The organism is Ruegeria sp. HKCCD8929 (assembly GCF_013031405.1).
GTDB lineage: Bacteria > Pseudomonadota > Alphaproteobacteria > Rhodobacterales > Rhodobacteraceae > Ruegeria.
In genome coordinates, this window is sequence record NZ_WPZY01000001.1 from 227,581 (window position 1) to 342,923 (window position 115,343).

Here is a 115,343-nt window from a genome sequence, read left to right on the forward strand (position 1 = left end):
GTTCAGCCGTCTGCACGACCAGGTAACCCATTGACATCGAGATGACCAGGATCGAGACGATCAGGATCGCGTTGCGCTTCAAAATCGCCCTCAGCCCGGAAAACCCAGCTCTTTCCACCAGATCCTCGATGGAAGGTTTCAAGTTTTTTCCAGCGTGCTTCACGATGTTGAAACGGTCGGGGTTACTTGTTGTCACAACAAAACAGCCTTCAACGCACGAACTTTCGATCACGGTGGCCAGCAGGGCTTGGGCGTGGCGCAGGTGCCAGCGGCATCTCAACGGGTATCATGAAACGGGATGTCCGCATATCCGCCATTCTCAGTTGGGGTGGGCGCTGCCCTGCAGCGCCGGGGTTTGACTTGCGACATTCGGCATGGGTTGCATCCATGTCTCATGCCAGCACCCGAACATCATCGCCGACCACAGATGAGCGCCCCAGTTTCGTTCGCCCGACAAATGCTCGTTCCAGCGTTGGCGCAGCTCGGAAGGATCGAAATACCGGTTCAGACCGCTGTCGCCTTCGAACATGGCCGCCGCCCGGTCCTTGAGCGGGCCTCGCAGCCAGTCATTGACCGGGATGCCAAACCCCTGTTTGGGTCTGTCGAACAGGGATGTCGGCAGCCGTTTTTCCAACAGGCGGTGTAGCGCGACTTTGCCCCGCTTTCCGTCAAATCGCAGGGAGGCCGGAGAGCGCCACGCCGCCGAAACCACCCGGTGATCCAGAAGAGGCGCCCGGGCCTCAAGCCCTACGGACATCGAGGCGCGATCCACTTTCACCAGAATGTCTTCGGGAAGGTAGATCAGGGAATCCAGCAGCATCATCTCATCAGCGCGGCCAAGGTTGCCGGGCAGTACTTGCGACAGAAACGCGCTGCGCTCGTTTACCTTACCGGAAAGCACATCCTCAGGGTCCCACAGCGAACAGAAGTTGTCATACCGTTGGCGAAATTCCCGGTGCGATATGATCGAGGCCAGTTTGCTGATCCGGTCGGCGGACAACTCTCCGCGCAGGCGTCCCGGCGCGAAGGGATGAAGAACGGTTGTCAGTACGTTCACCAGACCGATTGGCGCATTGGAAAGCGCCCGCGCCAGCCCGCGCGGCATTTTCCGGCCCAGCTTTTCAAAGAGCAGCATTCTGGGATACCGAGCGTACCCGCCAAAGGACTCGTCGCCGCCATCCCCCGACATGGCCACCTTCAGATGCGACCGTGCCAGTTGCGATACCAGCAGGGTCGGGACCTGTGAAGGATCGGCGAACGGTTCGTCATAGACATGAGGCAACTGATCCATCAGATCGAGCGCCATTTTGGGTGTCGCCGTGACCTCATGATGGTCGGTTCCGATGTGCCGGGCGATGGCCGCCGCAAAGTCCGCCTCGTTCGTGGCCTCGTCATCAAACCGCACGGTGAAGCTGGTCACCGGGGTGTCGGACAGTGACTGCATGATCGTCGCGACCAGGGTCGAGTCGATGCCGCCGGACAGGAATGTGCCGACGGGCACATCGGCAATCATCCGTTCGGCGACAGCGACCGTCAGAGCATCCTCGATCGCGTTCAGCGCGGTTTGATCATCCCGGTAAGGTGAAGCAAGACCATTGGCGGCGACGTCCTCGCAACTCCAGAACCGTTGGCTTGAATGTGCAAGCTGCTCGGCGGATGCCGGGGGCCGGGACAGGTCGACCTCAAGAAACGTGCCGGCGGTCAGTTTCACGACCCCGCGATATATCGTGCGCGGGGCGGGAATGTAGCCATAGCGGACGAACTGCCCAAGCGCCTCCTGATCCACGTCGGCAACGGCAAAGTCATCATGTGCCCGCAGCGCTTTCAGTTCTGACCCGAAGAACAGCGTACCGTTCTGCAGACCCAGATACAGGGGTTTCTTGCCCAGCCGGTCGCGGGCAAAGATCATGCGGTTGGTTTGCCGGTCCAGGATCGCAAAGGCGTACATGCCGTTCAGGCGTTCCAAAGCCGCCTGCACCCCCCATGTTTCAAGCGCAGCCAGCAGTACCTCGGTATCCGAAGTGCCCCGAAACGAGATGCCCTTTGCCAGAAGCTCCTGGCGGATTGACAGGTAACCGTAGATCTCGCCATTGAAGATGGCGCAGAAACGCCCCCCGGGCGACTCCATGGGCTGGTTTCCGGTCTCGGACAAATCCACGATGGACAGCCGGCGATGCCCCAGCGCCACGCCGCGATCGGCATCGACGAACAACCCCTCTCCGTCGGGGCCGCGATGGCGGATACTGTCGCACATTGCCCTGAGAGTGACTGTTGCCTGTCGTTTTTCAAACGGCGCAAAAGTCGTAAAGCCAGCGAAACCACACATACGTCACCCTCTCATTCAGCGTTTACGGACATCCAGGCACCGGCGCCCGACCGATCTCCGGTCAGCACCGCTTCATAGGCGTTGGCAATCTTCGGAAGCGCATAGTTGCGCGCAATCTGATTTCGCGCCTGCAGGCTCTTGTCCCGGTATTTTGAGGCTGGCCATTTGGCGACCTTCACCATCGCCGCGGCCAGCGCCTCGGGGTCGCGGGGCGGTACGATGTACCCGCAATCATCGACGATCAAAGCGGAATCTCCGACATCCGTGCTGACAACCGGGCGCCCGTGGCACATGGCTTCGGCAATGACGTTGGGAAATCCTTCGGTCCGCGACGATAAGACCAGCACATCGATCTCTTCATAAAACGGGTGGATGTCCAACAGATCGCCACACAGGTGGACCTGATCGGTGGTCAGCCCGTTTTTCTCAATCAGAGCCAGCAGTTCGTGATTGTCGGCTGTCACTTTGTCCCCGGCCGCCATGAAGCGAAGATCGGGGACCTCGCGGGATGCCATGCCGGCGGCGGCAAGAAAGGTCGAGTAGTCCTTTTGCGGATGAAATCGTGCGGCAAGCCCAAAAACACGTGCCGGGCCTTGCCGCGTGTTCTGGCCGTCCGGAACATCAAACCCGTTCGGGATGACAAAGGACTTGTTGTCCTTAAAGCCGTACTTGGCGTGCTGCAGCCGGGCGCGGTCCGAGTTGTAGATGATGCCGGCGCTGGCGCGCGACAGTTTGCTGGACAGTGTAACGGCTGCACGGGTGCTGGTTGTCAGTGCCGCTGGGTCGTCCAGGGCCTGACGAACGGTCCAGAAGACCGGCGTCCTGGTGAACGAGACCGCCGCAGCCGCCAGTCCGATGACCATCGGGTGGTACATCCAGCACAGGACCGTATCCGGCCTGTGTTGGCGGATCAGGCCCGCCAGACCTGCAACGGCCCGCGGTAGGGCGCGTAGCGAGCGGGCTTGCAGCGCATGGTAGATGACGTTCGGATTGTTCGCCTGATCCACGTTGCGATCAGAAACGCCGACCAGTGAAACCACAACTGCCGGTTCTCCTGAGTGAGCCAACAGCCGGGCCAGCATGGTCTGGGCGCCGCCCTGCGATCCGAAATCGGTGACGACATGCATGATCATCGCGCGCGCGCCATTCTCTGCCGCGTAGCTGCAGGCGTGATTTTCCCGTTGTTACCAGCGAGAGTTGTGCGGGGCCGGGCAGGCAGAGTCTGCGGCACTCGAGTTGGTTGGGCGAGGCGCAAGTGGAAGCAACGGGTCAGACCGTGGATGCATCTCGCAAATGGCGCGGAAGTCTTGATGAGCGGTCTCAAAACAGAGCTCACATCGAAAACAAATACTTTTGAAGACTTAATCACAATCCAGTCCACAACTTACTAATCCAATCAGGCACAAGCCGATCAGAAGTCACAAAACACGAGCTGCGCCGGCACTACCCCTCCAGACGCATTGATTTCCAATCGGCTTTAATCAAATTCCGATTCGATACAGTTCATATAGAAACAACTTGTATGGAATCGTAATTTATTGCAAGTTTTGCAGCATGAATGAGTTTTAAGGTTCCTTGATGGCTATGTCGGGGTGGGTTGTTTTGTGACTAATATGGGTGGCGGGGCCGTCTTTCGGCGCCGTTTTGATTCTTTTGTCAGCTTCGGTTGGTCGAGGCTGCTGATACTGGAACATGCTGTGGATCGGCACGTCCGGTGCTTCCTTCTGAGATACGGATGTTTGTTTGGCTGCGGTCCGCAGCTTGGGTTGTCGAGAGTGCGCGTCGCTCGGCGGTCGGGACGTGTGGTGTCCGGGACTCGACTGACAAGATTTTGATTGTCCGGCCCGACACCACGCGCAGAGGGAAGTTCTGAGGGGGCAAGGGTTTAATTATAAGATCTGCTGCCACATCTTGGACGGAGTAGTGGTTTGAAGACTGACTTTTAGTCTGGTGATTTGTGAATGTCGGTATTGGAAAAACTTGAGAAAACAAACCAAACCCGTGGGGACGATCGTATCGGGTTGAGCGGTATCTGGCACTTGGTGCGTCGGCATATCGTTCTGGTACTTGTGATCACAGCAGCCTGCGTGGCTGCGACATTTGCCGTCGTGTCCGAGATGGAGCCGCACTACAAATCCCGTTCGACGGTCGTGATGGCGCTGCAGGACACCCGGGTGCGGGCAACGGATGTGCAGCTTGAGTCCTTTGAGCTGTCCCGCGTCGTCATTGAAACCGAACTCGACGTTCTCAAATCCCGCGAATTCGCCGCCGAGGTTACGACGGTTCTTTCCCTGTTTGACGACCCGGGATTTGCGGGTGTGGTGGACCCTGATCAGCCGGAACCAGAGGTGGCACGGCGCGAGCGGGTCATCGACAAGATGCTGAGCTCATACAGCGTGTCCAGGCACGGCGAGAGCTTGGCCATCGAAATTACTGCGACATCGGTGGATCCGGCGCTGGCGGCGGACATCGCAAACACCGTCGCCGAAATCTACATTCTGAAATCCATGCTAAAGCGCAGGGAAGGGATCACTCAGTCGATTGAATTCCTGCGCACGCGCGTCGACGAACTGGGCGAAGAGCTGTCGCAATCCGAGCTGGAACTGGCCGCCGATATTCGCGAGAACAACCTGGATGACCAGAACCTTCCGATCCGCCTGCGCGCGGATGTTGAACGCCTTACGTCCATCTATGAAGTCGTTCGAGACGATCCGGCCTCGGTAGAAGAGGCGCCGCTGATCGCGAAAGAGCTTGAGGAGGCGCAAGCGGCCTTGCACGCACGCACGCGGGCCGAACTGGCGCTGATGCGCAAGGAGCGCTCCCTCGAGTTGTTGCGGGCGCGTTATCAGACATCCATCGAAAAGCTCAACGAGCTGGAAACCCAGTTGCAATTCGTAGGGCAGGGCGCGCGTCAGGTGTCTGTCGCGCGCGTTCCGGTCGACCCCTATTGGCCCAATCCTAGGCTGGCAGTTGCGGCAAGTGCCGCCGCTGGGTTCACGCTGGCATTCATCATCGCCTATCTGACCGAAAACATGAACACCCGGGTCTGGAGCGAGAACCAGATCCTGCGAGTCACGGGTCTGGTAAACTACGGATTTCTGCCGCGCATCAAAAAACGCGGGCTGTTTCCCCGGAGACATGAACCGCTGTGGTTCCTTGAAAATAATCCGAATTCCTCCTTTGCAGAAGCCCTGCACAGTTTCCTGACCCTCTGGTTCAACGTGGGAAGTGCGGGCAAGGTCATGATGGTTACGTCAGGACTTCCGAACGAGGGGAAATCCACGGTGGCGGTTTCCCTTGCAGCGGCTGCGGCCCGGGACGGGATGAAAGTCCTTGTGTTGGATTTCGACAGTCACCGTCGCGGCGCGATGAAGCTGTTCGGCGTGGAGCAGACGGCCCTTTCGGTGGAAGAGGTACTTGCCGGTGACGGCGCATCCGAGCCCGTGAGTGTCGAAGGCGAGGCCATGGAGGGCATTACCCTGCTGAGCCTCAAGACGAGATCGAAATCGCCGTTGCCTGCGTTGAAGACGGCGCTTGCCGAATTGAAAGAAGGCTTGCTGGGCTATTACGATCTTATCCTTGTGGATACGCCGCCTGTTCTGATCGTCGATGACGCGTGCAGATTGGGGCCGCTGATTGACCGAACGCTACTTGTGGTTCGCTGGGGGAACACGACCGAGGCGGTCCTGAGGGACGCGACGGAGAAGCTTTCGATGAACGGGATCGAGGTTTCGGCAACACTGGTAAATGACGTCGATACCCGCAAGCACCGCAGGTACGGATATGGTGGCTATGCGCATTATTATTCATATGGCACATCGGATTACTCCTGATCCGCAGCGCGCAAACCGGAGGGTCTGGCTTGTGCGAAACGGTGTGTTGGCGTGATCTCCCGACTGGCATCCGGGTTCAGAAATGAGCCGGTGGCGCAGCGTTTGCTGCGCAATCTGAAGTGGATTTTTTCCTCTCAGGTGGCCGTCGCGCTATTAGGCATGATCTATCTGGCGTTCGGAGCCCGGGCGCTGGGGGCGGCAGGTCTTGGTATGCTGGCGCTGGTGGAATCCTACGGCCGCATCATTGAACGTCTGATCCATCTGGAACCGTGGCAGGCCGTTATCCGAAACGGAAGCGAAGCCCTGGAGGCTGGTAATGACGGGCGCTTCGGGCGCCTTGTCGGGTTGTCGGTACTGCTGGACCTCTTCGGAGGTGTTCTGGCCGCCAGTGTTGCACTGCTGCTGGTGCCGGTCGCGGCCCCTTGGTTCGGATTCGATGCGTCGCAGTATTGGCTGTTGATTGCGGCGGCAGCGGCGGCGCTGATCTCATTGCGAGCGACCGGGTTGGCATTGTTGCGGTTGTATGACCGCTTCGATTTGCTGGCCAAGATCGACACCGCTGTTGCCGGTCTTCGGGCTGCCTTGGCGGTGGGGATGTGGGCTGCAGGATTTGGGTTGGCCGGGTTTGTCGCGATTTACGTGATTGTCAGCCTATTGAACGGAACGGCGGCATTGATTGCTGGCATCCGGGAGATGCGTCGCCGCAACCAACAGGTTCAGATTGGTGCCGTGCGCGAGGCGCTGAACGAGAACCCGGGGTTCCTGCGCCTGATGTGGAACAGCAATCTGGCTGTCATTTTGCGCCAAACCTCACAACGATTTGACGTCATCATCCTGGCGGCTTTGGTTCCCGCCGCCTCGGTCGGTTACTATCATGTCGCCCGGCGGTGTGGTGACGTGGCGCTCAGGCTCGGCCGTCCGATCAGCCAGGCCATCTACCCCGAGCTGACACGCTTTGCCGCCCGAGGGGAGTTGGCCCGTATTGGCCGGGTTGTGCGTGGTGTCAGCCTTGGGTTTGCTGCAGTTATGATCGTCGTGCTTGCGCCGGTTATCTGGCAGCTTGAACCCATGGTTACGACGATCTTCGGCGACACATTTGCGCCCGCTGTGCCGGTTGTGGCGATCCAAGCGGTGGCGGTCGGATTTTATATGTGCGGGATCGTCATGAATCCCGCGTTGCTGAGCCTTGATCAGGATCGTGCCATGGTTCGGATCGGTGCCACTTCTACCGTGCTTTTCTTTGTTCTGGTGGTGCCCATGGTCAAATTGTTTGGAGTGGCCGGCGCCGCCGGCACACATTTGATCTGTAATGCGATCTGGTTGACCTTATGTGTTGTTATACTGCGCAAGAGTTTGCGTCAGACCGCTGTTGCCAAGGAGGTGTCGAGTTGAGAGACCTGAGTTTGGCGATATTAAGTTTTTGGAGGAACGTCCTTTGAGCTTCACCAATGTTATGAAAGTTGGGCTGCTATTTGTGCTTGGGCTTGTGTCCGCCGCGCATGCAGAAAGCTATCTTTTGGTTCCCCAGGACCGGGTTGTCGTCCGCGCGATGAGGTGGGATCCCACATCGACCACGTACCTAAGATGGGATGGTATCTCGGGCGAATACACGGTTGCGCAAGACGGGACGCTGGCCGTGCCGCTGATTGGACAGATCGAAGCTCAAGGCAAGAACAGCGGCGATCTGTCCCGAATGCTCGAGATACGTTTGCGCCGTCAGACCGGCATGGCGGAGCCTCCGCAGATCGCGCTGGAGGTGATAGGGCACCTCCCCGTCTATGTTCTGGGCGATGTCTCAGGCCCCGGTGCATATCCCTTCCGGCCCGGGCTGACCGCGCAGCAGGCTCTGGCTTTGGCGGGCGGACCGCTGCGGCCGCCGGTCCAGTTCAACAACGGAACCGATCTGCAGCCGCTGCGCCTCGGCGGGGAAATCCGCCTGCTCAATGAACAAATTGAGGACTTGCAGCAGGAAAAGCGCCGCCTTGTTGCCGATCTGGACGCGGTTTCTTCGCAGGGCGCCGCTGGGTCAGCACAAGTACCTTCTGGTTTGGAGGGGGAAATCCTGATTGCCGCTCAAAATGCGCGGAGCGGCCAAGAAGAGAGTATTCGTGAGCTGAAATCGGTGCTGACCGAAAAGATCGCGAGCCTTGCGGCCCAACTTGAGCTGCTGGAAGAGCGGATCGCACTGACCAAGAAGGATTTGGACAACGTGACGTCGCTCAAGGAAAAGGGCCTGACGGTTAACACACGGGTTACCGCCCTGACGAACGCGCTGAACAACCTCGAAGCGGAGCGGCTGAACCTGGATATCGCGCAGCTGACCGCGCGGCAACAGCTGAACCGGGCAGAGCGGGACGGGCTGGCCTTGCTCGATACCGCCCGATCCAACGCGTTGGTTCGCCTCAACACGGTGGAGCAGGAACTGACCACGCTGCAGACGCGTCTTGCCACGGCCCGGCTTCTTCACTCCGAGGTGGTGGCGGCAGGGCTGACGACCGACACCGAACCCAGCGGAGAGGCGGTGATCCGGTATGCGGTCACACGCGGAGACGATGCGGTGACGACCCAGATTGATGCCAAAACAAAGCTGCAACCCGGCGATACTCTGGACGTGACCCGAGAGGTCGTTCTTGAACCGTTGTCCGGCCAAACCGCAGGGAATTGACGTCATGCCTTTGCCCCCGGACGGGAATGTCGATTTTCTGATTATTGGCGCAGCGAAATGCGCCACGACTTGGCTGCAACGCTCTCTGGAACAGAACCCGGCGATACATATGCCAGGCCCCGAGCTACACTATTTCTCGCGGGAGTATCACCGCGGGTCTCACTGGTTTCGCGATCAGTTCGACCCGAATGATGCCACCCGCCTTATCGGGGAAAAGTCCAACTCATATCTGACGCAGCCCGAAGCAGCGGGTCGCATTGCTCGGGACTGTCCCGGCGTAAAGCTGATCTTGCAGATGCGCGACCCGGTGCAGCGTGCCTATTCCGACTATTGCATGTTGTTCCGGCGGGGTGAGGTCTCGGGCGATATTCGCCGCTATCTGGATCCCGACATAGCCGCCGAGGAACGGTTTTTGAACGACGGCCGCTACGCCCATCACTTGCGCCGCTTCTACGACCTGTTCCCGTCCGAAGACATTCTGCTGCTGGCGTATGAGGATATCCGCACCGCACCGCTGGATCAGCTGAGCAAGGTCAGCCGACATGTGGGCTTTGGCGATGAACTGCGCCCACCAGTTCAGCAGCGGATCAAGGACAAGGAAGCGCCGGTTGTCCCCCTTGGCCTGCGCCAGGTGTTGGCGCCGTTCCGGCCTGTTCTGGATCCAATCCGCCATAGCTGGCCGCTCCGCACCCTGCGTGGTGCGGTTGCGCGCAAGGTTGCGTATCCCCCGTTACCCACTGACATTGCAGGGAAAATGACGGAGTTCTACCTGAAGGACGTGGAGCAGCTGAGGGCGTACAACCCAGAGGTTTGTCGACCCTGGACCAAGCTGCAGACCGAGGGTGCAATCGAATCGGGCGCGGGCGCAGGATTTGATTCGACGCAGGTTGCCGTAGGGGCAGGTGCGGTTGTTGGCGGTGACGCTGGCAACACATGAATTTGTGATCTGCCAAAGGTAACCAGATTTCCGGGAGAGGTCATTAACTATCTGAATAATAAGGAGAAAATTTCCAATTTTGCATCGTGGCATGATGATGTCTGAAGGTGGACATTTTTTTGAAAAATCAATTTTGATCTGACAAGCAATATGTTACCGTTAATCTGAAGTTAACGGATTTCTTTTGGTTGTTTCTCCCGTCGCTTCGAAGACGGGATGTGTGTGAGGGGGTAAAGGTTGGCGCGAGCAGTTTTTGATGCATTCGCGCAAAGGGGGAAAGTCAGAAGCAAGATCAGGTAGCTGATTGTCGACGCAATGCGCTCGGCAATTTGTTTGCTCTTATATGTCATAATAACCGGCTTTTGCCGGGGGGATATTTTTTGAGCGAGTAGTCGGGGGCCTAATAGAGACGCTGGAGCGTTCACCTATGCATGAGTATGAGTATTATCCATCCGGGGGTTCATCCCGGAAAAAGGAAATTAATTTACCGCAGAACGATTTGCTGAAATTCAATTCTTGGCAAAAACAAGTCATTGCGGAAATTCGCGCCAATCACCGTTTGGTGTTCGGCGACGTATTGGCAGCTGTGGTTACAGTCTGTCTCGCCGTTGTTCTTGCCAATGGCGGGTCTGTCCCCGCTGAATTGTCGCCAGCCTTGCTGCCGCTGGCGCTGTTGTCCGGTTTGGCCGGTCTGATCGCCTTTCCAGTGTCTGGGGTCTATCGTCGGCACACCCGCTCCACCTCGTTGCGCGACATCGCTCACATTCTTGTTGGGGCAGTTCTTTCCGTTGTACTGCTGGCGCTCATGGCCTCGGTGTTGACTGTAACCGCGCAAGTGCCCCTGCCGGTTTACGTCATCCAGTTTCTGTTGGCTGTCCCCGCGCTGAGCGCGCTGCGGGTTGTGGCGCGCAGCCGTGAGTTGGCGCGTCAGAATAAGCGTCTGATGGCGCAGCATGCCGACAAGATCCCCGTGCTGCTGGTCGGAACCGGCGCAAGCTGCGACCTGTTTGTGCGCTCGCTGCGCAACACTGGGTCCAAGTACCAGCCGGTTGGCATCATCGACGACGCGCGTAACACGCAGGGCCTGTATTTCCACGACGTGCAGATAATCGGGTCGCTGCTGGACCCCGACTGCCTGATTGCGCGGCTGAAGCATTGCAACATGCTGCCGCAGCGCCTGTTTCTGACCGAGCCGGTGACTCATTTCGAAAGCGACGGCATTCGCAAGCTGATCAGCTGGTCCGAGGCGCATGGTATCGCGGTGTCGCGTCTGGCCGGACTTGAGGAATTGGGTACCGAGGCCGATGCCGACAAGTCGAGCCTGCGCACGGTAAAGCCCGAGGACATTCTGGACCGCCCGCAAAAAGCGGTCGAGCGCTCGATGCTGCGCGAATTGTTCCAGGGCCGCCGCGTGCTGGTGACCGGAGCCGGTGGCTCGATCGGCAGCGAACTGACCCGTCAGATCGCATCATTCGATCCGGCCGAGCTGGTGATGATCGATAACTGCGAGTTCAACGCCTATTCAATCGACATGGACCTGAGCCAGAACTTCCCGGATGTCGCGCGCCGCATGTATGTGGCCAGCATCCGCGACGCCGCGCGGGTCAATACGATCTTCGAGCGTCATCGCCCCGAACTGGTGTTCAATGCCGCCGCGCTGAAACATGTGCCGCTGGTCGAACTGAACCCCTGCGAGGGTGTTCTGACCAATGTGATCGGCACCCGTAACGTGGCGGATGCTGCCCGCAATGTCGGCGCCATCGCGATGGTGCAGGTGTCGACCGACAAGGCGGTCAACACCACCAATGTGATGGGCGCGACCAAGCGCGTGGCCGAATTCTATGTCCAGGCACAAGACCGGATCACCAACGAGACCGAAGAAATGACCCGTTTCTTCTCGGTCCGGTTCGGCAATGTTCTGGGCTCGTCCGGTTCACTGATCCCGCTATTCCAGCGGCAGATTTCCAAGGGTGGGCCGCTGACTGTGACCGACCGCAAGATGGAACGGTATTTCATGACCATCCGCGAAGCGGTGCAGTTAACGCTGGTCGCGGCAGCCAGTGGCCTGACGCTGGACACCAGCCATGGCGAGATTTTTGTCCTCGACATGGGCCGTCCGGTCAAGATCGTCGATCTGGCCGAGCGGATGATCCGGCTGGCGGGTCTCACGCCTTACGAAGACATCGACATCAAGTTCATCGGCAGCCGCCCCGGCGAGAAACTGTTCGAAGAGCTGTTCGATGCATCAGAAGAACGGCGTGAATGCGGCATCCCCGGTGTCAGTTCGGCGCGGCCCGATGGAGTGGCAATTGCGCGTCTGCGCGCCACGATCCTCAAGCTCGAGCAGGCCGCGGCGGTGGGTGACGAACTGTCGGTCAAGCGTCTGCTCAAGGATCTGGTGCCGGGTTATGGCATCAACGGACTGCGTTCGGTCGATGTGTCGGATTCAATTAAGAAGCCGGTGCTGACCGCGACGGATCTTTTGCCGAAGAACGATATTCCCGCGGTGGATGCGGGCGCGGAACAACCGCGGCTGAGCGCCGGACGGTAATTCCGTCTGGATATGAGTTTTGGTTGGGCGTCAGCGCCCGGCCGGTTGAGAGTTTAAGTTTAAGGGCCCTTAAGGGCGAATGTTTGAATGACGGTGCGCAGTTTTTCCAAACCTGTTGATACCCCGCCCAGCCCTCGGTCGCGGGTGGTGCGGTTTCTTGGCGCGGGCGTCATCAACACCGCATTTGGCTACAGCGTGTTTGCAGCGCTGGTGTTTCTGGGTGCGCATCCGCAGGTTGCTCTGATCGTGCAGTTCGTGATCGGTGTGATCTGGAACTACTGGATTCATGGCCGCTATGTCTTCGGCGTGCGTGGATACGCCCGGCTGCCGCTATACGCGCTCTCCTACGTCATCATCTATTTTGCGAATGCCTTTCTGCTGCGCGCATTCATGGTCGCTGGCCTCAATGCCTATCTGGCGCAGGCGGTGGCGCTCGGGCCGGTGGTGATCTTGTCTTATGTGATGATCTCTCATGCTTTGGGTGTTCGGCCCGGGGCGAAGGGGGATGAGCAGCTATGAGCGCGACCGATATCCGCGACGCTGTGCAGGAGGACGAGCACGGCATGAAACAGCACCTGACCTTGCGCATGATCCGCGTAGGTGCGGTGGCATTGATGTTGGGCCTGTTGGCGGCGGCGATCTATGGCCGGATGATGAGCTTCGGTTTGCGCCGGGACGAGATGATGTTTGTGACCCCGGCGGAACTGCTGGGGCAGTGGCAGCTTTATCGCGACTTCTTCTACAATCATGTGCCCAATTCCGCTTGGTTCTTCCGGGGTTTCCATCTGCTGTTCGAAGATCAGGGTCTGCTGGGTTCGGCCCGGCTGGGCGTGTTCTTTGCCTGGCTTCTTTTGGTCAGCGGTCTGGGGTGGGTCACCTATCGGATTTCGCACTCGGCCGTCTTGGGCCTGTTCTTTCCGGTGGCGCTTATGGCGTGCGAGCCTTTGCTGACGCAGGCCGGTATGGCGGCGACCAACAACCTGCTGCCCTTGCCGTTTGCGGTACTTGGGCTGGGTCTGTTCGTTTCTGAGACGCTGGGAAATCGCCCGCGCAAGATAATACTTGTGATCGCTGGGATCTGTCTGTCCATCGCGGCGGGCATGAAGGTCAGCGCCATCATGTTCATTCCGCCGATCGCAATCGGGGCCTTTTTCCTGCCCCGTGAGATGTCGAGCGAGTACCGTCTCACCAAGGTGGTCGTGCCGTTGGTCCTGGGCGGACTGATCGGTGCGGTACCGCTATTCTGGTATCTGGGGGCCGATCCGCAGCTGTTTCTGGCCCATGTGGTCAAGTTCCACACCGGCCCGCATGTGGAATACTGGCAGGTCAATGCCGCCTCCGAGCCCGGGCTTGCGATGGGACTGGCTGGCAAGGTGCAGTTGGCCTACGGCGCATGGTTGTCCGGCGTCGGGCTGGTCATGACGATGGTTTTGTTCTTCCTGATCTGGGTGGCCCTGCGTGACACCAGCTCGGGCGACGTGCTGGAAGAGTCGTATCGGGGTCAGATCCTGGTGGTACTGGGCGTGCTGGCTCTGACCGCCGGAATGAGCCTGGTGCCCACACCCGGCTTCCCGCAATACTACATTCAGCCGCTGGTCTGCCTGCCCATCCTGTGCGCCATAGTCTATCGTCGCCTGCTGCATGTTCACCGCCGCGAGGTCATGCCGATCTTTGGTGCCGGTCTGCTTGTCTTGGTATTGCTCGGACTGCCGCGTCTGGCGCCCGGATTGCTGGCACTGACTGAACCCGGCAAGTTTACCACCGCCAAGGTTGCTCGGGGCGGTGAGGCCCTGCGTCAGGTTCTGGCAGAAAACGGCAATTCCGATGGGCCGGTTGCAACCCTCTTTCCGCTTTATCCGCTTGAAGCCGGGTTGCCGGTTTACGGCGAATTCGCAACAGGGCCGTTCGCCTATCGCATCGCGCCCTTTACCGACCCGGTGCTGGCCAATGAATACCAGATGGTGGGCGAGGACGGTTTGACCGCGCTCTTCGATGCCAATCCCCCGTCCGCATTCCTGTTGGGTTACGACCCCGCGCTTGAGGCCCCGCTGCAGCGCTATGCAGAGGCAAACGGGTATCAGCCGGTCGAAGTCGAAGGGCTGAAAAACCGTTACGGTCAGGGGATCGTGTACATGAAAGACCCGGAGGTGTCGCAATGACCGGCACGGCGGGCAAAAAGATCTCGAAGGAAGGGAGAGGGATTGGGCTGACCAAGCAGGTGGCCTGATTTCATGTGTGTTCTTTTTTGTTATTAGTAAGTTAGAGGAAGGAAAGACAATGAAAACGGTACTTTTGGCTGGTGGACTGGGTTCACGGCTGGCCGAAGAAACGGTCTCCATCCCCAAGCCGATGGTAGAAGTCGGCGGGCGCCCGATCATTGCCCGCGTGATGGACATCTACAGCCATTTCGGCCATCGCGATTTTGTCGTGGCCGCCGGATACAAGGCGCTGCTGCTCAAGCAGTTCTTTGCCAACTATCACCTGATTGCGAACAACATCTCGGTGTCGCTGGACACCGGTGAGCTCAAGCTGGTGCCAACCGCCCCGGGCGGCTGGAACGTATCCGTTGTGGATACCGGTGCGCATACCATGACCAGTGGTCGCATCCGGCGCCTGAAAGAGTGGCTCGATCCCGGCGAGACCTTCATGTGCACCTATTCCGACGGGCTGGGTAACATCGACATCAATGCGCTGATCGAGTTCCACAAATCGCATGGCAAGCTGGCCACCGTGACTGCGGTGCAGCCACCCGCGCGCTTTGGCAATATCGAACTCAAAGGCGACCGGGTCGATGCCTTTACCGAAAAGGTGCGCAAGCGCGAAACCTGGATCAACGGCGGGTTCTTCGTCTTTGAGCCGGGCGTCATGGACTATATGGTCGACGACATGGAGCCGCTGGAGCAGTCGCCGCTGACCCAGATGGCCCGCGATGGTGAGTTGATGGCGTTCAAGCACGCCGGATTCTGGCATCCGATGGACACTATCCGTGATCGTGCCACGCTGAACGGGCTGTGCGATGAAGAGACGCCGCCCTGGATGAACTTCGACGATGAAGCGCCGGCAAGCTATCCGGCTTTGGCGATCTGAGGTGAACATGGCTGGTCAGGTTGATCCCATCTTCGGCGGCATTTTTTCGGGCCGCCGTGTCCTTGTCACCGGGCATAGCGGGTTCAAGGGTGGTTGGCTGTCGGTCTGGCTGTATCGGCTGGGCGCGCAGTTGACCGGCGTGTCGCTGCCGCCCGAGAAGGGGCCGTCGTTTTATGACGCCTGTGGCTTGCCGGTGATCATGGACAGCCGCTTTGCCGATATCCGCGACCCTGCCGCCCTGCAAAAGGCGTTAGCGGATGTCGATGCCGAGGTGGTGTTTCACATGGCGGCTCAACCTTTGGTGCGGCGGTCCTACCGGGAGCCGGCCGAGACCTTTGCCACCAACGTGTCAGGCACGGCCCACGTGCTGGATGCGGCGCTGAAGATGAAGTCGCTCAAGGCCGTCGTGGTTGTCACCAGTGATAAGTGCTACGACAACAAAGAGTGGACCTGGGGCTATCGCGAAAACGATCCCATGGGGGGCAGGGATCCGTACAGCGCTTCGAAGGGCTGTACCGAGCTTGTTGCTCAGGCCTATCAGCACTCGTTCTTTGGCGATCCGCAGGGGCCACAGCTGACCACGGTTCGCGCGGGCAACGTGTTCGGTGGCGGCGACTGGGGCGAGGATCGGCTGGTGCCGGATATCGTGCGGTCGGCCGAGGCGGGCAAGCCTCTGCATATCCGCAGCCCGTTCAGCGTGCGTCCCTGGCAGCATGTGCTGGAGCCGATTTCCGGCTATCTGGGGCTGGCTGCCAAGCTGTTGGAAAAAGGCCAGCCATTTGCCGGGCCCTGGAATTTTGGGCCGGACGTGTCCGGCACGGTCAATGTGCGCAATCTGGCGATGATGATGCAGCATTCCTGGGGCGCTGGAGCGCCGGAATTCACGTTCCACCACACCGGCGACGGCCCGCCGGACGGGATGCACGAAGCCGGCATTCTGCGGCTGGATAGCACCAAGGCGCAGACCCGGCTGGGCTGGCGCCCGCAGCTGGACCTGCCCGAGGCGATCCAGCTGACGGTGGACTGGTATCGGTCACATGCCGCCGGAGAAGCCATGGCCGGGATCACCGATGCCCAGATCGGCCATTACAGCAACCTGATGTCATCGGACATGTTCGACCGGGCCACGGTCGCCGCGCAGTGAAGGCGCGGGTTTATTGAGGAGAAGAATTATATGCGAGTAAATTACGGTCAGACCGTTCACGGCCAGGAAGAGATCGACGCCGTGGTCGAGGTGCTCAAGACCTCGACACAGATGGGGCCGAAGGTCCGGGAGATGCAGGAAAAGGTCTCGGCGCTTTTTGCCAAGAACCATGGCGTCATGGTCAACTCCGGTTCGTCGGCCAATTATCTGGCGGTCGAGATTCTGGATCTGCCCAAGGGCAGCGAAGTCATTACTCCGGCACTCACGTTTGCCACCACCGTTGCGCCGCTGGTCCGGCAGGGGCTGATCCCGGTTTTTGTGGATGCTGCCCCCGGCACCTACAATATCGATGTGGACGCGATCGAGCGGATGATTACCCCCAACACATCCGCTGTGATGATCCCATCGCTGATCGGCAACCTGCCGGACTGGCGGCGCATTCGTGAACTGGCCGATGCCCATGGACTAAAGGTGATCGAGGACAGCGCCGACACGCTGGGCGCAACCATCGACGGGACCAGCACCGGGGTCTACTCTGACGTTTCGACCACCAGCTTCTATGGCAGTCACGTTATCAACGGGGCGGGCAATGGCGGCATGTTGTGTGTCAACGACGATGAGCTGGCCCGCAAGGCGCTCCTGCTGCGCTCGTGGGGCCGCAGCTCGTCGCTGTTCGTGGAATCCGAGGCCATCGAAAACCGCTTCAACGTCAAGCTGGATGACATTGAATACGATGCCAAATTCCTGTTTGAGGATCTGGGTTACAATGTCGAACCCTCCGAGATCAGCGCCGCCTTTGGGTTGGTACAACTGGGCAAGCTGGACAACAACATCCGCGTGCGCGAAGAGAGCTTTGACGCGCATCGCGCCTTCTTTGCCCGTTACGAGGACTGGTTCATTCTGCCCGAGCAGTTGCCCGGATCGCGGACCGGCTGGCTTGCCTTTCCGCTGACCTTGCGGCCCGGCGCGCCATTTACCCGGCGGCAGATGCAGATCTTCCTTGAAACTGCGGACATCCAGACCCGCCCCGTCTTTACCGGCAACATCCTGCGGCAACCGGCGATGAAAGACGTCGAATACCGTGCAGACCCGGCCGGCTATCCCGTTGCCGATGCCGTAATGCGTGGCGGTATCCTGCTGGCCTGTCATCACGGGCTGACACAGGCGCATATCGATTACATGCACGGCAAGTTTGACGAGTTCGCCACGCAACATCAAAAGGAGCTGGCATCATGAACCAGCAGTTCATCAGACCATCGGTACGGACAACTTGCCGGGCATGCAGCTCGGACAACCTGATGCTGGTATTGCCGATGGGTGATCATCCCCCGGCGAATATGTTTGTGCGCGCGGATGAGCGCGAGCAGCCGCAACCGGCATTCCCGCTGAACACGCAGGCCTGTCTGGATTGCGGCCTGATTCAGGTCGCCGATCAGGTGCCGCCGGATTTCTTCACCGATTACCTGTACGTCCCCTCGGGGGCGGCGACAATGCACACGCATTTCGCCGGTCTGGCACAGGTTTGCGTGGACCGGGCAGATGGAGGCCTGATCGTCGATATCGGCTGCAATGACGGGCTGATGCTGTCTCACGCGAACGGTCTCGGCGGAAGGACACTCGGCATTGATCCTGCCGCCAATCTGGCACGGATTGCAGCCGAGCGTGGGGTGAGGGTTCACACGGACTTTTTCAACCCCAAAACGGCGCGCGAGGTGCGTGACGCGGAAGGCCCGGCCAAGGTCATCACCACCACCAACACCTTCAACCATATCGACGACCTCCACGGTTTTGCCGAGGGCGTTCTGGCGCTGCTCGAAGATGACGGTGTCTTTATCATCGAAGTGCCGTGGGGCAAGGCGATCCTTGAAACCAATGAGTTCGACAACGTCTATCACGAACATCTGTCCGAGCTGAGCCTGCTGTCGATCGTGCGGCTGGGCGAGGCCGTTGGTCTGGACGTGGTCGATGTGACAAAGCTGCCGGTTCATGGTGGGTCCATGCGGGTCTTCATGCAGCCTGCGGCGCTGAAACAATCGCCTGCTCCCATCGTCGGCTCGATGCTGGAGGAAGAGAAGGCGGCTGGCATGACCCGCCGGGAAAGCTATGAGGCGTTCGCGGGCCGCGTGCAGGAACTGGGCGATACCCTGACCCGGATTCTGGCCCAGATCAAGGCAAGCGGTAAGACGGTTGCGGGTTATGGTGCGCCGGCCAAGGGCAATACGTTGCTCAACTATTTCGGCATCGGCCCGGACACGCTGGATTTCCTGGTGGACCGCAACCCGCTGAAACAGGGCCTGTATTCGCCGGGCATGATGATCCCGGTTCTGTCACCGGATGCAGTCGAAGAGCACAAGCCGGACTATCTGCTGGTTCTGGCCTGGAACTTCTTCGACGAGATCCGCGAGCAGATGGCGGATTTCGAGGCCCGGGGTGGCAAGTTCATCGTGCCACTGCCGATGCCGGTGGTCATTCCCTGAGGAAGCAACGATGGCACGCGTACTGATAACCGGAGCGACCGGATTTATCGGATCACATCTGGCCCGGGCCTGTCTGGCCCGGGGCGATGAGGTTTCGGTTATCGCGCGGCCTGCCTCATCGCTGGTCCGGCTGGCGGATGTCTCGGGCCGGATCGCCGTGCATCGCCTGGACCTGGCCGAGGCTGACCGGTTGCGCACCTGTCTGGCACAGGCGCGCCCCGAGATTATCTTTCATGCCGGCGCCAGAACCCGCTATCCGGCGCAGAAGGACCTGACGGACCTTTCGGACAGCGTGACGGAGAATCTTTCAGGGCTGATCGCGCTGCTTTCCGCTGCTGCGTTTGCTGACGTTCCGCCCCGGGTTTTTGTTCGCACGGGATCGATTGCCGAGTATGGCGACATCGAAACGCCCTATGTCGAAACCGCTCGAGAAGCGCCGCGCAATGCGTATGGTGCGTCCATTCTGGCGGGCACGCAGTATATGGCCATGGCGCGTCCACGGTTGCCGTTTCAGGCAGTGACCGCCCGGTTGGCGCTTACCTACGGTCCCGAGCAATCGAGTGATTTTCTCATTCCAAAATTGATTGAAGATTTTCTTGATGAAAAACCGGTGACGATCCATCGGCCCCATGACCGGCGTGACTTGATCCATGTCGATGATGTGATCCGCGCCTTGTTGCTGATTGCCGACGACCCTGTGTCGGCCGGTGCGGTGATCAATGTGGGTACGGGCGATGCCCCCAAAATGGCCGAGGTCGCCCGGATGCTGGTCGCGATGACCGGTGCCCGGCGCGAGTTGGCGAGCTTTGGAACCCCAGCCGATCCACCGGTCGTGTTGAATTGTGATCCGGGAAAGGTGAAGGCGACGCTTGGGTGGTCGCCGCAGATTCTGCTTCCCGAAGGTCTGGAAAGGACAGTGCAATGGGCAAGACAATCCCGGGCTCCCCACAGCCAGCCGGTAGCGATGGGGCAGGACGCATGACCACTGTTTCCATCCTCATCCCCGCGCTGAACGAAGAGGACAATGTTCGCAATGCGTATGAGCGGGTCATGGCCGTCTTCGATGGCCTGCCGGATTATGAGCCCGAGATCATCTTTACCGACAACCACTCGGACGACCGGACCTTTGAGATTCTATCCGAGATCGCAAAGGATGACAGCCGTGTACGTGTGATCCGCTTTTCCCGCAACATGGGGTATCAGTCCTCGGTGCTGACGGCTTATCGCTCGGCCACCGGCGCCTGCGCGATACAGATCGACTGCGATTTGCAGGACCCGCCCGAGTTGATCCCGCAAATGCTGGATACCTGGCGGCAGGGCTATCATGTGGTCTATGGCATCCGGCGCAGCCTGCCGGACGGCCCCATTGTCGCAGCCGCGCGGCGCGGATTCTACGCGCTGATCGACATGATCAGCAACGACGATTTGCCCCGTAATGCGGGCGAGTTCCGTCTGACCGACCGGCGCATTCTGGATGAACTGCGCCGGGTCGATGATCGCTCGCCTTATGTGCGGGGTTTGATCAGCGGCATGGGCTTCAACCAGATCGGGTTCGAATATGACCGCGACGCACGCACGGCAGGGGAATCCAAATTCCCGTTCAAGGCCATGCTGTCGCTGGCGGTGGACGGGCTGATCAACCACTCGTTGCTGCCCCTGCGACTGGCCTCGATGATCAGCCTGACCGTTGGGCTGGTGACCTTCCTTCTGATGATGGGATACATCATCGGCAAGGTGGTCTTTGGTCAGGACTGGCCCGCCGGTTTCGCCACCACCACCATCCTGCTGCTGCTCTCGATGACGCTGAACGCGATGTTCCTGGGCATACTTGGCGAATATATCGGGCGGATCTTTTTGCAGTCCAAGGATCTGAACAGGCCCATGATCGAACATGAACTGAACCGCCCTAAGGCCGAGCCTGAATTGCCGGACCGCGCCAGTTCCGCGCAGCAGGGAAATGCAACGGTCTCCAAACGTGTCATCAATCAGGCGGCGGAGTAGCCCGATTTGAAGGTGCTGCTTGTGCAGGGTGGGTTCGGCGCCGGTGGGGCCGAGAAGGTCGTCGCCATGATCGCCGCCCATCGGGCCGGGCGCGGGGATGATGTGCACATCGCGGGCATGACAATGCCCGAGGGGGGTTCCTATTTTTCCTATCCAGAAGCAGTGACTCTGCATCCAATGCAGAGCGGCGCGCTGCCCAGACGGCGCGTGCAATGGAACCGGCTCAAGCATATCCGTCAGGTGATCAAAAAAGTGCGCCCCGATGTGGTGGTATCCTTCCTGACAAAGATCAACACACTCACTCTGGCAGCGACCCTCGATAATCGCGTCCCTGTCGTCATCTCCGAACGGAACAACCCCCGGGCCCAGAACGCGCATCCGGTTTGGCGGCAGGCCCAGCATCTGCTGGCGCGCCGGGCGCGGGCGATCGTCATGCAGACGGACCGGGCGCGTGAGGATTTGCCCGCAGGTCTGCGCGGACGGGCCGAGGTCATCGCAAACCCCTGCGCCCCGTTCCCGGGTGTTGAGGAAGGTCTTGGCCGCAATGGCAGTCAGCTTGTGGCAGTTGGACGGCTCGACCGGCAAAAAGGGTTCGATATCCTCATCGACGCCATGACGGACATTCGGGACCGGGTGCCCGATGTGCATCTTACCATCTACGGCGTGGGATCAGAGCGCTCGGCCTTGGAAGATCAGCGCGACCGGCTTGGCTTGACGGATGTCGTCTCCATGCCCGGTCCCAGCAAGCAGCCCGGCGATTGGATGAAGGGTGCGGACATCCTCGTTTTTCCTTCGCGTTTCGAAGGCTTTCCAAATGTTGTCGCCGAAGCAACCGTAAGCGGCTTGCCGGTTGTATCCGCCGATTGCGCCTACGGTCCGCGCGAGTTGATCCGTCAGGAAGAGAACGGCCTCTTGGTGCCTTCCGAGGACGCAAAGGCGTTGTCGGCAGCGGTGGTGCGTCTGTCGCAGGACCCCGAGTTGCGGGCCAGAATGCGTGAATCCGCCGAGCGCAACCGCCTGTGGCTGGCGCCGAAATATGTTCTGGGGGAATGGGACCGGGTGATTGACGGCACTCAGTTCGGGTGACCGCGGCGGCCTAGTCCTGGAGTGTCTCCAGCACCTCATCCAACACATCCAGACTGGTGATCCTTGCATGCGGGGCGTGTGCCTCGTCCGGCGGTGTCGGGTCGTGCACTGCACCGGGCCGCAGAATCTGAATGGTCAGCCACCCTCGCGCGTTTGGGGTCACAAAATCCTTCGCCGGGTTATCGGCTATGTAAATCATCCTCGTGTGACCTGCAGCCGCAGCCTCCATTTCCAGATACGCGCGCGGATGGGGTTTGCCAAATCCGTCCGGCCAGGCGCCCGTCGGGCGGATATGGGCGATATGGTTTTCCAGCCCGAGCGCGGCGATCTTGTTGCGCTGCATTTGCTCGGGCCCATCGGTGATCAGGCCCATGGGGCGACTGGCGCGTCTGAGATAGTGGGCGGCGTCAGGGGCGAGAGTGATATCTGGTGTATGGTTTCGGTATTCCGAGACTAGGGTGGCGACGTGGTCAGGAGAGTCCGCAAGATCCAATTCGGCACAGGCGGCATTGAAGATTCGCCGGCGGTCTCCGGTTTCAAACAGCGCCCGGCAGGCAGCGCCAAATCCGGTCACGCCTGTGGTCTCGGCCACCCAGCCTTCAAGATGGCGGTAACCGCTGAAGGCGAAATCACGCTCCAGATACAATGTGTCGTCCAGATCAAAGACCAGCATCAGCCCTGATACACCGCACAGTCATAGCGCATCATCTTAACACCCTCGCGCCAGTTGTCATGGGCCGAGCAGGGGCGGCCGCTGACCTCTTCCAGCAGCCACTGGGCGAAATGCGCGCCGGCGTGATCGGCCAGCGGGTAGCCGCCCCCGAAACGGGCGTTGATCTCGATCACGCGCGGCCCCAGATCGGGGTCGTCGATCACTTGAAAACAGGCGACACCGCGCAGGTCGGGCAGGGCGTGGGCAATGCCTTCGGCCACTTCATGCAAGTCGGCCCGGCGACGGGTTTCGCCCTTTTCCACTTCGCCTGCGCGCACCTGCATCCGCAGGTGAGGGATGACCGTGCGCAGTTGACCCGAGGCATCCACGAACATGTTGACCGTGTATTCTGGGCCGCGCAGCATATCCTGAAAGATCATCGGCTCGGGAAATTCTGGCGGGATATCCTCAACGCGGTCAAACACCTCAAGACCCCGGCTGGCGCTGCCGCCGCTGGGTTTGGCAAAAACCGGCCATGAGATCTGGTCGGGATTGGCCAGCAGCCCGGCTTGATCGAAAGTACGGGGCACCGGAACCCCGGCGGCGGCAAGCACTTCGGACGTGCGTTGTTTGTCCCTCACAACTTCGATCACCGAAGTCGGAGAGACATGCAGCCGCGCGCCAAGCCGGGTGAAGTCGTCGTCGGCTTGAGCCAGCGGCAGCAGTTCGGGGTCGATGGTCGGCACCACCAGATTGATGCCATGCTTGCGCGTCACATCGAGGACGGCTTCGGCGTAGCCGGGATCGTCGCAGCGCGGGACGGGCAGCGCGGCATCAGCCAACGCGCATGCGGCGCTGTTATCCGGGTTCAGATCGCAGGCGATCACCTCAAGGCCCATGCTCAGGCGGTTCGCTGCAGCACGAAAGCTTTGCAAGAGGCCAACCCGTCGTCCGGCGGAACAAATCAAAAGTTTCAAACGATCACTTGTCATCAAGTCTTTCCGGCAAATCTCGTGTAATATTCAGGAGTTACCTTAGCACATGGCTTTGGCGACTGTGAACGACCTGCATGGCACAATTTTCGTTTGGAAAAGCGTGGGCGACACCTGAAGCGGGTCTGACGACGGACAGGTTCATGTTGCTGCTCCCGTTTCAAACCAAGTCCCGCAATCGGGCGATCGAAGACCCTGCGAGGCTCACGACCAGTTCGGCGATCGCGCTGGCCCCGTTGGTTGCCATGCAATCCTCAGCCAGCCTTGCGCTTGCGGCGGCCATGGCCGTCCGTGCGTCAGGATCAAGCAGCTCGGTCAGGGCCCGGTCAACATCAAAAGGCGCAGTGCTGCGCACGATGAGGCCGGCTTTGCAGTCGGCGGCGTAGCGGGCGCGCTCGATCTGTTGGTCCATTTGCTCATGTTCATTGGGGACCCAAAGGGTCGGCAAGGCTGCTTCCAGATGCTCGCAGAACGTGTTGTATCCTGGGGCTGCAACTGCCGCATCAAAAGCGGGCAGGTATTGCGCAAACGGGTACCCGGTCAGGCGGATTACCCCGTCGGGAAGGTTCAGACGGTCCTGCGCGATCTGCCATTCTGCCACTGCCAGGCCGACGCCCACCCGCCGAGCCAACCTGTTGATGACCCTGTCTGTAACACAGGCCATGTCGAAATTGTTACCTGACCCCGTGGCGATCAGGATGTTCGTTCCGTCAGGATCCAGCCCCAGCGCGGCGCAGGCATCGGTTCGGTTCGGCATCTCTGCCGTGTCGAGGATACGGACCGGGGGCACCACTCTGACGTCGGACAAGCAGACGACTGTTGGCCCTTCGTCGCGAGACCAGGCCGGATCGAGCGGTTCGACAACGAGATCGAATGCCGTCGCGCGATCAAGCGCCTCAACGTCCCGCCCTTGGCCCCACATGGCGCGACGTATCCAGACGGATGCCATGCCGGGTCGGGAGGAGAGCGCCGCCAGAAGTCCCTTGAAGGGCACATTGCCATCGAAAACCAGAACTTCGGGTTGGTAGAACGCAAATGCGGCGGCCAACGTTTGAGACAGGCCGACATTCCAATGCGCGCGTGCCTCGCCATAGGTCGCATGGTACGGCAGATGCTCGGCCACGAACCCGAACTGGCGTACAGTATCGACAGCGCGCGAGTGGCTGATGAAAACGGGTGTCAGCCGTTCGGGCAGCCGTCGCGCGACCGCGAGTTGCCGGGTGAGATGGCCCATACCAATGCCGTTTGACGAATAGAACAGCACGCGAGCGGCTGGTTCTGCATGCACAGCAGGCGCAAAACGCTCAACCTCGGGTGGGCCAAGCAGCGCCCTGACCCGCGCAACGAACAACTCGGGCGCAAAGACTTCACACAGCACGGTTGCCCCGCTCTGCCCGATTGATGCCATCAGATCCGGGTTCATTTTGAGGTCGATGATGGCCTTCGCCAGTTCCGCATCGGAACCATAGATCGCAGCGCCGCCAAACAGTTCCCGATAACTCTCGGGCAGGCATGGAATGACACCTGCCGATAGCGCCATCAGCGCCTCCACCGGCAGCGGGTCATCCTGTGCCAGATCCGGATTTGCCAGCAGATCCACCTTGGCAAAGAACTCGGCGAGCGTCAGCGCGGTCTCCGGCCAGACCTCAAGCGGAGCGGCCTGTGGCCAGCGCGGTGTGTCCGCCAAGGAGTCGCCGCGCTCGCGTAGCGCGAGGAAGGGGGTTTTCAGAAACCTGGCTGGCCAATCACTTGTTGGCCGCGCGCACGCGATACGTGCACGGCCAATCGTGGGACGGGCGCGTTCGGCGGCATCGGGGCAAACATGTGACAGGTCAGGGATTACAGGCGCCCAGTCCTCGTCCGTCGCCGGCCAGTCGGGCACGGCATAGGCCATGGCATCCCGGGCGATGATCGACGTCGGGCACCAGATCGCCGGCCCGCCCAGCGCTGCCTCGGCGCGCGCCCTTAACCGGTCGAGTGCGGGCCGATCTAACTCAACCAGCTGCGCCGGGCGTTCGATCGTCACGATGCGGTGTCTGGCCCTGATCTCTGGTGCACGCGCTAAAGTAGCGGCGAATATGCGGGCATCGAAGGCCAGTGCCAAACCACATTCGACCGTCGCACCGGGTGCGACCTGCCGGACGGCTCCGGTGTCGAGAAGCGACTGCGCGTCCGGATCGATCCGGTAAGGATCAGCGGCGATTGTATCTGCGATCACAGGCACAAACGCCAAGCTGTACCCGGCTTCTGCCAGCGTTGCTGCCGCCGCCGCATGGCACGGCGCAGCAACATCGCCGACCCGGATGTCGGCAATGATGGCGATGTCGACCCGGACCGGTCGTGATCCGGCTATCAGGTTGCCCGGCACGAAAGGCCTGATGGGAAGGTTCCGCGATAGCCCGGCTCAAATGCGATTGTGTCAACCGCCGTTGCACGCGTGCGGGCCGACGGGCGTGTGGTTCTGCTGATGACATAGAGGCCGTCGCGTTCGGTGGGGCTAAGCACGCCATCACTGCCGGGCGACAGGATCAGGTAGCTGTTCAGCTTGAATTCCTGCACGGATCCGCCAGAGGACACGACGCGTGGCCGCAGCACGCGCACTTGGCCGTTCTGGCTGCACTGGACTGAGGCGTTGACCGGACCGGAATAGCGCAGAACCGTGGTACTTCCCTCGCTCTTTCGTGCGACCACCCTGTAACCCAATGACTTCAGGCGTGAAATTTCGCCGGCGGCGGAAATCGTCGGTAAAGGTTCGATAGCGCAGGCCGCCAGAAGCAGCAATGAAATGGCCGCGGCAGAGAGGGGTCTTTTCATCATGTTGTGGCTCCTAATCGGTTGCTGCCAGTACGGTGAGCATCTCCATGGTAATCGACCCTTCGGGAAGCGTGACACCCCGTTCGGCAAAGGCTCCGGCAAGGGCACGCTGGGTTCCGGCACCCATCACACCGTCGGCGGGACCGGGATCTTTGCCCGCCTGCACCAACAGGAGTTGGGCTGCCGCAATGAACTCCGCTTCACTATAGTTCGCGATGGCATCGCCCACCAGCCGGGCAAGGTTTGCATCATCGGACAGACTGAGCGCCGTGGCGTAGTGGGTCAGCGCCTTGGGCCGGTCTTTAATGACGCCACGCCCGGATTCGGTCAACTTGGCCAGATCCCAGGCGGCCCAGGGCACCCCGCCTTCCATGGATTTGCGATACCATTCTGCGGCCGCAGAAAGATCGGGTTCGACACCGTCGCCTGAGGCAAAGGCACGACCGGCGTCACGCGCGGCCCAAGGGTTGCCATCTGCCGCTGCGGTGTAGAGCGCGCGCGCACGGGCGACGTCTTTTTGCACACCCCGCCCGGTTTCCAGAAGTCTGGCCAGTTCCCGCTCAGCGCCATAAACGCGCTGTTCCATCGCCCGTTCAAGCAACAGCGCCGCACGGGTCGGGTCATCAAAAAGCGGCGTCTGAGATGCATAAAGCCGGCCGAGCCGGAAATAGGCCTCGCCATCGCCCTCACGCGCAGCGCGGAGATACAGCCGTGCGGCAGCTTCGACATCGGGGCGGGACCCCTGGCCCTGCTCGTACATTATCCCCAGCCGCGTCACGCCGTTCGGAACCCCGCGAGAGGCCGCCGTTTCGAACCACAAACGGGCCTTGGCGAAATCCTGAGGGATGCCGTCGCCATCCTGATACATCCGTGCCAGCCGGGTCTGCGCCGTCAGTTCGCCGGATTTGGCGGCCTGAAGGTACCACTGTTCCGCGGCCTCCGGATCGCGTTCGACGCCCAGCCCTTTCTGATAGAACTCAGCCAGATTTGTCATGGCCCAGTCGTTGCGGCGTGCCGCACCCAGCTCATAGAATTCCCGGGCCCTGGCATAATCCTGCGGCACGCCGACGCCTGCGCGGTGGACCCACGCCAGCGCTGTCAGAGCTGCCGAGTCCCCGGCATCGGCGGCGGCCTCGAACAGCTCATAAGCGCGGGTGAAATCCTGCGCAACCGCTTGCCCATCGAGATGCATCTGGCCCAGGTAAACCATCGCGTTGACATACCCGGCTTCGACCGCCTTGACCTGCCAGTGGCGGGCTTCTTCGTAGCGTCCGGCCGCGCGATACGACCGCGCGAGCTGTGCCCAGAACCGCACCACGCCCGGCTGACGCTCAACCGCAAGCTCGCAGGCCACAATGGCTGCGTCGAAATTGCGATCCAGAATGAACTGCCGGGTGCCGGCGGTGACGCGTTCGATGTCATAGGGATTGCCGGCAAGCATGTCACAGGCATCGACATAGCTTTCGAGCTCGACATTGACCGGCTCGGTCGCCCCGCCTTGGGCCAGAACGAGACCCTCCAGCGCCTCAAGCCCGCCGTTCGACCCAATATGTGGCTCGAATTGCGGGGTTTCCCCGGCCCGGACATAGTGCACGTTGCCCTGAGCCAGGGCCTTGCCGTCATCGCTGCGCACTTCGCCCAGCCGGGGCGCGCGGGAGACATGGACCCAATTGCCTGACGCCTGTTCAGGAAGCTGGATTTCGATCGGTCCCACGCCAATCGGAACAGCGTGGCGATCAGCGTCGAGGCGGTCGATCACATCGGCCTTGTAGGCAGCCTGTCCGCCGGAGGTGGGTTCAACCCGGTCCGGCAGCGCCGGGTCTTGGGCCAGTACCGAGCCCGGATCGCCGCCCAGCGTAGTTATGCGCGCAATCGCTTCGTCGGCGAATGCGCCGTCAGGCCGGGTTCTGAGATAGGCCTCGAAAGCATCCAGTCGGTCCGTGTTGCGGATTGCCCGCCAGAACGTCCTGTCAACGACGCGCTGGGGCGGCAATTCGCCCAATGTGTCGCCCGCAGCCCCAAGGCCTGTTGTCGACAAACGCAAATCCGTGTTGTCCGGCTTGAAATAGAACGCGTTTTCCAGCGTGCTCGTGGTCCAGGTGATCTGAAGCCCGTCCGTCCGCTCCCGCACGCCTCCGCGTACCCGGCGGAATAGCTCGGCCAGTTCGACGCCCGGCTGGTCGATATTCTCGGCAATAGCATCAGTGTACGGGCTATGGCGGCCGCTGCCGTCAAAGGCGACCGCACCGGGTGCGGTGGCAAAGCTGATCATGGTCTCGGCGTCGCCTGCGGTCATTTCGGCCAACCCGCCCGAGGAGGCTTCGGACAACAATGTCAGCCCGCGCTGCACCTCTTCCCGGGATTGCCCGATCGTAAGCGCGCGCGTGACGATATCTTGGGCGTCGTTATCTTCGATTTCGATGAACGGGTTGTTGCGGCAGGCATCCAGAAGAACGATGTTCAGGCGTGCCCCGGACCCATCCATGATGTCCACGAACAGCTGCGCATCCACCGATTGGTTCCGAAGATCATCCACCGAATAGGGCGCCACGGATACCGGCAGCAGATAGTTGCGCCCGCTGAGTTGCACGCCATGCCCGGCGTAAAAGAACAGCGCCTCGCTGCCCTCGCGCAAACGGCTGCGGAACGTGGCCAGATCGGCGAGCATCGTCTCGCGGTCGACGTCTATGCTTTCAATAACCTCGAACCCGGATTCCCATAGTTTCTCCGCAATAAGTTGAGCGTCGTTTGCCGGGTTCGGAAGAGGTGTGATGTGGTGATAGGCCGAATTGCCGATCACCAGCGCAACGCGTGGCGCGCTTTGGGTATCAGCATTTTGGGCGGCCAATGGCCCGGCGGACAGCGCGATGAGGACGGCAACCGAAAACCCTGCCGACCATCGCCCGAAAGATCGTCCAGGCCACGTGACGCAGCTTTCAGTAAAGGTCTCCACCGCCGCCTCGGTCGCTGTCCGGTTGTGACTGGTTTGTCTGACTGGTCCGGCTGGACGATCCCGTCGCATTGAGAGTGACGCCTTTGGCGATATCCGACCGCGAGAAACCGGGGTTTCGCCGCGCCAACTGGAACTCCACGATGGCGAGAAAAGCGGCCTTTGCCTGCGGCCCGGTCGGATTTTGTCTGAGGTACCTTTCAGCCTGCGCTTCTGACGTAAAGACACTACTGTCGATGGCCTGCGCACGCGCAGTGCCCGATAGTCCCAGGGCCCCAACAATTAGTGCTAATTGACCGAAGAACGTCTTGCGCATCTCGCCTCCTGTCGTCCGTAGGCCATCATACGTGCCGACAACTCGTTCCGTCAACAAAGGCAACAGCGGCTGGCTCAAAACCTCTCGTCAAACATCCAAGGGCGTGACATTGTTCGAAAATGCTTCAGGCCGCTCCGCCAAATCCGATAAATGTGCGTTTCTTCCCGGATTATCGGGGAACAAATCCCTATCAGGAATTGCTCTATCGATCCCTAGGCCCTGCTGTCATTGCCCAACCGCTGGACAGTGCGGCCCAAATTGGTGCCGGTGGTCAGGATGCAGGCAGCATCCTGCATCTGCACTGGGAAACGGCGGCTTTCACGGACGGGAAGCAGTCGGCCGAGAGTTTTCTGGATGCGCTGTCCGGTTTTCGCGACAGGGGTGGCCGCATTGTCTGGACCATTCACAACCTGATGCCGCACGATCACCGCTACCGTGCCGTGTCTAAGCAGGTGCGCAGCGGTCTGTTGGCGCTGGCGGACATCGTGCATCTGCACTCGCTCCCTGCGCTGACCGCGGCGATGGAGCAGCACGCGTTGCCGATGGCCAAGGTACGCATCATTCCGCATGGCAATTTTGACGGGGTTTACCCGAGTTTTTCGCGTGAACAGGCGCGATCCGAGCTGCAGTTGGAAGATGCTCGAATGATTGTCCTGATGCCCGGTCAGATCCGGGCCTACAAAGCACCGGCGGCGCTGATCGAGGCCTTTCTGGATGTCGCTGGGCCTGATGATCGGCTGATTTTGGCAGGTCATCGCGCGCCGGATGTCGACGATCTGACAGTGCCGGATGACCCTCGCATGGTCGCAACCTTTGGGTTTTCGACGGATCGGGATCTCGCTTTGGTCCATGCAGCAGCCGATTTTGCTGTATTGCCCTATACGGCTTCTCTGACCTCTGGTTCCGCTATTCTTGCGCAGACACTGGGGCGCGGGACACTGGGCAGTGACACGCCGGGCCTGCGTGATGCGGTGCTGGTGCCCGCGACTGGCGTGTTGTACGACCCCGCACCCGATGGTGCGCTCGCCAGCGCCTTGCAAGCCGCTCTTAACGAGGGACCCGATCCCTGGGCTGCGCGCGGCAAGGCTGCGGCACAGGCTGCGCGCGCCCGGGATTGGACAGCCATCGGTGCCACCTGGCGGTCGCTCTTTACGGAGCTTGCCCGACGGCCCCGACCGGCGCGCGTTCTGACATCATGAAGTTCGGACGGAAGAACCCCTCAGCCGCGGACGCGCTGGTACCGGTCGAAACCGATCCGGACGACAGCCCGGCGGACGTTTTTGAGGCGGCATGGCCGTTTAACGCGGACAGCGCTCAGGTCGAAGGCGTTCTGCGCGAGGACAGGTTTTTGTCGGTCATGCTGGTGGACGTCACCGGTCTGGATTGGGAGGCGATCACACGGCATCTGGAGACCGTACGCGAGATCGCAAAGACCAAGGAGATGGTCCCGGTTTTCGTTGTCGATCTCGTGGAGTTCCGGGGCCTGATCGCAGAAAACATGGCCTACGATACCTTGCCCATTGTGCTGGCCAACGAGGAGCTTGAGCAGGATCTGGACTGGTCAGGTTACCTCGCCCGGCGCCGCCAGCTTTTGCGCGAGAAATGGCGCCCGGCAGCGATCATCAACCTTGGGCTGAGCGCTGATTGGGACGCGACATGATTGATCTCGGCGCTTGCGATGTCGTGTTTCTCAGTTTCGACGAACCGAACGCCGACACTCATTTCGAGCTGGTCCGCAGGGCCGTGCCGCGAGCCAAACAGGTGCACGGCGTCAAAGGCTTCGACGCGGCCCACAGGCGCGCGGGCGAAATTGCGAGTTCGCCATATGTCATCACCATCGACGCCGACAATGTGCTGCTGGATCCGGATTTTATGACAGCACGCCTGGATATCGCACCGCGTGACCGTGCGCGGGTGTTTTCGTTCAGCGGGCGCAACACGGTCAATGGCCTGCGTTATGGCAATGGTGGAGTAAAGATCTGGCCCCGCAGCACGTTGCTGACCCTGCAAACGCATGAGAATGCCGCCCGTTCTAACGCCGCAGTCGATTTTTGCTGGACTGTGCCATATTACCAGTTGAACCGGCCATTGTCCGACGTGGTGATAACCGGCTCGGACTATCAGACTTTCCGCGCCGGATTTCGAGAAGGCGTAAAGCTCAATCTAGCCGACGGACAGATCGCTTATGACGCGTTTCCGGACCTGCCAAAAGCAGAGGCGCTGCGCGCGCATATCGGCGAGCGCAACCTCGACCGCCTGAAAGTTTGGTGCACAATCGGCGCGGATGTCGGACGTGGCGACTGGGCGATCTTTGGCGCACGTCTTGGCTGTGTCATGGCGGCGTTGCAGGGATTCGATGTCGCCAAGGTCGCCGACTATGGCTGGATCGAATACTTCTGGACGGATCGCATCACTCCGGGCTACTCCGATGATCAGGCGCGTGCGGCCTATTCCAAGGAGTTGGCCGACCAGCTCAATGACGTATTGGACCTTGGGATCCGCGACCTGTCCCCCGAGGCATCAGCGTATTTCAAATCGAAGCACCGGGGCCACCGCGCTTATGGTGCGATGCGGGTCGTGTGATGGGCTTTGATGTGAAGGCCCTGAGCGGTACTTCTTCTGGTTTCGGTGACCGCACCGCCGGTCTTCCTTAGGCGGTTCGCCGTTTTGCCCGAACCTGTCAGGCCGTGAACAGAAACGTCGGAAAGCGTGAGAGCGCCCGCTCTTCGGTCAGACTGTGAAAACCGCTCTCAGCCGCATCGTCGACGCGGCACGTCCCGTAAAACGAGAGTTGCTCCGCAATCGCGCCCATGCGATCCCGCCGCTCGTCCGCTTCAAGAAAAGGCGCGTGGGTCGACAAATAGAGAGTCGGCCGATGTTCGCGTAGCCAGGGCAATAGCGTCGGCAGAACCGAGAACTCGGCGCCTTCGATGTCCATTTTGACCAATGACACCCCTGACAGATCGACAGATCCGGCGAACCGGTCCCAGTCAATCGTCAGTGCATCCGTACCGTGGGCGCCGTCATGCAGCAGCGAACTGGTCGAATCTCCGGGCTCGCCGCGTACTGAGGCCATGCGGGCCACACCGAATCCTTCGGACAGCGCTACGCCAAAGGCCGAGACATTCTGGATGCCGTTCAGGTCCAGATTCCACGCCAGATGGCGATAGGCGGTCGGGTCCGGCTCAAAACACCACACATGCCGCGCCTTGCGGGCGCCGTAGAGAACCGTCGGGCCGATCCACGCGCCGATGTCCAGATAGTCGCGGTCGGATGACAAGTACCGGTCCAGCACCGCAAAGGTCTCGGGCTCCCAGTTTCCTGTGGACGCCTTGCGCCAGAATTTTGAGTGATACGGGTCCAGCCGAAACGGCTCGCCGTTCAGCTGACCCGCGTAGTAGCCGCGGGCGCGATAGAACATCTTGCGCGCTTGGGTCAGCATTTGCCTGCCTCCGGACCTTGTTTTCCCGTCCCGGCCCTTGACCTGCGCGCGCGCCCAAAGCATGTAACCTTGGGAACGCAACATTTATTTCAACAGGGGGCCGAGATGGCTTTTGAACTTCCTGATCTTCCTTATGCACATGACGCGCTGGCATCCAAGGGCATGTCGGCTGAAACGCTGGAATATCATCACGATCTGCACCACAAGGCCTATGTCGATAACGGCAACAAGCTGATCGCGGGCACCGAGTGGGACGGCAAGAGCCTAGAAGAGATCATCACCGGCACCTATGACGCCGGTGCAGTTGCGCAAAATGGCATCTTCAACAACATCTCGCAGCTCTGGAACCACAACCAGTTCTGGGAAATGATGAGCCCGGGCGGCAACGCGATGCCGGGTGAGCTGGAAAGCGCGCTCAACGAAAACTTCGGCTCGGTCGACGAGTTCAAGTCGCAGTTCAGCGCCGCCGGTGCCGGTCAGTTCGGCTCGGGCTGGGCGTGGCTGGTCAAGAACGCCGATGGTTCGCTGGCCGTGACCAAGACCGAAAACGGCGTGAACCCGCTGTGCTTTGGTCAGACCGCGCTGCTGGGTTGTGACGTGTGGGAGCACTCCTACTACATTGATTTCCGCAACAAGCGTCCGGCGTATCTGTCGAACTTCCTGGACAACCTGGTGAACTGGGAAAACGTCGCCTCGCGGATGTGATCCATTGACCCGAAGAGGGTTCATAAAGGGCCTGCTGGCGACGATGCTGGCAGGCCTTTTTGCGTCCCTGTATGGCTTCTTCATCGAACCCGCCCTGCGGCTTCGGGTGCGCAAATGGGCGGTCCGTGCGGACAACTGGCCGAAAGATCGACTGATGCGGATCGCCATCCTCACCGATCTGCATATGGGCGAGCCGCACATGTCCCGCGACCGGTTGCGCCGCATCGTTGCGCGCACCAATGCGCTGGGGGCCGATGTGATCGTGGTGCTGGGCGATCTGACGGTCGCGCATCCCTATATCACCCGTGCCATCCCGGTGGCTGATACCGCCGCGATACTGGCGGCGCTGCGCGCACCGCTTGGGGTGTACGGGATACTCGGCAACCACGACTGGTGGCAGGATCTGGCGGCCCAGCAGCGCGGGGCAGGGCCGGTTGAGACGGCGGTGGTATTGGAGCAAAACGGCATTCCGGTGCTGGAAAACCGGGCGCTGGAACTGCCCAACGGGGTGTGGCTGGCCGGGCTCGCCGATCAACTGGCGATCCGCCATGGGCCAGAAAACTATACCGGCGCCGACGATCTGCCCGGCACGCTAGCCCAGATCCCCGAGCACGCCCCGGCTATCCTGCTGGCTCATGAGCCGGATATTTTCCCGCAAGTTCCCAAACGCGTCGCGCTGACCCTTTCGGGCCATACCCATGGCGGGCAGGTGCGGCTTTTCGGCTATTCCCCGGTGGTGCCGTCGCGCTATGGCAACCGCTATGCCTATGGGCCGGTGGCCGAAGAGGGGCGGCATCTGGTCGTCTCGGGCGGCATAGGCTGTTCGAAACTGCCCTTGCGGCTGGGCGTGGTGCCCGAGATCACGGTGGTCGAGCTCAGCGCGTGACCGGGCTGTGTTGACGGAGCGTGGCCGCTTCCCGGCGGGTAGCGCCTGTGACGCGGTCTGGGTGCTTCCGGCGGGGATATTTTTGAACAGAAGAAGTTTAGGGGCTTGCATCTCCCGGTTCTCACCCGCAGGACACGCGGTGGAGGGGGAGAGGTGTCGAACACCGTCAAGGGCATTCTGGCCATGGTCGCGGCCTGTGTGATCTGGGGCCTGTCGCCGCTGTTTTACAAGCTGCTCACCCATGTGCCCCCGCCCGAAGTGCTGGCCCATCGCACGGTATGGTCCGTGGTGTTCTTTACCGGGGTGCTGATGCTGCGGGGGCGGCTGGGTGCGCTGCGTGCCGCCTTTGCCGGGCGGCGGCAGGTGGGGCTGATCGCGGTGGCGGCGGTGATGATCTCGATTAACTGGTTCAGCTTCATCCTGTCGATCCAGATCGGACGCGCCACCGAGGCTTCGCTGGGGTATTATATCTTTCCTCTGATCGCGGTGGTGACCGGTTGGTTCTGGTTTTCAGAACGGCTAGGACCGGCGCAGTGGCTTGCGGTCGCTCTGGCAACGCTCGCGGTTTGCGTCCTGACCTACGGGCTGGGCGCCACACCCTGGATCGCACTGATCGTGTCGACCACCTTCACGCTTTACGGGGCCTTAAAAAAGGGCCTGCCGCTGGGCCCCGTGGTCTCGGTGGCGGCCGAGATTCTGATCCTGATGCCGCTGTGGCTGGTGGTGCTGGCCTGGTATCACGGCACCGGGCAGGGGGCGTTTGGGGCTCAGACCCAAACCAGCCTGTTGCTGATCCTGTCCGGCCCCATGACGGCGATGCCGCTGATTCTGTTCAGCTTCGCTGCACGGCGGGTCGCGCTGTCGACCGTGGGGCTGTTGCAATACATCAACCCAACCCTGCAATTCTTCTGCGCCGTGGTGATCTTTGGTGAGCCCTTCACGCCGTGGCACGCGGCAGCATTCTCGATGATCTGGGTCGCGCTGGCGGTGTTTTCGGTTGCCGCCCTGCGTCAGGACCGGGCGGCGCGAGCCTGACCCGGATCACCGGACCGGCGGCAAAACGCCGATCCACTATGAAATCGACGCGCCGAGGATTGTTCCGCGCCATCCGGTCCCTATCTATAAATTGTTAGGCAGAACAACGCTTTACATCCTGAACAAGATAAGAAATGCGCCGGGCCGCACCGTCCGGCGCACGCGGATAAGTGTTGGCCTGAGCCGGGGGACATACAAGCAATATCCCGTAAATGGAGGAAAGCATGGGCGCAAGCAAACAGGGACCACTCACGCAGGGCACCTGGGTCGTGATCGCGGATGGCGAGAAGGCATTGGTCATGGAAAACATCACCGATGCGGCGGACCCCAACCTTGTCGTGGTCTCGGTCGAGGAACAGGACACGGACAACGGTGCGTCGCGACCGGCGGACCGTGCCGGGCGGCGTTTCGACAGCGGACCGGGACAGAAATCCGCGATGGAGGAGACGGACTGGCAGGGACATGCGCAGAGTATGTTCGTACAGGATGTGGCCGATCTTTTGTACCGCAAGGGATACAAAGGCGCTTACGAACGGCTGGTGCTGGTGGCCAGCCCGCATGTGCTGGGCCTGCTCAGACGGCGCCTGCACAAGGAGGTGCTGAACAAGGTGGTCGCCGAGGTTAACAAGACCCTGACCAACCATCCCCTGAACAAGGTCGAGCGGGTTCTGACCCGGCAGTTGAGCGCCGCCTGAACCTGCCTGGGGTGGCCCGCAAAGGCGGGCGCCCCAATGCCGCGATGGTTTTAGGTTAGTCTCGCGCGCAGCCGCTCCATCGCGTCGTCCGGGCCGCTCACCCAGGTCAGATAATCGCCCAGCGAGCTGTCGGCGAACCCCTGTTCGATAAGTTGATCCACCAGTGCGCGCAGAGTGTCCCAATAGCCGGTCACATTCATCATCAGGATCGGCTTGTCATGCAGGCCCAGCTGACGCCACGTCAGCGCCTCGAACAGCTCGTCCAGCGAGCCCGGTCCACCCGGCAGCACAACCACCGCATCGGCATTCATGATCATCACCTTCTTGCGCTCGTGCATCGTCTCTGTGACCACGAAACGGGTCAGGTCTGTCTTGCCCACCTCACGGCGCAGCAGATGCACCGGGATCACCCCAAACGTGTCGCCGCCCGCGGTTTGTGCCGCCCGCGCGACCTCGCCCATCAGCCCCACATCGCCCGCGCCATAGACCAGCCGCCAGCCCTCTTGCGCTAGCATCCGGCCAAAGCCGCGCGCGGCCTCGGTATAGGCGGGATTGGCGCCATTGCGTGACCCGCAATACACACAGACGGATTTCTGAGACATATGAGGGCCTTTCCGGGCTTGTGTCGGGGGTTTTGACCCCTGATAGCGGGATTGATAGATTGGCTCAACTGCGTGGTTGGCGGCAGGCTCAGGGGCTGCCGGATCACGGACCTGAAAGGAAAAGAATGGCTGCCAAATCGGGAAGCGGTGGATTCGGCGCGTTTGGATGGGGAATGGTTGCAGGCGGGATAGCCCTTCTCGGTTTCGGGGGGCTGTACTACTCGGGCGTCTTCGGTCCAGCTCCGGAGCCTGCGCCAGAACCCACCGAGGAGATTTCTGCGCCCGAGGCACAGCCTGACTCGCAGGCGGATGAGGTGACCGAAGCGCCAGCGGCGCAGCCGGACGCCGCAGCCGAGCCAGAAGCGGAGCCCGAGCCGCAAGCCACGACGCAGGACAACCCAGCCCCGGCAGATGAGCCTGAGGAACAGGTTGCCGCTGCCCAGCCGCAGGATGAACAGGCCACGCCTGCCGAGGATCAAACCGCCGTCACGGACGAACCGGTCGCACCCGCAGACGACACTGCGGTGCTGACCGCCCCTGCGCTGGACCAGATCTTCGTCGAAACCGACGGCACCGCGCTGCTTTCGGGGCAGGGCACGCCGGGAAGTCAGGTAACGGTTCTGCTCGATGGGGCCGAACTGCACAGCTTTACCGTCGATGATAGCGGCCAGTTTGCCGAGTTCGTAACCTTGCCGTTCAGCGAAGCTGGCCGGGGGCTGGTGCTGCAAACCCAGGCCAACGGCCAGACCGCCCGCTCGGACGATTATCTGATCGCTGCCTTGCCTGAGCCCGAGGGGCAGGGCGAGCAGGTGGCGGATGCCGGAACGACGACCGAGGCATCGGACCCCGCCGCGCCTGCCTCTGACGCGCCTGCCGAGGTTGATGGTGCTGAGCCATCCGAACCTGAGACTGAAACGGAAACGCAGCAACTGGCCCAGTCCGAAACCGCGCCGGAAACGACCGAAACTGAAGCCACCCAGCAGCCGCAAACCGCCGAAGCGCCCGCCGTTGATCAGACCGCCCCGGCTCAACCCTCCGACACGACCGTCGCCGAGGCACAGCCAGCGGCCCCGGAAAGCGGAAATGGCCAAATCGCCATCCTGCGGTCGGGCGAAGAGGGGGTCGAACTGATCCAGCCGCCCGCGCAGGATGACACGCCACGCGACCGGATCGCGCTCGACACCATCGGTTACTCTAACTCTGGCGACGTGCGGCTGACCGGTCGGGCGCAGCCCGGCTCGGTGGTGCGGCTCTACCTGAACAACCGGGCAGTGACCGACCTGACCGCCGATGATCAGGGCAAATGGCGCGGTGAGATCGAAGGGATCGAGCCCGGCGTCTACACCCTGCGTCTGGACGAACTGGACGGGCAGGGCACCGTGCTGAGCCGCCTGGAAACCCCGTTCAAACGCGAAGCGGTCGCGGCGCTTGCCGCACCGAAGCCCGCTCCACAGCCCGGTGCCAAGCCTGATGTGCCCGCCGAACCGCCCACGATCAGGGCTGTGACCGTGCAAAAGGGCGACACACTCTGGGCTATCTCACGTGAGCGCTACGGCGACGGCATCCTGTATGTGAAAGTGTTCGAGGCCAACCGGGATTCGATCCGTGATCCCGACCTGATCTATCCCGGCCAGATATTTGCCATACCCGACTGACGCGAGACCTCTGGCCCTGCCGGGGCCACGGGTTATCTCTGACCGCAGGCAAGATACGTGATGAGGCGATTGACCCCGATGCATTCCGACGACATGCCCCATCTCGACGAACGCCGCTCGGGCTGGCGCACCATCCGCAAGGTGGCGCCGTATCTCTGGCCTGCGGATGAGCCATGGGTCAAACGCCGGGTGGTGCTGGCCATGGGGCTTTTGGTGCTGGCCAAGCTGATCGCGGTCTACACACCGATCCTCTACAAGGGCGCGGTGGACGGGCTGGCGGGCGAAGGTGTGCCGCCGCTGGCGCTGGGCGCGGTGGGGCTGACTGTGGCCTATGGTGTGGCTCGGATGATGACCGTGGGGTTCCAGCAACTGCGCGACGCGGCTTTTGCGCCGGTGGGTCAGCGGGCGCTGCGGGCGCTGGCGCTGGAGACCTTCCAGCACATCCACCGTCTGTCGATGCGCTACCACATCACCCGCCGCACCGGCGGCCTCAGCCGCATCATCGAGCGCGGTGTAAAAGGCGTCGAGTTTCTGCTGCGCTTCCTGCTCTTCTCCATCGGGCCGCTGATCCTGGAACTGGCACTGGTTGCGATCATCCTGATGTGGCTCTTCGACGTCTGGTACCTGGTGATCGTCGCCGTCACCATCGCCGTCTATATCTGGTTCACCTTCGCGGTCACCGAATGGCGGGTGAAGCTGCGCCGCGAGATGAACGATCAGGATACCGAGGCCAACCAGCGCGCCATCGACAGCCTGCTGAACTTTGAAACTGTCAAGTATTTCAATGCGGAAGACCGCGAAGCTAAACGTTACGACAGTTCGATGAAGGCTTATGCGCAGGCGGCGCTGAAAACCGCCTATTCGCTGGCATTCCTGAATTTCGGCCAGTCCTTCCTAATCACCTGCGGCCTAGTGGGCGTCATGGTGATGGCCGCCGTGGGTGTCCAGAACGGCGCGCTGACGGTGGGCGATTTCGTGATGGTCAACGCCTACATGATCCAGATCACCGTGCCGCTCAACTTCCTCGGCACCGTCTACCGCGAAATCCGCCAGTCGCTGGTGGATATGGGTGAGATGTTCCGGCTGCTCGAACAGCCCTCCGAGGTGCAGGAACGCCCCGGCGCGCCCGCACTGCAGGTCGCGGGCGGTGAAATCACGCTGGAGGATGTGCATTTTGGCTACGAGGCCGACCGCGAGATTCTCAAGGGTGTGTCGCTGACCGTGCCCGCCGGGCAGACCGTGGCCATCGTCGGCGCTACCGGGTCGGGCAAGTCCACCGTCGGGCGGCTGCTGTTCCGGTTCTACGACGTGACTGGAGGCGCGCTCAGGATCGACGGGCAGGATGTGCGCGACGTCACCCAGAATAGCCTGCACGCCGCCATAGGCGTGGTGCCGCAGGACACGGTGCTTTTCAACGACACCATCCGCTACAACATCGCATACGGGCGCGAAGGGGCATCGCAAACCGAGGTCGAAGAGGCCGCCCGCGCCGCCCAGATCCACGACTTCATCGCCACGCTGCCCGAAGGCTACGACACCAAGGTGGGTGAGCGCGGCCTGAAACTCTCGGGTGGCGAGAAACAGCGCGTCGGCATCGCCCGTACCCTCTTGAAGAACCCGCCGATCCTGCTGCTGGACGAGGCGACCTCGGCGCTCGACACCGAAACCGAGCAGGAAATCAAGGACGCGCTGGCCCGCGCGGGCGAGGGGCGCACGGTGATCACCATCGCCCACCGCCTGAGTACCATCGCCGAGGCCGACCGGATCGTGGTGCTGGAGCGCGGCGAGATCGTCGAGCAGGGCACCCATGACGAATTGCTCGCCCGCGATGGCCGCTATGCCCAACTCTGGCGCCGCCAGCAATCCGATGCCGAGGCGGCCTGACGCCTACCTTCCTCTTGCCTCAGATACTCCCGCCGGAGGCTCGCGCCCGTAAGGCGCGAATTTGTTGCGAAAACACAGCCTGCGGGTATTGACCCCGTGCCGTTCCTCCGGTCATTTCGAGGTCCGCTCATCTGCCACGGGCAGGGGCTTTCATGACCCGACCAATCGAAAGGACATATCGGATGAAGAGATTTCTCGCAGCGCCTGCCGTGGCGATGCTGCTGTCGTTGACCGCCGCCCATGCCGAGGATTTGGAATTCCTGCTTGCCAATGAAAGCAGCGAGGATCTGGTGGAGTTCAACGTCTCTCCGGCATCCTCGGATGATTGGGAGGAGAACTTGCTTGACGGCGGCTACCTCGCCCCTGGATATGAGGCCGGTGTGGTGATTGCCGATGGTCTGACCACCTGCGTATACGACCTGCGCGGCGGTTTTGCCGATGGCACGTCGGTCGAGGATTTCGGCTTGAACCTCTGCGAACTCGGAGGGTACACGTTTACTGACTGACGCAGGTGCACGGCTCCGCATCGCTTGCGCCTATGGCATGGGGCGCGTGCGTATTTTCAGCGAGAAGAAGCAGCGGGCCGCGCAAGGCCCGCTGATGGTATCACTCCGCCGCCTTGAGCGGGGCGGATGGGGTTTCGGCCTTGGGCTTGGGGCCCTCATCCCAGAGGATTTCGGTGGACTGCAGCTTGCGCGCGGTGCGGCTCAGCACCATGTCGCGCGCAATACGGCTGGAGCGTCCGGCGGTGAGCCGCGCCAGCGCACGCCCAGCCCAGATGATATAGGTCGTGGTCCAGACCCGCAGCGCCAGGAATGAGGGCGTCACAACCAGCGTCAGCACCGTCGCGATGCCAAGGCCAAACACCACCGCGGTCGCCAGCTGCTTCCACCACAGCGCCGTGGGGCTGTCGATGGAATAGCCTCCGCCGATGAAATCCAGCGACAGGCCGAACATCATCGGAGTCAGACCGGCCATGGTGGTCACCGTGGTCAGCAGCACCGGGCGTATGCGCGCCTCGGCGGTGCGTACGATGGCCTCGATCCGTGGCATGTAGCGGCTGTATTCCTGATAGGTGTCGATCAGCACGATGTTGTTGTTCACCACGATGCCCGCAAGCGCCACGATGCCGGTGCCGGTCATGATGATCGAGAACGGCTGGTTCATCACCAGCATCCCGATCAGCACGCCGGTGGTGGACAGAACCACAGCCAGCAGCACCAGCACCGAGTTGTAGAAGCTGTTGAACTGCGCCAGCAGGATGATGAACATCAGCCCCAGCGCGCCCATGAATGCGCTTTGCAGGAAGGCACCGGATTCCTCCTGCTCTTCCTGGTCGCCGGTCCACAGCCAGTCGATGGGCATGGGCAGCGGATCTGTGTTCAGCCATTCGGTGAGCACGGCGATGCGTTCATTGGGATTGACCGGCGCGGTCTTGGCATCGCCGCTGTCAAAGGCGTCCTGCACCGCATCGTTTGACGCGGCGTCAACCAGTTCGAACAGGGCATACCGGACACCACCGGTCTCATCCACGATCTCACCGGCTGCACCCGATCCGTCGGGCAGCTCCTTGACCAGAGCCAGTGTGGTTGCGTTCCCGTCAGCATCGGGCGCGGAGACCTTGATCAGCCCCGGCTCTACATCGGCCTTGATGTCATAGTACCGTTTCTGATCCACCCGGCTGATCGAGGCCAGCTTGGCCACCGGCTTGCGGGTGACGAAGTTCGACAGCGGCACCAGTCCGTCCGGGGTGCGCACCTTGATGATGTCGAGCGTGCTCAGCACCCGTTCCTGCTCGGGCAGGCGGACGCGGATCTCGATCTCGTCATCGCTGCCTTCGGGCCGCATCTCGCCCAGCAGGATGCCGCGCGTGACCAGCTGCACCATCGCACCCACGGTGGCCACATCGGCGCCAAAGCGGCCCGCATTGGCTACATCCACGTCGATCTGCCAGTCGATGCCGGGCAGGGGCAGCGAATCCTCGATCTTGATCAGGCCCGGCGTCGCCTCGAACTGCGCCCGCGCGGTTTCCGCCGCCAGTGTCAGGTCTTCCCAACCGTCACCCTTGACCCGCAGATGCACTGGCTTGCCCGAGCCCGGTCCCTGTTCCAACGCGGAAACCTCGGCGACGATGCCGGGCAACTTGACCAATTCGGCATTCAACTCGTCGATGACGAAATCGCCGTCGAAGTTGGGGTCAATGATCTCTTTCTCGAACCCCAGCCAGCGCGACATGAGTCCGCCGATCCAGCCGTCCAACGGTTCATTCGCATGGGGGCGTTCCTCCCACGGAATGATCTCGAACTGAACCTGCCCGACGGTATCGGCGGGTGCGCCCTGATTCGACGGGCCGCCCGTGGCCAGCCCGCCTTCGCCGGCAAAGGAGAAGACGTTGATGACCGCAGGGTGGGCGCTGATGATGTCCTCGACCTGCTGGACCAGCTCATCCTTTTCGTGCAGCGATAGGTTGCCGCGCGCCCGTACATAGGTGGTCGCCTGTTCCGGTTCGCTTTCAACGAAGAATTCGACGCCCCGGTTGTTCTCCTGGAACGTCATCACAGTGAACATCACCGCCCCGGCAACGAGCGCAATCGAGACAATCGGCATGATCGGATTGCCCGCGATGAACTGAATTACGTGACCAAAGGGCGTGTGACTGCTGCTGCGTTCTACACGCGTGGTCTCACGCTCGATGCGTGCCGCGCCCAGCGTCACCGAACCCGCAAACGCGCCCAAAAGGAAAATGAGAACCCCGGTAACCAGACCGGCACCGCCGCCAGTCCCTTCGGGTAGAACATAGGCCGGGTTCAGCATCTGCATCGCGCCGACAAACAGCAGATAGAGCGATGGCGGAACCAGCGCCACGCGTACCCACCAAGGCGTGCGCATCCGCAACCAGTGTGAGATGCGGTCGAGAATACGGCTCATGCGGCCCGAAACCCCGCCCATGACCGGCAGGTAGATCAACGCCACAACCAGCGAGGCCGACAGAACGAAGATCAGGGTCACTGGCAGCATACCCATGAACTCGCCCGGCACCCCGGGCCAGAACAGCATCGGCAGAAAGGCGCAGAGCGTGGTCGCCGTCGATGACACGATGGGCCAGAACATCCGTTGTGCGGCTTCGACATAGGCGTGCATCGGTCCGATGCCGTCCTTGATGCGCTTGTCGGCGTATTCGACCACCACGATGGCGCCGTCGACCAGCATCCCCACCGCCAGGATCAGACCGAACATCACGATGTTCGAGATGCTGATCCCCATAAGCGCAAGCAGCACGAAACACAGTAAGAACGAGGTCGGAATCGCGAACCCGACGAGCAGCGCGGCGCGGCTACCGAGTGCCCCTAGCACCACGATCATCACCAGTGCAATCGCTGTCAGAACCGAGCCCTCAAGCTGCCGGACCATGGAGTCCACAATGCGGCTCTGATCGTTCGACGTATCGACCAGTACCGCAGACTGCAGCTCAGCGGGCCAGCTGTCCTGCGCTTCGGCCACCGTGGCCTTGATCAGCTCAACCGTGTCGATCAAGTTATAGCCTTTGCGCTTGACCACCTGCAGGGCAACGGTGTTTTCGCCGTTGAATCGGGCCGAGCCTTCGCGGTCCTCGAAGGTGTAGTTGATCTGTGCCAGTTCCCCCAGCGTCACCACCCGGTCGCCATTCACTTTGATCGGCAGTTCATAGACATCGCGTGCGGTCTTGAACGACGACGGGATCTTGACCGAGAACGTGCCCTGCGCGGTCTCGACCTCACCGGCGGCAATAAGCTGGTTGTTGTTTTGAACAACGGTGATCAGTTCGGCGGCGGTGACGTTATAGGCTTCAAGTCGCAATGGGTCGATCACCACCTCAAGCATCTCGTCGCGATTGCCCGCGATCCCGGCCTCCAACACCGCGTCCAGCGCTTCGATGTCGTCCTGCAGATCCTTGGCAATCCGCGCCATTGTCCGTTCAGGCACCGCGCCGCTCAGGCTGACGATGACGATCGGGAACTCAGAGAAGTTGATCTCGGTCAGCGTGTACTGTTCCGCGCCTTCCGGGAACTCGGCCTGCGCGCTGTTCATGGCGTCGCGGACATCGGCGGTGATCGCGGTCTTGTCCCAGCCGAACTCGAACTCCAGCGCCACCCCGGCATAGCCTTCGGCAGCGGTCGAGGTCATCTCCTTCAGACCGTCCAGATCGGCGAGCTCGGTTTCCATCGGTTTGACCAGCAGGCTTTCGCTGTCTTCAGCAGAAATGCCGGGGAACTGCACCGAGACGAAAAGAGCCGGAATTTCGATATCCGGCTCCCCTTCCTTGGGCAGATTGACATAGGCGAACCCGCCGACGATCAGCGAAATCGCGATGAAGGCCAGAACCATCCGGGCCCTGTCTGCAGCCCAGCCGACGATACCTATCATTGCGACACCTCCTGATAGGTCGGCGCGACGGCCACGCCCTCGGTGACGAATTCCTGACCGACGACGATCACATCCGCTGTTTCTGGCAGACCGCCGATCCACACACCGTCAGCCGAGTCGCGCAGCAACTGGACCGGTAGGAAATCGACCACATTGTTCGCGCCGACAATGCGCACACCCAACTGACCCTCGTTGTTGAGCGTCAGCGCCGATTGCGGCAGTAGATGCGCCTTGGCGCCCTCGGCCGAGATCTGGATGGTCGCGGTCTGCCCGTCGCGGATCAGCAGTTCGGGGTTCGGTACGGTGATCTCCACCTCGAAAGTGCGGGTGGTTTCGTCCGCCGACCGGCTCAGGAAAGTCACGCGGCCCTGCACCTGCAGCCCGGTCACCAATTCCGCTCCGGCCATGGCGCCGACCGTGATGCGGTTCACCGCGGTCTCGGGGACGAACCCCACCAGCTTGATCGGGTCCAGCTGGATCACGGTGGCGCACAGCCCGCCGGGCTGCATCAGGCTGCCCAGTTCGGCGGTATCGCTTTCCAGCAGACCCTGAAACGGCGCCTCGATGGTCAGCCTGTCGATCTCGCGTTCGGCTGCCGCAACGGCTGCGGTCGCGGCCTGGATCCCGGCGCGGGTGGTTTCCAGCCCGGCCTCGGCCGACTTGATCCCGGCCTCGGCGGCGCGCATCGCGGCCTCGGTCGAGATACGGCGCGTTTCCGACGCATATCCGGTTTCCGACAGCTTGCGGGCGGCGGTGTTGTTGATCTCGGCCTCGGCCAGCCGCGCGCGCGCCTCATCCAGGCGGGCCTCGGCCTCGGGGATGCGGCTTTCGGCTTCGATCTTGCGCGCGCGCGCCTCGGCCAGCGCCGCATGGCGGGTGCCGGCATCCAGTTCGCACAGCAGATCACCGGCTTCGACGAACACACCCTTGCGTTTGGGTTCGGAAATCACGGTCGATGTGGTCTCGGCACGCACCTCGACCTGGCGCACTGCCTTGGTCTGGCCGCGCAACACCACCGCGCTGTCAATCTCACGCGCGACCGAGCGCAGGGCGACCACACCCACAGCGTTTTCCGCAGCCTCGGCCACCGCTTCGCTTGCCGTATCCGTCGCTTCAGCGTCGACCGGTTGCGCGGCAGCGGCCTCGCCCCGGGCAAAGGCAAGCAATGCCTCGCGCTCGAAAACAAGAAGATACAAGGCAGTGATCACCAGAAACGCAGTGACAATGGGAATCAATCGCATCTTGTGCCTCTTTCGGAATCGTCTTGGTATTGAACGCTTTGACGCATACGCCCTCAGATGGGGTCTTATGCTGGACTTGTCCACTCTGAACTGACCAGTTCAGAATATTTTTTTTAATCTGCCAACGCAAGCGCCACGAAAATGACCGTTTCTGAGCCCTTGGCTTGTTGCAAGGGGCGGGGTATGAACGGGCCGGATATGGCCAGGAAAGGACCAGGGCGAGGATGAGCGACACCGACAGTTTCATCGAAGAGGTGACCGAAGAGGTCCGCCGCGACCGCATGTTCCTGCTGCTGCGCCGCTGGGGCTGGGTCGGTGCGCTGGCCGTGATCGCCATCGTCGGCGGTGCCGCGTTCAACGAATACCAAAAGGCCAAGGCACGGTCTGCGGCCGAGGATCTGGGAGACAAGATCATCGCCGCGCTGGCCGAAAACGATGAGGCCGCCCGGGCCGGCAAGCTCGTCGGCGTCGAGGCCGAGTCCGCAGGCGGCACAGCCGTGGTGCAGATGCTGACCGCAGCGGCGCAATCCAATTCCGGCAACCCCGAGGCCGCCGTCGAGGCGCTGAACTCGGTCGCCACAAACGGTGAACTGCCCGAGATCTACCGCCAGATCGCGGCCTTCAAGGCGCTGCTGCTGCAAAGCGACAGCCTGCCCGCCGCCGACCGCCGTCAACAGTTTGAGGCGCTGGCCCGGCCCGGCGCGCCGCTGCGTCTGCTGGCCGAGGAGCAACTGGCCCTGATCGACATTTCCGAAGGCGGTGCCGACGCCGCAGTAACCCGTTTGCAAGCGATCATTCAGGACGCCGAGGCAAGCGTAGACTTGCAACAGCGTGCCTCTCAGTTGATTGTGGCTCTGGGCGGGACGCCCGAACCTCTTCCGGGGCAACAGGGCTAGGCGGGGCCAGGCCCGGCGTTGGGCCGATAGCAGCAACAGGACGACAGGCGAGTTCAGATTACCATGGTTACCACGATTTTCCCCCGCCTTGGGCTAACGCTGATGGGCCTGACGTTGATGACACTTAGCGCCTGCGAAGAGTCTGAGGTGATCCTGCCTGGCGAGCGCGAGGATATCCGCCCCGTGGCCGAGGACGCTGCGCAGGCCCTGGGCTCGAAACCCATCCGCCTGTCCGCGCAAAGCGCGAATGCCAGTTGGGAGCAGGGGATCGGCACTCCGAATTTCCGCACCGCGCACCCGGCGCTGCGCACCAACCCGCAACGGATCTGGTCGGTGCCGATCGGCAGCGGTGACGAGCGCAAGCAGCGCATCACTGCCGATCCCGTGGTAGCCGGTGGCCTGATCTACACGCTCGATTCCGCCGCTACTGTTTCTGCCGTCACTCCTCAGGGCGCCGTGGCCTGGAGTGCAAACCTGATCCCACCGGGCGAGAGCGAGGCCGAAGCAACTGGCGGCGGCATGGCTTATGCTGGCGGTGTGCTTTATGTGTCCTCCGGTTTTGGGCGCCTGACCGCGCTGGATGCGCGCACCGGTGCGGTGCGCTGGCGGCAGAAGCTGAACGCAACCGGCAGCGGCACGCCGACGATCCGCGACGGGCTGCTCTATCTGGTGGCGGGCGACGATACCGGCTGGGCGGTCAACACCAAGGACGGGCGCATCGCCTGGCAACTCGAGGGAACCCCTAGTGTTGGCAACGTGCTTGGCGCTCCAGCCCCGGCGCTGACCTCAGATCTGGTGGTGTTCGCCTTCGGCTCGGGCGACGTAACTGCCAGCTTCCGCCGTGGCGGCATCCGGCGCTGGAACGCCTCGGTGACCGGCGGGCGCAAGGGCCGGGCTGCCGCCCGCATCGGCGACGTGACCGGCGCGCCGGTGATCTCGGGCAATTCGCTCTATATCGGCAACCATTCGGGGCGCACCGTCGCGTTCGACGCCGCTTCCGGCGAACGCATCTGGACCGCAGGCGAGGGCGCCCTGGGCCCGGTCTGGCCCGCCGGCGACAGCGTGTTCCTGGTCAGCGACCGCAGCCAGTTGATCCGGCTCAGCGCCGCCGACGGCAGCGTGATCTGGGCCCGCGATCTGTCCGGTTTCGTCAAGGACAAGCCCCGCAAGCGCGGCGAGATCTTCGCCCATTACGGCCCCATCGTGGCCGGTGGCCGCGTCATCCTCGCCTCCAATGACGGCTATCTGCGCTTTTACACGCCCGAGGACGGCACGCTGGTCAACCGGGTCGAGGTGCCGGGCGGGGCTACCACCGGACCGGTCGTGGCAGGCCAGACGCTTTATGTGGTATCGACCGACGGCAAACTGCACGCTTTCCGTTGACGGCGAGATGCGCTAAAGGGCGCGTCTGAGTCTTTGCAAAGATAAGTGCCATGTCCTTGACCCTCGCCATCGTGGGGCGCCCCAATGTGGGTAAATCCACCCTGTTCAACCGCCTCGTGGGCAAGCGTCTGGCGCTGGTCGATGACCAGCCCGGCGTGACGCGCGACCTGCGCGAGGGCGAGGCGCGTCTGGGCGATCTGCGCTTTACCGTGATCGACACCGCCGGGCTTGAGGATGCGACCGACAACAGCCTGCAGGGCCGCATGCGCCGTCTGACCGAGCGCGCGGTGGACATGGCCGATATCTGCCTGTTCCTGATCGACGCCCGCGCCGGAGTGACGCCGACCGACGAACTGTTTGCCGACATCCTGCGCAAACGCTCCGAACATGTGATCCTTGCCGCCAACAAGGCCGAAGGTGCCGCGGCCGATGCCGGAGTGATCGAGGCCTATGCTCTGGGTCTCGGCGAGCCCATCCGCCTTTCGGGTGAGCATGGTGAGGGGCTAAACGACCTCTACACCCAACTCATGCCACTGGCCGACGCGGCAGAAGAGGCCGCCGAACAAGACACCCCCGAAACCGATGTCGCGGTGGAAGAGGGGGACGAGGATGCGGTGTCCGCCATCACCGCCGCCAAACCCCTGCAGGTCGCCGTAGTGGGCCGTCCCAACGCGGGCAAATCCACGCTGATCAACAAGATCCTGGGCGAGGATCGCCTGCTGACCGGCCCCGAGGCCGGCATCACCCGCGATGCCATCAGTTTGCGCACCGACTGGGGCGGCACGCCCATGCGCATCTTCGACACCGCAGGCATGCGCAAAAAGGCTAAAGTGCAGGAGAAGCTGGAAAAGCTCTCGGTTTCCGACGGCCTGCGCGCGGTCAAATTTGCCGAAGTGGTGGTGGTCATCTTGGACGCCGCCATCCCCTTCGAACAACAGGACCTGCGCATCGCCGACCTGGCCGAGCGTGAGGGCCGCGCCGTCGTGGTTGCGGTCAACAAATGGGACGTCGAAGAGAACAAGCAGGAGAAACTGCGCGATCTGCGCGAGTCCTTCGAGCGCCTGCTGCCGCAGCTGCGCGGTGCCCCTCTGGTGACGGTCTCGGCCAAGACGGGCAGGGGCCTCGACCGTCTGCATGCCGCCATCCTGCGCGCTCATGAGATCTGGAACCGCCGTATCACCACCGCGCACTTGAACCGCTGGCTGACCGGCATGCTGGAACAGCACCCGCCGCCAGCCCCGCAGGGCAAGCGCATCAAGCTGCGCTACATGACGCAGGCCAAAACCCGACCGCCCGGGTTCGTAGTCATGTGCTCACACCCCGACAAGATGCCCGCCAGTTATTCGCGGTATCTGGTCAACGGTTTGCGCGAGGATTTCGACATGCCCGGCACGCCCATCCGCCTGACCCTGCGCGGACAGGGCGACAAGAACCCCTACAAGGGACGGCGCAAGAAAAACGCAGGCGCGCTGGCCAAACATCTCAAGGGAAAGGCGTAACCGCGCCAATTTGCTGCACTTTCAGCCGCAGGGCGTGACAGCGCCCCGCCTTTGACGCTAGCATCCCCCCATACGCGACAATTTCCGCGTGTGGCCCGTCGGAGTACGGGCCAGTTCTGGTTTTGACGAGACATTGGTACCGGGCCCGGCCCGGGAACAGGGGTGGTATGGATCTCAGAGCTTACACTCGGCAATACGCCGTGCAGGACAATCGGCTGGCCTCACTCAGCTATTTCGGCACCTTCGCCGTCTATTTCGCCGCGCTCTGGCTGGCGGTGACCTATGTGCAGCATTGGTACATCCTGCTGCCCGCCGGCGCGGTCTTCGCCTTCGCCGCAGTGCGCCTCTATGTGCTACAGCACGATTGCGGCCACCATTCGCTGTTCGAAACCCGCACCCAGAACGAGATCGCGGGCCACATCCTGTCCCCCTTCACCTTCGCCCCCTTTGAGGTGATGAAGCAGAACCACAACCTGCATCACGCAGGCATTGGCAATCTGGAGCATCGAGAAACCGGCGAGATCCACACCATGACCCTGCGCGAATGGACCGCCGCCGACTGGAAAACGCGCCTCTTCTACCGCCTCTACCGCAACCCGTTCATCCTGGTGCCGGCGGGCGCGTTGTTTACCTATTTCATCCGCTACCGCTGGCCCAAGAACACCACCCGTTTCGGCGTCCGGGGCGTGCTGCTGCACAATCTCTCGATCGTAGTGATGCTGGGCCTGCTCTACCTCGCCGCAGGCGCAACCGGCATTTGGGTCTGGCTCGTCTTCTCTTTCTTGGGCGGCATGCTCGGCGTGTTCCTCGTCTACCTGCAGCATAATTTCGAGGACACCTACTGGGACCGCCGCCCCGATCTCGACCCACAACTGGCGGCGCTTCAGGGCTCCTCCGCGCTCGATTTCGGCTGGTGGTTCGACACGGCGGTCGCCTGCATCACCCTGCATGACATCCACCATTTCAACGCCCGCATCCCGTCCTACCGGCTGCGCGCCTGCCACTACAACCTGCCACCCGAATGCACCCCCCGCCGCATCAAGTTCCCCGAGGCGGTCGCGGCGCTGAACCTCAAGCTCTGGGATGAAGAGGCAAAACGGCTGGTGCCCTTCCCGAAATCCCAATCCAGGGCAGGGGTGCCGCAAACCGGCTGATTTGTGACATTTGATGTGAATCATATCGGGTCCATATCAAATGGATCATAATCCTCCGCGCTCATCCGAACCGTGGCAAAGACAAGGAAAGGACCTGTAATGAAACCAGTCACCGAAGTGCGAGGCGTCGGCCCGACGCTGGGCAAGGCCCTGATCGCCCTGGGCATCAAGACCGCCACCGCATTGGCCAAAGCCGCGCCCGAGACACTGGTGCAGGTTCCCCGCATCGGCACCGCCCGCGCTCCGCGCCTGATTGCGGCGGCGCAGGAACTGGCCGGAACCAAACCGGCGCCGAAACCCGCGGCCAAACCGGCCCGCAAATCGACCACACGCGCTGTGACCCGCAAGGTCAATGCCGCCGCGGCCCGCGCCAACGCGGCCAAACCGGCAACACCCTCCAAAGCCGAGATCGAGGCTGCTGAAGCGAAAGCGGCAAAGGAACGGGCCGAAGCCAAAGCGAGTAAAAAGGCCAAAGCAAAGGCCAAGGCTGAAAAAGCTGCCCGGAAGAAAACGGAATTCGAGGCCAAGGTGAAAAAGGCCAAGGAGAAGATCAAGGAAAAGTCCAAGAAGGACAAGAAATCCAAGAAAGACGGCAAGAAAAAAGACGCCAAGGGCAAGAAAGACAAAAAGGGCAAAAAGGAAGCCAAGGCCAAGAAGGACAAGAAAAAGGCGAAGAAGTAACCTTCTTCGCCCTTAACCCTGCTCAAACCGGCGTCGGGTTCTCCGCCGCCGGTTTTCTTAGGCCAATGTGCCGTTCAGCCCCAGTGTCAGCTTGCCGCCGAGATAGGGGGCAAGAACATCTGGCAGCGAGACAGTGCCATCCTCGTTTTGCCCGTTCTCCAGCACCGCGATCAGGCAGCGGCCGACGGCCAGGCCGGATCCGTTCAGCGTATGCACGTATTCCGGCTTGCCGCCGCCCTCGGGACGGAACCGCGCATTCATACGGCGGGCCTGGAAATCGCCGGTGGTCGAGACCGAGCTGATTTCGCGATAGGTGTTCTGCCCCGGTAGCCACGCCTCGATGTCATAGGTGCGCCGCGCCCCGAACCCCATATCGCCGGTGCACAGCACCACGGTGCGATAGGGGATGCCCAACTGCTCCAGCAGATCCTCGGCACAGCGCAGCATGCGCTTCTGTTCGTCGTCCGATTTCTCCGGATGGGTGACCGAGACCATCTCGACTTTCTCGAATTGATGCTGGCGCAGCATACCCGCCGTGTCCTTGCCCGCGCTGCCGGCTTCCGAGCGGAAACAGACCGTATGCGCCGTCATGCGAATGGGCAGGGCGGCCTCGTCCAGAATATCGCCCGCCACCGAATAGGTCAGCGTCACCTCGGATGTCGGGATCAGCCACCAGCCATTGGTGGTCTGATAGCTTTCCTCGCCGAATTTCGGCAGTTTATCCGTGCCGTACATGGCCTCGTCACGCACTAGAACCGGGGTGGCGGTCTCGGTCAGCCCGTTCTTGTCGATATGCGTGTCCAGCATGAACTGCGCCAGCGCGCGATGAATGCGCGCCACGCCCTTGGAGAGGTTCACGAAGCGGCTGCCCGAGGTTTTGGCGGCGGTTTCGAAATCCATCGCTGCGGCTACGGCCGGGATGTCGTAGTGCTCTTTTGGTGCAAAGGCAAAATTGCGGGGATTGCCCCAGCGGTTCACCTCGACATTGTCATCCTCATCGGCGCCCTGAGGCACATCCTCGGCGGGCAGGTTGGCAATGCGCGCGAGCTGATCGGTCAGCTGCGCGTCCAGCTCCTTGGCCTCGGCCTGCATGGCGGCCACTTCGGACTTTTTCGCCGCCACATCTGCTCGCAGCCGCTCGAACTCGGCCTCATCGCCCTTGGCCTTGGCGGCCCCGATGGCCTTGGCGGCCTTGTTCTGCTCGGCCTGCGCGGTTTCGGCGGCCAGAATCTTAGCGCGCCGCGCTTCATCCAACTGCAACAGCGACGACGACACCGGCGCATCCCCGCGCCGCGCAAGGGCGGCGTCAAAGGCGGCAGGATTTTCGCGAATGGCGCGGATGTCGTGCATGGCTCTGAGTCCTTGAATTGGTCGTGTACTAACACGGCCCTTAGACCGAATTCTGCCGGGCGTGACAACCACCCGTTTGTAGTGGAGCTGTGGAATGCCGGCGCGTGCGACAGGAGGCGTTGACTCCAAAAATGAATGCCGTCGAGTTTTCTGAAACTGACGTCGACTTTATGCGGTAAGGACGAAACGGCCCGTTATGCTGCGAATCTTGTTCGTCCTGTCGGGATCATTTTTTCACCGGATCACTCCTCGCCGGACCGGGAGACAAAGCAGATCAACCGGTGGCTGCCACTTCCTGAGACATTTGGCCGAAATCGGAACCCGGCGGCATTAGCCGCTAGAGCCTGCGAATGGCTTGGCTGTGGCCCACTTCAGCCTTGGCTTCTCCCAATCTTGGGCATGAACGCTTCGAGCCGTAGCCCGGGGCTCGGATGGACAAACGACGGAGTAAGGCATCGTTCACAAATTCGAGGGATGTGATCTCAGGCGGAGACAGCGGTGGGCCTGGCGGGCTTCATGCCCGAAGCCGGCAAGGTTTTGGTTTTGGTTGCCTGTCTTTCCTGACAGATCTGGAAAATGAATTCCTGAACCGTCTGAATCCGCGCGAGGTTGCGCATGTCCGGATGGGTTAGCATCCAGAGGTCGGCCGTGGTCTGCAACTGTCCCGGCAGAAGCTCGACCAGATCCGGGTGCGCCTGTGCAAGGTATTTTGGGAACGGGGCTATTCCAAGCCCGCTTTTGACGGCTTCAAGTTGTGCCAAAAGGCTGTCGGTGGTCAGCGCCACGTTGCAGCGTTCTGAGAGCAGGGCGAATTCCCGGCATTGGGCCGTTTGCGCCAGCGCGCCCGAAGCCGCGACGATATTGTGACCGTCCAGATCCTTCACGGTCTCAAACGGTTCGATGTCGTCGAGATAGAGACGCGAGGCATAGATGCCGAACCCAACCGAGCCTAGCTTGCGCCCCACCAGCCGCTCTTGCCCGGGTTGCCCGATACGCACGGCAATATCCGCCTCGCGGTTGAGTAGATTCACTTTGGCCGTGGACAGTAGCAGTTTGATCTGCAACCCCGGATGCGTGTTGTGCAACTCGCGCAGGCGGGGAGCCAGCATTGTCTGACCCAACCCGCTTGGGGCCGCAACCGTGACTGTGCCTGTCAGCAAACCATCGTCGTCATAGATCGCTTCATTGATCAGCAGCATTTGCTGCTCGATCTGTTCGGCATGATCCAGGATTGCGCGACCGCAACTGGTGGGCGAGACTCCGGACACACTGCGGTCAAACAGAGTGGCAGAAAGCTCTGCCTCCAGCTCACGCAGTTTGCGCCCGACGGTTGCCGAACTTTCAGCCAGTTGCTCGGCGGCGCCAGCGATGCTCCCGGCGCGGGCGACGGCAAGAAAGAACCGGAGCAGGTCCCAGTTCTGGCTCATCGGGGCCCCGGGTCGTATGGATTTGGCCTTTTGCATCGCGGCGGACACTCGTGATCAGGCAGTATCGATTGCGGTGAAAATACTCCTCAACAGGTACCGATAGCCCGATTGCAATACCACTCAATTTTAGTTGTGCGGATGTGAGAATAACTAATTCTATAATATATACAGATAGTTGGATATCTTTTCAGCTTTAGTTGGACATGAGGCGCAGCGGTTCATTTCTGATGCGTTGAGCTTTTGCCGTCCCTTCACAGGTTCAGTCGTGACCGGCGCGCATATTGGTCTGCGCCGGCGTGACTGGAGGCAAAAACTATGAACGATGAGAACAATGTGAACCCCATCGTCGGCACCGCTGGGCCGGATCCGCTTGTGGGAACGGACGGTGATGACGTCATCCGGGGATTGGCTGGTGACGATGTGCTGACCGGAGGTCTTGGCAACGACACGCTGGACGGTGGCGCGGATATCGACACCGCCGTTTATTCGGATATCGACGTCCCCGTCGAAGTGGATCTGGCTGCCGGCACAGCAACCCGCGAAACCGGGTTCTCGGTTGTGGTCGAGGATCAGCCGCTGGCGTCGCTGACCACACAGCAAAGCCCCGCCGAGCTGGTCAGCGAAGCCGCTGCCGGCAACCTGTATTACAACATTCACACAAATGATTTCCCCGGCGGTGAGATCCGGGGTCAGTTGTTGTTGGCCCAGGATGTGACCACGGAAAACGGTGTTCGCACCCTGACGCTGGTGGCCACGCTCGACGCAGCACAGGAGCCGGATGGCGCAAGCGACTCGCTGGCAACCGGAGAAGGCACTGTTGTGATCGTCGTGGACGGCGACAGCGTGACCTACAGCTCAGATCTGTCGGTGACCGGTCTTGCCACATCCGATCTGTTGCCGGTGGCGGGTGTCAGCGCCATTCACCTGCACAATGCGCCCGCTGGCATCAACGGCCCGGTGATCACCGATATCGTGCAGGATGCGGGTGGTGACGTGAACGGCCTGAACCCGCAGGAAGAAGACGGCAACGTCTTTGATGAGGCGGTTGAGACCGACACTCTGATCAGCATCGAAAATGTCGAAGGCTCTGACGACACCGACGTGTTGGTGGGCGATGGCAATGCCAACGTCCTGAATGGGAACGATGGCGACGATGTGCTCAGCGGTCTGGGCGGCGCCGACGTGCTGAATGGCGGTGCCGGCGACGATACCCTGTCGGGCGGCGGCGGCGTCGACATCATCGACGGCGGTGAAGGCATCGACACCAACGATTTCGGCAACATCAATCTGGGTGCTGCGGATCCAAGCATTGCAGGCGTGACCGTGGTTGTGAATGCCGATGGCACCGGTACCGCATCCTATAACGGCGGTGGCGGAAACGGTCCGCTGATCGAGGAACAGTTCACGGGCATCGAAAACATCATCGGTTCGTCCAACAACGACGATATTCGCGCCTTAGGTGCGGCCCCGAATGACATCGACGGCGGTGCCGGGGATGACTTCATCGCCGGTGGCGGCGGTGTCGATGTGCTGAGCGGCGGCGAAGGCGTTGACACCAACAGCTTCATCAATATCGGTGCCGAAGTGGTGGCCGACCTGGGCTCGGGCAGCGCGGCTTATGCGCCGAACGAGAATGTGACTGTGTTCGAGAATTTCGACGGGTTTGAAAACCTCGACGGTTCGGCCAATGACGACCAGCTGTTCGGTGACGGCGGGGCCAACACCCTGACCGGTAACGAAGGCAACGACCTGCTGGTCGGGCGCGGCGGCAACGACCTGCTGGAAGGTGGCGAAGGCAACGATGTCCTGCAGGGCGGTGGTGGCGCCGACACGGTGGATGGTGGCGAAGGTATCGACACGGCGGATTTTCAGGATATCGGTTCGGCCGTGACTGCGGATCTGTCAGCGGGCACCGCGACCTACCAAGGGCCGAATGGTGAAGTGGCCGACACGCTGATCGACATCGAGAATCTGACCGGGTCCGACAACGATGACAACCTGACCGGCGACGAAGGTGACAACCTGCTGGCCGGTGGTGCCGGTAACGACACCATTGAGGGCGGCGCGGGCAATGACGTCATCCGCGGTGATGCCATCGGTGACGGTGAAGCGATCACCGTGACCGTGACCAACACGCTGGGCGAGGGCGGTACCTTCCTGACGCCGGTCTGGTTCGGTTTCCACGACGGTGAGAACTTTGACCTGTGGACCGATGGCGAAGCGGCCAGCGGTGGTCTGGAACGCATTGCCGAGGATGGCAGCGTCGAAGGCATCGCAGCCGAGTTCAACCAGGAGGTTGGCGATGGCGGAGTGGACGCCACCATCATCGGTGGCATCGGGGCCCCGGGTCCGATTGATCCGGGCGAAAGCGCCAGCTTTACGCTGAACGTCAACGCCGATCAGGTGGGCCGTGGCTACTTCACCTGGGCAACCATGGTGATCCCGTCGAACGACGCCTTCTTGGCCTCACCCGACGACCCGTTGACCGATGCGTTGTTTGATGAGGACGGCAATTTTGCCGGTCCGCTGGTCATCGAACGCTTTGGCAGCGACGTTCTGGATGCGGGCACCGAGGTCAACACCGAAGAGGACGCCGCCTTTATCAACCAGACCGCGCGCGATCAGGGCATCGCCGAAAACGGTGTGGTTCGCAGCCACGAGGGCTTCAACGGCTCCGAAGGCAACCCGGACGGCACTCCGGTCAACATCCTGGGCGGCACCACTGCTGCGGGCACCGTCGTTGATCCGATCGAGGGTGATTTCACCCGCAATGACGGTGGTGAGCAGTTGCTGCGCATCGTGGTCGACATTGCCGAAGGTGGCGATGACGAACTGTCCGGTGGCGCTGGAGAGGACATCATCGACGGCGGCCGTGGTGACGACGTGATCGACGGCGGTGCCGACGATGACAACCTCACCGGTGGCGCAGGGCGCGACACGTTCCAGTTCCGTCGCGGAACCGGATCAGACATCGTGGCCGACTTCACCGCAGGGGCCGAGGCTGGCGATTTCCTAGATGTCTCGGACTTTGGCATCACCGGGATCGAGGGCCTGGACATCCGGCAGGAGGGCGAGAACACCGTGATCGACCTTGGTGAAGGGGACCAGATCACGCTGGAAGGCGTGGCTCCAGAGGAGTTGGAGGCCGGTAACTTTGTCTTTGCCGATGCCCCGGAACCGCCGCAGCCAGAGGTCGAAATCGAGGTGACCAATGGCAACGACGATATCGTGGGTGGTGATGAGGCCGAGACCATCAATGCCGGAAATGGCAACGATATTGTCGAAGCCGGTGGTGGCGACGATGTCGTCAATGGCGGCAACGGCGATGACGACCTCTTTGGTGAGGACGGCGACGACCAGCTTTCGGGCGGCAACGGCGACGACAACCTCGACGGCGGTGAAGGCGCCGATGTGCTTCAGGGTGGTCGCGGCGATGACCTGCTCGAGGGCGGAGACGGTGCCGACCGGATCGAAGGTGGCCGTGGAGACGATGAAATCGACGGCGGCGCCGGCGACGATATCATCTGTGCCGGGATCGGCGACGACATCATCAATGGCGGGTTCGGCAACGACCGCCTGGAAGGCAACCGGGGTGCGGACACCTTTGTGTTCGAGGACGACTTCGGTGACGACGTCATCGCCGACTTCGAAGCCTTCTCCAACGGAGACGTTGTGGATCTGACGGCGGCAGATATCGAGTTCGATACCTTCGCTGACCTGGCCGGAGCGATCTCGCAGCAGGGCAACGACGTGGTCATCGACCTCGGGGACGAGGGCTCGATCACCCTGCTGGGTACCCAGGTGGCCGACCTGAACGAGGACAACGTTCTGGTCTAAGTGAACCGGCGGCGGGCCCAGGCCTGCCGTCGTCTCTTTTGGTTTCCATCGACGGAGCTACCCATGCCTGCAGAAACATCCCATCGTTCCGAAGTGACCCGGGCCATCCGGGCCAGCCTACCCGGCCTGGTTTCGGTCGGCGCGTTCAGCATGATCATCAACCTGATGATGCTGACCGGCCCGTTGTTCATGATCCTGGTCTATGACCGGGCTCTTCCCAGCGGCAGCGTTCCGACCCTGATCGGGCTGTCTGCACTGATGATCGGGCTTTATGCGGTGTTCGGGCTGCTCTCGCAGGTCAGGTCCCGGTTGCTGATGCGAATTGGCAACCGGATCGGCAACCGGCTGCAGGAACGTGTCTTTTCGGCGCAGCTTGCGCAGGTATCCGGCCAGGGCGGGGCCAAGGGGCAGGATTCCATGCGCGATCTGAACACGATCCGCGAATTCATGGGGGGCCAGACGCCAGCGGTATTGTTCGATGTGCCCTGGACTCCGATCTACCTGCTGTGCGCCTATGTCCTGCACCCCTACCTCGGCTATGCGGGTCTTGCAGGCGTTATCTTTCTGGTTTTCGTCGCCATCCTGAACAACGCGCTGTCCCAGCGGGGCGTAAAGCGCGCGTCACAGGATCAAACCCGTGCTGCCCGCCTGATGTCCGATGTTACCCGCAATCATGAGGTGATCAGCGCGATGAACATGGGCGGCGATCTCTATTCTCGCTGGAGCGCGTTGCAGAACAAAGTGCTGGTCGGGCAGAACCGGACAAGCGATCTGGTTTCCGATCTTTCGGTGTTGTCGCGGACCGTCCGGATGCTGCTGCAATCGGCGGTACTGGGCTTGGGCGCCTATCTGGCCATTGGCGGCGATCTAAGCGCCGGATCGATCATCGCGGCGTCGGTTCTGGTCGGCCGCGCGCTTGCCCCGGCCGAGCAGGCAATCTCAGGCTGGCGGCAATGCGTTGCAGCCACCAGTGCTCGGGCAAGGCTTGAAACACTTCTGGCGGACAATCCGGTGATCGCAAGCAGCATCCAACTCCCGCATCCCAAGGGCGATATCGAGTTGAAAGGCGTGTACGCCGCCGCCCCGGGCGGTACGGTTCCGATCCTGAAAAATGTCAGCCTGTCTCTGAAGGCGGGTGAAGTTCTGGCTGTCATCGGGGCAAGCGGATCGGGCAAGTCGACATTGGCCCGGGTGATCGTGGGCGCGTGGACCGCGATACGGGGGCATGTACGGATCGACCGCGCCGATATCGCGTATTGGAATGCGATCCAACTGCGGGACGCCATCGGGTATCTGCCGCAATCCGTCGAGCTGTTCGATGGCACGGTGCGCGAAAACATCGCCCGGTTTCAGGCAGATGCAGAAGATCAGGACATTATTGCCGCCGCCAAGGGCGCCAATGTTCATGACCTGATCCTGAACCTGCCGAATGCCTATGACACCTTGCTGGGAGAGGGCGGCAGCGCCCTGTCAGGCGGTGAGCGTCAGCGGATCGGCCTGGCCCGCGTGCTCTACAAAAGCCCCTCGGTCGTGGTTCTGGACGAACCCAATGCCAATCTAGATGCCGCTGGCATGACTGCGTTGCACATGACGATCGAGCGGCTTAAGTCGGCGGGCAAAACCGTGATCCTGATTGCGCACCGCCAGGGTGCGTTGGCACTGGCCGACAAGGTGCTGGTGCTGGACAAAGGGCAGGTTTCGGCCTTTGGCCCGCGCGAGGACGTGTTGAACACCTACTCCCAAAACCGTGCCCGCAAGGCCAAAACGGTTAGCAAGGAGGAGCTGAAAGATGCATAAGGACAGGACAAGATCCCACGCCCTTCCCAATGATCGCACTGGTGGCTGGACGGTCTTCGGTCTGATCGTAAGCGTCGGATTGCTGGGCGGGCTGGCCGCGTGGAGCATGAAGACCAGCATCGACGGCGCAGTGATCGCGCCGGGGATGGTCGGGCTCGAGACCAGCCGGCAAGTGGTTCAGCACCTTGAGGGTGGTATTATTTCCGAAATTCTCGTGCAGGAGGATGAAAGGGTTGCCCGTGGACAGGTCTTGATCGAGCTGGATAGGACCCAGGATCAGGCCGAGCTGAATGCTGCGACCAGCCAGCTTACGACTTTGACGGTTCGTAAGGCCCGACTTGCCGCCGAACTGGAGCAGGCAAAGTTCCCGACGGCGAATCTTTCATCCCTAAACGGCGTCGAAGACATCATTCTGGCGGAAAGCAGGTTGTTTGCGAACCGGGCGGCCTCGGCTCAGGCCAATACCGAACTGTTGCAGGCCCGCAGAAAAGCGCTTGAGGCGCAGATCAACGGCCTTCTCAGTCAGAACCTGTCGCTGGGGGCGGATATGGAACTGACGCAGGAGGAACTGGCATCGATCACGCCGTTGCAGCAGAAAGGGTTGCTTCCGATCACCCGTGTGCTTGAGGTGCGCCGGAACATTCTGAACATCGAGGCGGGTCTGTCGGGAAACGCCGCCCAGATCGAAAGTCTGTGGTCGCAGATCGCCGAGGTGGACAGCGAGCTGAGCAGCGCCGAGGCTGCGCGGCGGGAGCAGATTTCCGCGGACCTTGCCGAGGTCGATCAGCGACTGCGCGAGTTGCGCGAGCGGCGTGTCACCCTGAACGACCGCCTGCAACGCAGCAGGATCGTGGCGCCTCGGGACGGGAAGATCCTGAACCTGGCTTTTCACACGCAAGGCGGCGTGGTTGCGCCGGGTCAGGTGTTGCTGGAGATCGTGCCGGTTGAGGAGAATACGGTTTTGATGGCCAACATTCCTGTCACCGAAATCGACCGGGTTGCAACCGGACAGGAGGCAACTGTGCGTCTTACAGCGTTCAACCTTAACGAAGCCCCAGAGTTACAGGGCAAGATCGCCACTGTTTCTGCCGATACGCTGACCGATCCGGCAACGAACATCCCCTACTACAGTGCGGAAATCGCCATAGAGGCAGCTGAGTTTGATCGGCTGGGTGATCTGCAACTGGTACCTGGAATGCCGGCCGACGTGATGATTTCGACGGGTGAGCGCCGGGTGGCGTCCTACCTTACGCGCCCGATTTATAATGCGTACTCGCGGACGTTCCGGGATGAATGAAATGGGTATTCGGACCGCATGCTTGGCGATCAGGTAGCACTGCGCAGGGAGAAGGGCAGCCACTCAGAACAACGCCTGAATGCGCCGCATTTCTTCGATGAGAACCTGCACGAAGCTATCCGCCAAAATCGAAGGAGGACGGTGAGCAGGGCGCAGGATCGACACTTGCAGCACAACGTGCGGGGCGAAAGGCCGGAAGACGATGCCACTTTGCCTACCTAGTGCCTCTATGTGCCCCGCCGCCGTGATCGGATCGCAGACGCAATAGCACAGCCCGTTTCCCACCAGCGCCATCGCGGGATGGAAATTGCGCAGCTCGAAGCGCTGGTTGAACCGGGCGCCCTGCGCTTTGAACGCAGCCTGCGTGTCGATCAGGTTCGGATGCCCCTCGGGCAGCGCCGCCATCGGGGCATTGTCCAGATCACCCGCGGTGATCCGCGATTGTGCCGCCAGCGGGTCCGAGGCGGGCAGGGCGCAGACGCAGGCCATCTCGAAATCCTCACTCAGCGTGGCCTTGGAGACGGCGGGGGTCTCGGTCACGCCGATGTCGTATTGCTGCGAGGCGATCCATTCCTCGATCACCGATGAGGCGCGCATCATCAGTGACACCTTCACGTCCGGCTTGTCCTTCAGAAACTCCGCGATCAGCTGCGGCATCACCACCAATGCGGCCGCGGGCATGCAGGCGATGTTCAGCCGCCCCTGCGACATGGTGCCGATTTCGTGCATGGTGCGGGTGGACAGTGCCAGCCGGTCAAGGATCGCCTCGGCCTCGCCGATGAAATAGCGCGCCTCGGGCGTGGGCACCATCTTGCCGCGCTGGCGGCGGAACAGGGCGATGCCCAGCTCGGCCTCGAGATTGGCGATAAGGGCGCTGACCGCAGGCTGCGTGCGGGCGAGGATTCGTGCAGCGTCCGAGACCGACCCGGTGCGCATCACCTCGCGAAAGGCCTGCAACTGGCGAAAACTCAGATTCATGGCGCCTTGATTTCCCTCGAGTTTCTTCAAACCCATAAAGCAACCCTATTCCTCAATCAATTTATTCGTTTTGACTTAATGGATGGCGCCCGCAAGTTTCTCCGCCACGGATGCACTGCCTGCATCCCGGAACATGGAGGGGGAGATGAACAGGGCTTCGAGTATCATTCTGACGGTGCTGATCTGCCTGGTGGCGTTGGGCCAGTTCGTGCAAGTGATCACCCGCTATGTGCTGGAGATCCCGGTAATGGGATTGGAGGAGAGCCTGCTCTATCCCACGCTCTGGCTCTATATGCTGGGCGCGGTCAACGCCTCACGCGAGAACACGCATATCCGGGCCAATGTGCTGGAAATCTTCCTGACGACCGAGCGCCAGCATCAGGTGCTGGCGATCATTGGCGAGGTGATCAGTCTGATCGTCGGCTGCTGGCTGACCATGTGGGCCTGGGATTTCACCAAATATTCGCTGCGCGTCTGGCGTGAGAGCCCGACGCTCTATCTGCCGACCTTCTATGTTGATGTCGCGCTGATGGTGGGGCTGGTGCTGATGATGATCTTCACTGCCTGGCACCTGCTGCTGCACCTGCGTGCCGTGTTCGGCCCCTCCGTGGCAGAGCCGCAGCCCGTACCGGTCCCGTCCGCAGACCCCCGCAAGGAGAATTGAGATGGTTGAAACCGCACTCCTCGCGGTTCTGGTTCTGGTCGTCCTGCTGACCCTCGGCGTGCCGCTGCCCTACTGCTTCGGCGCCGGGCTGATGGTGATGTATTACGCCGGCGATGTAGTGATGAAGGGCAACATGCTCTGGGGGTTCCAGCAACTGGGCAACCCGGTGCTGCTGGCCATCCCGCTCTTCGTGCTGGCCGGTACGATTATGAGCGTTTCGGGCATCGCCGCCAGCCTGCTGAACTTCGTCAACATCTTCATCGGCCACCTGCGCGGCGGTCTGGGTGTGGTGGCAACCGTGTCCTGCGCGCTGATCGGCGCCATTTCCGGCTCGGGCCTGACCGGGGTGGCCGCCATCGGCCCGCTGCTGATCCCCGAGATGGAGAAACAGGGCTATCCCCGCGAATACGCCACCGCCCTCATCGCCAATGCCTCGCTCTTGGGCCTGCTGATCCCGCCCTCGGTCACCATGATCGTCTACGGCTGGGTCACCGACACCTCGATCCTCGCGTGCTTTCTGGCCACGCTCGGCCCGGGCCTGCTGATCATGGCCAGCTTTTCGGCGGTCAATATCCGCATGGCCCGCAAATTCCCGCTGCAACTGGCCGAGCCGCCCAAAGGCGCCGCATTCGTGACCGAGGCCACCAGCCGGGGCCTGAAAGCCACCCCGGCGCTGCTGATGCCGGCAATCATTCTGGGCGGTATCTACGGCGGCATCATGACCCCGACCGAGGCCGCCGCCGTCGCCGTGATCTACGCCGTGCCCGTGGGTTTCCTGATCTACAAGGGGCTCGACATCCGCACCTTCCTCGGCGCTGGCAAAGAGGCCGCCACCTCGGTCGGTGCGATCATGCTGATGATCCTGTTCTCGATGATCCTCAGCCAGATGTTCGTGCTGGAAAATGTGCCGCAGGCCATCGTTCAGGCGATCTTTGCGATCACCGAGAACAAGGCGCTGCTGCTGGTGCTGATCAACATCCTGCTGTTCCTGGTGGGCATGGTGGTCAACGACGTGACCGCCATCATCCTGATCGCGCCGCTCCTGCTGCCGCTGATGCAGGCCATCGGCGTCAGCCCGATCCAGTTCGCCGCGATCATGGGCGTCAACACCGCCATGGGCGGGGTGACGCCGCCCTATGCCTCGATCCTGTATCTGGGCGCCCGCATCGGGCAGGTGCCGGTAACACGCGTCATCCGCCCCGCCATGACCCTCATTCTGCTGGGCTATCTGCCGGTGGTGTTCCTGACCAGCTTCTGGCCGGACCTGTCGATGTGGCTGCCCCGCTTCTTTGGCTACTAAGCCGCAAACTTCATCACTCACGGAGGAGACAAACCCAATGATGAACGTCCTGAAATCCACCGCGATGGCCGCTGCCGTCCTGGCAACCGCTGGCATCGCCGCCGCCGATACGCTGAAGATCAGCCATATCCGCCCTCAAGGCGCCACCATCGACAATGAGCTGCGCGCCTTTGCAGACGGCCTGTCGGGTGCCACCGACGGCTCGCTGGAACTGAACCTGTTCCCGGCTTCGGTGCTGGGCGACTATACCTCGGTGCAGGAACGCATCTCGGTCGGCGCCATCGACATGGCGGTGCAGCCCGCCGCCACCGCCGTGGATCGCCGCATGCAGATCTCGGCCTTTCCCTATGTCGCCTCCAACTGGGCCGAGGCCAAGAAGATCTACGGCCCCGGCGGCGCCATCTATGACGCGATGAAAGAGCTTTATGCCAAGCAGGACATCACCATGCTGGCCGCCTATCCGGTCTATTTCGGCGGCGTGGCGCTGAACACCGACGCCGTGAACCCTGGCGATCCGACCTCTGCCAAAGGCATCAAGGTCCGCGTGCCCGGCATCAAGAGCTTTCAGCTGACCGCCGATGCGCTGGGCTATATCTCGTCGCCCATCCCGTTCTCCGAGGCCTTCACCGCCGTGCAGACCGGCGTGGTTGACGGGGTCGTGGGCTCGGGCGCCGAGGGCTACTATGCCTCGTTCCGCGACGTGACCACCACCTACGTGCCGGTGAACACCCACTTCGAGGTCTGGTACATGATCATCAACTCCGGCACCCTGGCCGAGCTGAGCGACGAAGACCGCGCCGCGCTGGAGCAGGCCGCCGTCGCGTTCGAAGCCACGCGCTGGGAAACCGCCGAGGCCGATCAGGGTGCGTTCGAGCAGAAGCTGGCCGATAACGGCGCCAACATCGTCTCGCTCAGCGACGAAGAACTGGCCGCGACCGCCGATCACGTCCGTGCACAGGTCTGGCCGCAGGTTCTGGAAGATGTGGGCAAGGATTGGGGTCAATCCATCCTGGACAAGATCGCTCAATAAGGCGGTCTGACCCGCCCACAGGGAAAGGGGCGTCCTCCCCACCCCTTTCCCCCTTGTTTCACCGACGGAGGTCCAGATGTTTCAATCCCTGCGCAAACCCGGCGGTGCCCGGGTGACCCTTACCGTGAATGGCCGGCAGGTCGAGGCTGCGCCCGGGCAATCGGTCTGGTCCGCCATGGCACTGGACGGCCAGACAGAGACCCGCCGCGCGGCCCTATCGGGCGAGACCCGCAGCGCCTATTGCGCCATGGGCGTCTGCTTTGAATGCATGGTCGAGATCGACGGGCTGCCCAACCAGCAGGCCTGCCTGCGCCGGGTGGCCGAGGGCATGGTGGTGACCACGCAAGAGATTACCGAAACGTCCGAGGCCGGTGATGCAGGCCTTTGACTGCGCCATCGTCGGCGCCGGACCGGCGGGCATGTCCGCCGCAATCCGTCTGGCCCGGGGCGGTGCCCGTGTCGCGGTGCTGGACCGGGGCGCCCGCGCGGGCGGCCAGATCTACCACGCGGCGGCGGACAGCCCCTTGTCCGATGCCGCTGCGCTGGGCCCGGACTATGCCGAGGGCGCCGCACTGATCGCCGAGTTCGAATGCGCCGACATCACCTATTTCCCGCAGGCCGACGCCTGGCATCTGGGCGATGACGGGCGCGTCCTGTTCTCGCATCAGGGCGACACGCACGAGTTGCACTGCCGCGAAATGCTGCTCTGCCCCGGCGCGATGGAACGGCCCATGCCGATCCCAGGCTGGACCCTGCCCGGAGTGATGACCGCCGGGGCCGCTCAGGTGATGCTGAAATCCGATGCGATGGTGGCCGAAGGGGCCATCTTTGCCGGGTCCGGCCCGCTGCTCTACCTGATCGTGGCGCAATATCTGCGCCTTGGCGTGCCGGTGGCGGCGCTGGTGGACACCACCCCGCGCCGGAACTATCTGGACGCCGCCCCGCTGCTGCCCCGCGCCCTGCGGCGTCTGGCGATGCTCAAAAAAGGCCTGAGCCTGCTGCACGAAATCCGTGCCGCCGGGGTCAAAACCTATCGCGGCGCCCGCGACCTGAAGGTGCTGGGCGAGGGCCGGGCCCAAGGCCTGCGCTTCTCCGCCGGGGGCCGTACTCACGACATTGCCGCCGACACCGTGTTTCTGCACCACGGCGTGCAGCCCAACCTCAACATGACCCGCGCCATGGATCTGGCCCATCGCTGGAACCCGGAGCAGCTCTCCTGGCAGGTCGAGACCGATGCCTTCGGCCAAAGCTCGGTGCCCCATGTCTCGGTCGCGGGTGATGGGGCGGGGATCGTCGGTGCCGATGGCGCCCGCGCGGCGGGCCGTCTGGCCGCGCTCAACATCCTGCACCGGCTGGGCCGCCTGCCGCGGGCGGATCGCGACCGTGCCGCCGCCCCCGATCTGGCCGCGCGCGCCGCAATGGCGCCGTTCCGCGCCTTCATCGACCGGCTCTACCGCCCCACCGACGCGCTGCGGCTGCCGCAGGACCCGGCGACTTTGGTCTGCCGGTGTGAGGAACAGAGCCTCGCCCAGTTACGTGCCGGTTTCGACCAGGGCGCCCGTGATCCCAACGCGCTGAAATCGCTGACCCGCTGCGGCATGGGCCCGTGTCAAGGCCGACAATGCGGGCATATCGTGGCGGGACTGCTCTCGGACTGGCGCGGCGAGCCGCCCGAGGCGGTGGGGTACTATCGCCTGCGCAGCCCGCAGCGCCTGCTGACCCTCGACGAACTCAGCCGCTTTCACGCGGCCTCGGCGCAGGCACGGGCGGAGGCTGCGGAATGAAGGCGGATGTTCTGATTATCGGCGGCGGCATTCAGGGCTGCGCCACGGCCTATCATCTGGCACGTCGGGGCGTCTCGGTCATCGTGCTGGAAAAGGACTATGTAGCACGCCACGCTTCGGGCGTGAACGCGGGCGGGGTGCGCCTGCTGGGCCGCGACATGGCCGAAGTGCCGCTGTCGAAGGCGTCAATGGAGATGTGGCAGGCGCTTAGCGACGAACTCGGCCACGACACCGGCTTCCGCCGTCAGGGCCTGATCAACATCGCTGTGGATCAGGCCGACATGGACACCCTGCGCACCCGCGAGGCGAAGATGCGGGCCAAGGGCTACTCCCATGAACGCATCATCTCCCGCGACGAGTTGCGCGAACGCCTGCCGCATGCGAACCCCGATTGCGTGGGCGGAGTGACCTCAGAACTGGACGGCTATGCGATCCCCTACAAGGCCACCAGCGCCTTTCGCCTCGCCGCCGAATGCCGCGGCGCGCGCATTGTCGAGGGCGAAGAGCTGCTGAGTCTGCGTCGTGTCGGCGGCAGCTGGCTGGCGCAGGGGTCAACCACCCGGTTCGAGGCGGACACCGTCGTCAACTGCGCCGGGGCCTGGGCCGACCGGATCGCGCTGATGATCGGTGACAATGTTCCGCTCAGCCATGCCGCACCGATGCTGATGATCACCGCGCGGATGCCGCATTTCGCCAAACCGGTGGTGGGGGCGGTCAGCCGCCAGCTCAGCTTCAAGCAGTTCGGGAACGGCACCGTCCTCATCGGTGGCGGCGCCAAGGGCTTTGCCGACCGTGCCGCGGGCCGCACCCGGCTGGACTATGCCAAGCTTACCGCCGCCGCCCGCACCACCGCCGAGTTCTTTCCCATCATGCGCCGCGCCGCCATCAACCGCATGTGGGCAGGGCTCGAGGCCTATATGCCCGACAACCTGCCGGTGATCGGACCGGCGGTGAACGCGGCCCGCGCCTTTCACGCCTTCGGCTTTTCCGCGCACGGGTTCCAGATGGGGCCGGTGGTGGGGCAGGTCATGGCCGATCTGGTGATGACCGGGCACTCGCAGTTTCCGCTTGGCGCCTTCCGCATCGACCGTTACGACCGCAAAGTCCTTTGACCCGTGAATACAGGAGCACGAGAAATGACCATCACCCGCATGGAAACCGGCCAGCGCATGAGCAAGATCGTTAAGCATAACGGCACAGTCTATCTGTGCGGTCAGGTGGGGGATGGCGATACCGTCGCGGACCAGACCCACGATTGCCTGTCCCGCGTCGAGGCGCTGCTGGAACAGGCCGGATCTGGCAAGACCCACATCCTGCAGGCCGTGATCTGGCTGGCCGACATGAAGGACTTTGCCGAGATGAATGCGGTCTGGGACGCATGGGTGCCCGCGGGCCACGCCCCCGCCCGCGCCTGCGGCGAAGCCAAACTGGCTCGCGAGGCCTTGAAAGTGGAAATTATCGTGACGGCGGCTGAACTCTCGTGAGGCCGGTGGATCGTGTTTGAGCGACACGTCTCCATGCGAAGTGTCGGAAGGCGATAGATCAGAGGCTGCGGTGGCTGAATGAAATCCGGTACCATCGTAATTCAAGCCAACTGAAGCGGACGCGCAAGGCTTCTTTGGGTCGAGCGCGTCCGCCTGTCGTTTCTCAAGACCTGCTGTCGCCCGGGTCGTCTGGCGAAATGGCATTTGCAGTTCGATCTGGGCCGCAGCAGATCCTAAAAGCACTTGGGTGCTGAAGATTTGCCGGAGGATCAGTCCACTCTGGCTTTGGCCTCCTCTTCGAACACCCTGGCTAATCGTTCCGGTGTCCGTGCGGCGGCTTCGTCTGCCTCCATCTCCTGTTTTTCGATTCGGGCCTGCTTGATGTGGAAGAAAAGCCAGAATGCCAGCCCGGCCAGGAAGAGAATAAACTCTGTCCCGACCATCGGATAGATCGGCCCGATTTGCGACAGGTCGGCTCCTGCCCAGGTTTCTACAGCTGTAGTCGACATGGGTGTTTCCTCCTTACGTCAGCAGTCCGAGGCGCTTGGCCTCTTCGATGTCAGCTTGCGACACTTCGATCGAGGCGGCCTCTTCGGCAAACTCCTCGCTCATGTCGAGCCCGACGAGTTCAACGGCCGGTGGCACACGCAGCATACCCAGGCCCATCAGGATCTTTGAAACGATCCAGGCGGGGATAAAACCGAGCACGATGAACATGATGCAGGCACCGATGAACTGACCCCATGGCGAAATCGTTGCGACTTCGGCATGATACGCTGCCGTCGCCGGGTGACCCCAAAGCATGAAGCCGGCGATCACAAGGCCGATGAAACCGGCATAGCCGTGCACGGCAACCGCGCCGACGGGATCGTCGATCTTGAAGCGACGCTCGACCCAGAAATGCAGCTTGTAGGCCGCCCAGGCACCAATCGCGCCGATCAGCATCGCCTGAATCGGATGATAGAGATCATTGCCGGCAGAAGCCGTGATGACCCCGGCCAGACCGGCAGAATAGGTCCAGAACGCTTCGCCGTTGGACACGATGTAGCCCATGATCAGACCGCCTGACAGCGACATCAGGAAGTTGAACACAATCGCCGACAGGGTGGTTGGCGTCAGGTAGATCGTGGTCGCGGTGAAGCTCACCACTCCTTCGGCTCCGCCGAGCGACCCATGATCGATGATCGGCACGTTGCAGGCGACATAGAAACCCCAGAAACCCGTGTAGATCAGGAAGAGCCCGATCGTCACCAGCCACTTGTTGTGCGGATTGATGTTGCGCGGGGTTCCGTCGGGCGCGAACTTGCCGATACGCGGCCCCAGCACGACGATCACACCCAGCGCAAAACCACCGGCGATGGCATGGATCACGCCGGATGCATAGGCGTCGTGATAGCCCAACTGCGTCACCATCCAACCATCGGGGTGCCAGCCCCAGGCCGCGTCGATGATCCAGGTGAACGATCCGATCACGACGGCCAGAATCCAGAAGGCCGATGGGCGGATGCGCTCGATTGTGGCCCCCGAGACGATTGATGCCGCCGTCCAAGAAAACAGTAGGAAAGCAGCCCAGAAGACGCCGTTCAGGCGGTTCCAGAAACTGTTCCCCAACTCGGCCCCATAGCCTTGCGCGGACTCAAGTGCGGGCCCCGGTCCCCCCATATGGGTGCCCATCAGCTCGCTCCACGGAACGGCGTTGTCGCTTTTTGTGATGCCGCCGGTGATGCCGGGGCCGTTCGGGAACGCGAAGTAGATCCACCAGCCAAAGAAGAAGAACGTCACCGTCACGAGCGGGATCAGCATCGTGTTCTTCATGAGTGTGTGAATGTGGTTCTTGTGGCGGGTTGCACCCACCTCGTACATGCAGAATCCCACGTGGATCAGGAACATTAACGGTACAGTGACCCAATAGTAGAATTCGGTGAAGATTACTGTGAGCGCACCAATATCGGTATCCACTTAATATCTCCCTCTGGTTTTCGGGACGATATTGTTCTGTGTAGACCCGATCCGCGTGGCGGTCCGGGCTTGTTTTTTGGGGGAGTTCGTCCCTCGTTCTCCCCGTCTGGAATGATGAATCCCGCGCAAAAGTTTAGAACCAATTACCCGTTTCACCAAAGGGAAAATGGGCATTTTGGTTTAGTTTTGGATCAGAAAATGACTATTTCTGGAAATATTTCTTAGTTTGGTATATTTTTGGGAGGCAAATATTAGACTTTCTCAACTCCAGTGGGGCGGACCTCGAAACTATTCGGTGCCGTCAATATCAGGTGTAGTTTCCCTTCACCCGCTCCTTCGCCGGATCAAAATGGGGGAAGGTTGTCACACGGGCACGCAGGCGTTTCTGCAATCCGTCGAGTTGCCCGACTTCTAGTTCCGTGCCCGGTGCTGCATGTGTGGTTGCGATGCGACCTAGGGCGATTACCTTGCCCAGAATGGGCGATTTCATTGCGGATGTGATCTCACCCACCTGCGCCCTGCCAACGCGCACGCAGTCGCCCGAGGCGGGTACTGTGCCGCCTTCAATCTCGAAGCCGACCAGCTTACGGTGCGGATGTGTCTTGCGCTCCTCCAAGGCGGCGCGGCCAATAAAGTCGTCAGTCTTTGACTTGAGCGGCACGGTAAAACCGATCCCCGCCTCCCACGGGTCGGTGGAATCGTCGAATTCGGACCCGGCAAAGATCAAGCCCGCTTCGATCCGCATCAGATCAAGCGCCGCAAGCCCCAAAGGCGTCAGGCCATAGTCCTGACCGGCCTCCCAGATCGCGTCAAAGACCTCTTCCGCGTCTTTGGGATGGCAGAAGATCTCATAGCCCAACTCGCCGGAATACCCGGTGCGCGAGATCACGACCGAGGTGCCCCGAACGTCCCCGATCCGGGCGACGGTCAAGCGGAACCACGGCAGTTCCTCGATCGTGGGTTGTTGGGGCGGCGTCCAAAACACCTTGGCCAGTATGTCGCGGGAATGGCGGCCCTGCACGGCGACATTGTGGAGATGATCCGTCGAGGGGCGGACCCAGGCATTGAGCCCGCGTTTCTGCGCTTGCTCCTGCAACCACAGCCCAGAGGTGTCATTGCCGCCGATCCAGCGAAAATTTGTGTCCCCTAGCCGATAGACCGTGCCATCGTCGATCATACCGCCGTGGTCGTAGCACATGGCCGTATAGACCACTTGCCCGACACTCAGCTTTTTCATGTTGCGGGTCACGCAGAGTTGCAACAGCTCTTCGGCGTCCGGCCCCGTGACCTCGTACTTGCGCAGGGGCGAGAGGTCCATGATCGCCGTCTTTTCCCGCACCGCCCAGTATTCGGCGATGGTCCCGTGGCCCGGAAAAGTGTTGGGCAGCCAATAGCCGTTGTATTCGACGAAATCCCGAGTGTGCCGGGCAAAACAGTCGTGAAACGCGGTTTTCTTGGTGTCCTGCACGTCTGCCTCCGCAGATTTTCTGTAGCCGATGGATCGGTCGAATTCCTCGTTCGCGCGATAGGTTCGCACCTGAATGTCGGTGGGGTTCCAGCCATTCGCCGGGTCCACGTCGCAGGGGCAGGCCGTGCTGACGCAGACAAGATCGCTGAGCGCGCGCAATAGCACGAAATCGCCCGGCCGCGACCATGGATCGTTCATGCCGATGGCGTTGGTATCATCCAGCAGGGTGTTAAAAAAGAAGTTGATCGCAGGCCAGCCGCCGCGCGGGCGGATGCCGTAACTGGCCAGATCGGTGTTGATGTTGTCCGAGCAGTTCACATGGCCGGGATAGCCGAGATCCTCATAGTATCGTGCGGTGCAGGCTAGTCCGAACGTGTCGTGACGCCCGCAAGTGTCCTGAACGATTTCGACCAGGGGTTCCTGATCGACGCTCCAGTATTTGCTGAAAAGGCCAGGCGCGGGATACAGGCTGCCGCCTAGGCTGCGTGTTGTGGTCGGATCAATCTCACGCTCCAGCCCCTGATCCAGCGCGCGCAGGGAGAACGCCTGAAAGTCCGAGCATTCTCGGCCTTTCACATCGAGGATCTGGATGTATTCGCCTTTCTTCACCTCGTAGGAGGTGGCGTTGCCCGGCTGGATGTTGAAGTCCTGAAGCGGGTCGGACAGCGGCTCGGGTGGTCCGATCTCCTGCTTTGCCGCGCCGGGGGCGTTGCGGCGGACGTAGAGGATCAGCTCGGTTGGCGGGTTGTGTTTTGTAGGGTCCATCGGCCCGCCGGGTGCGGCCAGAATGACCAGCCCGTCGCTATGGGCGACATAGGTCTCCATGTCGCCCGGGCGGGCGTCTTCGGAAAACAGCGTGATGGCGTCCCCATCCCCGATGCGAAAACCTGACGCGGTCAGCGCCTTGAGCACCCGCAGGCCGGATTTGCCGCCGCCGGTCAGCGTGTTGATGATGCCCTCGGGTCGGCCATGGCCATCCGCGCCCAGCATCCCCGCGTCCGAGGACCCGTCCGGCGCGAAGAACACCATCTCGCCCTGCTGCAGCCCGTCGCGGTTCAGGACAAGGATCTCGTCACCCTTCTCGACGCGCACCGCGCGGCTGCCGCCGCCGGGGACAGGATGGCGTTCGGTTCCGTGAGGCAGGATCGGCAGGCCCGGGGTCAGAACACCGTGACGCTCGAACGGTACTTCGAAGATGGGTTGGACATTCATTGCGGCAACTCCGAAGGATGGGGCATCGGCATCTCACTCAAGCCCCAGTGCGGCTTTGCGGTTTCGGGCCCACTTGTTGATCGTGATGTCGAAGGTCAGTGCCATCAGCGACACGCAGATGCCCAGCACGAAGTTCTTGCCCAGATCGGTGCCCGCCAGCGTGCGCTGCAACTCCTGCCCCAGGTCCTGGGTGCCGATGAAGGCGGCGATGATGACCATGAAGAAGGCGAACATGATCGCCTGATTGAACCCCACCGCCATTGTGGGCAGCGCCAGCGGCAGTTGCACCGAAGTCAGCTTTTGCACCTGGGTCGCCCCGGACATGTCCGCGGCCTCGGTCATCTCGGGGGGCACGTGGCGCAGTCCCTCGACCGTGTAGCGGGTCAGAGGCACCAGCGTAAAGATCAGGATCGAGAACACCACCGCAACGTCGTTCACCCCGAACAGCATGATCGCGGGGATCAGATAGATGAAGGACGGGAAGGTCTGAGCCGTATCCACAATGGTCAGCACAACCTTGTCACGCGGCCAGTCGCGCACGGCCAGCCACAGGACAAGGAAGGTCGCTCCGAAGATGTAGAGCGACGGTGAGGTGGGTGAAAGAAACGCTGCAGACTCTTCAACCGCCGTGAAGAAGTGATAAAGGCTTGAGACCAGCAGAGCGCCAAACAGGACGGGGATCCGTTTGAAGGCGAGGCCCACGAGCCCGATGGCAAAGTCCTTTGCGCTGCCCTGCAGGGACAGTGGCGGCGCTGCTCCCCGTGCGGTCCAGATTGCCAGAGGGATGCCGATCAGCATGGCCAGGACTACCGCCGAGATCACTGTGTAAAGCGTGATGACTGACCGATCCCACCAGCCGGTCGAGGCGACGATGGAAAAGAAGATGGCGGCGATAATCGCCTCGCGCCGTCCTGCCAGCCAATAGGCGAAACCGGCGATCACCAGAATGAACGCAGGCGTGGGAACCCACAACAGCGCGTTGCGGAACGGGATCAGCACCTGCACATTCAGGAACCAGCGCAACCATTCGGTCGTGGCCTGTATCCCGTCAAGGTCGAGGAAATGTTTGATCGCGGTGTCGATCTCTTTGCCCTGTGACAGGTCCTGGGTGCGGTGCACGTCGCCGAGTACGCTGAAAAGATACTGCAGGATATTGCCCTGATTTGCGCCCTCGATCAGCGTGTAGTTCGGCACGCGGTTTGACAGGTACGCAAGACCCAGAAAGACGACAAAGGCACCGCAGCCCAGAACCGTGTAGAAATGCCGTTTCCACCAGGGCGTGCCTTTCTCGAAATGCTCCGGCTGCTTGACCACCCAGGCTTTGGACAGCCGGTCCAACGTGACGGCCAGCAGCACGATGGTTACGCCGATCTCGAAACTGCGGCCCAGCTTGAACGAGTTCATCATCGCCAGCAGCTTTGCGCCCAGCCCTGGCATGCCGATGAACGCGGTCAGAACCACCATGGCAAGGCACAGCATGATGACCTGATTGACGCCCACCAGAATTTCCGTTCGCGCGGCGGGCAGATAGACGTGCCGCAGCATCTGCCAGCGGGTGCAGCCCGCCATCTTTCCGGCCTCGACCACTTCGGGGCTCACCTTTTGCAGGCCCAGCGTGGTCATCAGGATCATCGGTGGCATGGCATAAATGATCGTGGCGACTGCGCCCGCGGTCGGACCGACCTTGAAGAAGATGACGGCAGGCAGCAGGTAGGTGAAGAACGGCAGCGTCTGCAGCACCGCCAGAATCGGACGCATCGCCCGGTCGAACCAGTTGTATTTCCACGCGACAATACCCAGCGTCAGCCCGAAGACGAACGCAAGCGGCGCAGCGACACTGATCACCGACAGGGTCTGCATCGCCAGTTTCCATTGCCCGACCAGCGCCGTCCAGAAGAACGTACCGCCCGCCAGCGCCGCCATGCGCCAGCCGCCTAAGTAATAGCCGATCACTGTGGCCACGGCCGCAATCGCAGACCATGAGATCGGGCCGATATTTGGCCAGCGCCGCTTGCCTTCCAGCAGGTTCGCCGTTGTGTTCAGCATGAACTCCAGCGGGCCCTCGGAAAACCACCGGGTGAGATAGATCAGACCCGGGCGCCCGGTTTCCATGTCGCCCTTGATGAAGTTGAAGAACGCGTCCAGCCATTGGGCGTAAGGCGGAATCAACCAGTCGGGCGGACGGTTCAGCCATTCGGGCAGCATGCCCACCGCCTTCAGAACCAGCAGCAACAGCGCGGCGCCGAAGATCAGCCGCAAGGCTGACATACGGCCCGAACTGCGCCGGTCGTCGCGAAGGGAGGTATGGTCGGTAACCGAGGCCATCACCCGTCGCCCATCAGCACGTCCAGTGCGGCCTGACGGTTTAGCACGCCGACAACAGCGCCAGTGTCATCCGTGACAGGCAACTCGTCGCCGCTGTCCGACACCAACCTACGGGCTAGGTCATGTATTGTGGTTCGGGCGGCCACCGGCTGGCCGTCGGGGACGTGTCCGTTCAACGGGTGCGCCAGCGCGCCGGCATGCACCACGCGGGCCTTGTCGATTTCCTCGGTGAATTTGGCCACATAGTCTGTGGCCGGGTTCATGACGATCTTGTCTGGCGTATCACATTGCTCGACCGCGCCGTTCTTCATGATGGCAATGCGGTCGGCCAGCCGCAGCGCCTCGTCGAAATCGTGGGTGATGAACACGATGGTCTTGCCCAGCATCTCCTGCAGGCGCAGGAACTCGTCCTGCATCTCGCGCCGGATCAGGGGATCGAGCGCCGAAAACGGCTCGTCCAGAAACCAGATGTCCGGCTCTATGGCAAGGCTGCGGGCAATACCCACCCGCTGTTGCTGACCGCCGGACAGCTCGCGCGGGAAGTACTCCTCGCGCCCCTCCAGACCGACAAGCCGGATCACCTCCAGCGCGCGGGCGCGTCGTTCGTGCCGGTCCTGGCCGCGCATCTCAAGCGGGAAGGCGACATTGTCCAGAACCGTGCGGTGCGGCAGCAGTCCGAAGGACTGGAACACCATGCCCATCTTGTTGCGGCGCAGCTCGATCAGCTCGTTCTCAGTCAGGGACATGATGTCCTGACCTTCGACTTCGATACTGCCGCCGGTGATGTCATGCAGCCGTGAAAAACAGCGCACGAGGGTCGATTTGCCCGACCCTGACAGCCCCATGATCACCAGCATTTCGCCGCGTCCGACCTCGATCGAGACATTCTTGACCCCGGCGATATAGCCATCCGCGCGGATCTCGTCATAGCTCTTCTCGCCCTGCATCCGGGCGAGGTAGCGCTCGGGGTCGGCGCCGAAGAGTTTCCAGACGTTGCGGCAGGAAATGACGGGCGTTTGGCTATTCAACGGAAGTTCCCCCTTGGATAGTGATGCCACCCCCGAACCGTCGAGGATGGCATCGGTCTCAGCCTGTGTTCAAGGACCGGCTCACGAGCCGCCGGTTACCCAGCCTTGCCACACGTCCTCGTTTTCCTCCAACCAGCGCGCTGCAGCGTCTTCCGGCTCCATCTCGTCGGTATCGACGAACTTGGCCATTTCAGCGATCTGCGGGTTGGTGAACGAGATTTTCGTCAGCACTTCGTAGGCGTTGGGCCATTTGTCTTGCATCCCGTCCCATGCGGCTTTCTTCAGGTACCCCTTAGCTGGATTGCCACAATCATAGAGGGCGTTCGGGTTCGGACCGACCGACGGGTCCTTGTCACAGCCATCGACCCATTCCGGGAACTCGACGAATTCGCCTGGCCAGACGGCCTCGGCAAAATTTGGGGTCCAGTTGAATACAACGACCGGGCGCTTGTCTTTCTCTGCCGCACCGATCTCGGCCCATAGCGCTGCTGCAGAACCGGCGTTGATCACCGTAAAGTTCATGTCCAGCGCCTCGACCCGCTCTTTGCCGTGCTTGAGCCAGTCAACCGGACCATCCAGATAGCGGCCCTTGTCGCCGGTTTCCGCCGTGGCGAACAGATGTGCGCATTCGTTCAGCGCCTCCCAGTCCGGCAGGCCGGGGCAGGCGTCCTTGGTCCACATCGGATACCACCAGTCCTCGCGCGTGACCGCGTCGTGGTCGCCGGCATCATGCAAGCCGCCCTTTTCCAGTGCGGTCCGGAAGGATGCGCCGAACGCGCCTTCCCAGACCTCAAGCTCAAGCGTGACGTCGCCCAGGCGGACCGACTCGTAGACGGCCTGGCTGTCGGTGGTGACAAACTCGACATTGTTGCCCATCGATTCAAAGATTTGCCCGACCACGTGGCTCATCACGATCTGGCTGGACCAGTTGTGGATCGGAATGACGATCGGATCGCTGCTGTCTTCGGCTAGCGTCATTGTTCCGGATGCCAGAGTGATGGCACCGGCAAGTAATACGGATTTCAGTTTCATGGTGGCTCCCTGTCTGGCTGGCGTCTTGCGCCACTGGGATTCTCTCGATCCCGCGCGCGTATAGAGTGCCAAATTCCGGACCGGGCTCAGAACAGAGATTTGATAGGCTTAGGCTGCATATTTTAGGGGCAAGAGGCGGAAAGTATGTTTAGATCAGGCTGTTGCCGAATCTTTCGGCCCGGGATCGCTGCTCGGCAACGGGGAGTGTAGACGCGCGATGTTGAAAAAGCGAAAGCTCTTGCCGCCCCTGGATTATCTGCTGGCCTTCGAGGCAGCGGCCCAGCTTGGCAGTTTTGCGCGCGCGTCCGAGCAACTGAACCTTTCGGAAACTGCGATCAGCCGCAAGGTGCGTTTGCTGGAACAACACTATGATCTGCCCCTTTTCGTGCGCGGTCACCGGTCGATCACTCTGACGTCGCACGGAGCGGCATTGCTGTCATCGGTCGGGCAGTCATTGGACATCCTGCGCGACGCCTCCGAGGATATCTTTGCGCATCACACCAACAATACCGTGACACTCGCCGCGACCAATTCGGTTGCGGCGCTTTGGTTGATGCCACGGCTGCGCACCTTCAGGCGCAGCAATACGCGGGTCAAGATCATGCTGGTTGCCAGTGACAGCGACGAAGAGTGCATGTCCGAGGAAATGGATCTAACGATCCTGCGCGGTGAAGGCATCTGGCCCGGTTTTGAGGCGCGAATGCTGTTTGGGGAGACAGTGTTCCCGGTCTGCTCGCCGGGTTATCTCCATCGCGTCCCGCAGGCCGCCCGGTTAAAGGATCTGCCCGGGGTCGATCTGATCGAGGTGCGCAGCAGCCATACCGAGTGGATGGACTGGCGCACGTGGCTGGGTCATCAGGGGGCTGAGGACGTGACGCTTGACCGCGCCGCCTTTTTCAACACCTACCCGCTGGCGATCCAGGCGGCGGTGGACGGGCTGGGCGTGGCGCTGGGGTGGGGCCATCTGGTCGACCACCTGCTGGACGCGGGCAAGCTGGTCCGGCCCGTGCAGCAAAGCTATGCCCGCACCGAGAGCGGGTACTTTCTGCTCAGGAATATCGAAAAGAAACGCTTTGCCGAGCAGGAGATTGTCGAGGATTGGCTGGTCAGGGCCAGTGAAGCGCGCAGGCGGTTCACGCCGCCTCGCGCAGACTGAGCGTCAGACCTCAAGGTAACTTTCCAGACTGTCGTCCAACGCTTCGACCCAGACCGTATGATGCGGGGGTGCCATGGTGCCGGTCATCGGGCTGACATAGCCATGATCGCGGAAGGTCATGATGTTCTTTTTCTTGTGCTTCTTCCACTCGTAGAAGGCCTGATTTGCAGCCTCGATGTCGAAACTGGGGTAATCGGTTTCGTCGATCAGTTCCTGCGTATAGGCGCCCTGATAGGCGATGCAGGCATAGTCATCAGCTAGGGCATCCTCGTCGGTCTGGCGTTGCCTCCAATCGGCTTCCATCGTCTGACGGTCGGGCAGGGCGATCTTTCCCATGATCGCATCGCGAACCCACCAGGCCTGCGCATCGAACATGTTGAACGTGTACCACTGGTCCTGCATCCCGAGGTAGAAGAGATCGGGGTTGTTGGTCCAGACCACGCCTTTGTAGAGATCGTTTGCGGCCAGCCGGTTGGCGGTCTTCAACCGCAGGTCATCGGGCAGAAACGGGAAATGGTGTTTGTATCCGGTGCATAGGATGATCGCATCGACCTCGCGTGAGCTGCCGTCAATAAAGTAAGCTGTGCGCCCCTCGACGCGCTCGAGGTTAGGAACCTCTTGCCAGTTGTCAGGCCAGTCATAGCCCATCGGTGCTGTGCGGTGGGCGACGGTGACGGACTTACAGCCGTATTTCCAACATTGCGAGCCGATATCCTCGGCCGAATACGAGGTGCCGAGGATCAGGATGTCCTTGCCGATGAATTCCCGTGCATCTCGGAAATCATGGGCGTGCAGAATGCGGCCGTTGAACCCTTCGAAACCCGGATAGTGGGGCACGTTGGGGACCGAGAAATGTCCGGTTGCGACTACGACATGATCGAAAGTTTCGGAAGTTTCTGTATCGGTTGCCGTGTCCCGGCTCACCACTTCGAACCCGCCGTCCGGCATGGCGCGCACGTCGCGGACAATCGTGTTGAACCGGATCTTGTCGCGCACACCCGCTTTCTTGACCCGCCCTTCTATATAGTCGAACAGGACCGCCCGGGGTGGATAGCTGGCAATCGGTTTGCCGAAATGCTCGTCAAACGTGTAGTCGGCAAATTCCAGACCTTCCTTGGGTCCGTTGGACCACAGGTAGCGGTACATCGACCCGTGGCATGGGTTGCCGTGCTCGTCCACACCGGTGCGCCAAGTGTAGCGCCACAATCCGCCCCAATCGGGCTGTTTTTCGTAGCAGACGATCTCGGGCACATCCTGGCCCTTGTCCGCGGCGGACTGGAATGCCCGGAGTTGAGCAAGCCCTGACGGTCCCGCGCCGATCACACATATACGCTTGGTCATTCAACTTCCTCCACGATTGTCTTGTGTTCTGACAGGCTGCCTGTCGCCGCTAACCCGTCCCCGAGGTTGAGGCGGTCCAATCCGGCTCAAACCCCAAAACCACCGTCTCGCCGGGCAGGTTGGGATTGAACAGGCGGTTATGGGCCATCGTTGCGCGATGCAGGGGGTTGTGCGAGGCCAGTTTCCAGACCTTGCAGTCAAGGTCGAAGCGCTGCGCATAGGCCTCGAACACCAGCGTCACCCGTTGCGCCGCGTGCAGCCGATGGGCGCCGGGTGAGCCGGGCGGGAAGGTGGCCGTCAGGATGTCAGAGAACTCGGCGGCCTTTTGGAAATAGGTGGCGGACAGGAACCGGATCGCCTGATCGCGCCGTTGCGCGGGGTCGTTTGTCTTGGCGGCCATATGTTCGAATTCCGGCGTCATGGAGTAGCCGGGTGCCTTGTTCAGAACGGTGATGATATGGCCCATCGGTTCGGCCTCACCCGCCAGCAGCACAGCGGGTGAGATCGCGTCATCGGGGCGGCCTTCGGCATCGCGCATGGCTATCTGGCGCACCCGGCATTGCCATTTCAGGAACGTCATGCGCAGCGGATCATCGGACATGGTCTGACCAAGGGATGTAGCGAGGGAACTCATGCGACACTCTGTTTACGGTTGCGGGCACTGCGAAACGGGCGGTCGTGGCTGAGGCTGGGAATGCGGGCGGCAGTGCGCCCGACAAGGTCGAGGTCGATCCGGACCTGAACCACTCCGGGCAGATCGCCGCCATCGGCAACCACCTCGCCCCAAGGATTGACCACCAGCGAATGGCCATAGCTTTGGCCGCCACCCGGAATGTCGCCAATTGCGCAGGCAGAGACGACGAAACACGTGTTTTCGATAGCGCGGGCGCGGTTGAGGATATGCCAATGCGCCTCGCCCGTGCGGCGGGTGAAGGCGGCAGGGCAGCAGATGATCTCTGCCCCGGCGGTGGCGAGGTCGCGGAACAGATGCGGAAACCGCAGATCGTAACAGATTGTGTGTCCGACCGCGGCAAAGGGCGTTTCGTGCAGGACAGCCTCATCCCCCGGCGCGATGGTCTGGCTTTCGCGGTAAACTTCCGTTTCCGAGAGCGTCACATCGAACATGTGAATCTTGTCGTAGCGCCCGCGCACCTCTCCCTGATCGTCCAGCATCAGGCCGCGGTTCACGATACGCCCATCGGCGCCATCCACAGCGATCGAGCCGATGTTGATCCAGACCTTGTGCCGGGCGGCAAAGCCACGCATCGCCGTCAGGAAGGGATGTGCACCCTCTGGCGCACTGGGTGGGGTCAGGGCCTGCCCGTCCGACCTGAGCCCGCCGCAGTACTCCGGGAGAAACAGGATATCCGCACCCGCCTGCACCGCTGCCTCTGCCATCGACAGCGCCTCGTCCAGCGCGGACGCGAAATCCGGCATCGGGCGGGTTTGCAGGCAGGCGATGTCCAGCGGGCGCGGCATGGGTTCAGAACTTCATATAAGCTTTTCTCAACATGACCAGCGGGTGGCGGTCCGACATCTGGAACTTGATCAACAACTCGCGCGCGATCATGTCCCGGTCCTGCTGATTGTCGGGTAGTTCGATACTGTCGGGGATGCGCACCCAGCCGTTGATGTTGCGGTCGAACACGGCAGGTTTGCCTTCTTCGTACCCCATGTGGATGTCCTCCAACCAGTTCAAATCGTCCCAACCCATCACTTCCATGTATTGCTTCAGGAAGGGGGTCAGGCGCCCGTAGTCGGGGACCAAGTTCACGTCATAGCGATAGCCGATATGCTGGCCGATCTCTTTTTCGCGTTCGGTTTCAAGCCCTTCGGCGTCATTCAGGAACTGATCGACATCCTTGATTTCGGAACCGCGATATTGTGTTCCAGCCATGTCTTACTCCTTTCAGGTGATGGGAGCGGGTGCGTCCATCACAGGTGGTGATAGTCTTCAACGCCGACTGTGTGATTGGTGCCAGCCAGAGGCACACCGGCCATTGCACTGGCCTCCATTGTCAGCGCCGCCAGATCCTCGGGTTCGAGGCTGTGCAGATGCGTCTTGCCACAGGCGCGGGCAAAAAGCTGCGCCTCGATGGTCAGCGTATGGAGGAAGTTGTAGACGCGCTCGGCGGCCTCATCCGGGTCCAGTCGCTGACGCAGCACCGGGTCCTGGGTCGCCACGCCGACCGGGCAGCGGCCTGTGTGGCAGTGGTAGCAATAGCCGGGCTCGGCACCGATTTCTTCGGGATAGTTGGCTTCGGGGATGTCCTTGTTGCAGTTGAGTGCCATCATCGCCGAATGGCCAATGGCTATGGCGTCTGCGCCAAGTGCGATGGCCTTGGCCACGTCGGCGCCGTTGCGAATGCCGCCCGCGTAGATCAGCGTGATCTCGCCGCGCTTGCCCAGATCGTCGATTGCTTTGCGCGCCTGCCGGATCGCCGCGATGCCGGGCACGCCGGTATCTTCGGTGGCCAGATGCGGACCGGCCCCGGTGCCGCCCTCCATGCCGTCGATATAGATCGAATCCGGGTCGCATTTCACCGCCATGCGCACGTCGTCATAGACGCGGCTGGCCCCCAGTTTCAGCTGGATCGGGATCATGCCACCGGTCGCCTCACGAATTTCGAGGATCTTCAGCGCCAGATCGTCCGGGCCCAGCCAATCCGGGTGACGGGCGGGCGAGCGCTGGTCGATACCTGCGGGCAGCGAGCGCATCTCAGCCACCTGATCAGTCACTTTCTGGCCCATCAGGTGCCCACCGAGGCCAACCTTGCAGCCCTGACCGATGAAAAACTCACAGCCATCGGCCAGAACCAGATGGTTTGGGTTGAAGCCATAGCGCGATTGAATGCACTGGTAGAACCATTTCGAGCTATAGCGGCGTTCATCCGGGATCATCCCGCCTTCGCCGGAGCATGTCGCAGTGCCAGCCATGGTCGCCCCACGCGCCAGCGCCGTCTTGGCTTCGTAGGACAGCGCGCCAAAGCTCATCCCGGTGATGTAGACCGGAATATCCAGCTCCAGCGGGCGGCCAGCGCGCGGGCCGATCACCGTCCTGGTCTCGCACTTCTCGCGATAGCCTTCGATAACGAACCGGGTCAGCGTTCCAGGAAGGAAGGTCAGGTCATCCCAGTGTGGGATCTTCTTGAACAGGGAAAAGCCGCGCATCCGATAGCGTCCAAGCTCGGACTTGATGTGGATGTCGTCCATCACACGCGGCGGGAATATGAAACTGTCTCCGATGCGGTTTACGTCTCGGGCCAGTGCGGGTTTTTGTGTCGGGCTTCCGTCAGGCATTTTGCACGTCCTTTCAATCCGGTAACGGGTGGCTAGGCCATCCTCACAGGATCAATTTCTTTTCGTTGGGCTCGAGATTGTCATAGTTCCACAGCTGCTTGCCGGCGACGATCTTGGTGAAGTGATCCACGCCCTTATCGGGCATCAGGCCGTATTGCGTCAGCTTGCGGGTCAGCCAGGCCTTGTCGAGATCGGTCAGTTCGGCCTCGACCGCGTCAACGCCGCAGGACTGGATGTCGCCGCCGACATAGATCGTGCCGTCATACATCGAGTCGCCCAGATTCTTGCCGGCATTGCCGCACACGACCATGCGGCCGCGCTGCATCATGAACCCGGACAGCGCGCCCGTGTCTCCGCCGACAAGAATTGTGCCGCCCTTCATGTCGATGCCGGTGCGTGAGCCCACGGACCCACGGCACACCAGATCGCCGCCGCGAATGGCGGCACCAAAGGTGGAGCCTGCGTTCTTTTCGACCACAACCGTTCCGGCCATCATGTTCTCACCGCAGGACCAGCCGACGCGTCCGGTGATCCGCACGTTCGGCCCGTCGATCAGACCGGTGGAGAAGTAACCGGTCGATCCGTCGATGATCAGGTTCAGCTTGGACAGGATCCCCACACCCAGCGAATGCATTCCGCGTGGGTTCTGCAGCACAATGGTGCCGTAGCCCTCGGCCATCAACGCCCGGATCTGGTTGTTTACCTCGGTCGTGGTCTTGCCGTCGCAATCGACCTCGGTACGCTTGTTGAAGTCGACCGATGGCGCCCAAGGGTATTCGAACCGCTCGGTCGCGTCCGGGTCGAACTCGATATACATCGACTTGCCCGTCAGCTGTTCGGTGGTCATGCCAAGGGCCTTGACCCGTTCCTCCTGGGTCATTTCCTTGAGTTCGGCGTCGGTTACGCTTGCCATACGCGGACCTCCTCATCATAGGGGTCATAAGTGTCGATTTCCTGCGGAAGGATTGCCCGGATCGCCACCTCTTCCGAGGCCATGGCGATCAGGTTGTCGCTTTCGTAGAGAACCAGGGGTTTTGCGGCCATCGTGTCCTTGGCCATGCCCAACTGGTCCTTGGTGGCGACCAGATAGGTGAACACACCGTCGATTTCGTCGATGGAGCGGCGCAGGCTGTCTTCGAGGGCCACTCCGTTGGCGAGGTTGTGCGCGGTGTAGACCGCCAGCAGTTCGCTGTCGCAGTTCGACATGAACCGGTGGCCCTTGCGCTCCATTTCGCGGCGCATGATCCAGTAATTGGTGATCTGGCCGTTGTGCACCACGCTGATGTCGTTGTAAGGGAACGCCCAGTAGGGATGGGCGGACCGGATATCCACATCCGATTCCGTCGCCATGCGGGTGTGGCCGATCCCGTGCGTGCCCTGGAAATCGTTGAGGCCGTAAAGCCCTGCAACGTCCGACGCATCGCCCAGATCCTTGATCAGCTCCAGACCATTGCCCATCGACAGGATCTCGACGCCCTCGGTCTCTTCGATGTGATTGGCCATTCGGGCGGTGTCGCCGTCATGGGACAGGATGTAGCGCAAGGAATACTCGGTGGGCGCCTCCTTGGCCTTCACCGATGCGCCATGTTCGCCGAGGATCGCCTCGACTGCCGCGATCCGGTCTTCGATGATCCCGTGAATCCGGCTTCCGCTGCCCATGTCTTCGGCCTCGGCCACCTTGAGGCGCATGATGTAATCGCCCTCCGAACCCTCGCCATAAACCGCGTAGCCGGTCGAATCCGGTCCGCGATGCTTGAGCGCCTGCAGCATGGCGGTCATCTCGCCGCCGACATTCGAGCTTGCGCCCCTGTGTATCAGTCCTGCAATTCCGCACATTGCGGTGTGCCTCCTTTGGTTGAAACGGATGGCGGGCAGGGCCGCGACCACCGTGCAGATCCGGAGTGAGGCGGGCCGTCACCTGCCCGCCGCGTCCTGCCGCTTAGGGCAGGCACTCCATGTAGGTTTCGTTGTCCCACTCGGTCACCGTGGACATGAAGCGGGCGAACTCGTCACGCTTGTATTCTTCGAAAAGCCGGTACATCTCGCCCGGCATGCCGCGCTTGACGACGTCACTGGCGGCCAGATGGTCGAGCGCTTCGCCCAGACTCATGGGCAGTTTCTTGACCTTCTTGCCCTGGGCCATCGCGTCATAGATGTTGCGTTCCTCGGGCTCGCCCGGATCGAGGTTGTTTTCCAACCCGTCATCCATCGCGGCCAGCAAGGTCGAGCCCATCAGGTACGGGTTCACCATCGAGTCCACCGACCGGTATTCGAACCGTCCCGGTGCCGAGACCCGCAGGCCGGTCGTGCGATTCTGGAAACCCCAGTCGCTGAAAACCGGCGCCCAGAACCCCGTATCCCAAAGACGGCGATAGGAGTTCACAGTGGAACAGCCGATCGCGGTCAGCGCTTGCAGATGGGTAACCACGCCGCCGATGGCCTTCAGCCCTTCCTTGCCGGGCATTTGCGGGTCGTCCGTGTCAGGCATGAACGTGTTCTCACCGCCCTTCACGTACATGTAATTCTCGCGCATCCCGGGCAAGTTGTCAGGGTCGTTGCCGGTTCGAACAAATTCATCTTCGCCGCCATGCCACAAGCTCATGTTGTGGTGGCACCCCGAGGCGGAGACGCCCATGAAGGGTTTGGTCATGAAGCAGGCGAAAATCCCATGCTCGCGCGCCACTTGCGCGCAGATCTGGCGATAGGTGGTCAGCCGGTCCGCATTGCGCAGCACGTCGTCGAACATCCAGTTCAACTCAAGCTGGCCTGGCGCATCTTCGTGATCGCCTTGGATCATGTCGAGACCCATCTTCCGGGAATAGCGGATAACCTGCATGGAGACGGGCCGCAGGCTTTCGAACTGGTCGATATGATAGCAATAGGGTTTGGAAAACCCGTCGCGCGGCTTGCCGTTCTCGTCGAACTTGAGCCACATCATCTCGGGCTCGGTCCCGATCCGCAGCTTGGTGCCGTGCTTCTTGGTGAACTCTTCGTGCAGGCGGCGCAGGTTGCCGCGGCAGTCCGAGGTCAGATAGCCGCCGGGGTCGATCTTTTCCTCGCGGTTGCGGAACAGCGTGCAGAAAAAGCGCCCGATGGTAGGGGCCCAAGGCAGCTGCATGAAAGTCTCAGGCTCGGGGATGCCGACAAGCTCGGCTGCCTCGGGGCCGTAGCCCAGGTAGTTTCCGGCCCGGTCCGTGAACAGATTCACGGTGGCGCCGTAAACCAACTGAAATCCTTTCTTGGCAACGGATTCCCAGTGATCGGAGGGGATGCCTTTTCCCATGATCTTGCCGGTGACCGATACGAACTGAAGATACAGGTATTCGATCCCCATCTCGTCGATCATGGCGCGAACCTGTTTGATCTTTTCGTTGCGCCCGGGTGTCTCCACAAATCGCTCTAGATCCGTCTCGGCCATTCATCTTCTCCCTTGCTGGTCACATTCAGGCGTTTTGTGCGCCTTTTTTGTCTTGCGGGGCAGGTATCTCGGTGCCTGTCAACTCCATGGATAGGGGCTGTTGGACACCGGGTGCAGTTCGCCCTTTTCGAACCTGTCAAAACGGAAGGGTTCCAACAGCTTCTGGGGTTCGCCCAGTACTTCGTCTGCAATTAGATGCCCCACGCCGATCATCTTCCATCCGTGGTTCGAGTCGGCGATGACCGTTGCGTTGTCGTGGAATCGGTCGAACACCGGGAAGCTGTCCGCAGTAAAACACCCGATGCCGCCGCTGGCCTCGCGATGGTATTTGGGCATCGTGCCCTCATATCTTTTCTGGCAATGCGCCAGGGCCGAGACCCACATATGGGCGAACTCGTCCGAGGCCACGAATTCCGGGCTGGACGGGCCGTAGGGGTCAATCTGCACCTCATTGACTGGCGTATCCACCTTGTAGGGCGATGCGCCGCCCTGAATCCCGCCAAAATGCCAGTCGGGCTTGTAGTAGATCCCCCACATCTCGTCGGTGATCAGAGACCCGTCAACGGTTGAGTGCAGTGGTGCGTCCGTATCGACGTGGATCACTGGCGGCAGCGAGCCGTCATCGGCCTTGCCCAGCTCGGGATCAATCTGCAGCACACCTTCTTCCAGCTGCCAGTACCGCCACATGTCCACGCCCTCGTGCACATCGCCGTTCAGATCCTTGACGGTGATCTGCCCGGGCAGCCCCAGCATGTCCCAGAAGTCGCGGACCCAGGGCCCCGCACCGATAATCAACTGCTCGCAACCGATACGGCCCTTGTCCGTTTGGACAGCGCTGATCGCGCTTGAACCGTTCTCGCTGATCAGTTCCTTGACCGTCACGCCTGTCAGGATCCGCACGCCCAGCTTCTCAACCTTGTCGGCCATCGCGTACATGGTTTTGGTCTGGTTCGAGAAGCCGCCGCGTTTTTCGTGCAGGACGCTGGTGATGTTTTGGGCCTGCCAGTCCCCGAATATGCCGCGCATGTATTTGGTCGATGCATTCTGGCCTTCGATGAACACGCTTTCATAGCCGATCTCGCGCTGTTCGCTGAAGATTTGGGCGATATCTTCACGCATGGCCTCGCAACTGATTTGCATGTAGCCGACCGGGTGATAGGAAAGACCCTCAGGGTCGCTTTCCCAGACATCGACCGAATGAGCCATCAAACGACGCATAGCAGGTTGGAAATAGTTGTTGCGCACCACGCCACAAGCAATACCCGACGCGCCAGCCGCAATCCCGCTTTTGTCCAGGATCGCGATGCGGCCTTCGACCGCTTCACCGCGCTCTTCAAGACGCTCTGCAAGTTTCCATGCCGTTGAGATGCCGTGTATACCGGCTCCGATGATCAGAAAATCAACGTGTTGTGGGAATGCCATGTGGGGTTCACCATTGTGCAAGGCCGTGGATGATCTGTTGGATCAAAATCATGCAGGGACAGAACCAAAAATCAACCTATTTCTGAACCAATTGATCAATATCTTGCATCAATTTTATATTTGGTTTAGTTTTGGATCATCTGACGGGAGTGGGAAATGACTGGCAGAAAACTGGGTTCCGCTGATATCGCTGCGTTGCTGCGTCGTGAAATTTCCAAGGGAACTTTCAGGTTACACGACAGATTGCCGGCGTCACGGCAAATGGCGGACGAGTATGGCGTGGCCCGAAATACCCTGCGTGAGGCGTTGGCCCAGCTTGAGGTGGAAGGGTACGTAAACACACGGGCCGGCAGCGGTACCTACATCACATTTCGGGAAAAAGAGACCAATGTTGCACCACTTGAGGACACAAATCCGCTGGAACTGATCGACGCGCGATTCGCGCTCGAGCCGCATATTTGCCGTCTATGCGTGCTGCATGGCAGCCGTCAGGACTTCGATCTGTTGGAGGGCCTGTGCGACCGCATGGAGGAGGCTGTGGACGATCCCGTGGCCTTTGCCGAAGCCGATACGGCGTTTCACAAGGCGCTTGCCGCGACGACCCGCAATACGCTGTTGATCTGGATTATCGACCAGATCAACACGGTGCGTTCCCTGGACGAGTGGACCAGGATGCGCCACCTGACATTGGATGGTGCCATCATCAAGAAGTACAATGCGCAGCACAGGCAGGTGCTAAACGCGATCCGCCTGAGGGAGCCTGAGCGCGCGGCAAACCTGATGAAGGAACATCTGGAGACGGCCCGCTTGTCGCTGACACGGGCGGCCGAGACCTGACGGGATGTGAGCGAGATGGCGATACGCGGCGTTTTGGTGGATATCGCCGGGGTCCTCACGGATCAGGGCAAGGCGATCCATGGCGCGGTGTCTGCCATTGAAGAGCTTCGGCGCGCGGGCATACCCATGCGCCTAGTCACCAACACCACCAGCCGCCCACGCCAACGGCTTCTGGACGAGTTGTCCCAACTTGGTTTCGAGTTCGACGAGACGGAGTTGTTTACCCCGGCGGGCGCGGCAGTCGCGTATCTTTCGCGGCATGAGCTGAGCCCACATTTGCTGATCCATCCTGATCTGGACGAAGATTTTGCGGGTTGTGTGGAGGGTCGGAACCCCGCGGTCGTTGTCGGTGACGCCGGAGAATTCTTCACCTATGACCGTCTGAATGCAGCGTTTCGTGAGATTTGTGCTGGTGCGCCGCTGTTGGCCTTGGCAATGAACCGGACATTCCGCGACAGGAACGGGGAACTGAGCATTGACGCGGGGGCGTTTGTGCACGCGTTGGAATATGCAAGCGGCAGCAAACCGGTGGTTCTTGGTAAACCTGCTCTGCAGTTCTTTGAACTGGCTGCGCGCAGCATGGGCTGCGTGCTGTCGGACTGCGCCATGATCGGGGATGACGCCGAGGCCGACATTGCCGGGGCTCTCAAGGCCGGGATCACCGCCGCGCATCTGGTGCGGACCGGAAAATACCGGCAGGGCGACGAGACCCGGTTCAAACCGGTTCCAACGGCTGTTGTTGCTGATGTCATCGAAGCGGTGGAGCGAATACTTGGTTAAGCGGTCTCAGGCCTGAGCGGCGCATTGCAGCCAGTTTATATAGATCCGTTCTGCCATGCTGCGGAACCGGTCAAGCTGGTCGCTCACGTCGTTGTCTAACCGGGACACGGCATCCTCACCCATCGCTTTTTCAAGGGCGGCGCTATATTCGGGGATTGCGGCCCAGTTTGTCACCGTTTCCGGCTCTGTTTCGACGTGAAACTGAACCGAGTATGCGCGTGTTCCCCATTTCACCGCCTGAACCGCACAAGCCGGAGACGTCGCCAGACATTGCGCACCGGCAGGCATCTGAGTGACTTCGGCAGAGTGCCATTGCAGGCAGGGAAACAGCTCGGGCAATCCATCAAAGAAGACGCCGGTAGCGCCCGCCTCCGTCAGCTGCACATCCATTACGCCGATTTCGGGGGTGCCAGAGGCGCCGACTTTGCCTCCAAGCGCTTCGGCCAGCAACTGATGACCCAAGCACAGGCCCAGAAACGGCAGTCCACGGCCTTCGACAGCATCCCGGATGTATGCTTTTTCGTCAGCCAGCCAGGGATGCGCATCTTCCTGCCAAACATCCATCGGGCCGCCCATTACCCATAGCGCGTCATACCCGCCCAGCGGAGGCAGGGCTTCGCCTTTGTCCAATTCCACCGCGTCCCAAGTATGTCCATCCTCAGCGAGGAATTCACGGAAGATGCCGGGATGTTCCACCTCGGCATGTTGAAGGACAAGAATGTTCAACACGTCTCTCCCTGTTCTTTAGGTGTGTTTATGCCGTTTTGGTTGATCCAATATGCATCCAATCGGAAAAATTGGTAGGGCAAATCGGGGTCCCGGGCAAGTTTTGGCCAGAAACTAAGACTGGGTTGAGGTGACCAAGCGATGGCCCTTGCTGGCTTCGGACACAATCCACTTGGGATTGGCTTGGTCCAGTTCCAGCTTCTGTCGCAAGTGTTCGACAACCAGGTTGATCCTACGATCATTGGCCTGGCCTGGGGTTCGCCCCATCAACGCGGCCATCTTTGCCGGACTCAGCGTCTGGTTCGGATGGTCAACTAATATCGACAGCACTTTAAGCTCTTGCGCTGTCAGGCTTGAAACCTGTTCGGCTGAAACTAGCCTGCTTCCAATGCGGTCAAAGTGCCAGCTACCAATTGTGTTCATGCCGCCGCCGCTTGGCGTCTCGGAACCGCCACCGGAAATCTGATACAAAAGCGCCTGTACGCGGGTCGGCAAGTCGTCCTTTTCAATGGCCTCGGTATCTTGATCGCCTCCGACGCAAAGTTTCGCGACCTCATCTGGACGGTCTTTGCGCATGGTCATCAAAAAAGTGCCGGTGTCACCACCCTCTTGCCCGGGCTGGTCCGCGACCACGTTGTTTCTCCAGCCAGAATCCATTTCCACAATGATCGATGCGGCGGATTCCGAACCAATGATGTCCTCCCGATGTTTCGACCCTTCGGCTTCACGAACCTGAAACCCCTTTTCACGTATGCAAGTGGCCAGACGTGACAGAGCCACAACGTCATCGCTGTCTATCAGGATTTGGAAGGTCATTCGAAAAACCTACATAGCTTTGCAAACCCGAACAAGCGGCTTGCCGTTGGTCAAGGATGCTCTAATCCGCGTACGACCGGGCCAGACGCGCCGAATTCCGCCGCCCCGCGCTGGACGTCCGGAATTGCAGCCTGCATAAACCTTGTGTTGAATGAGCAGCCGGATCACGACGAATGAGAAAACCCGCCGCGCAAGATCTGAAACCCCGGCACGAATTGCAGGCCGCGCGCAATCGTGGTGTTGGATATCTGGGTCTGGCGTTTCTGTTCAGCATCTTCGTGAACCTGCTGATGCTGACCGGCCCGCTTTTCATGTTGCAGGTCTATGACCGGGTGCTGGGCTCGCGCTCCGAAGAGACGCTGGCCGCGTTGTCGATACTTGTGGCCTTGCTTTACGGGCTGATGGGGATACTGGACTATGCCCGCGGCCGGATCGTTGCGCGCTTTGGCGCCCGGTTTCAGTCGCAACTGGATGAGAGGGTGTTTGATGCCACCTTGCGGCAGGCCTTGCATCCGGCGGCACGTTCGGCACCGGCCATGGCGCTTCAGGACTTGCAGTCGATTCAGACACTATGCGCCTCACCGGTTCTGTTGGCGGTGATGGATATTCCATGGACCCCGCTGTTTCTGGCCGGAATCTTTATCTTTCACCCCATGCTCGGCTGGTTGGCGACTGCCGGGGGCGTCATTCTGGTCGTGGTGGCGCTCACCAATCAGGCGTTGACCCGCAAGAAGGTTGAGCAGGCGCAGAAGTCGGCGGCAAAGGCCGGAGCGTTCTCGGAACAGGCGCGTCAGGCGTCCGAGGTCATCCGCGCCCAGGGCATGGGCGGCGACGTCTCGGCCCGTTGGCTGAGGCAACGGCAGGCCGCTTTGGTGCAGAGTATCTCGGCCAGCGACTGGACCGGCAGCTTTACCGCGATGACAAAATCGCTGCGGCTGTTCCTGCAATCGGCGATGTTGGCCGTGGGGGCTTATTACGTGCTGCGCAACGAGATGACCGCGGGGGCCATGATCGCGGGTTCGATCCTGTTGGGTCGCGCATTGGCGCCCATCGAGCAATCCATCGGACAATGGCCGATGATCCAGCGCGCCCGCGGCGCCTGGACGTCGCTGAACCGCTTTCTCGATGCGATCCCGCCCGAAGAGGCACGGACTGCGCTGCCGGTTCCCAAGGCCGCGTTTGAGGCCAAGGGTCTGACGGTCGTCCCGCCGGGCGCAAAAGGGCCAACGCTGCGCAATGTCAGCTTTCGCATGGCCCCGGGCGAGGCCATTGGCGTGATCGGCAAGAGCGGATCTGGCAAAACCACGCTCGCCAAGGCGCTGCTGGGACTCTGGCCTCCGGCGGCCGGGGAGATCCGTCTGGACGGAGCTACGCTGGACCAATACGGGAGCGACGATCTGGGCCGCCACATCGGGTACCTGCCGCAGCAGGTGACCCTGTTCAACGGAACGGTGGCCGAGAACATCGCGCGCTTGTCTCTGCAGCCCGACCCCGAGGCGGTAATTGCAGCGGCCAAAAAGGCCAATGCGCATGAGTTGATCCTTGGATTGCAGGATGGCTATGACACCGTGCTTGAGGGGAATGAAAGCCAGCTCTCAGGCGGGCAGAAGCAGCGGGTCGCTTTGGCCCGGGCGCTTTATGGCGATCCGGTGCTGCTGATTCTGGACGAGCCCAACTCGGCGCTGGATGCCGAAGGCAGCGAGGCGTTGAATGCCGCGGTGCGAGAGTTCAAGACGCAAGGTAAATCGGTGCTGATCATGACCCACAGGCCCACTGCGATCTCGGAATGCGATCAGTTGATGGTGATTGAAAAGGGTCAGGTCGCCAAATTCGGCCCCCGTGAAGAAGTGCTGAGCGCCATGGTGCAGAATGCAAGCGCGATCCGCCGCAGCATCGGAACGGCAGGTGGCACATGACCGGGCAGACACCAGATTCCAACCGCGCTGCGTGGCGCATCACGATTCCGGCCCTTGTCGGCCTTTTGGCGTTGGGTATTCTGATCGGCGGGCTGGGCTTTTGGAGCGTGCGCACCCGGTTGGCGGGGGCAATCATCTCATCCGGCGTGATCGAAGTGCAGAGCAACCGGCAGGTGGTGCAGCACCCCGAAGGCGGTGTCGTCGGCGAGATCTATGTGCGGGACGGTGACACGGTCGAAGCAGGTGAGTTGTTGGTGCGCCTCGACGACACATTTATTGCGTCAGAACTGGCGATCGTCGAGGGGCAGTTGAACGAGTTGCTCGCGCGCAAGGTGCGGCTTGAGGCCGAGCGCGACGGGGCTGAAGAACTGACGCCGACCGAAGAACTGGCCGACATGATGCGCGAAAGCGCGGAGGTAGCGGCGCTGTTCGAAGGCCAAAACCGTTTGTTCATCGCCCGTAACGACACGTTGGCCCGCGAGACCGAGCAATTGCGCGAACAGATCGCCCAGACCGGCAGCCAGATCGACGGAACCGAGGCTCAGTTGCAGGCGTTGCGCGAGCAGGCGATGCTGATCGCTGAGGAACTGACGGACCAGCAATCGCTGCTGGAAAAGGGGCTGGCTCAGGCAAGCCGCGTGACCGCATTGCAGCGCGAAGAGGCTGGGCTCAAGGGCGATATCGGGCGGCTTGAGGCCGACACGGCCCGTCTGAAAGGGCAGATTGCAGCCACCGAGATTGAGATCCTGCGTCTCGGTAGCGCGCGGCGTGAAGAGGCGATCACTACCCTGCGCGACCTGCAATTCCGCGAGATCGAACTGGCCGAGCGTCGCCTGACCCTGCGCGAGCGCCTGATGCGCCTCGACATACGTGCCCCGGTGACCGGCGTGATCTACGGCAGCCAGATCTTTGCCCTGCAATCAGTCGTCGAGCCGGCGCAGCCGATGATGTATGTCGTGCCCCGCGACACACCGCTACTGATCGCGGCGCGTGTCGAGGCGATCCATGTGGATCAACTCTATGTCGGCCAGCCCGCGACCCTGCGATTCCCGGCCTTTGACCAACGCGAGACGCCTGAGATTGCCGGGCAGGTGATCAATATCTCGGCGGACGTCTTTACCGACGATGCCACCGGGATCAGTTTCTACCGGGCCGAGCTTTTGCCTGGCGAGGATCAGGTGGCCCGATTGGGCGATCAGGTCCTTCTGCCCGGCATGCCGGTCGAGGCTCTTATCAAGACCGACGAACGCACACCGCTTTCCTACCTGACCAAACCGCTGACCGACTATTTCACCAAGGCGTTCCGCGGATGATCACAGCGTATCCAGCGATACCTTGACCCGGTCCATGACGATCGAGGTCTTAAAGCGGCTGATATTGGATTCGTCAAAGAAATAGGCCTGCGTGAAGGCCTCGTATTCCTGAATGTCCCGCATGGACAGGATCAGAATGAAATCCGCCTCGCCGGTAGTGTAGTAGCATTGCTGCACTGCCGGGGCGTCCCGCATCTTGCGCTTGAAGGCGTCCAGATGGGCCCGGCTTTCCCGTTCCAGAATGACCTCGACGATCACGGTCATCTCGCGCCCCAGCTTGGCGGGAGACAGAACCGCGATCTCACGCTCGATCACCCCGCTTTCACGCAGGCGCTTCAGCCGCTTCTGAACCGCAGGCGCCGATAACCCGACATCCTGACTGATCGCTTCGGCGGTCAGACGCGCATCGGTCTGAACCAGGCGGAGTATGGCGAGATCCTTGTCATCCATGATCTGAAAAAAATCGGGAATTCGGCAAATCGCAACAGATTTCGTATTCAAGGAGTGAAAAACGACGCCAACCCTCTTGTCCGGCTGTTTATGCTCAAGGGAATGGAGGGCAACCTATGACAGGCTTTCATGCGCGTTTGACGAGCGTCAGGCAGCATCTGCACCAGCATCCGGAACTGGGGCTTCAGGAGGACCGGACCCGCGCCTATGTCGCCGGGTATTTGAAGGATCTGGGGCTTGAGGTGCACGAGGGCGTGGGTGTCGTCGGTATCCTGCGCGCCGGGTCTGGCAATCGCGCCATCGGGCTGCGCGCCGACATGGATGCGCTTCCGATCACCGAGCAAAGCCGCCACGACTACGTGTCGCGGAACGAGGGCGTCATGCACGCCTGCGGCCATGACGGGCATATGGCGATGCTGCTGGGGGCCGCGGAACTGTTGGTTGATGACCCGGGCTTTGACGGCACAGTGGTTTTCCTGTTCCAGCCCGATGAAGAACATGGGTCCGGTGCCAAGGCGATGATCGCGGAAGGGGTGTTGGAGCGGTTTCCGGTCGAAGAGGTCTACGCGATCCACAACCTGCCCGGCGCGCCGGTTGGGCAGGTTTCTACCCGCAAGGGGCTGATTTGCAGCAGCGAGAGCCTGTTCGAGATTTCCATTCAGGGGCAGGGGGGCCATGCCTCGATGCCGCAGGTCGGCGTGGACGCCATCACCGTAGGGGCCGAGATGGTGCACGCGCTGCAAACTATCGTCTCCCGCAAGCTGGCACCCGGCTCGGGCGCAGTGGTCTCGGTGACCGAGTTCGTGACCGACGGTCAGCGCAACGTGCTGCCGGGGCAGGCGGTGCTCAAAGGCGATGTGCGGGCGCGGTCGCCGGAGGACCGCGAAGCCATTGCTGGGTTCATGCGGCAGATCGCCCAAGGGGTTGCCACGGCGCATGACGTAACGGTGGAAGTGGAATTCAACACCGGCTTTGTTGAAACTCTCAATGCGAAAGGGCCGACCGAGGCAGTGGCGCGGGTGGCTCGCGGCATGGGGTTTGAAACTTTGGCGGATCGTAACCCGATGAGCTTTTCCGAAGATTTCGCGCAGTTCACAGTGGCGGTTCCTGGCTGTTTTCTGTTGTTGGGCAATGGCGAGGAGGGGCCGAATGGCCAGCCCCTGCACTCGAACGATTATGACTTTAATGATGCGCTGCTGTCGATTGGCGCGCATTTTTGGGTGGAACTGGTCCGTGACCGGCTGCCCACAACCCAGAAAGACTGACCCATGATAAACGCTTTCAAGTCGGCCCGGCTGGGCCACGTGGCTGCAACGCGCGCGACGGGCGATGCCGCTTTCCGCGTGCTGTCGGAAGAGGGCTTTTCTCGCGCGTGGGACGAAATCACCGCGTGGGAGGGCTATACCCCGACGCCGCTTGTGTCCCTTTCCGCGCTGGCGCAGGAGATCGGGGTGGGAGCTATCCATTACAAACACGAAGGGCCGCGCTTTGGGCTGGGCAGCTTCAAGGCGCTTGGCGGCGCATATGCCGCGCTGCGGGTGTTGCAGCGGGAACTGGCCCAGAAGATCAGCGAGGATGTGACCTTGGCGGATATCCGGGCGGGCAGGTACCGTAACGTCTGCGCGGCGATCACGCTGGTCTCGGCAACAGACGGCAACCATGGGCGCTCGCTCGCCTGGGGCTGTCAGCGATTCGGCGCGCCTTGCCGGATCTACATTCATGCCGAGGTCAGCGAAGGTCGTGCGGCGGCGATGCATGGGCTTGGCGCCGAGGTGATCCGTATCGACGGCGACTACGACGCCTCGGTGGCGCTGGCCCGCGATGAGGCCGATGCTAACGGTTGGTTTGTGGTCTCTGACACCTCGTGGCCCGGCTATTCCGAGCCGCCGCGCGATGTGATGGCGGGCTATGGTGTGATGACGCGCGAGGCCTGCGAGGCGTTGCGAGAGGCGCCCACCCACGTATTGCTGCAGGGCGGTGTTGGTGGCCTTGCCGCCTCGGTCGCGGCGCTGCTGCGGCAGTATTGGGGCGAAAAGGCTCCCCGCGTTATCGTTGTCGAGCCCGAACTGGCCGCCTGCCTTTTCGAAAGCGCGCGGGCGGGTGCGCCAAAAGCGGTGCAGATCGAGCAAGAAACGGTGATGGCTGGCCTGTCCTGCGGTGAGCCGTCCGGGATGGCGTGGGAAATATTGGCCGAAGAGACCTCGGATTTCGTGACCATCCCGGATGATACTGTGGCCCCAGCGATGCGGCTGCTTGCGCGCGCCCATTTTGGCGATCCGGTTGTAGAGGCAGGCGAAAGTGGCGTGGCGGGCTTGGCCGCTTTGATCGCCGCACGACAGAACGGGGCGCTGTCACGGGCGCTTGGGCTGGATGCTGGGTCACGGGTTTTGTTGATCGGCTCTGAGGGGGTCACAGACCCTAAGATTTTCAAGGAGATCATAGCAGAGACCGCCGATGCATGAGCAACCGAAGCTAAGCCGTTCACCCATCATCTCGCGCGCGCGGACGCCCGAGATGGATGGTGGCAGGCATCACCGGGCCAGCCTGGGCTTCATCCTGATGTCCACCGATCTGGCGTTCGAAGATGACGCGTTTGCAATGGTGCCCAAGGGCGTAGGCGTGCACATCACCCGGCTCAAGACTGAGGATTACACGACCACCGAAACACTCAGGCGCCATCTCGATCACATGGCCGAGGCCGCGTCCCGGCTGCAGCCCGATGCGCGGCCAGACGTGATCAGTTACAGCTGCACCAGCGGATCCATCGTGAACGGTGAGGAGCGGGTTTTTGCGGAAATCCGCAAGGGTGCGCCCTGGGCGCAGCCGATGTGTTTGGTGACCGGCGTGGTGGATGCGTTGCGCGCGGTTGGGGCCAAACGGATCGTGGTGGGCACGCCGTATCTGGACGAAATCAACACCGCTGAGGCCGATTTTCTGGCGCAAAAAGGGTTCGATGTTCTGGACATTCAGGGCCTGAACCTGACCACTGGTCTGGAATTCGGGCGCGTCACGCCCGCCTATTGGAAACAATTCGCGCTTGAGATCGACCGGCCCGGGGCCGGCGCCATCTTTCTGTCCTGCAGCGGTATCCGCGCGTTGGATGTGGTTGAAGAAATCGAGCGGGCTGCAGGCAAACCGGTGATCACCAGCAATCAGGCGCAAGTCTGGAGTTGCCTGCGCCGCGCGGGCATTGCGGACCGGATCGAGGGTTTTGGGCAGCTTTTTTCGATCCCTAACTTGACCGGCGGATAGGCGGACCTACTCGGTCTGCGTCTCTTCGGCCAGCAGGCGCTCGGCCACGGTGGTGGCATCGTCGAGGTGGCGGTTCACGGCTGTACGCGCGGCCTCGGGGTCGCCCGAGGTGATGGCCTTGCAGATCGCCTTCATGTGGTCCGGGCCCGGTTGATCGCGGTCCGGCGAGGACAGAGTCATCATCCGCAATCGGCTGATCCGCCCGTTCAGCCGCTGCACGATTTCCCAGGCGACGGCGTGGCCTGCACCCTCGAACATCGTGCCATAAAACCCGGCGGTGGCCTTGAAGAGGGCGCCGGGGTTCTTGCGGGTGAAACCCCGCATTAGTTCGCCCAAAGCCTTTTGCAGACGTTTGGCCAGGTCCGGCGTCATTCGTTCGGCACAGGTCATTGCTGCCGAGGTCTCGAGCATCCGGCGGACGTCATAGATCTGCCGCGCGTCGTCCCAGTTCATCCGCGCCACGATGGGGCCATGGCCCGGCAGGATTTCGACCAGCCCTTCGGCTTCGAGATAGCGGATGGTCTCGCGGATGACGGTGCGGCTGACGCCGAGCTGCTCGCAAAGGGGGCGCTCCACCAGCCGCTCACCGGGTTTGAAATGCCCCTCGATGATCGCTTCGCGCATCCGGTCCTGCACTAGATCGCGCAAGGTCGCAGGGGGTTGTTCGATTTTTGTCAGCGGCGGTGTGGTCATGATCCCGGGGATATCAGTGCACCCGCGTTCGGGCAAGTCGGGATTGACATATGGTCTGATGGTATACCATCATACTTAGCGAAGAATCGCTGGCTGAAAAAGGTGTCCGATGCCCGCCGAAATCCGCAAGACGCTTTTGCATGTCGAAACCACCCTGATCGAAGGGGGCAAGGCCGCGCCGGTGCCGCTGAAGATGATTGCCGCCGTCGCGGTGATCCGGAACCCATGGGCCGGGCGTGGTTTTGTCGAGGATCTGAAGCCCGAAATCCACGATTGGGCGCCGGGGTTGGGGGAACTGCTCACAGGCATGATCCTTGAGGCCACCGGGGGCGGCGACAAGGTCGAAGGTTACGGCAAATCCGCGATAGTGGGGGTGAATGGCGAGGTCGAACATGCCTCGGCCCTGATCCACACCCTGCGCTTCGGCAATCATTACCGTGAAGCGGTGGGGGCAAAATCCTATCTGGCTTTCTGCAACACGCGTGGGCCCGCGAACGCGCCGCTGCTGATCCCGCTGATGGACAAGAATGATGGCGGTCGGCGCAGTCACTACCTGACCATTCAGCTGTCTGTCGCCGATGCGCCGGGGCCGGACGAGATCGTAGTGGCGCTTGGCGCGTCGATCGGAGGCCGCCCGCATCACCGGATCGGAGACCGGTATCAGGACCTCAAGGAACTGGGTCATGACGTCGACAACCCTGCAGCTGTCTGATCCCTATGGCACCGTCGCCTTTCGCGAGGCGGGGCAGGGAGAGCCGCTCGTCTTGATCCACGGGGTCGGCATGCAGTCCGCTGCGTGGAGGCCACAGATCGAAGCCCTGTCCCGGACCCATCGCGTGATCGCGCTGGACATGCTGGGCCATGGCGGCAGCGATCGGCTGCCGGATGAGGCGGAGTTGCCGGACTACGTGGCTTGGCTGCATGCGGTTCTCACGGCGATGGATTTGAGCGCGGTCAATCTGGCCGGGCATTCCATGGGCGCATTGATCTCGGGCGGGTATACGGTGATGCATCCCGAAAAGGTGACCCGCGTGGCGCTGCTCAACGGTGTCTATCGGCGCACGGCGCAGGCCCGCGCGGCGGTTGAGGCGCGCGCGGCCGAGATCCGCGAGGGCGCGTTCGATCTGGAGACGCCGCTCAACCGCTGGTTCGGCGATAGCTCCGTCGACCGGGCGGCCCGGCAGCAGGTCGCTGCGTGGCTGTCCCACGTTGATCCGGCGGGTTATGCTGCGGCCTATTCCGCCTTTGCCAAGGGGGATGCGACTTATGCCGATGGGTTTGCCGATATCGCCTGCCCGCTTTTGGCGCTGACCGGTGAGGACGACCTGAACTCGACCCCGGAGATGGCCCGAACGATTGCGGAGACGGCCCGGAATGGCCGGGCGGTCGTGTTGCAAGGGCACCGCCACATGGTCAACCTGACCGACCCGCAGGCGGTTAACGCGGCGCTCAGGGACTGGCTGCAAACCCCGGCAACCCGAAAGGAGACGGCATGAGCGATTTCGACCCTCGCGCCCTGCGCAACGCGTTCGGTACCTTCATGACCGGTGTGACCGTGGTAACGACCCATGACGCGCAGGGCAATCCGCTGGGCTTTACCGCTAACTCCTTTACTTCGGTTTCGCTGGACCCGCCGCTGGTGCTGGTGTGCCTTGCTAATACCTCGCGCAATTACGACGCCTTTGCCGGGACTGTAGGATTTGCCGTCAACATCCTGTCCGAGGGGCAAAAGGATGTCTCTAACACCTTCGCCCGCCCGGTCGAGGATCGGTTCGCTGCGGTGGATTGGCGCCGTGGTCCCCATGGCTCACCCCTGTTCGACGGCGTTTCGGCCTGGTTTGACTGTTCGATGTTCAACACGGTCCAGGCGGGCGATCATCTGATCCTGATCGGCAAGGTCGAGGCCTTTGACACGTCCACCGCCCCCGGGCTGGGCTATGCCCGGGGCGCCTACGTCACCCCGGCCGCCGAGGCCGAGGCGCTGAGTCAGAGCACCAACCTTGTGGTTTCGGCGCTCATCGAGCATGAGGGCCGGGTATTGTTGATGGATGACGGGCAGGGCGGGCTGACTCTGCCGGAAACCCGTGTGGGCAAGGACGGCGCCTCGGCGGCGTTGTCCCGGCTGATCGCCGACAGCGGCGTTACAGCCCAGCCGGGGTTCATTTACTCCGTTTACGAAGATGAAGCGCGCGAAAACCAGCACATCTCGTTCCTGTGTCAGGCCGCCGAGGGCACGCCCTTGCGCGGGGTCTTCACCGAGCTGTCCGAGACCACGCTGATGGACATAGCCGATCCGGCCATGTGCACCATGCTGGAGCGGTTCTCGGCCGAGGCAAGCATGGGAAATTTCGGGGTGTATTACGGCAATCAGATCAGCGGCGAGGTCCGCCCGATCGTTTCTGGGAGCGAGCAGAAACCATGAAATTTTCCCTCTTTGCGCATATGGAGCGGATCTCTCCGGACGAGGATCAGAAGCAGCTTTATGACGAGTTTGTCGAGCTGTGCAAAATCGCCGACCGGGGCGGGATGCATGCGGTCTGGACCGGTGAGCATCACGGCATGAACTTCACTATCGCGCCGAACCCGTTTCTGAACCTGGTGGATCTGGCCCGGCAGACCGAGAATGTGCGTCTGGGCACCGGCACTGTTGTGGCGCCGTTCTGGCATCCGATCCGGCTGGCAGGAGAAGCGGCGATGACCGATATCCTTACCGACGGCCGTCTGGATCTGGGCATCGCGCGGGGAGCTTATTCGTTTGAATACCAGCGCATGATGCCGGGGATGGATGCGTGGGAGGCCGGGCAGCGGATGCGGGAACTGGTGCCTGCGGTTCAGGGGCTGTGGAAGGGTGATTACGCCCATGAGGGCGAGTTCCATCAGTTCCCGAAAACCACCTCGGCCCCACAACCGGTGCAGCAGGATGGCCCGCCGATCTGGATCGCGGCGCGTGACCCGAACAGCCACGAATTCGCGGTATCGAACGGCTGCCATGTGCAGGTCACGCCGCTGTGGAAAGGGGATGAGGAAATCGCCGATCTCATGAGTAAGTTCAACGCCGCGTGCGAGAAATTTCCGGGCGTCCTCCGCCCGAAGATCATGCTATTGCAGCACACTTACGTGGCCAGCGACGCCGAGGACGTGAAACGCGGCGCGGAGGAGTTGAACCGCTTCTATTGCTATTTCGGCGCCTGGTTCATGAACAAGCGCGATATCAATCAGGGCCTGATCGCCCCGCTCACCGACGATGAAATCGCCGCCCATCCGTTCTATTCTCCGCAGGCGATGGAGCGCGATCTGGTGATCGGTGAGCCGGAGGCAGTGATTGCGCGGCTCAAGGGGTATGAAGCGCTGGGTTACGATGAGTATTCGTTCTGGATCGATTCCAGCATGAGTTTCGAGCGCAAGAAAGCCTCGCTTGAGCGGTTCATCAGCGATGTGATGCCGGCCTTTCAATAGGGACAGACGATGCAACAGTTCCAGCAATATATCGACGGCGCGTTTTCGGATGGGGCGGCACAGTTCGAAAGCCTCGATCCGGCCACCGGCAAGCCCTGGGCGCTGATGCCCGAGGCGCGGGCCGGGGATGTGAGCCGGGCGGTTGAGGCGGCAGAGCGTGCGTTCCACGCGCCCGAATGGGCGGGTATGACTGCATCGCAGCGCGGCAAGCTGCTGTTGCGCTTGGCCGATCTAGTCGCTGAGAACGCCTCTCGTCTGGCCGAGTTGGAAACCCGCGACACCGGAAAGATTATCCGCGAGACCAGCGCTCAGATCGCCTATGTGGCCGAGTATTACCGTTACTACGCAGGGCTGGCCGACAAGATCGAGGGCGCGCATCTGCCCATCGACAAGCCCGATATGGAGGTCTGGTTGCGGCGTGAGCCCATCGGGGTCGTGGCCGCTGTCGTGCCATGGAACTCGCAGCTGTTCCTTTCGGCGGTCAAGATTGGTCCGGCACTGGCGGCGGGGTGCACGGTGGTGCTGAAGGCCAGCGAGGACGGGCCTGCGCCGATGCTGGAATTTGCCCGCATCTTCGATCAGGTCGGATTCCCGCCGGGGGTGCTCGACGTCATCACCGGGTTCGGACCCGAATGCGGTTCGGTCCTGACCAGCCATCCCAAGGTGGCGCATGTGGCCTTTACCGGTGGCCCTGCGACCGCGCGGCATATCGTACGGAACTCGGCCGAGAACCTGGCCTCGACCTCGTTGGAACTGGGCGGCAAGTCTCCCTTCATCGTGTTTGAGGATGCCGATCTGGACAGCGCGGTAAACGCGCAGGTCTCAGGCATTTTCGCGGCCACCGGGCAAAGCTGCGTGGCCGGGTCGCGGCTGGTGGTGCAGAATACGATCAAGGAGGAATTTCTATCCCGCCTAAAGGTCAAGGCCGAGAACGTGGTGATGGGCGCGCCGCAGGATATGGAAACCGAGGTAGGCCCGCTTTGCACCCAACGCCAGCGCGAGAATGCGCTGAGCCTGATCGACGCTTCGATCGCACAGGGCGCCCGCCTCATCACCGGCGGCACGGCATTGGACCGCGACGGGTTCTATTTTCCGCCAACCATCATCGACTGCTCCGGCGCGCCGGACGCGCCTTGCGTTACCAATGAGTTCTTCGGTCCCGTCCTGTCGGTGCTCGGCTTCGACACCGAGGCTGAGGCGCTCGAGATCGCCAACAATACTGAATTCGGCCTGGCCTCGGGCCTCTTCACCCGCGACCTGACCCGCGCGCATCGCATGATCCGGGGCATCCGTTCGGGCATCGTCTGGGTCAACACCTATCGCGCCGTCAGCCCCATTGTGCCCTTCGGCGGCCACGGCTTGTCTGGCCATGGGCGCGAGGGCGGGCTGCAGGCGGCGCTGGACTATACCAAGGTCAAGGCGGTGTGGCTGCGCACCAGCGATGATCCTGTCCCCGATCCGTTCGTCATGCGCTGACCGAAACGCGCTCCTAACAGGCAAATCTGATGGCTGAAAGCAAAAGGGACTGACACCCCAATGCCAGTCCCTTTCTGAGTGAGTGGTTCGGCTACGCCGGACCGGGAGAATTCTTGATTTGAACTTACCATCTGTGGCGATCATGGAAATTAGGGGATTCCCGTAGTTTTGAGATTATTTTGATTTTTTCTGGATAAATCGGGGGTTAAGCCCGTACCAAATTGCCAAAAAACATAAAGGGCCGGTCAATTGACCGGCCCTTTATGCGTAGGAGTGGATTTGCTCTCAGGCGATCAGTTGGATGCTGCCATCAGCTTTTCGTTATGCTCACGCAGAGTGTCCGAAACGATGGCGTACCATTCGCCCGATTCACGCATCTCGTTCATTCCGCGGTTCAGCATCGCAAGATACTGCTTGCCGAAGGGGTTGCTGCGGTGGCTGATGAAGCGCAGCGAGGACAGGGTGGTAACAAACGGGTTTTCGACAATGTCCTTTTCGGTCAGGCCCATTTCGCTTTTGGTGTCGGCGAAAAGCTGGACTTCGAAGGTGGCGACATCCGCGACACCGGTCAGAACCGCATCCAGGCACTCGCGCGCAGTGATGGGCTGCATCAGAGTCGCATCGGGCGCCCGCAGGCCGGCGGCCTCGAGGTCATGGATGAACCAGCCGTCCATCCGGCAGATCGTCGAGCCTTTCAGATCGCCCAATGTCGTCGCACCGGCATAGTCACTTTCCGGCAGACTGTAGAAGCCGATCACAACGTCATAGACCGGAACCGACGAGTCGAACTGGGTGCAGCGCACCTCGGTTTCCCATGACCATTCGTAGCTGCGGTTGGTGCAGTCGGGCATGTTCCAGGCCATCGACACGTCGAACGCACCCAGCGGCAACAGGGTTTCCAAGTGCGAGTTCCAGTCGTCCACGAAGCTGACCGAATAGTCGCGGGCGTTGCCGCCCCGCTGCAACGCGGTGGTGCCGAGACGGGTAATGAAACCGCCGCCATTCAGTGTTTCGTCGGCAAAGGGTGCCCAGCCGTTGCCGGTAACCAGCTTGATCGGCGGCTCATAAACGCTCGACCGTTTGACGCTGGCGGCGCGCGCTTCTTCGGCGGCGATGATTTCCTGGGCGGTCTGGCCGTTCGGCAGGCTGCCATCCTCACAGGGCAGGGCCAGCACCAGACCCTCTTCCAGCGCGTTCGGGTTGGTGATGGTGTTGCGGTTCGCGTTGAAGATCGGCTGGTAGTTCGAGGTGCCGTAGGCCGCGATTGCGATGGTGGCCAGAGTGTCACCATCCGAAACCGTGTAGTTGGTACAAGCCTCCTGAGCCGCAGCGGCCCCGGCGGTGAGCACGGTGACGGCAACGGCCGACATTGCGACTTTCTTGACGTTGAGTTCAAACATTTCCGTTTCCTCCAGATTCTTTGAGTTTCAGGCCTTTGCCGGCCTCAGCCATTTTCCATTTGATGACGCAGGGCGGTGGAGACGATGTCGCGCCACTCCCCCGATTGCTGCATGATCGCCAGCCCTTCGTTCAGCGTCTCGAGGATCGCCTTGCCATCGGGGTTGTCGACATGTGTCATGACATTGAGCGACTTGATCGCCGCAAGATTAGGGTTTTCGATGATTTGGTGTTCGTAGCCCAGCCGCCCGACGGCTTCGACGGCCAGGTGCGCTTCGATGGCGACGATGTCGGCAGTGCCGTCCATAACCGCGGTAAAGCAGTCATCCGGCGAGACCGGGCGGTAGAGCTTGATCGCGGGCTCATAAAGCCCGACCGCATCCATGTGAGACAGTGACCATCCTTCGGGGCGGCAGATTGTGGCGCCGGCGAAGTCCGCGTAGGTCAGGGTTGTCTCATAGCCGGAGCCGTCCTTGGCAAAGAATGTGTCCACAACTTCGTAGAACGGGTTTGAGAAATTGTAGGTTTCGCACCGGCTGCGATCACTCGGCGACAGGGCCTCTGCTTCTTCGCAATTCGGGCGAGACCATGGGAAGGTGCCGTCAAAGGCAAGGGTCGGCATCAGCAGGTCCAGATGCGAGCTCCAGTCGTTGACGAATTGGATCTTGTAGGCCTGCTCGGGTGCGGCGCGCAAAAAGGCGGTTTCGACTAGCTTGGTGTAGAGCCCCCGGTTGGGCAGGTCTTCGTCAGTGAAGGGCGCATAGTCCCCGCCGGTGATGAGCAATATTTGCCGGTCGCGGACTTCCGGACGCTCTTTGACGGCCGCTTCGCGGATCAGAGCGGCACCCTCTGCGCGGGCCGCCTCGATTCCCTTTTTTGCTTCGGCTTTTGCCGCCAGCACGGCTGCGTCGCTTGCCTTCACCGCTTCGGCTTTCGCTGCTGCAACACGGGCTTCGGCGTCGGCGATCGCCTTTTCGGCACGCTCCTCTGCGGCTTTGATCAGCTCTTTGGCCATCTCGGCGGCCATCGCCTCGGCTTCGGTGGCAGGGGGCGTCGTGACCTCGGCACCGGGGGCGCAGGGCAGTTGCAGCGTTGCGCCCACGTGAATGATGTTCGGGTTCTTCCCGATCACGTCGCGGTTGGCGTCATAGATCAGGCGATAGTCGGAGGTGCCGTAAACCTTGGTGGCCAGTTCACGCAGGCTGTCGCCACGCTGAATGACATACGGCGCGCAAGCCTCTTGCGCGGCGGCGGATCCGGCTGCGGCGGCCAGCGCCAGGCTGGAAGCGATCAGATATTTCCTCATGTTTCCTGTTTTCATCTTTGGTGCTCGTTCCCTGGGACTTAAATGTTGACCGGTCTCACGACGGCGACCGAGATATTGTCTTGATCGGGGTGATCTACGGCACACAGCGCCTGTAGCAGACCGTCGGCGATATCCTGTGCCGCCGCGTCGGCATGATCCTGTAGAACTGCCTGAATTCTTTCATCGTCCAGGTACTGCAACCCGTCGCTTGCAATCAGCAGCACGTCGCCGCGGGCCAGCTTTAGCGGTGTTTCCGGACAGTCCACCTTGGGGATGGGCGCCCCCATGATGACCGAGGTCAACTGGTTCCGGTCCGGATGGGATTGTGCCTCATCCGCGCTGATCTGGCCGTTGGCGGCTTGCGCGTCGATGAGGGGCGCCATCGAATGGTCTTCGTTGATCTGAACCAGCTTCCCATTGCGGAACAGGTAAAGCGGTGAGTCACCGATCGAGATCCAGAACAGGCGATCGCCCAGCATCAGCGTACCCAACAACGTCGCGCCCATGAGAACAGCGTTGCCGCGATCCTCGACATAATTGGCGATTGCTGCATTTGCCTGCATGGCCGCCATGGGGAGGGCGTCGATCAAGTCGATATCAGCGGGTGCAACGCGCTCAAGCAATTCGTCAAGCATCGACCGCCAGGACGATGTGACGAACTCTGCCGCCACATCACCCGCGTCGTGTCCGCCCATACCGTCGGCGACCACCACGTAGCCCGCATTGGCAGCGTCAAGAAAGCGCGCGGCGATGGAATCCTCCTGCGCGTCGCGCTGCCCCAACTCTGCCAAAAGGGCGATGTCATATGCTGGTGAGGCCAACATCCGTTAGCCGTCCTGCCAGTCAAAGCCGTCGTCGCAGAACGCGACAAACCGCATTGTGGTTTCGCTGATCCGAATGCTGTCCCCGCTAGAAAGCGCTACGGTACTCAGCACCGGGCCACCGTTCAGGCGGACCAGGTTGGCCTTGCCGCCATGACCCAGATAACATTTTCGGTCTTCGTGGTCGTAAGCGACTACCGCGTGATTACTGCGCGAAATGCCGTGGTCTCCGAAATCCAGCTGAATGGCCTGATCGTCGTTACGGCCAATCTGCATCAAACCCGCGGTCAGAGTGATGGCAGTCCCGCAGCCGGGGCCATTGGTGATCACCAGCCAACCAACCGGGAAACTGGCCTGTGCGGCGGCGGGTTTGGCTGCCGGAGCGGTTTCCATCAGGTCCTGAACGTGCGTATCCGGACGCTCAAAACCCAGGAACGTGGTCTTGACGCGGTCTCGACGGTTCGGCGCTGGGGTTGCCGCAGGTGCTTCGGCTGCTGGTTCGGCCGGGGCCTTTGTTGTTTGGCCAACCTCAACCGGCTCTTCGGGAGCAGTTTCCGGCTCGACCATCTCTTCAATCAGCGCCACAGCGGCTTCGGCCACAGGTTCCGGCGTTTCCGAAACACTCAGTGCGGGGGTGAGCCGCAGCGTCACGACCTGATCTGGTGCTTCGTCCTGCACCGACTTAGCCGCAGGCGCATCTTCCACCGGTGCGGCAGCGGTTTCCTCGGTAGGCGCTTCGACAACCTCATCGCTTTCGAATTCCGGCATTTTCGCCTCGGGCATCAGTTCTTCGGCGTCGTCGTAGGACTCAGGTGCCGTGTTATCGCCAGACAGCGCCAGTCGCAGCGCATTCAGGTCCGCGATGGGCTCGGCGGTTTCAGCCTCGGGTGCTGCGACCTCTTCCTCGGTGTTTTCCTTGGACTTGCCAGCACCTTCGAGAAGCCGGCTGAGTGGGCTTTTGTATTTGAACATGGCGCGACACCTTCCGTATCTGTGAGGACGAAACCTGCGTTCCGTCGGGTTAAAACTTCCCCGGCCAGCCCGGAGACCGGGCGGGGCACATGTATCTGGAAACCAATAGAACCGTTGACCTTCTGCGGCGGGGCCGCTCCCCGCCAGGGCGACTTGTTAGCCTTGCCCGCAGACAAACACGCTTTGGCAGACTGTTTGTTCACTCCTCGGCGAGCCGCATCACCGCGCTGTTTTCTGCGCCGTTGCGCAGCACGGTCAGACGGGCTTCGGGTTGATTGTCCGCCACCAGTGCCTCAAGCACCTTGTCCAGGCTTTCCGGGCTGCTGATGGCCTGACCCGTGATTTCTTCGCGCAGCAGCACGTCGCCCTGGCGCAGGGTACCGGTGGCGTTGGCTCCGACCCCGGTCACCGCCGTTTCCCAGCGATCGTCGCCCTGATTGCGCGCCGAAAGTGCAAGGCCATTCTCCAGCCCGAAAATCCGCACTGCAGGCAGAGCCAGGAGACCATTGGACACGCGCGTTTTACCTAGGGGACGATAGCGGGCGACGACACGGATATAGCCGTCGGGGTCAACTTCGAAATTGTCGAGAATCTGCGCGGCAAAGGACATTCCACCGCGGATCGGTTCGCCGTTGAGGGTATAGATCAGGTCCCCGCGCTGTACCCAGTCGCCAATCACCGACATGTCCTCGGCGGGATCGACGCTGGTTACCGCGATCACATGTGCCGTGGACTGGCGGCGCTGGCTGGTGCCAAAGGGAATCTCAACGTCCCAGTGCGCAAACGAGACTTGCTGTTCAAGAAGTTTGACCGGCTTTGCCGGGGCTGCCGCGGCTTGGAGGGCGTCTGCTTGTGCCGCTGCCACGGGCTTTGCCAGCGCGTCCTCCGCAGCAACCGGTTCTTCGGTTGCCGGCTTTTGTGCTGCGGTGACGGCCTCGGGTTCCGCGCTTCTTTGCGGCGCGGGCTGCTCGACGGCTTCTTGCGGTACAGTCTCGGGTTCAGTTGCTACGGCAACTTCGTCGGTATTCTCAGTTGCAGCGACGATGGGGTTTCTATTTTCGGTGATCGCTGTTGGCGCCTCGGCAACCGGAGCAACTTCGGTAGGTGCGTCTTCGTTACCGGACAGCACAAAATATCCACCTGCGACGGCAGCGATGACGGCAACCGCGGCAACAGTGATCAGCTTTCCGCCGCCGCCAGAGTCCGAGCGGCGGATGACCTTGTCGACGGCAACCGGTTCGTCTTGAACGGCGGGCTGGACGTCGTGATTTTCGGGGCCAATAGCTAGGTCCGAATTTCCGGCCAATAGCGCAGTGACAACCGCCTCGGCATTCTCGGTCTCGGCCTTGATACGTTCCTTTTCCGCCTCGCTCAGCTCCTCCTCTTCTTCGCGGTTAACGGCCACGATCACCGAGACGGGGCGATAGCCGAAATTGTCAAAGACAACACGCGGACCACGGAACATCCGGAGCCATTCCAGTGCCGATTGCTGACGATCGGTCGCGTGGATTTCCATCGCTTTGTCGATGGCCTCCAGAAAGCCCTCGGGATAGCCGTCGAACCGGCTGGACAGTGGCGTGTAAGGATCGGGCTGGCTGTTGTTGAACGCGTTGAGGCGGGTTTGACCGTCAATCGGACGCTCGCCGCTGATTGCATGATAGAGCGTTGCTGCCAGCACATAGAGGTCGCTGCTGGGGCCTTGCTCAGCACCGCGCACATAGAATTCATGCGGCGAGTAGCCGTCTTTGATTACCCGCAGGGTTAGCAGCGCCGCCGTGCGGTTGGCTGCTTGTTCCCGTGCGGCGCCAAAATCGATCAGGACGGGTTCCTGGTTTTCATCGATCAGGATGTTGTCAGGCGAGATATCACGATGCAGCATGCCGCTTTCGTGGATGAACGCGACCGCCGAAAGCATCTTTTCGGTGACCTGGACCACGAAGTCAGGCGAAGGCTCCTGATCCGGGTCCTGCACGAAATCCAGCAGATCGCATCCGCGGATGAAATCCATCGCGATATAGGCTGTCTGATTGTCCTCGAACACCTGATGCACGTCGACGATGTTGGGGTGGACCAGGCGCGCGTGATTGCGGGCCTCCTGAATGAACATGTCGATGATCGAGCGTAGGTCATCGCGATAGGCGGGATCGGCCGCTTTGACCGCGTCGCCGACCCGGCGGCAGAGGGCGGCGGGGAAACATTCCTTGATGACCACGTCACGGTTCAGACTGTCACGCGCAAGATACGTGATGCCGAAGCCGCCATTGTTCAGGAAACGTAGAATCTCATACTGTCCGCGCAGGAGCTTCGCTCCCGGTTGCAGTGCTTCGATCTGTGTGTCGTCGTGAGTGTGTCCGACAGCCTGATTGTGGCCCATTTCGTCCTGCCTGTGATTCCTGTTTCTGCGGATGGAAACCAGGCCCGGGGCCCGCACACTCACACCAAACAAAACAACCGCAGGATACTTGAGTGACGTTTAGACTTATTAATTGCGACTAAATTGGGACCAACTCATGACTTCGCTATGGTTGTACGTCACAAAAAAACCAGCTCTTGTGTATGCGGTGCAGAAATGCGGTAGATGAGGGGTTGTCTTTAAAAATTCTACGTGCCGAAAAGCAAGAGAATCAGGGCTTCGAGCGCGCTAACAGGGCTGCGGCGAGCCGGTTCCCGCATGTTCGAATCGCGAAGGGGTTACTCAATCTGAGCGGGATTCGATCAGGTACCTGTCCGAGTTTGTGATTCGACGACGGAACTGCCGGCCCAGGCGAGGTTGTCGCTGAGCTGCGCAAGGATGCTGACGGCGTCTCTCAGCGGCGCATTTCCGGTCTCGAATTGCAGCAGCAGCAGCAGGTCCGTGGCCTTTTCGAACTCGGCCGGAATCCAGTCCGCCGCCGGATCGATTTCGCTGCCGTTTTCCAATCTTTCGGCGAACTCCTCGACGATCTCCTGACAGCTTTGCAGGAAGGTTGCCGGATCGATATCCGAGGTTGCGCGCAGATCGTCGTAGATTCGGGCAACGCCGGTCAGCCATTCCTCCAGTATCGGGTTGGACAGCGGGGGAAGTGTCGCCGCAATGCTGTCCTGCAGTGCGTCCCCGGAGTCGTAGGGCACGGCGGGTTCGACCGGCTTTGCCGCCGCTTCGATCTGTTCCAGCGCAGGAAGGAACAAAGACTGCCAATCCTTGCGGGCGGCATCGATATCCCGCTGCCTCCGAACCGAGGCGACGCGCAGAACTTCTTCGGCCAGAGCTTGGCCACCACAGGATTCCCAGAGGTCGAAATTGGGCTCGGGTTCCTGCGACATGGCCTGAACGGCAATGGGCGTGCCGATCGGGACAATCGCGTCGAACATACCTTTGTTTTCTTTTTCCAGCCGCGCCAGAACCCTGTCAATCGCATCCCGCACAGGCGGCAGGTCGGAATGGGTCACGGCCAGCAGGCTGTTTTCGCGCAGCTCAGCAGGGACTTGCGACCACAGGTGCCTTTCTGTTTCGCGCCACGCATTGGTGCCGTTGGTGCACCAGATTGCGCAATCGACAAGGTTCAGCAGTTCAAGGGTCTGTTTATAGGTATCATCCAAAGCGCCAGAGCCCGGAAGGTCGAACAGAGATATTTCGCGCAGCGCCGGGGAGGGGAGCCCGACCGAGATAAAGTCAGGCTCGTCGACCGCAGCCTTTTCCAGCGCGACGCCCGCATAGATCTTTTGCGGTTTTTTCCACCATCCGACCGTTGTTTGCGGTTCATCCGAGTAATTGACGATCACAAGCGGAAGTTGCAGGTGCTGCGGACCCGTTGGCAGGATGTCTGCCCCGGCCAGCATGTTTGCAAGGCTTGACTTTCCCGCTCCGAATTCTCCGGCAAAACCGATCGCAACGGCGCTGGACAGGCGTTCGACATGCGCTTTGGCGCGGTCGCGCAGCGCGTCTAACTCAGCAGATGCACCAGCTTTTCGCGTCACGGCGAGAAAGCGTTCATATTGCTGTATGTATTGTTCGGTTCCGGGGAATTCGATCACTCTGCCGCCTCCGGTTGTATGTCAATGGCCCGATCCGGGCGGAATACCGCGTCGAGTTCATCGGCGATTTTGCGGGCCCGGTCAAACGCTCTTTGCGCCTCGGACCGCGCGCAGGTCGTTTCGTCACCCTCGGCGTCGACATGTTCTAGGTGCCCGGCCAGCAACGCAAGGTGATGTTCCAGAACGGTATCTATCCGATCCTGCAGATCGGTGCGGGCAGTATCGACCAGATCGTCCCCGATCATCTCGAATTCCTGCGTGATCAGTGTTTCTGCCCGGGTTACGAAACTGGACCGGGAAAACAGTCGTGACAGCCAGGAGATTCGCAGCTCAACCGTGATACCGCGAGTCAGTGCCGTGGTATCGGGGCGGAACCACCGGATCGCACTTGTGTTCATGCGGCTGTCGGCGCTTTCGTTCCAGCCGGGCAGGGTCTGCAGAGCGGCGTTGCTTTGCATGTCGATGGCATAGAGACCGTTCAGAACCTGCTGACGCGCGATCTGGGTGGCATCCAGAATAAGCTTACGCATCTGCTCGCGCAGGGCGGTAAAGTCCAATTCGGTCGCGTTGCCTCGTGCAAGCAGCGGGGAAGTGCCGTCCGGATTACGGACCCCGGCGGTTACCATCTCGGCCACGGTGTCATCCAGCACACCGCGCAGCATGGCAAACTGATCGTCCAGTTCTTGGGTTATTTCCGCCGATTTCTCGGCGATCATGGATCGTAGTGACGCAAGGGTTTCGTTTCGCTCATCAGGTTCCGCCTGATCCGGTGTTTCGTCCTTGAGCACCCTCAGGCGCGCCTCGCTGCGTTCAACCTCGCCCTGTGCGAACCCGTTGAGATGCTGCCATGCGATCTGCAGATGTTCCCGGCGGGGTCCATCGGCGAGCGATCGGGTGACATGGGCGCGCAGTTCCGGCAGGCCCGAGGCGATCATCGCAGCGAGGCGTAGCGCACCCTCGCGACTGACCGGGCCCGGCCCCTTCTTCATCTCTTCGACGCCTTCGAGATATTGTTTCAGCAGCGGGGGATGTGCACGCAGCCAGGCCAAAACCCGATTGTGATCGACGCCAGATTCATCGCCGGTAAGCGCGTAGTGGGCCCATTGGGCGCTGCCCATCAGGACATCCACACTCGCGTCGCCGAGCGCTTTGGTCAGCCCGTCCTGCACGTCGGCGCGCACCTTGTCGGCATCTTCGGCACCCTGGCCCAACTCATCGACGCGATTAATGAACACCACGATCTGACCAAGCTCTAGCGCTTGCATCAGGCGGAACAGCTTGAGATCCGCGCGTGACAACGCCTGATGAGCCGACAGAACGACGACAAAGAAATCCGCCTCTTTCAGATATTGGCGCGAGATCTCCTCGCGGATCAGCAAGGGGTCATTGACGCCGGGCGTGTCGGTGACAGTCAACGGAAACGGGAAGTGGCCGAGTTCAAAGTAAACTTCGGCCTTGCGCGTGATATCGCTGTAGAGTCCCCGGTCCGTGGGCGTCTCGCCCTCGGCCAGATCGGCAGGGTCGTCGCCGGCGCAGACATAGCGTTCCAGATCGCCCTCGGTAAGCACATCGAGATCGTGGCTTTGCCCCAGCAGTTCCGAGTAGCTGCGGCCCAGACGCAACTGGGCGCGGGTCTTCATCGCCTCGACCTGCTCCTCAATCATCTCGCGCTTGTAGCTGTCCTCGTCATCGGGGAACATGTTGCGCAGTTCTTCGCCCTCAGCGATCAGCGCCTGCCATTGCTGATTGTCGAAGAAGTGAAACTCGGCTCCCTTGACGCGTTCGGAGGGATGGCCGAAATGCATGTCTGTGATGACGGTGGTCCAAGGGTTTACATCTGACGGTAGAAACTCCGCCTGACCAGTGAACCCATTGATAAGGCGCGATTTACCGGCCTTGATCTGACCGACAAAGGCGATACCGGGCTTCAGCCCGGTGAGGTCGCGCAGGATGCGCGAGATGAACAGGCGGGTTTCATCATTCGCCGTGCTCATCATTTCTTCTGCAAGCCGGATTAACTCCCGGCGACTGGTCTCACTCATATTGTTACCTTATGAACTGGGTTTTCTTGCCTTCAGTGATGAATTAAAAAACTAAACTCTTGTGCACGTCAGAAGTCCGGCTCAGCCACCCTTCCGCGTCAGTGACTTCCACAAGCTGACAACAGTGCCCAGCTTGCGGGTTTCGTGTATGGCCGCAGCCGTGGTTTCGCCGTCTCGGCAGAGCGCGATGCCCGGCGCTTTTCCGCCAGAGGGTCGCAGGACGATGAGTTGCGGATGCGAGATAGCATCAGCACTGTCGGTATCCCAAGCCGCGAGATCGCTGGCGAACTGCGCCAGCACGTCCGCGTCAGGGCAGAGCGGGTGGTCAGGGGCGCAATCGCCTGCCATATCAACCGGTGTGTCGTTCCCATTGCGAACCAGCACCCTGCCTGATGCAAATGCGGCGGCCCCTTTATGAAACAGATGTGCCAGCGATTTGGTCGACGCGGGAGGCGTCGTCAGGTTCTGGGGCT

Annotated in this window: 95 protein-coding genes (2 of these 95 only partly in view); 52 read left to right on the top strand and 43 right to left on the bottom strand. The window is 61.4% G+C overall.

The annotated features are described in order from the left end of the window. The 3 genes from GOX53_RS01095 to GOX53_RS01105 form a co-directional block, all read right to left on the bottom strand. Positions 1–142, bottom strand: partial view of a Wzz/FepE/Etk N-terminal domain-containing protein gene (locus GOX53_RS01095; RefSeq protein WP_171173139.1) — the 5' end (the start) only. The gene continues 1,640 nt to the left of window position 1, outside the view; the window shows 142 of its 1,782 coding nt (coding positions 1–142); it begins with the start codon at positions 140–142; its stop codon lies off the left edge, out of view. 177 nt (positions 143–319) lie between these two features. After that, positions 320–2,326 carry an asparagine synthase (glutamine-hydrolyzing) gene (asnB, locus tag GOX53_RS01100; protein ID WP_171173140.1) on the bottom strand — a complete coding sequence of 669 codons (2,007 nt, stop codon included), beginning with the start codon at positions 2,324–2,326 and terminating at the stop codon, positions 320–322. 11 nt (positions 2,327–2,337) lie between these two features. Then, positions 2,338–3,453 carry a glycosyltransferase gene (locus tag GOX53_RS01105; RefSeq protein ID WP_217351621.1) on the bottom strand — a complete coding sequence of 372 codons (1,116 nt, stop codon included), beginning with the start codon at positions 3,451–3,453 and terminating at the stop codon, positions 2,338–2,340. An 834-nt stretch (positions 3,454–4,287) separates the two neighbouring features. Between GOX53_RS01105 and GOX53_RS01110 the strand changes: the two genes are divergently transcribed. The 14 genes from GOX53_RS01110 (at position 4,288) to GOX53_RS01175 (ending at position 22,107) form a co-directional block, all read left to right on the top strand. Further along, positions 4,288–6,159 carry an AAA family ATPase gene (locus tag GOX53_RS01110; RefSeq protein ID WP_171173142.1) on the top strand — a complete coding sequence of 624 codons (1,872 nt, stop codon included), beginning with the start codon at positions 4,288–4,290 and terminating at the stop codon, positions 6,157–6,159. 51 nt (positions 6,160–6,210) lie between these two features. Beyond that, positions 6,211–7,551 carry a lipopolysaccharide biosynthesis protein gene (locus GOX53_RS01115; RefSeq protein WP_171173143.1) on the top strand — a complete coding sequence of 447 codons (1,341 nt, stop codon included), beginning with the start codon at positions 6,211–6,213 and terminating at the stop codon, positions 7,549–7,551. Between the two features lie 43 nt (positions 7,552–7,594). Continuing rightward, positions 7,595–8,824 carry a polysaccharide biosynthesis/export family protein gene (locus GOX53_RS01120; RefSeq protein ID WP_171173144.1) on the top strand — a complete coding sequence of 410 codons (1,230 nt, stop codon included), beginning with the start codon at positions 7,595–7,597 and terminating at the stop codon, positions 8,822–8,824. 4 nt (positions 8,825–8,828) lie between these two features. Then, complete coding sequence (locus GOX53_RS01125; protein ID WP_171173145.1) at positions 8,829–9,761, top strand: sulfotransferase; 933 nt, start codon at positions 8,829–8,831, stop codon at positions 9,759–9,761. A 586-nt stretch (positions 9,762–10,347) separates the two neighbouring features. Then, complete coding sequence (locus GOX53_RS01130) at positions 10,348–12,312, top strand: polysaccharide biosynthesis protein (protein ID WP_371810237.1); 1,965 nt, start codon at positions 10,348–10,350, stop codon at positions 12,310–12,312. Positions 12,313–12,399: 87 nt separating this feature from the next. Next, the gene (locus GOX53_RS01135; RefSeq protein WP_171173146.1) at positions 12,400–12,831 is read left to right on the top strand and encodes a GtrA family protein; all 432 of its coding nucleotides are present in this window, start codon (positions 12,400–12,402) and stop codon (positions 12,829–12,831) included. Continuing rightward, complete coding sequence (locus GOX53_RS01140) at positions 12,828–14,471, top strand: hypothetical protein (RefSeq protein WP_171173147.1); 1,644 nt, start codon at positions 12,828–12,830, stop codon at positions 14,469–14,471. Before GOX53_RS01135 ends, GOX53_RS01140 begins: the two co-directional genes overlap by 4 nt. A gap of 118 nt (positions 14,472–14,589) precedes the next feature. Beyond that, on the top strand, positions 14,590–15,399 hold the full coding sequence (gene rfbF, locus GOX53_RS01145; protein WP_171173148.1) for a glucose-1-phosphate cytidylyltransferase: 810 nt from the start codon (positions 14,590–14,592) through the stop codon (positions 15,397–15,399). Between the two features lie 7 nt (positions 15,400–15,406). Further along, a complete protein-coding gene (rfbG, locus tag GOX53_RS01150) occupies positions 15,407–16,543 on the top strand; it encodes a CDP-glucose 4,6-dehydratase (RefSeq protein ID WP_171173149.1) in 1,137 nt (378 codons plus the stop codon). A 30-nt stretch (positions 16,544–16,573) separates the two neighbouring features. Next, positions 16,574–17,779 (top strand): DegT/DnrJ/EryC1/StrS aminotransferase family protein, encoded by a 1,206-nt coding sequence (locus GOX53_RS01155; protein WP_171173150.1) that lies wholly within the window; start codon positions 16,574–16,576, stop codon positions 17,777–17,779. Further along, positions 17,776–19,020, top strand: a complete 1,245-nt coding sequence (locus GOX53_RS01160; RefSeq protein ID WP_171173151.1) for a class I SAM-dependent methyltransferase — start codon at positions 17,776–17,778, stop codon at positions 19,018–19,020. Before GOX53_RS01155 ends, GOX53_RS01160 begins: the two co-directional genes overlap by 4 nt. Before the next feature lie 10 nt (positions 19,021–19,030). Next, on the top strand, positions 19,031–20,002 hold the full coding sequence (locus tag GOX53_RS01165) for an NAD(P)-dependent oxidoreductase (protein WP_171173152.1): 972 nt from the start codon (positions 19,031–19,033) through the stop codon (positions 20,000–20,002). Beyond that, the gene (locus GOX53_RS01170; protein ID WP_171173153.1) at positions 19,999–21,021 is read left to right on the top strand and encodes a glycosyltransferase family 2 protein; all 1,023 of its coding nucleotides are present in this window, start codon (positions 19,999–20,001) and stop codon (positions 21,019–21,021) included. The genes GOX53_RS01165 and GOX53_RS01170 overlap by 4 nt, the downstream gene beginning before the upstream one ends. Before the next feature lie 12 nt (positions 21,022–21,033). Next, positions 21,034–22,107: a glycosyltransferase family 4 protein gene (locus GOX53_RS01175; protein WP_371810238.1), complete on the top strand. Its 1,074-nt coding sequence runs from the start codon at positions 21,034–21,036 to the stop codon at positions 22,105–22,107. Positions 22,108–22,117: 10 nt separating this feature from the next. Here GOX53_RS01175 and GOX53_RS01180 read toward each other — a convergent pair whose 3' ends face one another. The 6 genes from GOX53_RS01180 to GOX53_RS01205 all read right to left on the bottom strand — a co-directional run bounded on the left by GOX53_RS01180 (position 22,118) and on the right by GOX53_RS01205 (position 29,831). Beyond that, entirely contained in the window at positions 22,118–22,780 is a 663-nt protein-coding gene (locus GOX53_RS01180) for an HAD family hydrolase (RefSeq protein ID WP_171173155.1), read from the bottom strand. Next, positions 22,780–23,751 (bottom strand): ATP-grasp domain-containing protein, encoded by a 972-nt coding sequence (locus GOX53_RS01185; protein ID WP_371810230.1) that lies wholly within the window; start codon positions 23,749–23,751, stop codon positions 22,780–22,782. The genes GOX53_RS01180 and GOX53_RS01185 overlap by 1 nt, the downstream gene beginning before the upstream one ends. Positions 23,752–23,911: 160 nt before the next feature. Beyond that, positions 23,912–26,119 (bottom strand): glycosyltransferase, encoded by a 2,208-nt coding sequence (locus GOX53_RS01190; RefSeq protein WP_371810231.1) that lies wholly within the window; start codon positions 26,117–26,119, stop codon positions 23,912–23,914. Beyond that, positions 26,104–26,568, bottom strand: coding sequence for a pyruvate/2-oxoglutarate dehydrogenase complex (locus GOX53_RS01195; RefSeq protein WP_171173156.1), 465 nt, complete (start codon positions 26,566–26,568; stop codon positions 26,104–26,106). Before GOX53_RS01195 ends, GOX53_RS01190 begins: the two co-directional genes overlap by 16 nt. A gap of 10 nt (positions 26,569–26,578) precedes the next feature. Next, complete coding sequence (locus tag GOX53_RS01200) at positions 26,579–29,518, bottom strand: caspase family protein (protein ID WP_371810232.1); 2,940 nt, start codon at positions 29,516–29,518, stop codon at positions 26,579–26,581. Continuing rightward, positions 29,502–29,831: a hypothetical protein gene (locus GOX53_RS01205; RefSeq protein ID WP_171173158.1), complete on the bottom strand. Its 330-nt coding sequence runs from the start codon at positions 29,829–29,831 to the stop codon at positions 29,502–29,504. Before GOX53_RS01205 ends, GOX53_RS01200 begins: the two co-directional genes overlap by 17 nt. Positions 29,832–29,950: 119 nt before the next feature. Here GOX53_RS01205 and GOX53_RS01210 point away from each other — a divergent pair, with 119 nt between their 5' ends. Genes GOX53_RS01210 through GOX53_RS01220 form a run of 3 tightly spaced genes read left to right on the top strand, consistent with a single transcriptional unit; the run spans position 29,951 to position 32,414 of the window. Then, positions 29,951–31,030 (top strand): glycosyltransferase, encoded by a 1,080-nt coding sequence (locus GOX53_RS01210; RefSeq protein WP_171173159.1) that lies wholly within the window; start codon positions 29,951–29,953, stop codon positions 31,028–31,030. Continuing rightward, entirely contained in the window at positions 31,027–31,491 is a 465-nt protein-coding gene (locus GOX53_RS01215) for a hypothetical protein (RefSeq protein ID WP_254446413.1), read from the top strand. The genes GOX53_RS01210 and GOX53_RS01215 overlap by 4 nt, the downstream gene beginning before the upstream one ends. Continuing rightward, positions 31,488–32,414 (top strand): hypothetical protein, encoded by a 927-nt coding sequence (locus GOX53_RS01220; RefSeq protein ID WP_171173160.1) that lies wholly within the window; start codon positions 31,488–31,490, stop codon positions 32,412–32,414. The genes GOX53_RS01215 and GOX53_RS01220 overlap by 4 nt, the downstream gene beginning before the upstream one ends. A gap of 97 nt (positions 32,415–32,511) precedes the next feature. Here GOX53_RS01220 and GOX53_RS01225 read toward each other — a convergent pair whose 3' ends face one another. Further along, positions 32,512–33,273 carry an FkbM family methyltransferase gene (locus tag GOX53_RS01225; protein ID WP_171173161.1) on the bottom strand — a complete coding sequence of 254 codons (762 nt, stop codon included), beginning with the start codon at positions 33,271–33,273 and terminating at the stop codon, positions 32,512–32,514. Positions 33,274–33,378: 105 nt separating this feature from the next. On the opposite strand from GOX53_RS01225, the gene GOX53_RS01230 reads away from it, so the two are divergent. The 4 genes from GOX53_RS01230 (at position 33,379) to GOX53_RS01245 (ending at position 36,594) form a co-directional block, all read left to right on the top strand. After that, positions 33,379–33,978, top strand: a complete 600-nt coding sequence (locus GOX53_RS01230; RefSeq protein ID WP_171173162.1) for a superoxide dismutase — start codon at positions 33,379–33,381, stop codon at positions 33,976–33,978. A gap of 4 nt (positions 33,979–33,982) precedes the next feature. Then, positions 33,983–34,864, top strand: a complete 882-nt coding sequence (locus GOX53_RS01235; RefSeq protein WP_254446414.1) for a metallophosphoesterase — start codon at positions 33,983–33,985, stop codon at positions 34,862–34,864. 153 nt (positions 34,865–35,017) lie between these two features. Continuing rightward, positions 35,018–35,899: an EamA family transporter RarD gene (rarD, locus tag GOX53_RS01240; RefSeq protein WP_371810233.1), complete on the top strand. Its 882-nt coding sequence runs from the start codon at positions 35,018–35,020 to the stop codon at positions 35,897–35,899. A gap of 224 nt (positions 35,900–36,123) precedes the next feature. After that, complete coding sequence (locus tag GOX53_RS01245; protein WP_171173163.1) at positions 36,124–36,594, top strand: host attachment family protein; 471 nt, start codon at positions 36,124–36,126, stop codon at positions 36,592–36,594. Positions 36,595–36,644: 50 nt separating this feature from the next. Here GOX53_RS01245 and GOX53_RS01250 read toward each other — a convergent pair whose 3' ends face one another. Beyond that, on the bottom strand, positions 36,645–37,196 hold the full coding sequence (locus GOX53_RS01250; RefSeq protein WP_171173164.1) for a TIGR00730 family Rossman fold protein: 552 nt from the start codon (positions 37,194–37,196) through the stop codon (positions 36,645–36,647). A gap of 125 nt (positions 37,197–37,321) precedes the next feature. On the opposite strand from GOX53_RS01250, the gene GOX53_RS01255 reads away from it, so the two are divergent. The 3 genes from GOX53_RS01255 to GOX53_RS01265 all read left to right on the top strand — a co-directional run bounded on the left by GOX53_RS01255 (position 37,322) and on the right by GOX53_RS01265 (position 41,241). Next, a complete protein-coding gene (locus tag GOX53_RS01255) occupies positions 37,322–38,851 on the top strand; it encodes a LysM peptidoglycan-binding domain-containing protein (RefSeq protein WP_171173165.1) in 1,530 nt (509 codons plus the stop codon). Between the two features lie 78 nt (positions 38,852–38,929). After that, entirely contained in the window at positions 38,930–40,735 is a 1,806-nt protein-coding gene (locus GOX53_RS01260; protein WP_371810239.1) for an ABC transporter ATP-binding protein/permease, read from the top strand. A gap of 182 nt (positions 40,736–40,917) precedes the next feature. Beyond that, the gene (locus GOX53_RS01265) at positions 40,918–41,241 is read left to right on the top strand and encodes a hypothetical protein (RefSeq protein WP_171173167.1); all 324 of its coding nucleotides are present in this window, start codon (positions 40,918–40,920) and stop codon (positions 41,239–41,241) included. A gap of 100 nt (positions 41,242–41,341) precedes the next feature. Here the strand turns inward: GOX53_RS01265 and GOX53_RS01270 are convergent, their stop codons facing one another. Together GOX53_RS01270 and GOX53_RS01275 are read right to left on the bottom strand one after the other, a co-directional pair. Continuing rightward, the gene (locus GOX53_RS01270) at positions 41,342–45,139 is read right to left on the bottom strand and encodes an efflux RND transporter permease subunit (RefSeq protein ID WP_171173168.1); all 3,798 of its coding nucleotides are present in this window, start codon (positions 45,137–45,139) and stop codon (positions 41,342–41,344) included. After that, on the bottom strand, positions 45,136–46,380 hold the full coding sequence (locus GOX53_RS01275; RefSeq protein WP_171173169.1) for an efflux RND transporter periplasmic adaptor subunit: 1,245 nt from the start codon (positions 46,378–46,380) through the stop codon (positions 45,136–45,138). The genes GOX53_RS01270 and GOX53_RS01275 overlap by 4 nt, the downstream gene beginning before the upstream one ends. Positions 46,381–46,604: 224 nt before the next feature. Between GOX53_RS01275 and GOX53_RS01280 the strand changes: the two genes are divergently transcribed. The 5 genes from GOX53_RS01280 (at position 46,605) to GOX53_RS01300 (ending at position 51,993) form a co-directional block, all read left to right on the top strand. After that, positions 46,605–47,276, top strand: coding sequence for a hypothetical protein (locus tag GOX53_RS01280; protein WP_171173170.1), 672 nt, complete (start codon positions 46,605–46,607; stop codon positions 47,274–47,276). A gap of 63 nt (positions 47,277–47,339) precedes the next feature. Next, positions 47,340–48,659, top strand: a complete 1,320-nt coding sequence (locus GOX53_RS01285; protein ID WP_254446415.1) for a PQQ-like beta-propeller repeat protein — start codon at positions 47,340–47,342, stop codon at positions 48,657–48,659. Between the two features lie 50 nt (positions 48,660–48,709). Further along, positions 48,710–50,158 carry a ribosome biogenesis GTPase Der gene (gene der / locus GOX53_RS01290; protein WP_171173171.1) on the top strand — a complete coding sequence of 483 codons (1,449 nt, stop codon included), beginning with the start codon at positions 48,710–48,712 and terminating at the stop codon, positions 50,156–50,158. Positions 50,159–50,325: 167 nt separating this feature from the next. Further along, positions 50,326–51,312: a fatty acid desaturase gene (locus GOX53_RS01295; protein ID WP_171173172.1), complete on the top strand. Its 987-nt coding sequence runs from the start codon at positions 50,326–50,328 to the stop codon at positions 51,310–51,312. Positions 51,313–51,411: 99 nt separating this feature from the next. Continuing rightward, a complete protein-coding gene (locus GOX53_RS01300) occupies positions 51,412–51,993 on the top strand; it encodes a helix-hairpin-helix domain-containing protein (RefSeq protein WP_171173173.1) in 582 nt (193 codons plus the stop codon). Positions 51,994–52,050: 57 nt separating this feature from the next. Here the strand turns inward: GOX53_RS01300 and serS are convergent, their stop codons facing one another. Together serS and GOX53_RS01310 are read right to left on the bottom strand one after the other, a co-directional pair. After that, the gene (gene serS, locus GOX53_RS01305; protein ID WP_171173174.1) at positions 52,051–53,343 is read right to left on the bottom strand and encodes a serine--tRNA ligase; all 1,293 of its coding nucleotides are present in this window, start codon (positions 53,341–53,343) and stop codon (positions 52,051–52,053) included. Positions 53,344–53,825: 482 nt separating this feature from the next. Next, on the bottom strand, positions 53,826–54,770 hold the full coding sequence (locus GOX53_RS01310; protein ID WP_171173175.1) for a LysR family transcriptional regulator: 945 nt from the start codon (positions 54,768–54,770) through the stop codon (positions 53,826–53,828). A 315-nt stretch (positions 54,771–55,085) separates the two neighbouring features. Between GOX53_RS01310 and GOX53_RS01315 the strand changes: the two genes are divergently transcribed. From GOX53_RS01315 to GOX53_RS01325, 3 genes are all read left to right on the top strand, one after another. Beyond that, a complete protein-coding gene (locus GOX53_RS01315) occupies positions 55,086–58,607 on the top strand; it encodes a spondin domain-containing protein (RefSeq protein ID WP_171173176.1) in 3,522 nt (1,173 codons plus the stop codon). Positions 58,608–58,670: 63 nt separating this feature from the next. After that, on the top strand, positions 58,671–60,404 hold the full coding sequence (locus GOX53_RS01320; RefSeq protein ID WP_171173177.1) for a type I secretion system permease/ATPase: 1,734 nt from the start codon (positions 58,671–58,673) through the stop codon (positions 60,402–60,404). After that, positions 60,397–61,701, top strand: a complete 1,305-nt coding sequence (locus GOX53_RS01325; RefSeq protein WP_171173178.1) for an HlyD family type I secretion periplasmic adaptor subunit — start codon at positions 60,397–60,399, stop codon at positions 61,699–61,701. The genes GOX53_RS01320 and GOX53_RS01325 overlap by 8 nt, the downstream gene beginning before the upstream one ends. Positions 61,702–61,764: 63 nt before the next feature. Here GOX53_RS01325 and GOX53_RS01330 read toward each other — a convergent pair whose 3' ends face one another. After that, positions 61,765–62,679: a LysR substrate-binding domain-containing protein gene (locus GOX53_RS01330; protein WP_171173179.1), complete on the bottom strand. Its 915-nt coding sequence runs from the start codon at positions 62,677–62,679 to the stop codon at positions 61,765–61,767. Between the two features lie 145 nt (positions 62,680–62,824). On the opposite strand from GOX53_RS01330, the gene GOX53_RS01335 reads away from it, so the two are divergent. From GOX53_RS01335 to GOX53_RS01365, 7 genes are all read left to right on the top strand, one after another. Continuing rightward, positions 62,825–63,343, top strand: coding sequence for a TRAP transporter small permease (locus GOX53_RS01335; RefSeq protein ID WP_171173180.1), 519 nt, complete (start codon positions 62,825–62,827; stop codon positions 63,341–63,343). 1 nt (position 63,344) lies between these two features. Beyond that, positions 63,345–64,643: a TRAP transporter large permease gene (locus GOX53_RS01340; protein ID WP_171173181.1), complete on the top strand. Its 1,299-nt coding sequence runs from the start codon at positions 63,345–63,347 to the stop codon at positions 64,641–64,643. Between the two features lie 37 nt (positions 64,644–64,680). Continuing rightward, positions 64,681–65,673 (top strand): TRAP transporter substrate-binding protein DctP, encoded by a 993-nt coding sequence (dctP, locus tag GOX53_RS01345; protein WP_171173182.1) that lies wholly within the window; start codon positions 64,681–64,683, stop codon positions 65,671–65,673. Positions 65,674–65,749: 76 nt separating this feature from the next. Next, complete coding sequence (locus GOX53_RS01350) at positions 65,750–66,061, top strand: (2Fe-2S)-binding protein (RefSeq protein WP_171173183.1); 312 nt, start codon at positions 65,750–65,752, stop codon at positions 66,059–66,061. Further along, entirely contained in the window at positions 66,048–67,457 is a 1,410-nt protein-coding gene (locus GOX53_RS01355; RefSeq protein ID WP_171173184.1) for an NAD(P)/FAD-dependent oxidoreductase, read from the top strand. Before GOX53_RS01350 ends, GOX53_RS01355 begins: the two co-directional genes overlap by 14 nt. Continuing rightward, positions 67,454–68,569: an FAD-binding oxidoreductase gene (locus tag GOX53_RS01360; protein ID WP_171173185.1), complete on the top strand. Its 1,116-nt coding sequence runs from the start codon at positions 67,454–67,456 to the stop codon at positions 68,567–68,569. The genes GOX53_RS01355 and GOX53_RS01360 overlap by 4 nt, the downstream gene beginning before the upstream one ends. A 24-nt stretch (positions 68,570–68,593) precedes the next feature. Then, positions 68,594–68,941 (top strand): RidA family protein, encoded by a 348-nt coding sequence (locus GOX53_RS01365; RefSeq protein ID WP_171173186.1) that lies wholly within the window; start codon positions 68,594–68,596, stop codon positions 68,939–68,941. A gap of 269 nt (positions 68,942–69,210) precedes the next feature. Here GOX53_RS01365 and GOX53_RS01370 read toward each other — a convergent pair whose 3' ends face one another. The 6 genes from GOX53_RS01370 to GOX53_RS01400 form a co-directional block, all read right to left on the bottom strand. Then, positions 69,211–69,450, bottom strand: coding sequence for a hypothetical protein (locus GOX53_RS01370; RefSeq protein ID WP_171173187.1), 240 nt, complete (start codon positions 69,448–69,450; stop codon positions 69,211–69,213). Positions 69,451–69,463: 13 nt separating this feature from the next. Further along, on the bottom strand, positions 69,464–70,900 hold the full coding sequence (locus tag GOX53_RS01375; protein ID WP_171173188.1) for an ammonium transporter: 1,437 nt from the start codon (positions 70,898–70,900) through the stop codon (positions 69,464–69,466). 307 nt (positions 70,901–71,207) lie between these two features. Further along, complete coding sequence (locus tag GOX53_RS01380) at positions 71,208–73,580, bottom strand: DUF1989 domain-containing protein (protein WP_171173189.1); 2,373 nt, start codon at positions 73,578–73,580, stop codon at positions 71,208–71,210. Positions 73,581–73,613: 33 nt separating this feature from the next. After that, on the bottom strand, positions 73,614–75,848 hold the full coding sequence (locus GOX53_RS01390) for a proline/glycine betaine ABC transporter permease (protein ID WP_254446434.1): 2,235 nt from the start codon (positions 75,846–75,848) through the stop codon (positions 73,614–73,616). 56 nt (positions 75,849–75,904) lie between these two features. Then, positions 75,905–76,933, bottom strand: a complete 1,029-nt coding sequence (locus tag GOX53_RS01395) for a glycine betaine/L-proline ABC transporter ATP-binding protein (RefSeq protein WP_171173190.1) — start codon at positions 76,931–76,933, stop codon at positions 75,905–75,907. Positions 76,934–77,014: 81 nt separating this feature from the next. Beyond that, a complete protein-coding gene (locus tag GOX53_RS01400) occupies positions 77,015–77,911 on the bottom strand; it encodes an ABC transporter substrate-binding protein (protein WP_371810240.1) in 897 nt (298 codons plus the stop codon). A 271-nt stretch (positions 77,912–78,182) separates the two neighbouring features. On the opposite strand from GOX53_RS01400, the gene GOX53_RS01405 reads away from it, so the two are divergent. Then, positions 78,183–79,121 carry a LysR substrate-binding domain-containing protein gene (locus GOX53_RS01405; RefSeq protein WP_171173192.1) on the top strand — a complete coding sequence of 313 codons (939 nt, stop codon included), beginning with the start codon at positions 78,183–78,185 and terminating at the stop codon, positions 79,119–79,121. A gap of 3 nt (positions 79,122–79,124) precedes the next feature. On the opposite strand, the gene GOX53_RS01410 is transcribed toward GOX53_RS01405, so the two are convergent. From GOX53_RS01410 to GOX53_RS01450, 9 genes are all read right to left on the bottom strand, one after another. Beyond that, a complete protein-coding gene (locus GOX53_RS01410; RefSeq protein WP_171173193.1) occupies positions 79,125–80,462 on the bottom strand; it encodes an NAD(P)-binding domain-containing protein in 1,338 nt (445 codons plus the stop codon). 49 nt (positions 80,463–80,511) lie between these two features. Continuing rightward, positions 80,512–81,096: a hypothetical protein gene (locus GOX53_RS01415; protein WP_171173194.1), complete on the bottom strand. Its 585-nt coding sequence runs from the start codon at positions 81,094–81,096 to the stop codon at positions 80,512–80,514. After that, complete coding sequence (locus tag GOX53_RS01420; protein WP_171173195.1) at positions 81,093–81,941, bottom strand: carbon-nitrogen hydrolase family protein; 849 nt, start codon at positions 81,939–81,941, stop codon at positions 81,093–81,095. Before GOX53_RS01420 ends, GOX53_RS01415 begins: the two co-directional genes overlap by 4 nt. 4 nt (positions 81,942–81,945) lie before the next feature. Beyond that, complete coding sequence (locus GOX53_RS01425; protein ID WP_171173196.1) at positions 81,946–82,359, bottom strand: hypothetical protein; 414 nt, start codon at positions 82,357–82,359, stop codon at positions 81,946–81,948. A 38-nt stretch (positions 82,360–82,397) separates the two neighbouring features. Next, positions 82,398–83,762: an FMN-binding glutamate synthase family protein gene (locus GOX53_RS01430; protein ID WP_171173197.1), complete on the bottom strand. Its 1,365-nt coding sequence runs from the start codon at positions 83,760–83,762 to the stop codon at positions 82,398–82,400. A gap of 43 nt (positions 83,763–83,805) precedes the next feature. Continuing rightward, positions 83,806–84,675: a GXGXG motif-containing protein gene (locus GOX53_RS01435; RefSeq protein WP_171173198.1), complete on the bottom strand. Its 870-nt coding sequence runs from the start codon at positions 84,673–84,675 to the stop codon at positions 83,806–83,808. Continuing rightward, complete coding sequence (locus tag GOX53_RS01440; RefSeq protein WP_171173199.1) at positions 84,663–85,598, bottom strand: glutamine amidotransferase; 936 nt, start codon at positions 85,596–85,598, stop codon at positions 84,663–84,665. Before GOX53_RS01440 ends, GOX53_RS01435 begins: the two co-directional genes overlap by 13 nt. 103 nt (positions 85,599–85,701) lie before the next feature. Continuing rightward, positions 85,702–87,180 (bottom strand): glutamine synthetase family protein, encoded by a 1,479-nt coding sequence (locus GOX53_RS01445; RefSeq protein ID WP_171173200.1) that lies wholly within the window; start codon positions 87,178–87,180, stop codon positions 85,702–85,704. Positions 87,181–87,258: 78 nt separating this feature from the next. Beyond that, positions 87,259–88,602 carry an FAD-binding oxidoreductase gene (locus GOX53_RS01450; RefSeq protein WP_171173201.1) on the bottom strand — a complete coding sequence of 448 codons (1,344 nt, stop codon included), beginning with the start codon at positions 88,600–88,602 and terminating at the stop codon, positions 87,259–87,261. A 156-nt stretch (positions 88,603–88,758) separates the two neighbouring features. Here GOX53_RS01450 and GOX53_RS01455 point away from each other — a divergent pair, with 156 nt between their 5' ends. Together GOX53_RS01455 and GOX53_RS01460 are read left to right on the top strand one after the other, a co-directional pair. After that, positions 88,759–89,439, top strand: coding sequence for a FadR/GntR family transcriptional regulator (locus GOX53_RS01455; protein ID WP_171173202.1), 681 nt, complete (start codon positions 88,759–88,761; stop codon positions 89,437–89,439). A 15-nt stretch (positions 89,440–89,454) separates the two neighbouring features. Continuing rightward, the gene (locus GOX53_RS01460; protein ID WP_171173203.1) at positions 89,455–90,219 is read left to right on the top strand and encodes a TIGR01458 family HAD-type hydrolase; all 765 of its coding nucleotides are present in this window, start codon (positions 89,455–89,457) and stop codon (positions 90,217–90,219) included. Positions 90,220–90,225: 6 nt separating this feature from the next. Here the strand turns inward: GOX53_RS01460 and GOX53_RS01465 are convergent, their stop codons facing one another. Together GOX53_RS01465 and GOX53_RS01470 are read right to left on the bottom strand one after the other, a co-directional pair. Beyond that, positions 90,226–90,948, bottom strand: a complete 723-nt coding sequence (locus tag GOX53_RS01465; protein WP_371810234.1) for a type 1 glutamine amidotransferase — start codon at positions 90,946–90,948, stop codon at positions 90,226–90,228. Between the two features lie 111 nt (positions 90,949–91,059). After that, a complete protein-coding gene (locus tag GOX53_RS01470) occupies positions 91,060–91,761 on the bottom strand; it encodes a winged helix-turn-helix domain-containing protein (RefSeq protein ID WP_171173205.1) in 702 nt (233 codons plus the stop codon). Positions 91,762–91,934: 173 nt separating this feature from the next. Between GOX53_RS01470 and GOX53_RS01475 the strand changes: the two genes are divergently transcribed. Next, complete coding sequence (locus tag GOX53_RS01475; protein ID WP_171173206.1) at positions 91,935–93,677, top strand: type I secretion system permease/ATPase; 1,743 nt, start codon at positions 91,935–91,937, stop codon at positions 93,675–93,677. Further along, positions 93,674–94,990 carry an HlyD family type I secretion periplasmic adaptor subunit gene (locus GOX53_RS01480; protein ID WP_171173207.1) on the top strand — a complete coding sequence of 439 codons (1,317 nt, stop codon included), beginning with the start codon at positions 93,674–93,676 and terminating at the stop codon, positions 94,988–94,990. Before GOX53_RS01475 ends, GOX53_RS01480 begins: the two co-directional genes overlap by 4 nt. Here GOX53_RS01480 and GOX53_RS01485 read toward each other — a convergent pair whose 3' ends face one another. Next, positions 94,991–95,440 carry an Lrp/AsnC family transcriptional regulator gene (locus tag GOX53_RS01485; RefSeq protein ID WP_171173208.1) on the bottom strand — a complete coding sequence of 150 codons (450 nt, stop codon included), beginning with the start codon at positions 95,438–95,440 and terminating at the stop codon, positions 94,991–94,993. Between the two features lie 116 nt (positions 95,441–95,556). On the opposite strand from GOX53_RS01485, the gene GOX53_RS01490 reads away from it, so the two are divergent. The 3 genes from GOX53_RS01490 to GOX53_RS01500 are packed head-to-tail and all read left to right on the top strand — an operon-like array spanning position 95,557 to position 98,692. After that, a complete protein-coding gene (locus GOX53_RS01490) occupies positions 95,557–96,705 on the top strand; it encodes an amidohydrolase (RefSeq protein WP_171173209.1) in 1,149 nt (382 codons plus the stop codon). 3 nt (positions 96,706–96,708) lie between these two features. After that, complete coding sequence (locus GOX53_RS01495; protein WP_171173210.1) at positions 96,709–97,902, top strand: diaminopropionate ammonia-lyase; 1,194 nt, start codon at positions 96,709–96,711, stop codon at positions 97,900–97,902. Continuing rightward, complete coding sequence (locus GOX53_RS01500; RefSeq protein WP_171173211.1) at positions 97,895–98,692, top strand: aspartate/glutamate racemase family protein; 798 nt, start codon at positions 97,895–97,897, stop codon at positions 98,690–98,692. Before GOX53_RS01495 ends, GOX53_RS01500 begins: the two co-directional genes overlap by 8 nt. A gap of 6 nt (positions 98,693–98,698) precedes the next feature. On the opposite strand, the gene GOX53_RS01505 is transcribed toward GOX53_RS01500, so the two are convergent. Continuing rightward, positions 98,699–99,385, bottom strand: a complete 687-nt coding sequence (locus GOX53_RS01505; protein WP_171173212.1) for a GntR family transcriptional regulator — start codon at positions 99,383–99,385, stop codon at positions 98,699–98,701. 109 nt (positions 99,386–99,494) lie between these two features. On the opposite strand from GOX53_RS01505, the gene GOX53_RS01510 reads away from it, so the two are divergent. Genes GOX53_RS01510 through GOX53_RS01530 form a run of 5 tightly spaced genes read left to right on the top strand, consistent with a single transcriptional unit; the run spans position 99,495 to position 104,317 of the window. Next, positions 99,495–100,097, top strand: a complete 603-nt coding sequence (locus GOX53_RS01510; RefSeq protein WP_171173213.1) for an amino acid synthesis family protein — start codon at positions 99,495–99,497, stop codon at positions 100,095–100,097. Then, positions 100,069–100,881: an alpha/beta fold hydrolase gene (locus tag GOX53_RS01515; protein WP_171173214.1), complete on the top strand. Its 813-nt coding sequence runs from the start codon at positions 100,069–100,071 to the stop codon at positions 100,879–100,881. The genes GOX53_RS01510 and GOX53_RS01515 overlap by 29 nt, the downstream gene beginning before the upstream one ends. Next, positions 100,878–101,807: a flavin reductase gene (locus tag GOX53_RS30215; RefSeq protein WP_171173215.1), complete on the top strand. Its 930-nt coding sequence runs from the start codon at positions 100,878–100,880 to the stop codon at positions 101,805–101,807. Before GOX53_RS01515 ends, GOX53_RS30215 begins: the two co-directional genes overlap by 4 nt. Then, positions 101,804–102,841 carry an LLM class flavin-dependent oxidoreductase gene (locus GOX53_RS01525; protein ID WP_171173216.1) on the top strand — a complete coding sequence of 346 codons (1,038 nt, stop codon included), beginning with the start codon at positions 101,804–101,806 and terminating at the stop codon, positions 102,839–102,841. Before GOX53_RS30215 ends, GOX53_RS01525 begins: the two co-directional genes overlap by 4 nt. A 9-nt stretch (positions 102,842–102,850) precedes the next feature. Next, entirely contained in the window at positions 102,851–104,317 is a 1,467-nt protein-coding gene (locus tag GOX53_RS01530) for an aldehyde dehydrogenase (protein ID WP_171173217.1), read from the top strand. A 293-nt stretch (positions 104,318–104,610) separates the two neighbouring features. Here GOX53_RS01530 and GOX53_RS01535 read toward each other — a convergent pair whose 3' ends face one another. From GOX53_RS01535 to GOX53_RS01570, 8 genes are all read right to left on the bottom strand, one after another. Further along, positions 104,611–105,717, bottom strand: coding sequence for a transporter substrate-binding domain-containing protein (locus tag GOX53_RS01535; RefSeq protein WP_171173218.1), 1,107 nt, complete (start codon positions 105,715–105,717; stop codon positions 104,611–104,613). 44 nt (positions 105,718–105,761) lie between these two features. Then, positions 105,762–107,021 (bottom strand): transporter substrate-binding domain-containing protein, encoded by a 1,260-nt coding sequence (locus tag GOX53_RS01540; RefSeq protein ID WP_171173219.1) that lies wholly within the window; start codon positions 107,019–107,021, stop codon positions 105,762–105,764. A gap of 38 nt (positions 107,022–107,059) precedes the next feature. Next, on the bottom strand, positions 107,060–107,845 hold the full coding sequence (locus tag GOX53_RS01545; RefSeq protein WP_171173220.1) for a PP2C family serine/threonine-protein phosphatase: 786 nt from the start codon (positions 107,843–107,845) through the stop codon (positions 107,060–107,062). Positions 107,846–107,848: 3 nt separating this feature from the next. Further along, a complete protein-coding gene (locus GOX53_RS01550; RefSeq protein ID WP_171173221.1) occupies positions 107,849–108,814 on the bottom strand; it encodes an FHA domain-containing protein in 966 nt (321 codons plus the stop codon). A gap of 199 nt (positions 108,815–109,013) precedes the next feature. Further along, a complete protein-coding gene (locus tag GOX53_RS01555; RefSeq protein ID WP_171173222.1) occupies positions 109,014–111,188 on the bottom strand; it encodes a serine/threonine-protein kinase in 2,175 nt (724 codons plus the stop codon). 341 nt (positions 111,189–111,529) lie between these two features. After that, a complete protein-coding gene (locus GOX53_RS01560) occupies positions 111,530–112,828 on the bottom strand; it encodes a dynamin family protein (protein ID WP_171173223.1) in 1,299 nt (432 codons plus the stop codon). Then, the gene (locus GOX53_RS01565) at positions 112,825–114,822 is read right to left on the bottom strand and encodes a dynamin family protein (protein ID WP_254446416.1); all 1,998 of its coding nucleotides are present in this window, start codon (positions 114,820–114,822) and stop codon (positions 112,825–112,827) included. Before GOX53_RS01565 ends, GOX53_RS01560 begins: the two co-directional genes overlap by 4 nt. 129 nt (positions 114,823–114,951) lie before the next feature. Beyond that, positions 114,952–115,343, bottom strand: the 3' end of a protein-coding gene (locus GOX53_RS01570) for a hypothetical protein (RefSeq protein WP_171173225.1). Its footprint extends 502 nt past the window's final position; only the last 392 of its 894 coding nucleotides appear in the window; the start codon falls outside the window, past its right edge; its stop codon occupies positions 114,952–114,954.

What these genes read in the sequence shown, in the direction of transcription:
- asnB (WP_171173140.1), bottom strand. Translation starts at nt 2,326, where the DNA reads ATGTGTGGTTTCGCTGGCTTTACGACTTTTGCGCCGTTTGAAAAACGA.
- GOX53_RS01105 (WP_217351621.1), bottom strand. Translation starts at nt 3,453, where the DNA reads ATGCATGTCGTCACCGATTTCGGATCGCAGGGCGGCGCCCAGACCATG.
- GOX53_RS01110 (WP_171173142.1), top strand. Translation starts at nt 4,288, where the DNA reads ATGTCGGTATTGGAAAAACTTGAGAAAACAAACCAAACCCGTGGGGAC.
- GOX53_RS01125 (WP_171173145.1), top strand. Translation starts at nt 8,829, where the DNA reads ATGCCTTTGCCCCCGGACGGGAATGTCGATTTTCTGATTATTGGCGCA.
- GOX53_RS01135 (WP_171173146.1), top strand. Translation starts at nt 12,400, where the DNA reads ATGACGGTGCGCAGTTTTTCCAAACCTGTTGATACCCCGCCCAGCCCT.
- GOX53_RS01140 (WP_171173147.1), top strand. Translation starts at nt 12,828, where the DNA reads ATGAGCGCGACCGATATCCGCGACGCTGTGCAGGAGGACGAGCACGGC.
- rfbF (WP_171173148.1), top strand. Translation starts at nt 14,590, where the DNA reads ATGAAAACGGTACTTTTGGCTGGTGGACTGGGTTCACGGCTGGCCGAA.
- rfbG (WP_171173149.1), top strand. Translation starts at nt 15,407, where the DNA reads ATGGCTGGTCAGGTTGATCCCATCTTCGGCGGCATTTTTTCGGGCCGC.
- GOX53_RS01155 (WP_171173150.1), top strand. Translation starts at nt 16,574, where the DNA reads ATGCGAGTAAATTACGGTCAGACCGTTCACGGCCAGGAAGAGATCGAC.
- GOX53_RS01160 (WP_171173151.1), top strand. Translation starts at nt 17,776, where the DNA reads ATGAACCAGCAGTTCATCAGACCATCGGTACGGACAACTTGCCGGGCA.
- GOX53_RS01165 (WP_171173152.1), top strand. Translation starts at nt 19,031, where the DNA reads ATGGCACGCGTACTGATAACCGGAGCGACCGGATTTATCGGATCACAT.
- GOX53_RS01170 (WP_171173153.1), top strand. Translation starts at nt 19,999, where the DNA reads ATGACCACTGTTTCCATCCTCATCCCCGCGCTGAACGAAGAGGACAAT.
- GOX53_RS01180 (WP_171173155.1), bottom strand. Translation starts at nt 22,780, where the DNA reads ATGCTGGTCTTTGATCTGGACGACACATTGTATCTGGAGCGTGATTTC.
- GOX53_RS01185 (WP_371810230.1), bottom strand. Translation starts at nt 23,751, where the DNA reads ATGACAAGTGATCGTTTGAAACTTTTGATTTGTTCCGCCGGACGACGG.
- GOX53_RS01195 (WP_171173156.1), bottom strand. Translation starts at nt 26,568, where the DNA reads ATGATGAAAAGACCCCTCTCTGCCGCGGCCATTTCATTGCTGCTTCTG.
- GOX53_RS01205 (WP_171173158.1), bottom strand. Translation starts at nt 29,831, where the DNA reads ATGCGCAAGACGTTCTTCGGTCAATTAGCACTAATTGTTGGGGCCCTG.
- GOX53_RS01210 (WP_171173159.1), top strand. Translation starts at nt 29,951, where the DNA reads ATGCTTCAGGCCGCTCCGCCAAATCCGATAAATGTGCGTTTCTTCCCG.
- GOX53_RS01215 (WP_254446413.1), top strand. Translation starts at nt 31,027, where the DNA reads ATGAAGTTCGGACGGAAGAACCCCTCAGCCGCGGACGCGCTGGTACCG.
- GOX53_RS01220 (WP_171173160.1), top strand. Translation starts at nt 31,488, where the DNA reads ATGATTGATCTCGGCGCTTGCGATGTCGTGTTTCTCAGTTTCGACGAA.
- GOX53_RS01225 (WP_171173161.1), bottom strand. Translation starts at nt 33,273, where the DNA reads ATGCTGACCCAAGCGCGCAAGATGTTCTATCGCGCCCGCGGCTACTAC.
- GOX53_RS01230 (WP_171173162.1), top strand. Translation starts at nt 33,379, where the DNA reads ATGGCTTTTGAACTTCCTGATCTTCCTTATGCACATGACGCGCTGGCA.
- GOX53_RS01245 (WP_171173163.1), top strand. Translation starts at nt 36,124, where the DNA reads ATGGGCGCAAGCAAACAGGGACCACTCACGCAGGGCACCTGGGTCGTG.
- GOX53_RS01250 (WP_171173164.1), bottom strand. Translation starts at nt 37,196, where the DNA reads ATGTCTCAGAAATCCGTCTGTGTGTATTGCGGGTCACGCAATGGCGCC.
- GOX53_RS01255 (WP_171173165.1), top strand. Translation starts at nt 37,322, where the DNA reads ATGGCTGCCAAATCGGGAAGCGGTGGATTCGGCGCGTTTGGATGGGGA.
- GOX53_RS01260 (WP_371810239.1), top strand. Translation starts at nt 38,930, where the DNA reads ATGCATTCCGACGACATGCCCCATCTCGACGAACGCCGCTCGGGCTGG.
- GOX53_RS01265 (WP_171173167.1), top strand. Translation starts at nt 40,918, where the DNA reads ATGAAGAGATTTCTCGCAGCGCCTGCCGTGGCGATGCTGCTGTCGTTG.
- GOX53_RS01270 (WP_171173168.1), bottom strand. Translation starts at nt 45,139, where the DNA reads ATGATAGGTATCGTCGGCTGGGCTGCAGACAGGGCCCGGATGGTTCTG.
- GOX53_RS01275 (WP_171173169.1), bottom strand. Translation starts at nt 46,380, where the DNA reads ATGCGATTGATTCCCATTGTCACTGCGTTTCTGGTGATCACTGCCTTG.
- GOX53_RS01280 (WP_171173170.1), top strand. Translation starts at nt 46,605, where the DNA reads ATGAGCGACACCGACAGTTTCATCGAAGAGGTGACCGAAGAGGTCCGC.
- GOX53_RS01285 (WP_254446415.1), top strand. Translation starts at nt 47,340, where the DNA reads ATGGTTACCACGATTTTCCCCCGCCTTGGGCTAACGCTGATGGGCCTG.
- der (WP_171173171.1), top strand. Translation starts at nt 48,710, where the DNA reads ATGTCCTTGACCCTCGCCATCGTGGGGCGCCCCAATGTGGGTAAATCC.
- GOX53_RS01295 (WP_171173172.1), top strand. Translation starts at nt 50,326, where the DNA reads ATGGATCTCAGAGCTTACACTCGGCAATACGCCGTGCAGGACAATCGG.
- GOX53_RS01300 (WP_171173173.1), top strand. Translation starts at nt 51,412, where the DNA reads ATGAAACCAGTCACCGAAGTGCGAGGCGTCGGCCCGACGCTGGGCAAG.
- serS (WP_171173174.1), bottom strand. Translation starts at nt 53,343, where the DNA reads ATGCACGACATCCGCGCCATTCGCGAAAATCCTGCCGCCTTTGACGCC.
- GOX53_RS01310 (WP_171173175.1), bottom strand. Translation starts at nt 54,770, where the DNA reads ATGAGCCAGAACTGGGACCTGCTCCGGTTCTTTCTTGCCGTCGCCCGC.
- GOX53_RS01315 (WP_171173176.1), top strand. Translation starts at nt 55,086, where the DNA reads ATGAACGATGAGAACAATGTGAACCCCATCGTCGGCACCGCTGGGCCG.
- GOX53_RS01320 (WP_171173177.1), top strand. Translation starts at nt 58,671, where the DNA reads ATGCCTGCAGAAACATCCCATCGTTCCGAAGTGACCCGGGCCATCCGG.
- GOX53_RS01325 (WP_171173178.1), top strand. Translation starts at nt 60,397, where the DNA reads ATGCATAAGGACAGGACAAGATCCCACGCCCTTCCCAATGATCGCACT.
- GOX53_RS01330 (WP_171173179.1), bottom strand. Translation starts at nt 62,679, where the DNA reads ATGAATCTGAGTTTTCGCCAGTTGCAGGCCTTTCGCGAGGTGATGCGC.
- GOX53_RS01335 (WP_171173180.1), top strand. Translation starts at nt 62,825, where the DNA reads ATGAACAGGGCTTCGAGTATCATTCTGACGGTGCTGATCTGCCTGGTG.
- GOX53_RS01340 (WP_171173181.1), top strand. Translation starts at nt 63,345, where the DNA reads ATGGTTGAAACCGCACTCCTCGCGGTTCTGGTTCTGGTCGTCCTGCTG.
- dctP (WP_171173182.1), top strand. Translation starts at nt 64,681, where the DNA reads ATGATGAACGTCCTGAAATCCACCGCGATGGCCGCTGCCGTCCTGGCA.
- GOX53_RS01350 (WP_171173183.1), top strand. Translation starts at nt 65,750, where the DNA reads ATGTTTCAATCCCTGCGCAAACCCGGCGGTGCCCGGGTGACCCTTACC.
- GOX53_RS01355 (WP_171173184.1), top strand. Translation starts at nt 66,048, where the DNA reads ATGCAGGCCTTTGACTGCGCCATCGTCGGCGCCGGACCGGCGGGCATG.
- GOX53_RS01360 (WP_171173185.1), top strand. Translation starts at nt 67,454, where the DNA reads ATGAAGGCGGATGTTCTGATTATCGGCGGCGGCATTCAGGGCTGCGCC.
- GOX53_RS01365 (WP_171173186.1), top strand. Translation starts at nt 68,594, where the DNA reads ATGACCATCACCCGCATGGAAACCGGCCAGCGCATGAGCAAGATCGTT.
- GOX53_RS01370 (WP_171173187.1), bottom strand. Translation starts at nt 69,450, where the DNA reads ATGTCGACTACAGCTGTAGAAACCTGGGCAGGAGCCGACCTGTCGCAA.
- GOX53_RS01380 (WP_171173189.1), bottom strand. Translation starts at nt 73,580, where the DNA reads ATGAATGTCCAACCCATCTTCGAAGTACCGTTCGAGCGTCACGGTGTT.
- GOX53_RS01390 (WP_254446434.1), bottom strand. Translation starts at nt 75,848, where the DNA reads ATGTCAGCCTTGCGGCTGATCTTCGGCGCCGCGCTGTTGCTGCTGGTT.
- GOX53_RS01400 (WP_371810240.1), bottom strand. Translation starts at nt 77,911, where the DNA reads ATGACGCTAGCCGAAGACAGCAGCGATCCGATCGTCATTCCGATCCAC.
- GOX53_RS01405 (WP_171173192.1), top strand. Translation starts at nt 78,183, where the DNA reads ATGTTGAAAAAGCGAAAGCTCTTGCCGCCCCTGGATTATCTGCTGGCC.
- GOX53_RS01410 (WP_171173193.1), bottom strand. Translation starts at nt 80,462, where the DNA reads ATGACCAAGCGTATATGTGTGATCGGCGCGGGACCGTCAGGGCTTGCT.
- GOX53_RS01415 (WP_171173194.1), bottom strand. Translation starts at nt 81,096, where the DNA reads ATGAGTTCCCTCGCTACATCCCTTGGTCAGACCATGTCCGATGATCCG.
- GOX53_RS01420 (WP_171173195.1), bottom strand. Translation starts at nt 81,941, where the DNA reads ATGCCGCGCCCGCTGGACATCGCCTGCCTGCAAACCCGCCCGATGCCG.
- GOX53_RS01425 (WP_171173196.1), bottom strand. Translation starts at nt 82,359, where the DNA reads ATGGCTGGAACACAATATCGCGGTTCCGAAATCAAGGATGTCGATCAG.
- GOX53_RS01430 (WP_171173197.1), bottom strand. Translation starts at nt 83,762, where the DNA reads ATGCCTGACGGAAGCCCGACACAAAAACCCGCACTGGCCCGAGACGTA.
- GOX53_RS01435 (WP_171173198.1), bottom strand. Translation starts at nt 84,675, where the DNA reads ATGGCAAGCGTAACCGACGCCGAACTCAAGGAAATGACCCAGGAGGAA.
- GOX53_RS01440 (WP_171173199.1), bottom strand. Translation starts at nt 85,598, where the DNA reads ATGTGCGGAATTGCAGGACTGATACACAGGGGCGCAAGCTCGAATGTC.
- GOX53_RS01445 (WP_171173200.1), bottom strand. Translation starts at nt 87,180, where the DNA reads ATGGCCGAGACGGATCTAGAGCGATTTGTGGAGACACCCGGGCGCAAC.
- GOX53_RS01450 (WP_171173201.1), bottom strand. Translation starts at nt 88,602, where the DNA reads ATGGCATTCCCACAACACGTTGATTTTCTGATCATCGGAGCCGGTATA.
- GOX53_RS01455 (WP_171173202.1), top strand. Translation starts at nt 88,759, where the DNA reads ATGACTGGCAGAAAACTGGGTTCCGCTGATATCGCTGCGTTGCTGCGT.
- GOX53_RS01460 (WP_171173203.1), top strand. Translation starts at nt 89,455, where the DNA reads ATGGCGATACGCGGCGTTTTGGTGGATATCGCCGGGGTCCTCACGGAT.
- GOX53_RS01470 (WP_171173205.1), bottom strand. Translation starts at nt 91,761, where the DNA reads ATGACCTTCCAAATCCTGATAGACAGCGATGACGTTGTGGCTCTGTCA.
- GOX53_RS01475 (WP_171173206.1), top strand. Translation starts at nt 91,935, where the DNA reads ATGAGAAAACCCGCCGCGCAAGATCTGAAACCCCGGCACGAATTGCAG.
- GOX53_RS01480 (WP_171173207.1), top strand. Translation starts at nt 93,674, where the DNA reads ATGACCGGGCAGACACCAGATTCCAACCGCGCTGCGTGGCGCATCACG.
- GOX53_RS01485 (WP_171173208.1), bottom strand. Translation starts at nt 95,440, where the DNA reads ATGGATGACAAGGATCTCGCCATACTCCGCCTGGTTCAGACCGATGCG.
- GOX53_RS01490 (WP_171173209.1), top strand. Translation starts at nt 95,557, where the DNA reads ATGACAGGCTTTCATGCGCGTTTGACGAGCGTCAGGCAGCATCTGCAC.
- GOX53_RS01495 (WP_171173210.1), top strand. Translation starts at nt 96,709, where the DNA reads ATGATAAACGCTTTCAAGTCGGCCCGGCTGGGCCACGTGGCTGCAACG.
- GOX53_RS01500 (WP_171173211.1), top strand. Translation starts at nt 97,895, where the DNA reads ATGCATGAGCAACCGAAGCTAAGCCGTTCACCCATCATCTCGCGCGCG.
- GOX53_RS01505 (WP_171173212.1), bottom strand. Translation starts at nt 99,385, where the DNA reads ATGACCACACCGCCGCTGACAAAAATCGAACAACCCCCTGCGACCTTG.
- GOX53_RS01510 (WP_171173213.1), top strand. Translation starts at nt 99,495, where the DNA reads ATGCCCGCCGAAATCCGCAAGACGCTTTTGCATGTCGAAACCACCCTG.
- GOX53_RS01515 (WP_171173214.1), top strand. Translation starts at nt 100,069, where the DNA reads ATGACGTCGACAACCCTGCAGCTGTCTGATCCCTATGGCACCGTCGCC.
- GOX53_RS30215 (WP_171173215.1), top strand. Translation starts at nt 100,878, where the DNA reads ATGAGCGATTTCGACCCTCGCGCCCTGCGCAACGCGTTCGGTACCTTC.
- GOX53_RS01525 (WP_171173216.1), top strand. Translation starts at nt 101,804, where the DNA reads ATGAAATTTTCCCTCTTTGCGCATATGGAGCGGATCTCTCCGGACGAG.
- GOX53_RS01530 (WP_171173217.1), top strand. Translation starts at nt 102,851, where the DNA reads ATGCAACAGTTCCAGCAATATATCGACGGCGCGTTTTCGGATGGGGCG.
- GOX53_RS01535 (WP_171173218.1), bottom strand. Translation starts at nt 105,717, where the DNA reads ATGTTTGAACTCAACGTCAAGAAAGTCGCAATGTCGGCCGTTGCCGTC.
- GOX53_RS01540 (WP_171173219.1), bottom strand. Translation starts at nt 107,021, where the DNA reads ATGAGGAAATATCTGATCGCTTCCAGCCTGGCGCTGGCCGCCGCAGCC.
- GOX53_RS01545 (WP_171173220.1), bottom strand. Translation starts at nt 107,845, where the DNA reads ATGTTGGCCTCACCAGCATATGACATCGCCCTTTTGGCAGAGTTGGGG.
- GOX53_RS01550 (WP_171173221.1), bottom strand. Translation starts at nt 108,814, where the DNA reads ATGTTCAAATACAAAAGCCCACTCAGCCGGCTTCTCGAAGGTGCTGGC.
- GOX53_RS01555 (WP_171173222.1), bottom strand. Translation starts at nt 111,188, where the DNA reads ATGGGCCACAATCAGGCTGTCGGACACACTCACGACGACACACAGATC.
- GOX53_RS01565 (WP_254446416.1), bottom strand. Translation starts at nt 114,822, where the DNA reads ATGAGCACGGCGAATGATGAAACCCGCCTGTTCATCTCGCGCATCCTG.